Genomic DNA, 115,343 nt, shown 5'->3' with positions numbered 1-115,343 from the left:
CTCCGCGGGTGCCCTCGCCCTCAACTCCGGGGTGGACCTGAGCCTTTGGGACGAGGGGTTCACCCACCTGGAGGAGGCGGTCGAGCGGGGGCTGGTGAGCGAGGAGTCCCTCGACACCGCCGTCGCCCGCGTACTGCGGCTCAAGTTCCGGCTGGGCCTCTTCGAACAGCACGGCGCCACAGCCGCCTTCCCGGCCCGCGGCAGGGAGGTGAGCACGACGCTCGCCCGGGCCGCGGTCACCCTCCTCCACAACGACGGCGGTGTCCTGCCCCTCGGGCCGGGCATCTCCCGTATCGCCGTGCTCGGGCCCCAGTCCGCCACCACGGCCCACCAGTCGGGCGACTACACCGCCCCGCAGCGGCCCGGTACCGGCACCGGTGTCCTCGACGGTCTGCGCCGGCTCGCCCCGCCCGGCGTCGACGTCCGCCACGTCCACGGCTGCGCCCTCACCGGCGACGACCTCTCCGGCATCCCCGAAGCGGTCGCCACGGCCACCGCCTGTGACGTGGCCGTGCTGGTGCTGGGCGGCAGCAGCGCCCGCACCCCCGACACCGACTTCGCCGCCAACGGGGCGGCCCGGACCGCCGTTTCCGAGATGACCTGCGGCGAGGGCGTCGACCTGGCGGGACTGAGGCTCGGTTCGGCGCAGTACGCCCTGCTGGACGCCGTCGTCGCGACGGGCACCCCCACCGTGGTCGTACTGGTCCAGGGCCGCCCCCATGCCGTACCCGCGACCGGGGCCGCCCTGCTCACCGCCTGGTACCCGGGCCCGTGGGGCGGCGAGGCGATCGCCGAGGTGCTGCTCGGACTCGCGGAGCCGGCCGGGCGGCTGCCGGTCTCCGTCCCGCGTTCGGTGGGACAGCTCCCCGTCTACTACAACCACAAGGACATCGAGTACGGCGGCTACGTCGACGAGAGCGCCGAGCCGCTCTACTCCTTCGGGCACGGGCTGTCGTACACCAGCTTCGCGTACGACGAGCCACGCCTGTCGGGACACACTGTCGAGGTCGACGTCACCAACACCGGGGACCGGTACGGGCGTACGGTCGTGCAGGTCTATCTGCGACGCCTGATCACGGCCGTCTGGCCGCGCACCCTCGAACTGTGCGCGTTCGAGGGTGTCGGCCTGGCCCCGGGCGAGCGCCGGACGGTCACCTTGGCCCTCGCCCTGCCCCTCGGCGTCGACGCCGACGTCGGCCCACTCGCCCGGTCCGGCACCGTGGAGATCCGCGTCGCCGAGTCGGCCCGGGCCGCGCTCACCGCCGTACCCGTCGTGCTGCACCTCAGGGACCTCGGAGACCTCGGAGACCTCGGAGACCTCGGAGACCTCAGAGCTTGACGGCCCCCGACGACACGCCCCGGTAGAACCACCGCTGCGTGATCACGAACAGCACCAGCACCGGAATCACCGAGATCACCGAACCCGCCATCACCAGCCGCTGGTCATAGCCGAACGACGAGGCCTGGAGGCGGGACAGCCCCAGCGTGAGCGTGAAGTGGTCCTCCGTGCGCAGCACGATCAGCGGCCAGAGGAAGTCGTCCCAGGCGCTGATGAAGGTGTTGATGGTGACGACCAGGATCGCCCCGTACGCGGATGGCAGGTACAGATACCGGAACCGCTTCCACTCGCCCGCCCCGTCCAGCATCGCCGCGTCCTCGATCTCACGCGGCACGGCGAGGAACGCGGCCCGCATGATGAGGACGTTGATCGCGGCGACGAAGCCGGGCAGCCAGACGCCGACCAGGTTGTCCACCAGGCCCATGTCCCGCACGCTGAGGAACAGCGACACCATGATCGACTCGAAGGGGAACATCATGGACGCCATCAGCACGATCCAGACCAGCTTGCGGCCCTTCCAGCCGGGCTTGGAGAGCATGTACCCGGCCATGGTGGAGAAGACGAGCTGGCTGGCGATGGAGATGACGGCGACGAACAGGCTGTTCCTGATGTACGTCCACACCGGGACCTGGTCGAAGACCTGCCGGTAGGCGCGCAGGGTCGGGTGGCGCGGGATCAGTGAGGCGCCCGCGCCGAAGACGTCCTCGGTGGGGCCCTTCAGCGACGACAGCACCTGCCACACCAGCGGGCCGACGGTGATGAACAGGACGAACACCAACAGCAGGTAGCGCAGGACGAGTTCGCGGGGGCGGCCGTAGTCCCGCCAGCGCGGCACCAGGCGCCGGGGCTTGTCCACAGCCGTGGTCATGACTCGTCCTCCTTGGTCAGTCGCTGGGCGAGCAGCGTGAGGCCCAGGGTCAGGGCGAACAGGGCGACGCTGACCGCGGCGCCGTAGCCGGCGTTGCCGGTGAGCGGATCGAGACCGACGTCCCGGATGTAGAAGGGGAGCGTGCGGTCCGCGCCGCCGGGGCCGCCGGTGGCGCCGCCGAGCATGTAGATCTCGGTGAAGACCCGCAGTGAGCCGATGCCGGTGAGGGTGCCGACCAGCATCATCGACTGGCGGACGCCGGGCACCGTGATGTGCCAGAACCGGCGGACCGGGCCGGCCCCGTCGACGGCCGCCGCCTCGTGGAGTTCCTTAGGTACGTTCCCGAGCGCGGCCAGGTAGAAGATCATGTACCAGCCCAGGCCCTTCCAGATCGTCAGGCCCATCGCCGACAGCAGGATCAGCCACGAGTCGGACAGGAACGGGATGGCCTCCCGGATGATGTGGGTCTTCTCCAGCCAGACGTTGACCAGGCCCTGGTCACTCAGCAGCCACTGCCAGCTCAGGCCCACGACCACGCTGGAGGCGAGCACCGGCGTGTAGAAGGCGGAGCGGAAGAAGCCGATGCCCGGCAGGTTCTTCTCCACCAGCACCGCCAGCAGCAGCGGGAGCAGCACCATCAGGGGGACCACGATCAGCGCGTACAGGACGCTGTTGCGGGTCGCCAGCCAGAAGTCCGCGTCCCCCAGCAGCCGGGTGTAGTTGTCCAGCCCCACCAGGTTGTACGCGCCGCCGAGCGGCTTGGCGTCGGTGAAGGACACCAGGATCGTGTTGAGGAAGGGGAACACCCCGAAGACCGTCGTGCCGACGATCGCCGGGCCCATCCACAGCCAGGGCAGCCACCACCGGCGGTAGAGCGCCGCGCCCCCCGCGTCCGCGGTCGGGCCAGGGACCACGGAGCGGAGAACGCGGCGCATGCGCCCCGGCGTTCGACGGGCCGGCGAACCGCCGGGGCGGGGGACGCCCGCCCCCAGGGGAGGAGGGACGGGCGCCTGGTCGAGGGTGTGCTGAGCCATCAGCCGGCCTGCTTGATCAGCTCGTTGGCCTTGGACTGCGCCTCCTTGAGGGCGTCCTCGGCGCTCTTCTTGCCCTGCATGGCCAACTGGATCTGGGCCGAGACGGCGTTCAGCTCGCCCGGGGTGAGGGTGACCTCGTCGGCCGTGGCGGTCGTGCGGTCACTGGCCACGATCTTGCGGGCCTGGGCGAAGGGGTCGCCGCCCTTGACCGACTGGAAGAACGGGTCGTTCAGGGAGGCCGTGGTGGACGGGAAGATGACCACGTTCGGGTCCTTGGCCCACGTCAGCTGGTTCTCGGCGTCGGTGAGGAACCGTGCGAAGGACAGCGCGGTCGCCGCGTGCTTGCTGGTGGAGGCGACGCCGACGTACTGCGGGGCCCCGACGGTGTGGCCGAGGGTGTCCAGCATGAAGCGGGCCACGCCGGTCTTCTTGTAGACGGTCGGGTTGTTCTGCTGGATGAAGCGCAGGAAGTTGGGGTTGGTGGGGCCGTAGACCAGCTTGCCCTGGCCGTAGACGTTGGCCGGGTCCTGGGTGGAGGAGAGGGAGTCCCGGGGCATTCCCCCGGCCTGGTAGAGCTTCGCCATGGCCTCGACCCACCGCACGGTCTTCGGGTCGTCGGCGAAGGTGAACTTCTTGCCGTCGGCGGAGAAGACCCTGATGCCCATCTGCTGCCAGTCGGCCGGGATGCGCAGTTGCGGGTTGGCGAGGAAGGCGTAGTACTTTCCGCCCGAGGCCTTGGCCACCTTCTGGGCGTCGTCGAACAGGCCGAGGACGGTGGTCGGAGGTTCGGCCGGGTCCAGGCCCGCCTTCTTCAGCAGATCGTTGTTGAAGGTCTGCACGATGCCACCGGAGTACCAGGGCAGCACGCTGTGCACCTTGGCTCCGGCGGCGTCCGCGTACATGCTCGACTTCCACAGCGCGGGGACGAACGGTTTGCCCGCGTCCGGGGCCTTCTTGTCCAGGTCGAGCAGGTAGCCGTTCCTGGTGAGCGCGATCGCCGTGTTGACGTTGATGTTGACCACGTCCGGCAGCGTGCAGCCCTGCGCGTCCGCGACCAGGCGCTGGGTGAAGGTGGCGTCGCCGGGGTCGTCGATCCACTTGACCTTGGCGTCGGCGTGCGCCTTCTCGAAGGCCGAGATGACGCCGTTGAAGTAGTCGCCGAAGTCCTTCTTCAGGTTCGTGGTCTGGAAGGTGATGTCGCCCGTGACCTCGCCGGAGAGCTTCCCGGACCCCACGTTGTCCTGGTCGACCTCGCAGCCGCCGGCGGTGGCGCCGTCGCCGCCGGAACCGCCGGAGAGGCCGCAGCCCGCGGCGGTCAGGGACAGTACCGCGAAACAGGTCAGGGTCCGGGTCAGTCTTCTTGCGCGCATGCGTGTGCCCTCCAGCGACCGGTAAGCCAGGATGCCTTTGGTTCAAATAACCAACTTCGACTCCGACTGATGAAAAGGTGGACCAGAATTCATCGGAGGTCAATGGGTTGCCGTGTTGCTTTTCGGTTCCGCCCGCTCTCAACTCGCGGATCAGGACGGCTCAGTGGCGGTGCTCGTGGTCCGGATGCGAGGGATCGCCCGGGTGCTCGTGCCCGTGCGCGTAGACCACTTCGGCGCGGGCCCGGTCCAACCAGTCGAAGAAGGCCCGCCGCCCCGCCGTCCGCCGGAGCTCCCGCGCGACCGCCTCGCGGACGTCCTCGTACGGCAGGAAGTCCGCGTCCGACGCCGCGCGGAAGGGATCGACGCCGTGTCGCAGCGCCGCCCGGGTGAGGAAGCGGTCCCGGTTGCGGTCGTAGTAGTCCCGTACGGCCGCCTCGCGGACGATCTGCTCGGCCTCCAGCTCGGACAGCAGCATCCGGGCCGCCGGGGAGTGGGCGAGCGCCGCCGCGACGATGCTGCCCAGGTCGGCGACGTCGGCCTCGGCCACGGCGAGCACCCGGCTCGGCGACACCTCGTCCGGCGGCTGCAACCCCCGCTGCGCACAGGCCCGGCGGGCGAGTTCGTCGGTGACCACGACCTGGGTCGCCCAGCGCCGCCGCTGCCGTTCGGCGCGGGCCAGGGCTTCGGGACGGGCCAGGGCTTCGGGACGGGGCTCCCGGTCGCGGGCCGGAACGGCCCTCAGGAAAGCGTCCACCCGGTCTTTCCCGACCACCTGGCCGTCCACCGTCGCGGCGTGCTCCGTAGCGGCGTTCAAGGCGTCACCTCCAGGACGACCGCCTCCGTGCAGGCGACGGATCCGTGCCAGGCGGCCTTCCCCATCAGCCAGTACGTCCCCGGTGGCACCGCCGAACCGTCCACCTCGATCCCGCACTCCAGCTCCTGCCCGCCGGCCACCGTGAACCCCTGGCAGCCCGGTCCGACCCCCGCCCAGGTGCCCCAGGCCGACACGGCCCACAACTGCCCGCTCACCGGCCCCCGGGTGGTGTTCCGCAGGCTCACCGGAACCCGGACCCGCTCGCCCCGCCGTACGGCGACCCGCTCGACTCCCAGCCGGCAGACCAGCGTCGGCCCGGTGTGCCCGTCGGGCACGTCCAGCGCCACGACGTCCTCGTACGTCTGCCCGTCGTACGCCAGTCGGGCCGCCAGCCAGTGCCGGCCGGGCTCCGCGCCCGGCGCCGGGGTCACCGTGACCTCGGCCAGGGTGAACCCGCCCGGGCCCAGCGTGTACGGCAGTTCGGCGGGCTCGGCGGACCAGCCGGACGGCACCTCGAAGGCCACCGTGCCCCGCGCGGACGCGTCGGTCAGCTCCGAGCCGACCCGCACGGTCGCGGTGACGGGACCGGAGACGGTCAGCGCGGCGGGCGAAAGGTACACGGACACGGGCATGTTGCCGCGCGGCGCGGGCCCGGAGTTGTGCAGCCAGTAGCGGGTGTGGACGGGCTGCGCGGGCTCGTGGGCGGCGACACCGGGGGCCGGGGTGGCGCGATCGGGGGGCGGGGTGGCGCGATCGGGAGCCGGGGCGGCGACTCCGGGTTCGTGGGCGGTGGCGTAGGGGCCCGGCGACGGTTCGGGGTCTCCCGACGGCGTGGCCACGACGGTCGCCACCTCGAAGCCGGTCAGGCCGACGTCCAGCACGCCCGCTCCATTCACCACGCCCGCTCCGTCCGGCATCCCCGCCTCGTCCGGTGTCAGCCGTTCCCCGGGGCGCGGGCGCTCCAGTACGTCCGTCCGGGCGCCGTCGGTCCATGCCGACGGTCCCTGGACGCGCGCCCGCACCGGCCGTCCGTTCACCTCGTGCATCCGTACGACCACTCCGCGCCCCGGCTCGGCGGGGGCCACGCTGCCCCGCGCGAGCGGGGAGCCGGCCGGCTTGAGGGCGTCGAGGAGGACCTCGCGGGCGGGCTCCAGCGTGAGCAGGGAAACACTCCTCGGCAACCGCGCGACTGCGTCCGCGTCCCGCAGCCGGGCGGTCAGCGGATGGTTGAACTCGTGTCCCCGCGCCGGGAGTCCGAGCTCCCGCCAGTCGCCCTCGCCCGCCACGACCGCGTACGCGAAGGTGTGGGACCAGCGTTGGAGCTGGAACGCGGAGCCGTCGGGGGCCGTGCGGCGGGGCGGGTCGGTCCAGATGCCGGACGGCCAGCCGGTGCAGGAGCGCATCAGCGACATGTACAGGTCGCCGGAGGCGGTGACCACACAGCCGGGCGTGCCCCGGTTGAGGACGGCGAAGCCGCGCCCGTCCCAGGCGTCGCCCGGCGGCAGCGCCTCGCCGCCGCCCGCCGCGGTGGCCGCGACGGTGAAGTCGTCCAGGTCGGCGATCAGCGCGTCGACCGCCTTCGCGTCGTCCTCGGCGTCGGCGCCCGCGACCACCAGCAGCGGCAGCCGCTCCAGGTCACGCAGATCGGCTCCCGGCACCCATTCCTCCCGCAGCGAGGCCCGCGGCGCGACCCACACGGCCGCCACCCCCCGCTCGGCCAGCTGCCGTCGCAGTTCCCGTCCGGCGGCCGGGTCCCAGCCGAGGGCCTCCCGAGCCACCGGGTTGCGCTCGGGGCCACCGACGGCGATCCGGATGTCGGGCAGGTTGGAGTCGACGTCCAGGTCGCCGTAGCGGGGGCCGCCCGCGATGGTCGAGGTCGCGGTGACCCCGGCGCGGACCAGGGCCGCCGCGAGCGGGGTGCCCAGCTCGGCGGCGGCCTCCCAGTCGGCGTACACCAGCTCCGCGACCCCGATGGCACGGTGCCCGAGGAACGCGCCGGAGTCGTCGTGGACCGCGATCCGTGCGGTGGACCCCAGCCCGAACCAGGTGTTGGCCGGGTTGTCCAGCGTCCACGGGAAGCGCTCGCTGTCCACCTCCACGAACCCGAACCCGCGCCCGATGACGGCGTCCGCCACCTCGTGCACCGGCAGCCCGCCCCGCACGTCGGACGGCCAGCGGACCCGGATGAGCCGGTCGGCGCCGTCGTAGCCGTCGAGGGTGGTGGTGACGTCGAGGCGGTCGACGCCTGTCCACAGGGTCAGCCGCTGGGTGTACCGGAAGAGCCCGAGGTCGGCGCGGACGGTGATCCGCGATCCGGCGGGGGAGTGCTCGACCTCGACCTCGGCTGTCACGTCCCGGCTGCGGGCGGCGGTCGTGCCGGTCGGCGTGAGGTGCCAGGGGCCCTCGCCGAAGCGCGGGTGCCGGGGGTACTCCTCCTGGACGACGAGTTCGTTGCCGATGTCGCCGGGGCGGAGCAGTTCCCGGCCGCCGTCCCCTTCGGCGAGGGCGCGCAGGCCGCTGACGGCGCCGCCGCGTCCGGGGTCGACGGTCACCTCGTAGAACTCGTTGCGGATGGTCGTCCCCTCGCCCGGCGCCCACTCCGGTACGGAACCGGCCGTGAGCGGGAACGCCTTGAGGCCCATGCCCGGGACCGCCGGTACGACGACGCGGAGGCGACCGTCGTCCTCGCGGACGGCGGGCAGCGGCCGGAGAGAGTCGTCCACGGGGACCAGTCCCGGGTCGTCGACCGTGAGCACGTCCCGCCGTTGCCAGGTCACGGAGTTGAAGACGATCAGGTCGGGCCCGCTGCCCGGGGCGACCCGGTCGGCGAGGGCGTCGGTGGCGTCGGCGTGCACGGTCTCGGCGAGGTCGTACAGCTCCCGCCAGCCGGTCATCAGGTCGATGTAGACCTGGTCGGACTCGGAGCCGGTGACGGCGTCGTGGTGGGCACCGTAGACCAACTGCCGCCAGGCCTTGTCGAGGGCCGCGTCGGGATAGGGACGACCGGTGACCAGTGAGGCGAGCGTCGCCCAGGCCTCCGCGTCGGCGAGCAGGGTCTCGCCGTACCGCTGGGCCTGCTTGGTGTCGATGTAGGAGACGTCCTTGCCGGTGTAGACCGGGTTCATGTCCCGGGTCTGCGGCGAGGCCCTGCGGCCCTCCTCGTCGAGCTGCTCGCGGACGGCGGCGAAGAAGTCCCGGGGGACCGCGCTGACGAACCGCGGCCACACGTACCGGGCGTTCCAGTCGTGGTGGATGTCCATCACCCAGCGGCACGGAGGCGCGTAGTCCCCGCCGACCGGCAGCAGCACGTTCCGGGTGAGCGCGACCTTCTTGAGCCCCTTGAACAGCTTGAGCGCGGCGGCCTCCGCCTCGGGCAGGGCGGGCGCGCTGTCGATCGCCCAGCCGGCGGCGTAGTGGTTGACCATGTAGGCGGTCAGCAGTCCGCGTCCCGAGGGGGCGATCCACTCGAACTCGGCCGGGAACTGCATCCGTCCGGGGTCGCGCGGCTCGTCCCCGAACACGGACAGCGTCGGCCCCCACTGGTGGAACGGCCCGCGCGCCCACGAACTGGAGGTGACCCCCGCGTCCGCCATCAGCCCCGGGAACTGTGGATCGTGCCCGAAGGCGTCCAACTGCCAGGCGGTCTCCGGGGACGCCCCCATGATCCCGCGCTGGAACCCGTCGCCGTACAGGGCGTTGCGTACGGTCGCCTCGGCGCCGGTGAGGTTGGTGTTCGGCTCGTTGTAGGTGCCGCCCATGATCTCGACGCGCCCCGTGCGGATCAGCTCGCGCAGGAAGGCCCGCTCCTCCGGGAAGGCGTCCCAGTACGGCTTGAGGTAGTCGACCTCCGCGAGCACGAAGCGGTACGCCGCGTCGCGCCGGGCCAGATCGCAGTGGGCCCGCACCAGGCTCATCCCGGACTGGCCGCGGTAGTCGAAGGTGCGGGCGGGCAGCCCGCTCGTGGCCGGGTCGTCGACGACGTCCCAGGTCTCCGTGTAGGCGGCCTGGGTGTTCCACCAGACGGGGTCGTAGTGGAAGTGGCTGACCATGAACATGGTCCAGCCGGGCTCGGCGGCGATGAACTCGCCGGTGTAGGACGCGAGTTGGTCCCCATCGGCGGCGGTGACCGTGATCTCACGGTGCTCGCCGACGGCCACATCGGCGGTCACCGGCACCTCGGCGAGCAGGACGCCGTCCTCGGCCACCGTGGCCTGCAGGGTGCCGTGCACGCCGGGGCCCTCGACGGTGAGCCGGACGGTCCGGCCGGGGGTGTGGCTCAGCACGACGGCCACTACCTGGCGCGGCTGCTCGGTGGTTCCGACGAAGAGCTCGGTCGACTCGACAGAGGACACGCGCATGAGACTCCTACGAGGATGCTCGGCGGAGCACCATCGTGGCACCGGAAGGATGATTCAAACAACCATCTTCGCGTTTTTCCGGTGGCTCATCCACACAACTTCGGCGCGGCTCAGTGTCCGCGGGTGGTTCTTGGTCCCAGCGTCCGCGCCGGCCCATGCCCAGCGCCCGCGCCGGCCCACGCTCAGTGTCAGCGGCGGCCCACGCTCAGCGTCCGCGCCGGCTCTTCGCCGCGTGCTGCGGGGTGATGTGGTCGGTCAGCGCCAGCGAGGCGCTCGCGCGCTGGTACGTGAGCTGGGCGACCCGGACGTACAGGCAGTCGACGAGCATCAGGACGGAGTGCCGGCTGCTGATGCTCTCGGAGCGGAAGCTGGTCTCCGCGGAGGACGGGATGAGCCGGATGTCGGCGACCCGGGCGAGCGCCGAGCGCGGGTCCGTGGTGAGGGCGATGGTGGTGGCGCCGCGCTCCTTGGCCATCTCGAACGGTTCGAGGGTCTCCCGGGTCGCCCCGGAGTGGGAGATGCCGATGGCCACGTCCGCCGGGGTGAGCAGGGCCGCGGAGGTGGCCGCCGCGTGCACCTCGGTCCAGGCGCGGACCGAGCAGCCGATGCGGAACAGTCGCGTCTCCGTCTCCTGTGTCACGGCGCCGCTGCCGCCGACCCCGTAGACGTCGATGCGCCGGGCGCGGGCCAGTGCCTGGGCCGCGCGCTCGGTGGCGTCGAGATCGATCCGTTCGATGGTCTGCTGGATGGCCCGCAGGTCCGCGGTGCCGACGACCTGCACGACCCGTTCGAGACTGTCGTCCGGCGAGATGTCCGAGCCGATCTCGGCGGTGCCCCAGTCGGTGACCTCGCCGCGGCCGCGCTCCTGGGCCAGCTCGATCAGCAGGTGCTGGTAGGAGTCGAGGCCGATGGCGCGGCAGAAGCGGGTCACCGTCGCCTGGGAGGTGCCGGTGCGACGGCCCAGCTCGGCGGCCGAACAGTGGGTCACGGCGGCCGGATCCTCCAGGATCAGCTCGCCGACCTTCCGCAGCGAGCCCGCCAGCCGGGGCAGCTCGGTGCGGATCAGGGTGGTGACGTCCGTCGGGGGCATGTGAAGAATGTATCAGCCACCATTCATGGGACGAATTGAATACCAGGACCGCCGGCGATTTAATGATTCATTACTCGAGACGTATAGGGTGGTTCAATCCATCAGTAGTGAGTGGGGAGTGTCGCGTGTCCGTCGAGTCCGTCAGCGCCAAGGGGTTCGCGCACGAGAGCCTGGCCGTCCTCCAGCACCTCACCGAGTCGGCGCGCGAGGATGTGGCCGGCGCCGCCGAACTGATCGCCGACTGTGTCCGCGCGGACGGCGTCATCCAGGCCTTCGGCACCGGCCACTCCCAGGCGATCGTCCTCGAACTCGCGGGCCGGGCGGGCGGCCTGGTGCCCACCAACCGGCTGAGCATCGCCGACCTCGTGCTGTACGGCGGCGACGACCCGAGCGTCCTCGACGACCCGCTCCTCGAACGCCGGCCGGGTGTGGCCGCGCGGCTCTACGACCTCGCCGTCCCGCACCCCCAGGACCTCTTCGTCGTCATCTCCAACTCCGGCGTCAACAACGTGATCGTCGAGATGGCGCTGCGGGTCAAGGAACAGGGCCACCGTCTGCTGGCCGTCACCTCCCTCGCCCACACCAGGGCCGTCCCCGCCGGCCACCCGAGCGGCAAGAAACTCGCCGACCTCGCCGATGTCGTCCTCGACAACGCGGCCCCGCGCGGCGACGCCCTCCTCGAACTCCCCGGCGGCGGCGCGGTGTGCGCCCTGTCCACGCTCACCGGCGTGATGCTGGTCCAGATGGCGGTCGCCGAGGCCTCCGCCCGACTCCTCGCCGCGGGGGAACATCCCCCGGTGTACGTCTCGGCCAACGTCCCCGGCGGTTTCGAGGGCAACCTGGAGCTGGAGAAGAAGTACACGGGCCGCATCCGCCGCACCGCCGGCTGAGCCGCACGGGGAGGGCGGCCGGGGTCCGGCCCCGGTCGCGGTCCTCCTTCCCGGCCCCGGCCCCGGCCTCGCTCGCTGCCTGAGGCCGGTGCTGACGGCCGTCAACTCCTGCCTGAGGCCGGTGCTGACGGCCGTCAACTCCTGCCTGAGGCCGGTGCTGACGGCCCGTCACCCCTGCCCGAGGCCCGTGGCTGACGGCTCGTCACCACCACGTCATCAACAGATGGTTGATCAGCAGCGCCAGTACCCCCTGCGCCGCCAGCCACCCCCGCGCCCCCGTCAGCCACGCGCCCGCCGGCAGCAGCCACGTCGCGAACGGGAGCCAGATGCGTTCCGTCTCCGCTTTGCTCATGCCGGACAGGTCGGCGGCGAGGAGGGCGAGGAGAGCGGCGAGGACGAGTACGGCCAGTCGGATGTCGCAGAGGCGGACGCCGGGGCGGTTCAGACGTCTGCTGGTGAGCAGTGTCGTCGTCGTGCGCCTGAGGCCCGCCACCGTCGCCGGGCCCACGATCAGCGCGGTGCAGGCCAGGTTCGCCCACACCCAGTAGTCGTACGGCCGGACCCCGCCCGCCCCCTGGTAGTAGCGGCGGACCAGCAGCCGGTACGCCTCCCACCAGTCGAAGCCGGCGGCGGTGAACGCCACCGGCACGACCAGGAATCCGGCCAGCAGGAAGGGCAGGGGCCGGACGCGGTGGTGGCCCAGGAGGAGGACGGCTCCGGCGATGACGGCGAAGAGCGCCAGACCGTACGAGAGGTAGACCGTCAGACCGAACAGGAGGCCCGAGGCGAGGCCCGTCCAGGCGGGCCGGTGTCCCGTCACCGCCAGGGCGAGCAAGGCGACCGCCCAGGCCGCGACCGCCGCGAAGTAACCGTCGGCGGAGGTGCCCACCCACACGGCCGCGGGGGCCAGCACGAGGAAAGGGGCGGCGCGGCGGGCCAGTGACTCGTCGGTGAGGGTCCGCACGGTCACCAGGACCGCCAGGGCCGCGGTCGTGCCGACGGTGATGCACCAGGTGCCGGCCCAGCCCCCGCCGCCCAGACCGGCCCGGTCGAGGAGGACGAAGGTGACGGTGGCCGCCGGGGGGTGGCCGGCGACGTGGGCGGGCCAGTTGCCGGGCGTGTCGATCAGGATGTGGTGGGTGAAGTCCGCCAGCGTGGCCGGGATGTCGTGGAAGCGGTCGATGACCTGGAGGTACTCGTTCCGGGTCGTCAGCCGTGCGGCGACGCCCCGGTGCCAGCCGTCGACCAGGGCGAGGGACCACGTCCAGGCCGTACCGGCCGCCCACGTGGTGAGCAGCAGCGCGCGCCAGGGCAGCCGGGCGGCCAGGGCGGGCCCGTACGTCACCACCGCGACCGCGACGGCGACCGCGGCCGGGGTGCCGGGGCCGAGATGGGGATCCCAGAGCGCCAGCAGGGGCGGCCAGCCGACACGGAGGGTGCCGTCGCGGTGCTGGATCGCGCTGCCGGCCAGGACGGCGGTCACGACGAGCAGTGCGGCGGCGAGGGCCGCGTACAGGTCATGTCTCAGATGGCGGTTCACGCCGGAACGCTAGGTCGCCGGGGGTCCTCCGGACGGCTGACCGGCGCGGACGTCAGAGTTTCGTCATGGTTCGCGGGCCCGCTGGGGGGGTGGCGCGGGCCTACGGTCGGGGCATGGCACGCCCTCCCTTCCCGGCGCGTTCGCGCCCCTTGCCGCGTACTCCCTTCTCGCCGTCGTTCTGGCGCAGCCCGTTGCGCGGCTCCTGGCTCACTTCGGTGCTCGGGTTCGTCCTGCTCGGCGGGATCACCGTGCTGTTCCTGACCGGGCTGCTGTCGTACGCCGCCTACAACCCGGGTCTGTCGCCGGTGAACGACAAGACCCCGGACAAGGGACTCCTCGGCTTCTACCTCTTCTCCTGGCCGACCGATCCGCACTGGCTGTACCGGCTCACCCAGGGCGTCCACGTCACCCTGGGGATCACGCTGATCCCGGTCCTGCTGGCCAAACTGTGGTCGGTCGTACCGAAGCTGTTCACGCTGCCGCCCGCTCGCTCGCTCGCCCACGCGCTGGAGCGGGTCTCGCTGCTGCTCCTGGTCGGCGGCGCCTTGTTCGAGTTCGTGACCGGTGTGCTGAACGTCCAGCTGGACTACGTCTTCCCCGGCTCCTTCTACCCCCTGCACTTCTACGGCGCCTGGGTGTTCTTCGGCGCGTTCCTCGCGCACGCCGCACTGAAGACCCCGGCGGCTGTACGCAACGTACGTCAACTGCGCGCTGAGCACGACGAGTTGATCTCCCCGAACCCCGCCAGGCCCACCGTCTCCCGCCGCGGCGCCCTCGGCCTGGTCGGCGGCGGTTCGCTCCTGCTCCTCGCCACCACGGCCGGCCAGAGCTTCGACGGGCCGCTGCGCGGGACCGCCCTCCTCGCACCCCACGGCGGTGCCGAACCCGGCACCGGACCCGGCGGGTTCCAGATCAACAAGACAGCCGCCTACGCGGGTGTCCACGCGGCGGAGACGAGCGAGGAGGCATGGCGCCTGGTCCTCGCCGGCCGCACCGGAACCGTCCGGCTCAGCCGCTCGGACCTCCTCCGGCTTCCCCTGTACAGCTCGTCGTTGCCCATCGCCTGTGTCGAGGGCTGGTCGACCTCCGACCAGGAGTGGCGCGGGGTGCGGCTGCGTGACCTCGCCGCCCTCGTCGGGTACGACGATCCGCCCGACGTCCTCGTCGAGTCGCTGCAACGCCACGGCGCGTTCCGGCGGGCCGCCCTGCGCGCCAACCAGGTCGCCGACCCGCGCTCGCTGCTCGCCCTGTACGTCAACGGCGCGGACCTGACCCCCGACCACGGCCACCCGGCGAGGGTCATCGTGCCCGCCGCGCCCGGCGTGCTCAACACCAAGTGGGTGGCCCGGATGACGTTCGGAGAACTGTGATGCCGTCCAGGCTCCTCCCGCTGGGAAGCCCGCTCCAACTCCTTTTGCCGGCCTGCTCGTTCGCTGTCGCCGCCTACGCCGGCATCCGACTGTTCGCCGAGGACTGGTTCGGGGTCGCGCTCTGGTTCGTGGGGGCGGCGTTCCTCCACGACCTGGTGCTGCTGCCGCTGTACGCCGCGCTCGACCGCGCCCTGGTGAGGGGGGCGGGCCGGCACCAGGACCGGGTCGTGTACGTCCGGGTGCCGGCCGCGCTCTCCCTGCTGCTCCTGCTCGTGTGGTTCCCGTTGATCAGCGGGCAGGTCGCCGGGCGTTACGCCTCGGCCACCGGTCTGCCCGCGGACCGCTTCCTGACCCGCTGGCTGCTGCTGACGGCCGCACTGTTCGGCGGTTCCGCCATCCTGTTCGTGCTGCGGCTGCGCAGGGCGACGAAGGAACGCCCGCCGACCGCCCACTGATCGACGGCACGCCAGCCCGCGCGGCGCGCGAGCCGCAGCAGGGCCGGCGTGCCGAGCCGCGCCCAGGGGAACGGGCTGCCGGTCCCCCCGCGCGCGTCGGTGACATGGACCAGGACACGTTCGTCGAGGTCTAGCCCGGGAACCGTCTCGGCGACCAGCAGCCCGCCCTCGCAGAGGAGTTGGGACATCCGGGTGAGGAGGGTGCGCGGGTCCCCGCCGATGCCCACATTGCCGTCGATCAGCAGGGCGGTGCCCCAACGCCCCTCGCCGGGCAGCGGCTCGAAGACCGAGCGGCGCAGCGCGGGCCCGCCCAGCTCCTCGGTCCGTGCCACGGCCGCCTCGCTCACGTCGATGCCGAGCACCCGGCGTCCCCGTGTGCCCAGGGCCGCCACCAGACGGCCCGGCCCGCAACCGACGTCGAGCACCGCGCCCTCGCAGCGCCGCAGCACCTCCAGGTCGGCCGCGTCGGCGTCCGCGCACCAGCGCTCCACGTCCAGCGGGAGCAGCCAGCCGTCGGAGCGGCGCAGGAAAAGGGGACCGCGGCCGGAGCGCAGGGCGTCCGCGTAGGGGTCGGCCGACCAGGGCTCCCCGTCGGGAACGGAGGCGCTCCCGTCGGCGAGGCGCGTCCGCTGCCGTCCGATCCGTACCGTGCTCACCGGGCCCCGGCCGGGCTGAGCCGGGCCAGCGCCGCGGCGAACCGGCCGCCGGGCGCGGACCGGGCGACCGCCTCCGCGTCGTCCGCCGTGTCCACGTCCCTCAGGCGCGGCAGGTCCCGCACCCGTAGCCCCGCGAGCCGGGCACGCTGGGCGGCGCCCGTGTGCGCGGTCGACATCGGCACGCCCCGCAGCAGCGCGGGATCCGGTGCGGCCAGGCCCAGCGCCCAGAAGCCGCCGTCCTCGGCGGGCCCGAAGTACGCGTCGCAGTCCGCGAAGTCCACCTGGAGCAGTTCCGGCGTGACCTGGGGGGTGTCCATGCCGATGAGGAGGGCCGGGCCGGCGCAGCCCGCGAAGGCGGCGGCCAGCCGTTCGTCGAGGCCGCCCGCGCACTGCCGTACGACGTGGAAACCGGAGGGCAGCCAGGGGCCGGGCTCGCCCTCCAGGACCAGGACCCGGCGTCGGGCGGGCGTCCGTACCACCGTGTCCAGGGTGTCCGCCAGGGACGCCTCCGCCAGCGCGGCCGCCTCGTGCGGCGTGAACGGCGGGGTCAGCCGGGTCTTCACCCGGCCCGGCCGGGGCTCTTTCGCGATGACGAGCAGCGTGGTCACGCGCGCACCCCCTGCTCGGTGGTCGTCCCGGTCTCGGGTTGACCCGTGGTCGCCGTGGGCTCGGTCTGCTCGGTCGCTGTCGCGGGCCCGGCTTGCTCGGTGGTCGTCCTGGTTTCGGGTTGCCCTGTGGTCGTCGTGGGCTCGGTCTGCTCGGTGGTCGTCCCGGTTTCGGGTTGCCCTGTGGTCGTCGTGGGCTCGGTCTGCTCGGTGGCCGTCCGGGTCTCGGCCTGTTCCGCGGCCGTCGCGGGCTCGGCCAGCACCCGGCTCATGTCCCGCACCGCCTGCCAGGTGCCGCGCCAGGTGCCGGTCACCTTGGAGGCGCCGGTGCGCGGCCGGTACGGGACGTCGTGTTCGGCGATCCGCCAGCCCGCCTCGGCGGCGCGCACCACCATCTGGAGCGGATAGCCGCTGCGGCGGTCAGTAAGACCGAGGGCGAGCAGCGGCCCGCGCCGGGCGGCCCGCAGCGGTCCGAGGTCGTGCAGTCGAAGTCCGGTGCGGCGGCGGAGCAGCCGGGTCAGGGCGAGGTTGCCCGCGCGAGCGTGAACGGGCCAGGCACCGCGGGTCTGCGGGCGGCGCCGGCCGAGAACGAGGTCCGCCTCGCCGGCCAGGATCTCCCGTACGAACGGCACCAGGTCCGCCGGATCGAGGGACGCGTCGCAGTCGCAGAAGCAGACGACGTCGGCCGTGGCGGCGGCCAGGCCCGCGTGGCAGGCGGCGCCGAAACCGCGCCGCTCCTCGCGTACGACGGTCGCGCCGAGGGTCCGGGCGATGCGGGCGGAACCGTCCGTGGAGCCGTTGTCCACCACCAGCGCGCGCCAGCCGGGCGGAACGCGCTCCAGCACCCGGGGCAGCGCCTCGGCCTCATCGAGACAGGGGAGTACGACGTCCACGGACAGCAGGTCCGGGAGGGGAGCGGAAGAGATCGTCACGGCTCTCACCCTACGAGCACGAAAGGGGCATACCGGACTTCGGCTCCTTACGAAACGCGGACGTCGGGAGCCGGGAGGCGCGTCGGCGCGGGTACGGTGCGAGGCTGGCGGCATGGAGCAGCAGCCGTACGAACAGACCGGGGCACGGGTCCTCGTCGTGGACGACGACCCCACCGTCGCCGAGGTCGTCACCGGGTACCTCGACCGGGCCGGATACGTGGTGGACCGCGCCGGGGACGGCCCCGACGCACTGGCCCGGGCCGCCGCGCACTGGCCGGACCTCGTCGTCCTCGACCTGATGCTGCCCGGCATGGACGGCCTGGAGGTGTGCCGCCGGATGCGCGGACGCGGGCCGGTCCCGGTCATCATGCTCACCGCGCGCGGCGACGAGGACGACCGCATCCTCGGCCTGGAGGTCGGCGCCGACGACTACGTCACCAAGCCCTTCAGCCCCCGCGAACTCGTCCTGCGCGTCGAGTCCGTGCTGCGCCGCACACGTCCCTCCCAGTCCTCCGGCACCCTCGGCGCGGCCGGGCTCGTCCTGGACCCGGCGGCCCGCCGCGCCGCCAAGAACGGCACCGAACTGGCCCTCACCATCCGCGAGTTCGACCTCCTCGCCTTCTTCCTGTGCCACCCCGGCCGGGTGTTCAGCCGTGAGGACCTGATGCGCGAGGTGTGGGGCTGGGACTTCGGGGACCTGTCGACCGTGACCGTCCATGTCCGGCGGCTGCGCGGCAAGGTCGAGGACGATCCGGCACGCCCCCGGCTGATCCGGACCGTGTGGGGTGTCGGGTACCGCTTCGAATACGAGGCGTGACCATGCGCGACACCTTCCTCATCGCCCTCTTCGCCTTCCTCGGCGCCGCCGCGGTCGGCGTGCTCGGCGCGGGCGTGCTGCTGTTCATCCGGCGCCGCTCGGTCGCCACCCACCTCGCCGTGGTCGCCGCGGTCGCCGTGACCGCGATGCTCGCGGGCACGCTCGCCGTCGCCCAGGCGATGTTCCTGTCCGCACACGACCTGAAGGTCGTCACGACGGTCGTCGCCATGGCCGCGGTGGTCTCCCTCGCCACCGCACTGTTGCTGGGCCGCTGGGTGGTCGCCCGCAGCCACGCCCTCGCGCTGGCCGCGCGCTCCTTCGGCGACGGTGGCGACTTCACCTCCCCCGAGGGCCCGGCCACCGCCGAACTGGCCGAGCTGAGCCATGAGTTGGAGGCCACCAGCGCCAAGCTCGCCGAGTCCCGGGAACGCGAACGCGCCCTGGAGACCTCCCGGCGTGAACTCGTCGCCTGGATCTCGCACGACCTGCGCACCCCGCTCGCCGGACTGCGCGCGATGTCCGAGGCGCTGGAGGACGGTGTCGCCGCCGACCCCGACCGCTACCTCCGGCAGATCCGCACCGAGGTGGAACGTCTCAACGGCATGGTCGGCGACCTCTTCGAACTCTCCCGCATCCACGCGGGGACACTGCCGCTGAGCCCGAGCCGTATCTCCCTGTACGACCTGGTCGGCGACGCCCTCGCGGGCGCCGACCCACTCGCGCGCGAGCACGGCGTACGGCTGGTCGGGGACCGGGTCGAGCCCGTGCCGGTCGAGGTGGACGGCAAGGAGATGAGCCGGGTCCTGGGCAACCTGCTGGTGAACGCCATCCGCCGGACACCCGCCGACGGCACGGTCGCGGTGGCCGCCGAGCGCCGCCCCGACGGGGTCGTCCTGTCCGTCACGGACGGCTGCGGCGGCATCCCCGAGGAGGACCTGCCGCGCGTCTTCGACACCGGCTGGCGCGGCACGCACGCCCGTACCCCGCCCGCCGGCGCGGGCCTCGGCCTCGCCATCGTGCGGGGCATCGTGGAGGCCCACCAGGGGCAGGCCACCGTACGGAACATTCCCGGGGGCTGCCGGTTCGAGGTGACGCTGCCGGCCGCCGGGGTCTGAAAGGCCACCGCCGGGGCACCCCACGGGCGCACCGATCACTCCCGCGCAGCCCGGCCCTCCGGCCCGCGCGATCTCTCGCGTTCCCTCTGCGGCGTGACGCCGGCGGCACCGGGGTCTGAGCGGTCACCGCCGGGGTACCTCACGGGGGCACCGATCACCCCAGCGCAGTCCGGCCCGCGCGATCACTCCCGCGCAGTCCGGCCCGCGCGAACTCCCGCATTCCCTCCATGAACCCGACCTCCGCCTTCCACCCCAGCTCCGCCCGCAGCCGCGCCGAGTCCGCCGTGATGTGCCGTACGTCGCCCAACCGGTACTCCCCGGTGACCACCGGCTGCGGACCGCCGTGCGCGGAAGCGAGCGCCCCGGCCATCTCGCCGACCGTGTGCGGCTCGCCGCTGCCGGTGTTGTACGCGGTGAGCGCGCCCTTGCGCGCGGGAGCCTGAAGTGCCGCCACGTTGGCCGCCGCCACGTCCCGTACGTGCACGAAGTCCCGCCGCTGGCGGCCGTCCTCGAAGACGCGCGGGGCCTCGCCGCGGGCCAGCGCCGAGCGGAAGAAGGAGGCGACGCCCGCGTACGGGGTGTCGCGGGGCATGCCCGGCCCGTACACGTTGTGGTAGCGCAGCGACACCGCCGACCCGCCCGTGGCCCGCGCCCATGCCGCCGCCAGGTGCTCCTGGGCCAGCTTGGTCGTGGCGTAGACGTTGCGCGGATCGACCGGGGCGTCCTCGGCGACCAGCCCGGGCGACAGCTCCGCCCCGCACTCCGGGCAGGTGGGCTCGAAGCGCCCGGCGTCCAGGTCGGCGACGGCACGCGGACCGGGGCGGACCACTCCGTGCCGCGGGCAGTCGTAGCGGCCCTCGCCGTACACGACCATCGACCCGGCCAGCACCAGCCGTCGTACGCCCGCGTCGGCCATCGCGGTGAGCAGGACGGCCGTACCGAGGTCGTTGCGGGAGACGTACTCCGCCGCGTCGGAGAAGCCGACGCCGAGGCCGACCATCGCCGCCTGGTGGCACACCGCGTCCACGCCCTTCAGGGCGCGGCCGACCGCCCGGGGATCCCGCACGTCCGACGGGGGGTCGGTGCGGACGTCGTAGACGACGGGCTCGTGCCCGTGGGTTTCCAGAGCCTCGACAACAGGGGACCCGATGAATCCGGCACCGCCGGTGACCAGTACGCGCATGCGGCCACGCTAGGGGCGGGGGCGGGCCGGACGACCGGGCCGCGCCCACCACGTCACGGCTTCGTAAGACTCACGGACTCACGGACTCACCGGCGGCCCACCGGCGGAAACCGATGGTCCGCCCAGCGTCGAGCCCCCACACAAGCCGTCTAGACTCTCCCCCCAACGGCCCGCACGACTGTCCTGGAGCGGGCGACTTCTGCCAGACCCGAAGGGTATTCGGCGCCTTGATACGGATAGATTCAGTCACCAAGCGGTACCCGGACGGCACGGTGGCGGTCGACCGGCTCTCGTTGGAGATACCCGACCGCTCGATCACCGTCCTCGTCGGGCCCTCGGGCTGCGGGAAGACGACGACCCTGCGCATGATCAACCGGATGGTCGAGCCGAGCGAGGGCACCATCCTGCTCGACGGCAAGGACATCACGCAGCAGCCCGTGAACACGCTGCGCCGGTCCATGGGGTACGTCATCCAGAACGCCGGTCTCTTCCAGCACCGCACGATCGTCGACAACATCGCCACCGTGCCCCGCATGCTCGGCTGGGGCAAGGAGAAGGCGCGGGCCCGGGCCCGGGAGCTGATGGAGCGCGTGGGGCTCGACGCCGCGCTCGCCAAGCGGTACCCGTACCAGCTGTCCGGCGGACAGCAGCAGCGTGTCGGTGTCGCACGCGCCCTCGCCGCCGATCCGCCCGTACTGCTCATGGACGAGCCGTTCTCCGCCGTCGACCCCGTGGTCCGCAAGGGGCTGCAGGAAGAACTCCTGCGTATCCAGGACGAGTTGGGCAAGACGATCGTCTTCGTCACGCACGACATCGACGAGGCCGTCAAGATCGGCACGATGGTCGCCGTGATGCGTACCGGCGGCAAGCTCGCCCAGTTCGCGCCGCCCGCCGAGCTGCTGTCGCATCCCGCGGACGCGTTCGTGGAGGACTTCCTCGGCGCGGACCGCGGAATCCGGCGGCTGTCCTTCTTCCCCTCCGCCGGACTGGAGCTGCTGACCGCGCCGATCGTCGCGATCGACTCCACCGCCGAGCAGATCGCCGCCCGTGACACCTCCGAGGCCCCCTACCTCCTCGTGACGGACCTGGAGGGCAAGCCGCTCGGCTGGGGCGAGCCGGGCCGGCTGACCGCCGGGGACATCAGGACGGACCAGCTCCTGCCGTACGGACGGCCGTTCGTCGCCGGGACCGAATCGCTGCGGGCCGCGCTGGACTGCGCGGTGCTCTCGCCCACCGGCTGGGCGGTCGCCGTGGACGCCGAGGGCCGGGCCGCCGGGGTGGTCTCCCAGCAGACCATCGGCGAGGCGATCCGCGGCGCGCACGCCGAAGGACGCGCGCCCGAGGAGGCCGCCGAGGCCACGAAGTTCACCAGGGCCGCCGGATGAACGGCTTCTTCGACATCCCCAGCGACCTCCAGCACAGCTGGCTCGGCCTGGTCGGCCTGCATCTGCGCGAGGCCCTGCTGCCGGTCCTGTTCGGCCTGGTGACGGCACTGCCGCTGGCCCAGCTGTGCGTGCGGTTCCGCTGGCTGTACCCGCCGGTGCTGTGGGTGACGACCGTGCTGTACGCCGTCCCCTCGCTGGCCTTCTTCGTCGTCCTCATCGACTACACCGGCCAGACCGAGCTCACCGTGATGATCCCGCTGGGCGTCTACAGCCTGGTGGTGCTGGTCCCGGCGATCGTGGACGGTGTGCGGTCGGTGCCGCAGGAGACGCTGGCCGCCGCGACCGCCATGGGCTTCGGGCCCGTACGCCGCTACGTCCAGGTGCAGCTGCCGATCGCCGTGCCCGCCATCATCGCGGGACTGCGCATCGCGGTCGTCTCGAGCGTCAGCCTCGTCAGCGTCGGCACGCTGATCGGCAACCAGGGCGCGCTCGGCAACCTGCTCGCCGACGCGATGTTCTACCACCGGCCCGAACTCGCCGTGAACTCGGTGGTCACCACGGCCGTCCTGGCGATCGTCCTGGACGCTCTGCTGGTGGGCCTGCGCGTGCTGCTGACTCCGTGGATGCCGAGCGGCGCCCGCAAGAAACCGAAGGCGGCCGCGGCCCGGCCCGAACCGGCCACGCTCGCCCTGGAGGACGCGGTCAAATGAACATCCTGAAATTCATGAACGCGTTCTTCAGCGACAGTGCCCACTGGACGGGCTACGACGGCATCCCCACCCGGCTGGGCGAGCACGTCGGCTACTCCCTCCTGGCGCTCGCCATCGCCGCCGCGATCGGCCTGCCCGTCGGCCTGCTGACCGGGCACACCGGCCGCGGCGGCAACGCCCTCGCGTTCATCGCCACCGCCGCCCGCGCCCTGCCCAGCTTCGGCCTGCTGGTGCTGATGTTCGTCATCCTCGGTCTCGGTCTGCTGCCGGTGATGATCCCGCTGGTCGTCCTCGCCATCCCGCCGATCCTGGTCACCACCTACGAGGCGATGCGCTCCGTCGACCCGTCCCCGGTGGACGCGGCCCGCGGCATGGGCATGCAGGAGTCCCGGATCCTGTTCCAGGTGGAACTGCCCGTCGCGCTTCCGCTGATCCTCAGCGGCCTGCGCTCGGCGTCCATCCAGATCGTCTCGACGGCCACCATCGCCGCGTACGTCTCCCTCGGCGGCCTCGGCCGGTACATCGTCGACGGCCTTTACCAGCGCAACTACGAGAAGGTCGTCGGGGGCGCCACCCTGGTCGCCCTGATGGCGCTGGTGACGCTCGGGTTGTTCTGGGCGCTGAACCGGTTCGCGGTGTCGGCCGGAGTGCGCCGGAGCAGCTAGTGCCGCGGCGGCCGGAGCGGCTGGTTCTACGGCAGAGGGCCCGGGCGATCGTCATCTCGCCCGGGCCCTGCGCCGTACCGCCGTACCGCTGTTCAGCCCTCCGTGCGGGCCAGTGCCTGTTCGAGTACGACGAGCAGGGCGTCCCGCACCGAGCCGCGTTCGCGGGCGTCGAACACCACCACGGGGACGCGGTCGTTGACGTCGAGCGCCCAGCGGACCTCGTCCAGGGTGTGCTGGACCTGCCCGTCGAAGGCGTTGACGGCCACCGCGAACGGGATCTGCTGGTGCTCGAAGTAGTCGACGGCCGCGTAGCAGTCGTCGAGGCGGCGGGTGTCCACGATGACGAGCCCGCCGACCGCGCCCTCGACGATGTCGTCCCACATGAACCCGAACCGCTCCTGTCCGGGAGTGCCGAACAGGTACAGCTTCAGGGTCGGGTCGATGGTGATGCAGCCGAAGTCCATCGCGACCGTGGTGGTGGTCTTGCGCGGAGTGTGGCTGAGGTCGTCCACGCCGGCTGCCACCTCGGTGATGGCGGCCTCGGTGGTCAGCGGCTCGATCTCGGAGATGGAACCGACGGCGGTCGTCTTGCCCACCCCGAAGCCGCCCGCGATCACCATCTTGACCGGCAGCGGCGGTCTCACGGCGGCCTGCGCGGCCGCTGGGAGGATGGCCGGTTCAGTCGGAATCACGGAGTACCCCTCGGGAGTCGGGGATGGCGCGCAGGCCATCGATAACCCTTCGCAGGACGGAGGCGTCGTGGGTGGCGCCGGTGTCGGGCACGTGCACCGTGAGCTGCCCCGCCGCGCGCAGGTCCTCGGCGAGGACACGGACCACGTTCAGGTGCAGCCGCAGCCGGGCCGCGATCTCCGCGATGGACTGCGGTTGCCGACAGGCGGCGACGATGTCGTGCTGTTCGAAGGAGAGCCGGTCGAGCACGTCGAGTCCCTCGGCGGTGGCCACCACCTGGGTCTCGACGGGCATCGTCCGGCCGTTCGCGCTGGGTGCCACCCGGCCGGCGGTGACCAGGAACGGCCGTACGGCGGGAACGGGGCCGGCCGGGTCCGGCCCCGGGGGTGTTTCCGCCATGGGTTGTGTCTTTCTCCTCGCCCGGGCGGCGCCCGGTCAGCGCTTCGAAGCGGCGCCGACGCTGTTCTTCAGTTCGAGCACGAGCTGGGGGCTGAGCGCGGCGCCGGCACGGTTGGCGAACAGCGTCATCTCGTACGCGATGTTGCCGAGCTTGGCCTCCTTGTCGGTGACCACGCCGAGGACGGCGCCGCTGCCGATCGCGGAGACCAGCACGTGGCCGCCCTCCAGATCGATGATGACCTTGTTGAGGCCGCCCAGGCCGTAGTTGCCGGAGGCCCCGGCGGCCAGGCTGGTGATGCCGGAGACGATCGCGGCCAGGCGTTCGGAGTCGGCGTGCTCGCGCAGTTCGGACACGGCGATGAGCAGGCCGTCGGAGGAGACGGCGATGGCGTCGACGACGCCCGCCGTCTCGGTGGCGAAACGATTCAACAGCCAGGTGAAGTCGGCTGCCGCGGCCTGCAGTTCGGCCGGCGTGGTGCCGGTCGGAGTGTCACCTGTCGACGTGCTCACTGCTCCGCTCCTTCCGGGGAGTGGTGGTGCTGGTGCATGGGGTCGGGTGCGGATCCGCTGACGCGGGGCACGGGGGTCGGGCTGGTGGTGGTGGCGGCGGTGGTCGTGGTCGGGGTGGTGGCGGTGGCGGTGGTCGTGGTGGTCCTGGTGTCGTCGTCGGGGGTGACGTGGTGCGTGGCCGTGTCGTCGCCCTCGCTGTCGCGGTGGGCGCGCTCCACGGCCGCCTCGAACTCGTCGAGCGCGGCACGTACGGCGTCCGCGTCGGCGGGCCGGGGCGCGGACCGGCGTGCGGCCTGCTGGTCGGGGTCGGCCCCGAAGGCCGTACGCAGGGTCGCTCCCCGGACGCGGCGGCGCAGGGGGCGGGCTCCGTCACCGCCTGCGGGCGGGCCCGTGGGCACCGTCCCGTCGGCACGGGCCGACGCGGAGGATGCCGTCTCACCGTCCCGGGCACGGGGGATGAAGGGGGCGTCGGGGCGGTCGGTGCCGGGCGACTCGCCTGCCGGGGCGGCGGGCCTGCCGGGGGCGGCCGAGGTGGCGTCCGGGGCGGGGCCGGCCGCTGGGGCCGACGTGCCGGGCGCCGCTGAGTTCTTGTCGGAGTTGTCGTCCGAGCCGAGCGGCGACGAACCGGCCGGGGCGTTGTCGCGCTGGGGCACCCTGCGGGGGAGCGGGGCAGGGCCGTCGGCCAGGGTGGTGCCGTTGGCGGCGGCGGGCGGTGCGCCGGTCGGGCTCGGACGGCCGGTCGAGGCCGATGTCGGACCCGCGGTCCCGGCCGCACTCTGGAGCGAGGCGGGGCCCTGGAGCGACGCCGAGTGCGTCGTCGTATGCGAGGTCCGGGCAGCGGCGGAACGCGGACCGGCGGAGTCCGACCCCACGGCCGCGCCCGACCTCGTACCCGCGCCCGACCTCGTACCCGAACCCGTGGCTGTGCCGACTCCCGTGCCCGAGCCCACTCCCATGTCGGTGCCCGAACCCGAGCCCCCCGAGCCGATCGCCCCCCTGTTCTTCGCCGCACCGCCAAGGGCGGCCACCGCGACCGGGCTCATCGTCAGGAGGAGGGACGCCGGGATGGTCACTTCGGCTGTGACGCCGCCGCCGGGGGTGCGGGAGAGGGCGACGTCGACCTCCCAGCGGCGTGCCAGCGTGCCGACCACGAACAGGCCGAGGACCTTCGTGGGGACCACGTCGAGGCGTTCGCGGCGGATCAGGCGGGCGTTCTCCTCGGCGAGCCGTTCCGCGCTCATCCCCAGACCGTGGTCGGTGACCACGACCAGCGCGCCCTCGGCGCCGCCGCGGACCGTCACCTCGACGGGGCTGCCCGTGGGCGAGAACGACACGGCGTTCTCCACGAGCTCGGCCATCATCAGCGTGAGGTCGCCGATCATGTCGGGCGCGACCATGGCCTCGGTCGCGGCCCGCAGCTGTACGCGCTGGAAGCCCTCGATCTGGCCCAGCGCGGCCCGTACGACGTTGGTCAGCGCGAGCGGACCGGAGGCGAGGACCGTCTCGCGGATGCCGGCCAGCAGCATCAGGCTGTCCGCGTTGCGGCGCAACCGGACCGCGATGTGGTCGATGGAGTACAGCCGCTCCAGCAGCGCGGGGTCGGTCTCACCCCGCTCCACCGCGTCGATCAGCGCCAGCTGCCGCGTGGTGAGGTTGCTGACCCGGCGACCCACGTTGCCGAACATCTCGGCGACGTTGCGCCGGCTGAGCACCTGCCGCTCAAGGAGCGCGGCGGCCGTGGTCTGGACGTGGTTGAAGGCCTCGGCCAGGTCGCCGATCTCGTCCTGCGCGGTCACCGGCACCTCGCGCAGCCGCGGCGGCGCGTCGTCCTCGGCGTCGTCGTCGGCGACCCGCGCGAGCTCACGTCCGGCGATGTCGGCGACCTGCCGTGCGGCACCCGTCAGCGCCTGCACCGGGCGCACCACGGACCGCCGTACGAGGACCGCGAAGGCGATCCACATGGCGAAGCCGAACGCCGCCAGGCCCAGCAGCAGACCCGCGCGCCAGGCGGCCTCGCCGGAGGCGTCCTCGGCGCGGTCGGCGATCTGGCCGATGAGGGACGCGGTGATCTGCAGCCGGGTCTCCGACTGGAGCCGGTAGTCGGGGTAGGAGCCGAGCGCCCCGGTGAAGGCCTCACGGATCTGCGTGGGCGTTCCGGCCTGCAGGTTGCCGGGGTCGATCTGCAGCTCGGCGTAGTGCCGGCCGATGGTGGCCTGGGAGCTGTTGTGCTCGATCCCGCCCAGCTCGTCCGCCTGGGCCTCGGTCGCGAACCGGGCGAATCGGTCGGCCTGGTGGGTGTACTCGTTCTCGAAGCCGACCGCGCCGATGAACTCGATCTGGGCGTTGCTGTCACCGGTGCGCGCGGAGAACACAGCCGTCTCGAAGGCGCTGTGGGCGGCGTCGGCGCGCAGCAGGGAGTCCAGCAGGTTGCCGGTGAAGGTGCCGGTGAGGGCCTCGTTGTGGTCCAGGCCGAGGCCGTCGATCAGGCCCTTGGAGGCGTTGGTGTAGGCCGGGTCGATGTTGTCGGCGGGCAGATACCCCTGCTCGACGGTGTCGCGCAGACTCGTGAGGCCGTTGATCTCCCGCAGGGCCTGCGCTTCGGTGTCCGGCAGCCGGCCGCCGAAGGTGTCACGCACCTTCTCGACCTGGACGTCGACCGCGGTCTGCGCCTTGCGGTAGTCGACGGAGGAGGGGTGGGCGCCCGCGGGCGCGGCCTCATACCGTACGGACAGCAGGATGGCCTGCTGGTGCTCGGCCTCCACCCGGTCGACCAGCTCCGCGACCTGCGCGCTGTCCCGGACCAGCTGCGCGGCGGAGCCCGTGTCCCAGGCCTGGCTCACCTGGTCGGCGATCAGATAGGCGAGCAGGGCGGCGACCACGGCCAGCGGAACACCGACCAGGACGTTGAGCTTGCGGCGGAACGGCCAGCGGTCGGCGAACGCCCGTAGCCGCCGGACACCCTGTACGAAGGATGCGTCACCCGGGTCCGACGGCGGTGTCGGCTGGGCGGCTGCGCCCACCTCGGTCGTGGACACCTGGCCTCCTTCGTGGGTGTCTTACGGCGCGCGAAGAACTCCACATGACCGTTTCTGATCGATATGGGGCGGCGCGGTGTGACCAGACAAAGTATGACCAGACAATACCGATGCAGCCCCGCACGCCACTGTGACCGGAGCCAACTTCCGGGAGACTACAGCCTCTTTCGTCGCCGGATCGTGCCCGCCTGCGTCAAGAATCCATCACGACTCACCCATGGATGGGCGGGTTCGGTGATGATCCTGTTTCTTCGCCATTCACAAATGATCAGACATTGAGGCCAATTGGTGACCGGCCTTCTCTTGACTGACCAAGAACCCGCTGGATTGGATCAGTGGAAGAGCTTCCGAGCAACCCCCAGAGTCCGGAACGGAAATCGTGACTTCCTACGCAGCCCACAGCAGGCCCCTCAGGAGACGTCCCGGCGTGGCCGCCCTCGCGCTCGCCGCCGCCACCGCCCTGCTGGCGGGATGTTCCTCCTCATCCGACGACACGTCCGACCCGCTCGCCGACACCGCGAAGAGCGGCACGGTCGTCGTCGGCTCCAACAACTTCGCCGAGAGCATCCTGATCGCCGACATCTACGGCGAGGCCCTGAAGGCCAAGGGCATCAAGGTCTCCTACAAGCCGAACATCGGCAGCCGTGAGACCACCTACGGCCTGCTGAAGAACGGTTCCATCACTGTTCTGCCGGAGTACAACGGTTCGCTGCTCGCCTATCTGGACCCGAAGGCGGAGCAGAAGTCGGCCGCGGCCGTGAACGCGGCCGCGAAGGCCAAGCTCGACTCGAAGCTGACGTTGCTGGAGTCGTCGCCGGCCGAGGACAAGGACTCCGTCAGCGTCAACGCGGACACCGCGAAGAAGCACAACCTCACCTCGCAGTCCACGCTCGCGGACCTCAAGAACATCGCGCCCGAGCTGGTCATCGGCGGTTCGCCGGAGTTCCAGACCCGGCAGCAGGGCCTGCTGGGCCTGCAGGCGCAGTACGGCCTGAAGTTCAAGTCGTTCAAGGCGCTGGACGCGGGCGGTCCGCTGACCCAGGCGGCGCTGACGAAGAACACCGTCCAGGCCGCGGACATCTTCACCACGGACCCGACCATCGTCAAGGAGAAGTTCGTCGTCCTCCAGGACCCGAAGAACCTCTTCGGCTTCGCGAGCGTGACCCCGCTGGTGTACAAGTCCGGCCTCTCCCAGGAAGGCGTCGCCGCCCTCAACGAGGTCTCGGCCAAGCTGGACACGAAGTCGCTGCTGGACATGGACTCCCAGGTGCAGCTCGAGAGCAAGGACCCGCTCGACGTCGCCAAGGCCTGGCTGAAGTCGGCCGGCCTGAGCTGACGTCCGCCCTTGGACGCGATGTCTGCCCTTGGACGCGACGTCCGCCCTTGGACGCCTCGGCTGACGGATCGGCGCGGGTGCCCTCCCGAACGGGGGGCACCCGCGCTGTCCTCGGTGGAGTCGTCCTGGAGGCACACCGGCCGGCGGTCCTCACGTCCTCGTCGCCGCCGGGCGCCACCGCCGCGACCGAGCCCCTCAGCGGACCGGGCGCCGCCATTGCCGCCACAGCCGCGACCGCCGTGACCGCTGCGACCGAGCCTCAGCGGACCGGACGGGTGAGCCGACCCGGGCTGTCGCCCTCGCCCGCCTCGGCGATCACCCGGTCCAGAAGGGCGATCAGTACGTCCCGGCAGGAGCCGCGCTCCCGGGCGTCGCACAGCAGCACCGGGACGTGCTCCGGCAGCGCCAGCGCGTCCCGGACGTCCTGCGGCGGGTACGGATGCCGTCCGTGGAAGCCGTTGACGCCGACGACGAACGGGATGCCCCGCCGCTCGAAGAAGTCGACGGCGGCGAAGCTCGACTCCGGCCTGCGGACGTCGATCAGCACCACCGCGCCCAGCGCGCCGACGGCCAGGTCGTTCCACATGAACCAGAACCGCTGCTGCCCGGGCGTGCCGAAGAGATAGAGCACCAGCTCGTCGCTGATCGTGATCCGGCCGAAGTCCAGAGCCACGGTGGTGGCACGTTTCTCCTCGATGCCGTCCAGGTCGTCGACGCCCAGACCCGCGGCGGTCAGCGACTCCTCGGTACGCAGCGGGGCGATCTCGCTGACCGACCCGACCATCGTGGTCTTGCCGACGCCGAAGCCCCCGGCGATCAGGATCTTGACGGTGTCGGGTGCCGCCGGGGCGGCGGCGTCAGAGCCGGCCAAGGCCGTCCCTCACTTTCTGCAGCAGGTCCATGCGCGGGGCGCGGGGCGAGACGTGGTGCGGTGGGCGGGCGGTGATCAGACCGGCCTCCAGCAGGTCGCTGAGCATGATGACGATCACGCTCATCGGAAGGTCCAGCAGCGCGGCCAGCTCCGCCACGGCCACCGGCCGTGCGCACCGGCGCAGGATCCGCGTCTGCTCGGGCTGCGGCCGGGGGGCCCGCTCCGGCGCCGGATCCACCGCCGTCACCGTGGTGATGAGGGTGAAGTCGGCGCGGCTCGGCCGGGTCCGGCCACCGGTCAGGGCGAAGGGCCGTACCAGCCGGCCCGCCGCGTCGCTTCCGCTCACCTCACTCGCCGGAGGCGGCCGTGGGTCCCGCATGGGCCCTAGGTGCCGCGCTCAGGTGCTCGCCGATCCTCTTCACCAGCATGTTCATCTGGTACGCCACCACGCCGACGTCGGCTCCCGGTCCGGTCAGGACGACCAGGTGGGCGCCGGGTCCGGCGGAGGTCAGGATCAGGAAGCTGTTGGCCATCTCGATGAGTGCCTGGCGCACCGGGCCGCCGCGGAAGTCCATGCTGACGCCTTTGCTGAGGCTCATCAGCCCGGAGGCGGTCGCCGCCAGCCGTTCGGCGTCGTCCCGCACGAAGCCGGTGGACCTGCTGACGACCAGTCCGTCCTCGGAGAGCACGACGGCGTGGTTCACGTCGGCGACCCGGTCCACGAGACCGGTGAGCAACTGGTCCAGCTGGGTGTCCGTGGCGGGCGTGGGGCGTGTCATGGCGGTGTCCTTCATGAGCGGTCGGCGTGAGAAGTCGGGATGACGGCTGGGTTCGAGGCGAAGAGGTCCGGCGGGGCTGATCCCTGCTTGTCGTACGGCGGGAGGTCTTCCTTGTCGTCGTACGGCGTGGGCTCGTCCTTGTCGTCGTACGGTGTCGCGTCGTCCTTGTCGTCGTGCCGCGTCGGCACGTCGTTGCACGGGGCCGGTCCGCCCTCGTCCGGGGCTGGCCCATCCCCGTCCGGGGCTGGTCCGTCCTCGTCGCGTGCCCGGAGGGTTCCGGCCTGGAAGCCGGCGAGCGAGGAGGCGGCGTGCTCCGCGGTGAAGTCGGCGTCGGCGTCGGCGTCGGTCTCGTCGGCCGACGCCTCCTCGCGGAGCTCGGCGACCAGGCTGGTCTGCGGGACGCGACGGGGCAGCGGGGTGAGGCCGTCGAAGCGGGGGGCGGGGCCGGGGGCGGTGGCGGTGGCGGTGGCGGACGTCCGGGCGGTGGCGGGGGCCGGCGTCGGGGTGGTGGCGGGGGCCGGCGTCCGGGTGGTGGCGGACGTCCTGGCGGTGGGTACGAGGCGGTGAGCGTGGGGGGTGGGGGAGGGGTCCGGGTTCTGGACGGGGTCCGGGTCCTTCACCGCGTCCTTCCGGGACTCGGGTGCCGCCGTGGACGCCGCGCCCTTCGCGGGCCGTACGACCGCGGCCTCCGGCACCACCACCTCGTGTGGGATCAGCACGATCGCCGTGGTGCCGCCGTACGGCGAGGAGCGCAGGGTGACCCCGATGCCGTGCCGCCTGGCAAGCCGGGAGATCACGAACATGCCGAGCCGCAGGTCGTCGGCGAGCGCCACCACGTCGAACTGCGGCGGGTCGGCCAACTGGGCGTTGAGGGAGGCGTATTCCTCTTCGGACAGGCCCAGACCCCGGTCCTCGACCTCGACGGCCAGCCCCTTGGCCACCATCGCGGCCCGCACCCCGACGGGACTCGGCGCGGGGGAGTACGCGGTGGCGTTGTCGATCAACTCGGCCAGCAGATGGATCACGTCCGCCACCGCGGGCGGCACCAGGAACACCTCCAAGTCGGTGAGCACCTCCACCCGCTGGTACTCGGCGACCTCGCCGACCGCGCTGCGCAGGATGTCGACCAGCGCGACCGGTTCGGTCCAGCTGCGCCGCGGCTGCTCACCGCTGATGATGACGAGGTTCTCCTCGTAGCGGCGCAACTGGCTGGCCGTGGAGTCCAGTTCGTACAGGCCCTTGAGAACGTCGGGGTCCTGGTGCTCACGCTCCAGCGCGTCGAGCTGACTGAGCTGGAGGTTGACCAGGTTCTGGCTCTGCCGTGCGATGCCGAGAATCACCTTCTGGAAACCGCGCCGGGTGTCGGCGAGTTCCACGGTGGTCACCACGGCCGTGCGCTGTGCGGTGTTGAACGCCTGGGCCACCTGGCCGAGTTCGTCCGAGCCGTAGTCCAGCGGGGGTGCTGCCAGGTCGATGTCGACCTTCTCGCCCCGCTCCAACCGGCGCACCACGTCGGGCAGTCGCTCCTCGGCCAGCCCGAGGGTGGCTTCCCGCAGACCGTGCAGCCGCCGGGACAGGGAACGGGTGATCCGCCAGGACATGCCCACGCACAGCAGCACCGCGACGAGTCCTCCGGCGCTCAGCGAGGCGGCCGTCAGCAGCAGCCCGTCGGCCTTGTCGGCGCTGCGGTCGAGCAGTGCGGAGGTCTGCTGCCGGATCAGGGCGCCGTACTCGGCGGCGACCGTCTTCATCGCCGTGGCCCACTGCTTCTGCGCCTCGGGCAGGGCGACCCGGTGGGCGTCGGACGGCCGGGCCGCGAGCACCCGGTCCTCGACGGTCTGCAGGGTCTGCCACTGAGGGCTCTGCAGGATCCGCTCGGTCTGCGCCTTCGTGCTGCCGCGCAGCGCGGGCACGATCTCGTCCTGGACGATCCAGCGCCGGGTGTTGACCATGTGGCCGAACTCGGTCCGCGCCTTCTCATCGAGGTATCCCGACGGCCAGGCGAGGGTGAGCCGGGCGTCCTCCTGGGAGACCAGCTCCGCCGCGTGCTCCAGGGCGACCAGGGGACCGGCCTGCGAGGTGAGGTCGCCGTCGTCGACCTGGGAGAGCTCCTGGAAAGCGTGGATCTGGTCGTCGATGATCGAGGTGTACTGGTCCAGCGCCTGCTCGGCGGTGATGTCGGTGGGGTTGTTCACCTGACTGCGGTAGTACTCCAGGCTGCCCACCGACCCGACGACCGAGTACAGCCGATCGGCCACGCGGGTGGGGGCCTTCTGAATGGCGTCGGCCCGGCCGACGAGCTTCGCGACCGCCTTGTCCGTCTCCCCGCGCGCCCGGTCCAGGGCTGCCCGGGAGCCGGGCTGCGCGGCCAGCCAGGCGGCCGACAACCCGCGTTCCCGCTGGAGCGCGAGTGTGGCGTCGGTGCCCATCGCGCCGGTCGACATGCTCAGTTCCGTCTGTGAGCGCAGTCTGAGGCCCTCCGAGAACATCTGCGTCGTCGTCAGACCCCACAGGGCGGCGAGGGTGACGCTCGGCACCAGTGCCAGGAGGATGAGGGAGAGACGTATGGAGCCGAGGCGGCGCCGGGAACCTGTCCGTCTAGACATGGTCTTCCTTGGGCGATGAGCAGGGGAGTGGGGAGCAGGGAGCGAGGAGCGGGGCAGGGCGGTCGGGAGCGGGCGGTCGCGCGGCGTCCGGTGCCGAGGGAGGACCGATAGAGGCCAGATGGGGGCCAGATGGGGGCACGGTGGCGTGCGCCGGCCGGTCAGCGGGTTCCGGCGGCGGCGAACCGGGCGACCGAGGCGACGTTCGTCTTCGTGACGATCGCGGGCCCGGTGAGCACGGGAGCCACACCGCCGCCGCTGAAGTTGCCGTTGGTCCGGTACAGCCACAACGCGTCCACGGCGAGGTAGCCCTGCAGATAGGGCTGCTGGTCCACCGCGAACTGCACGTCCCCGTCGGTCACGGCCTTGACCAGGTCCTTGTCGAGATCGAAGGTGGCGACCTCGGCCCTGCTGCCCGCCTCCTGAACCGACTTGACCGCGCTGAGGGCGAACGCGGCGCCGTTGGTGACGACTTCGTCGATGGTGGGGTCCTGCCGCAACCGGGCCGTGACGGCGGCGTCCACGGAGTTCATGTCGGTGCCCTCGACATAGAGCATCTCGGTCTGACCGGCGAAGGTCTTCTTCACGCCGGCGCAGCGCGCCTCCAGGGCGACGTTGCCCCGTTCGTGGATGACGCACAGGGCGTGCTTGGCCTTGATGGCGTCCAGTTGGTCGCCGACGGCCCGGCCCGCGAGGCTCTCGTCCTGGCCGAAGTAACTCAGGAGCCCTTGAGAGCGCCAGGCGTCGATACCGGAGTTGAGGCCGACGACGGGAATACCGGCCGCCTTCGCCTCGCCGACCGGGCCCTTCATCGCCTGCGGCTTGGCCAGGGTCACCGCGATGCCGTCGACCTTGTCGCGGACCGCGTCCCGCACCAACTTCGCCTGCTTGGCCGGATCGGAGTCGTTCACGTACGTCAGGGCGATGCCGTCTTTGGCGGCCGCCGCCCGGGCACCCTTCTGCACGCGGTCCCAGAAGGCGTCCCCCTGGCCGCCGTGGGTGATCAGGGCGACCTTGATCCGGCCGGTGGTCGCGCTGCCAGCCGCGTCCGCGCCCGCGTCGAACCGGGCGCCACCGGATCCGGAGCAGCCGGCAAGGAGCAGGCAGAGTGCGGCGGTCAGGGCGGCCGTGCGGACGGAACCCGAGGAGGCCTGAGGTGGGGGAGGAGTGGTCATGGAGGGGGGCACCTCGCTGTGCGGCCGAGCAAGCCGAACTCGAAACTGCGGCCGACGCGGAAGGTGCGCCGACCGTTTGGACCTTCGTTGGCCTGGAGCCAACCGTGTGTGACCGCTGGTAGTCAAGTGATCAGCCGCTCGCCCTGAGTTGTCGGTGCCGCATCGTGATGATCTCTCCGGCCGAGGCCTGCGCAGAAGGCCGCTCCCGCCGTGCTCCCGCCGTGCTCCCGCCGTGCTCGCGTCGACCGGGCTGCCCGCCCGACACGGGCAACCACTCGACGGCGCGGGCCCCGCTGCACGGCACCAACCGGGAATGGCCGAACCGGAGTCGGCGAACTCCCCTATCGCGTCCGACGACTGACGGAAGGCCCCACTTCGCCCGCCGCCCCGCAGCCGGAGCCCGAACGGGTGTCCCGCACCCCGAACCTCATAGGGGACCCCATAACGGGACCCTGGTTTCGTTAACTCTTCGCGCCTGCTAGGTTGAGGGACCTGGCTAACGGGTCTTCAGGGCCATTAGTTAGATCAGTCGACAAGAGAGGAAACAGTCATGGAGTACAGGCGGCTGGGTGCATCCGGCCTCAAAGTCCCCGCGCTGAGCTTCGGTGCCGGCACCTTCGGCGGCCAAGGACCGCTGTTCGGGGCTTGGGGCACCACCGATGCGCGAGAAGCCCGCCGCCTCGTGGACATCTGCCTGGAAGCCGGGATCACGATGTTCGACACCGCCGACGTCTACTCCGGCGGCGCCTCGGAGGAGGTGCTGGGCGAAGCGATCAAAGGCCGCCGGGATCAGGTGATCGTGTCCACCAAGACCAGCCTGCCGATGGGGGACGGCCCAGGCGATGCGGGCTCCTCCCGTTCGCGTCTGATCACCGCGTGCGAGGCCGCCCTGCGCCGACTCGGTACCGACCACCTCGACCTGTTCCAGCTGCACGCCTTCGACGCCGGCACTCCGATCGAGGAAGTCCTGTCCGCACTCGACGATCTCGTACGAGCAGGAAAAGTCCGCTACCTCGGCATCTCCAACTTCTCCGGGTGGCAGGCGATGAAGTCCCTCTCGATCGCGGAGCGGTACGGCCACCCCCGCTATGTCGCGCATCAGGTCTACTACTCCCTCATCGGCCGCGACTACGAATGGGAGCTGATGCCCCTCGGGCTGGATCAGGGCCTCGGAGCCCTGGTCTGGAGCCCTCTCGGCTGGGGACGGCTCACCGGTGAAGTCCGCCGCGGCCGGCCCCTGCCGGCCAACAGCCGACTGCATCACACCGCGGACCACGGTCCGCCGGTCGAGGACGAACACCTCTACCGCGTGGTCGACGCCCTCGACGAGATCGCGCAGGAGACCGGCAAGAGAATTCCGCAGATCGCCATCAACTGGCTGCTGCAGCGGCCGACCGTCTCCTCCGTCATCATCGGCGCCCGCAACGAGGAGCAGCTCCGTCAGAACCTCGGTGCCGTCGGCTGGACTCTTACGCCCGACCAGTTGGCAAAACTCGATGCGGCGAGCGCCAGGACCGCGGCCTACCCCTACTTCCCCTACCACCGTCAGGAAGGGTTCGCTCGCCTCAACCCACCAGCGGTTGCGTAGATCTTGAAGGTGCCAGCGTTAAGCAGGGTGGCCAACTGCTCAGGGTTAAGTCAACTCTAGCGTGTATTGCAGCCCTTGAGTGCGTGTTACGGTCGCTGCATGAACCTCAAGGAGTGGGCAATGGCGAACGGTGTGCATCCGCATACCGCCTATCGCTGGTTCCGTGAGGGCACTCTTCCGGTTCCCGCTGAGCGGGTCGGGCCGCGCACGATCCTGGTGAACATCGAGGCGAACTCCTCACCGTCCGTGACGGGTGGGGTGGGTTTGTATGCCCGCGTCTCCTCGCACGATCAAAAGGACGATCTCGAACGCCAGGCGACCCGATTGTCCCAGTGGGCGGCGAAGGCAGGTCACCGGGTGGTCCGGATCGAGTCGGAGATCGCCTCGGGCGTGAACGGCTCACGCCCCAAGGCCCGTCGCCTGCTGGCTGATCCTGAGGTGACGGCCGTGGTGGTGGAACACAAGGACCGGCTCGGGCGGATGAACGTGGAGTTGATCGAAGCCGCCTTGTCCGCGACCGGGCGTCGCCTGGTGGTGCTGGATGACGGCGAGGTCGAAGACGACCTGGTACGGGACATGGTGGAGGTCCTGACCTCGTTCTGTGCCCGCCTGTACGGGCGTCACTCCGCGAAGAACCGGGCGAGGAAGGCATGGGAAGCGGCGGCGTCCGATGACTGAGCCGAAGAAACAACTCCGCCAGATCGCCCCGTCGTTCGTCGCGCTCGGCCCCTCTGGCGTGTCGATACGCGACCGCCTCAAGCACCTCACGCCCGAGGATGAGAAGGTCCTGCGCCTGCTCGGCGCGCACCTCGGCTCGCTGGCGTCGAAGGACCTCAGGACCTGGTGCGCTGACGGCATGGAGCACTCCACCGATACGTGGGCCGCCCGTAAGCGGGAGCTGACCGCTCTCTCGTCGTCGCGGTGGGCCGGGTCGATCACGAAGGCCACGCATGATCAGTGGGCGCTCGCCCGGCGCGGACAGGCCGCGCACCTCCAAAACCTCGAAGCCGGGATCAAGACCGTCGCGCACCGCTTGTCCCTGCCCATCGGGGAGAAGGGCACCAAGCGCGCCCCCGGCGGCTACCGGTCGAAGAACGAGTGGTTCCAAAAGACCCGGCGCCTGCATCTGCTTGAGGAGCGGACCGACGCTGTTCGCGCCGACCGTGAAGCGGGTCGTGTTCGCGTAGTGCGCGGCGGCAGACGCCTTTTGAACACCCGCCACAACCTCGGCAAAGCCCAGCTCACCGAACCCGAATGGCGCCGGCGCTGGGAAGCATCTCGCTGGTTCCTCCAAGCGGACGGTGAGTCGGGAAAGCGGTACGGCAACGAAACCATCCGCATCACCCCGGACGGCGAGGTCAGCATCAAGCTGCCCGCCCCGCTCGCCGGCCTGGCCAACAGCAAGCACGGCCGGTACGTCCTCACAGCCCGCGTGTCGTTCCCGCACCGGGGCACCGAGTGGGCCGACCGCGTGGAAGCCAACCGGGCGGTCGCCTACCGCATCCACTACGACACGGCCAGGGGCCGCTGGTACGTGGACGCCTCCTGGACCTTTCCCATCACCCAGACGATCCCGATGGAGACCGCCCTCGCGCACGGGGTGGTCGGCGTGGACACCAACGCCGACCACTTAGCCGCCTGGCGTCTGGACACCCATGGCAACCCGACCGGCCAGCCCCGGCGCTTCTGGTTCGACCTGTCCGGCAACGCCGAGCACCGTGACGCACAGGTCCGCCATGCCCTGTCGAGGCTGCTGAACTGGGCGAAAACCTGCGGTGTTGCCGCTATCGCGGTCGAGGACCTGGACTTCCAGGCGGAGAAGACCCGCGAGAAGCACGGCCGCAAGCGCCGCTTCCGCCAACTCATCTCCGGCATGCCCACCGGGAAACTCCGCGCCCGGCTCACCTCCATGGCCGACGCCACCGGTATCGCCATCATCGCCGTGGACCCCGCCTACACCAGCATGTGGGGCGCACGGCACTGGCAGAAGCCCATGGCTGGCCCCACCCGCAAGACCAGCCGACACGATGCCGCGAGCATCGCGATCGGCAGACGCGCCCAAGGGCACCCGATCCGGCGACGGACGACACCGCCCCGTAACGACCAGAGTGATCGTTACGGGCATCGGACCGTCCAGGCCGACCGGCGTGCTCTTGGGTGTGAGGGAACCCGCCGCCCCGTCACGGACCGTGGTCAAGAGCCACCGGCCCGGACAGGGAGAAAACAAGGAACGCGGGCGACCAGTGCATCCAAAACCGTTCGGGATGCGCGCAGCGACAGGCAGTGGGTCCAAGACTCACTCCTGCTCACTGATTAGGAACGGTTGTGGGTGTCTTTCCAGACCAGAGCGAGTGACGCCGATGTTTCGATGTCGTCGATGGTGCGGGCGGTGAGTCGGTCACGGTGGCTCGCGGCCATCGAATCACTGAGGATGGCGACGCCGAGACCGCGGGCCGCGAGGCCGGCGATGGCATCCGCGGCGCCGACTTGCAACGCGATCGCGGGTTGGAGGCTCTGTGCGGCGCAGGCACGGTCGAACACCGTTCGGAGGCCGGTCCCTGTCGGCATGCAGATGATGGGGTGAACGGCCAGGTCGCGCAGCGTGACCCGCCGTTGTTTCGCCAAGGAGTGCCCGGCCGGAACTGCTGCGACGAGCCGCTCGCTGATGATGGTCAGTCCGTGCAGTCCGTGCAGTCCGTCCACGCCGTCGGGGGCGTCGGTATCACGTCGTTGTCCGGAGGGGAACGCTACCGTGAGCCCATGCCACCCGCTTCCGCGCTCCTCGTCATCGACATGCAGAACGACCTGGTGGGCATCGCCTACCGGGCCGCCGAGACCGTCGCCGTGATCGCCGGATTGCGTGAACGCGCCAAAGCCGCCGGCGTACCGGTGGTAACGATTCAGGACCAGGGTGCCGGGATGGAAGCCGGGACGGAGGGCTGGCGGATCGTGTCCGAACTCGCGCCCGCTGCCGACGAGACTGTCGTCCACAAGAGCAGCCCGGACAGCTTCCTGGACACCGATCTCGACAAGGTTCTGAAGGTGCTGGGAGTCACCGAGGTGATCGTCACCGGGTTCGCGACTGAGATCTGTGTGGACACCACGGCGCGGCAGGCGCTGAGCCACCGGTACGACCTGGTGCTGGTCGCGGACGGCCACACCACCTCCGTCCGGCTCGACAGTGGTGACTACGCCTCGCCGGGGCAGTCGATCGCGCACCACAATGAGATCTTCCGGCACATCGACTTCCCTGGGCGGAGCATCCGGGTGCTGCCCGCGTCCGAAGTGGCCTTCGCCGCGGCGGAGAAGCTGGCCAGGTAGGAGTGTGCTCGATCCGGGTACATCGGTCTGCTCGATACCGCCGGCCTGCCACCGCTGCGGAGGTATTGTCCCGGCCGAACAATCTCTGTGGGCGCTGAGCCCAAAAGACGCAACGGGATGATCGTGACGCCGTGTGAAGCCGTCCGCGGTGAGCCCGGCAGAGGCCGCCCGATGGAGTCACCGGACGGCCGGGCCGGAGATCAGGCGGGCTCGACGGCCTGCCGCTGACCGTCCTGCCCCTGCCGTTGACCGTCCTGCGCCTGCCGCTGACCGGCCTGCGGATCCGCACGGCTTGTCTCCCCGCGGAGCGGCTCATGGCCGAGTTGCTTCGCCTCCCGAGCTTTCTTCCGCCGCTGCCGTCGGCTCACGCGCGGCTCCTGGTCGGGCAGCCAGCCGAAGGCGAGGCAACTGCCGACCGTGCCCAGCAGCAGGCCGATGAAGAAGCCGCCCAGGTTCGAGGTGACCCAGGTGCCCAGGGACAGCAGGACGCCGGTGATCGAGTAGAAGAGGCGCTGGGCCGGGTTGAAGAGGATCAGCAGCCCGAGCAGCACCATCAGGCCCGGCAGGAGGTAGCCGGCCAGGCCCTGCATGCCGATGTGCATGACGACCTTGATGGAGGCCTTCTCGGTGAGCAGGATCTCCGCCCCGCCCAGGGCGAGCAGCAGCCCGCCCCAGAACGGACGGGCGGCCCGCCAGCGCTGGAAGCCGGACCGCGGGTCCTGGCCTGGCCGGCCCGGCATCAGCAGCCCTTCTGGCTGAAACTGAGCTTCAGGCCGGGCAGCTTGAACACCCCCGCGGTGGTGGCGTAGTTGGTCTGCCGCAGGTTGGTGATGCGTACGGTGTCGGCCTGCTGGCTGAACACACCGAGCGGGCCTTTCACGCCGGCCTTGTTGAGCGTGCTGGCGTCGTTGCCGATCTCGATGTTCTTGAAGACGGCGTTGCCCGACATCTCGGTCGAGTCGGTGGTCAGATCGGTCGCTCGGACCTTCTGCTTGCCTTCGCCGGCTGTGAGGAGCAGGTTCGTGCCGCCCAGGTCCACGCTCTGGCACAGCTTGGTGAGGGTGGCCTTCTTGATGGCGGAGGTGATGACGAGCACGTCGCCGCCGGTGTCGCCCGCGTTCGGGTTGTCCTTGCCCTGCGCCATGACGTCGAGGCCGCCGAACTGCTCGAATCCGGTGCCTTTGAGCTCGGTCGCGGTGACCGTGAAGGCCATGCCGGAGATGGCGAACTGCACGCCCAGTGCTCCCTCGGCCGTCAGGATCGCGAGTCCCGCGGTGACCGCGACGGCCGGCACCGCCATGATCGCGGCCCGGCGCGCCCGCACCCGCCCGCGTCTCGCTGAACCGTCGGGGGCTTCGGGCGTGTCTGTCACGGAACCGCTTTCCGGGTTCTCAGGGGTGTTGCCGGCGGACGAGGTGAAGTCCGAGGACGAGGCCATGTTCTGCTCCCGTGGGCATAGTCAATGCAGTGGGGCTTCAGGTTCAGTGGCAGGTTGTCCTGGCGCGGACAGCGAACCGTGCGCAGACCTCCTCGCGTCTCCCGGTGGATGCAAGGACTTTCTGGTTACGCATCGGTAGCCTTCGAGGAAGTTACCGGTGGTTACATTCGAGGGTCAAGCATGTTGTGCGAAAAGGGTGTCGATTATGTGTCGCCCATGGTCGCGGCGTTGACCGTACGACAAAAACACCTCAGTCGGCCGAGTAACTGCCTTACAACACCTTGACGTTGACGGACCATCAGGTCTACAACTCTCCCAGGCTTCCCCCGATCCGTGGCGCCGGATCCAGTCGCTTTCCCGGACGTTCTGTCCAGTACGGGCATCTCATCGCCCGAGTCCGACCCTCCACGGCACCCGCACGGTCGCTTCCCCCGGTGGCCGTGCCGGACCGCTCTTCCACCCGGTCCGGCCGGAGGCCCTCATCCATTGGGTCACGGCCGGTCGCCGGTGGTTCTCCGACCGGTCTCCGGTCGGCCGTCGTTGCCGGTCCGTCACGTACGGAGAAGGCGTCACGGGCCGGCGACGACGTCACCCCGACGGAAAACCCACCCCTCGCCCCAGAAACGAGGCACCCGCATGCGCACTCGAGCCCTCCTCGCCCTCACCGGAGCCGTCGCCGCCCTCACGCTCCCGGCGATCACCCCCGCGTCGGCGGCCGCCGGCCCGGTCCTGACCACCGGCAGCGTCGGCGGTACGCCCATTGCCGCCGGCGACGTCCTCACCGCGCCGCTGGCCACCGGCACCACCGCGACCCTCTACTCCAGCGCCACCGGCACCAGCGGCATCTCGTGCACGGCCTCGCAGTTCACCGCCACCGTCACCGACAACCCGGCCGCGCCCGGCACGGCCACCGAGTCGCTCAGCGCGCACACCTTCGGCGGCTGCAGCGCCAACGTCACCGGCGTGCTCGGCGTCACCAGCATCACCGTCAACAATGTGCCCTACAAGACCTCCGTGAGCTCCGACGGCACCGTCAAGGTCACCGCGGCCACCGGCTCCGCCGTCCAGACCACGGTGGTGCTGCGCACCCTGCTCGGCAGCATCAGCTGCGTCTACCAGGCACCCAGTCTGACCGGAAAGGCCGACAACGCCGACAGCAGCATCACCTTCACCAAGCAGCAGTTCACCAAGACGTCCGGCTCGTCCCTGTGCTTCGCCAACGGCTACTTCACCGCGAAGTACGCCCCGGTGACGGACGGCAACGCGCGGGTCTACGTCAACTAGGACCAGTCCCACGGATCACGCCGGCCAAGCCCTGGCGGTCAACCGGCCTCCTCGCGCCCGGCGTTCACCGTCGACGCAAGCGCAGCGCCGCCGCGGCGCCCCCGATGAGCAGCAGTACCGCGGCGGCGCCGCCCGCCATGGTCGGCGCGGAGGGGTCGGAGTCCGTGTCGGCGGCGGAGGCCACCGGAGTGCTTTCGGGGGCGGCGCCGGCCTCGGCGGGGCTGCCGGAAGGGATGGCGGTCGCTGCGGAACCGGCCGGCGCGGGGCTCTCCTTCGCGGATTCCGCCCGCTGCCCGGTCTGCCCGGGCGACGCGCCGGCTTTCGCTTCGCCGCTGCCGCTGCCGCTGCCGCTGCCGCTGCCGCCGCCCGCGGCCGGATCGGCCCCCTGGGCCCCGGCCCCGGTACTCTTCGCCGCCGGGAACACCACGTCCGAGCACGAGTAGTACGTGTCCGGCGTGCTGCTGTTCTGCCAGACCGTGTACAGCACCTGCCGTCCCGTCCGGTCGGACGGCAGGGTCGCGTCGATCCGGTACGCCCCGTCCGTCAGCGCCGGGTCCTTCACCTCCGCGAACGGTTTCTCCGGAAGGTCGGACCAGGTCAGCGGCTTCGCCGGGTCGTAGCCGGGCTTGGTGAGATAGAGCCGGAAGGTGCCGGTGTGCGGGATCGTCGAGACGTACCGCATGGTCAGCGCCGCGCCCGGGGTCATCCGGGTGGACGGCCAGTCGGTGCGGGCGAGGTCGAGGCCCCGGTAGGCGGGCAGGCCCCCGCTGCACAGCTCTCCGTCAGGGATGGTCTGCCGGTCCCGTCCATTCACATTCGCGACGCGCAGGTTGTCCCAGGCCGTGAACGGCGACCCGTTCGCGGCGACGGCCGCCCGGCAGGCGGCGGTGCCGTTCTGGCTGCCGTCGGGAGAGCAGCCGTAGACCCGGCTGGCCGGATCCGTCGGGGCGCCGTGTGCCGCGGCCGGTGCCGCCGCCCACACGCCCAGCAACAGGGAGCTCGTGACGGAGACCGCCAGGGCAGCGGTGCGGTGTGCGGTGGTCCGGGGCATCCGGAACGTCTCCTCGGGCGGAACGGAACGGTCTGGCTTCCGTGAGGTCCACGGCCTGCTCCCGTCCAGTACGGGAGAACCGCCCGACGCGTTCACGGCACCGACGGCCCGCCGTACCCCAGGCCCCGTGCGCCGTCCCGCTCGCCAGCCCCCGTGCGCCGCCCCACCGGCCAGGCCCCGCACGCCGTCCCCCTCGCCGCCCCTTACGCCAGCCCCGTACGTCCGGCCGTCGTGCGCCAAGCCGCCAAACTCAGGCGCGAAACGCGTCCAGGTGGGCGTCGGCCCAGTCCCGGTAGGAGTGCGCGGGTCGGCCGAGCAGTTCGGCGACCGTGGGGTGCACCTGGGTCTTCGACCCGTGTCGGCCGCGCTCGGCACTCTCGGCCAGGGCGTGGGCGACCGGAGCGGGATAGCGCCTCAGGAGTTCCCGCAACACCTGATCCTTGGTCAACTCGACAAACTCCAGGGGACGTTGGAGCAAATCCGCGAGGGTGTCCGTCTGCCGCGCCGGAGTGACGGCCTCGGGCCCGGTGAGCGCGTACACGCGGCCGGCGTGCCCCGCCGGCTCCGTCAGGGCCCGTACCGCCACGTCGGCGATGTCCCGCGGATCGACCGTCGCGTTGCGCGAACTGCCGTGGGGCGCCCGGACGACTCCCTCCTCCCGGACGGAGCGGGCCCAGCTCAGGGTGTTGGACATGAACGAGCGCGGCCGCAGGAACGTCCACTGCAGGCCCGACGCGCGCAGGAGTTCCTCGTTGTCCCGCTGCCATCGCGTGACCAGGTCGGTGGCGTCGAGGTCGGCCACCGCGTGGGCCGACAGTTTCACCACATGTGCCACCCCCGCCGTGCGGGCTGCCGTCACGAAGTTCTCGTCCTGGGCGGGCGCCAGTGGGTTCGTGGTGACGAGCAGCGTGGACCGTACGCCGGAGAGCGCCTCGCGCAGACTGCCGGGATCGTCGAAGTCCCCGCCCACCGTCTCGATTCCGGGGCCCCGTACCGGGGCACGGTGCGGAGTGCGGACGAGCAGACGGACCGGGCCGGTGCCGGACAGACGCTCGGCCACCAGCCGCCCGACGGTGCCGGTGGCACCCGTCACCAGGATCACGACACGGGGACCGCGGAGAGCACCCGCAGACCACGGTCGGCTTTGCTGTCCAGGCCGAGCAGCAGGCCCGGCACCGCGAGGCTGGGCAGGATGTGGGACCACAGGACGGAGACCCGGTGCGCGAGGTCCGCCCGGTCGGTCAGCGCCCGTGACATCAGCTGAATGCCAGCGAAGCCTCCCACGAGCAGCTCCACGGTGTCCCGCGGCTGCACCGTGGGCAGCAACTCGCCCTGGCTGCGCGCCTGTTCCATGAGCGCGATGAGTCGTTCAGCCCACTGCCGGAACGGCCCGGAGTGGTCGACCCCGGGGGGCGTGGCCTGGTCCACCGTCAGCCGCACGCTGCCCCGCAGCAGGGAGTCGGTCAGCAGCCGCTGTGCCACCACGAACGTCATGTCGATGATCTCCTGCAGCTTGCAGGGCTGCTCCGGGACGGCGCCGAACGGCACCTGCTCGTCGAGCACCGCCTGGGCCAGGGACTCCTTGGAGGAGAAGTGGAAGTACAGGGCGCCCTTGGTGACATCGGCCCGCTCCAGCACCATGGAGATGGTGGTGGAGGCGTAGCCGTACTCGTCGAAGACCGCGCCCGCCGCCTCCAGGATCGTCCTGCGCGTCCTGATGGCGCGCTCCTGTTGTGCCATTAAGAGCTCCTCCACTGCGCCGAGTTGGCCAATTCCCGGAATCGTGTTTGCTGTCTCGGTCCGATCATAGGACGCTGCCGACTGATCGCATTGAAAACAAACCGGTCGGCTCGTACTCTAACGGTCACCTGAGCGGGCTCTTCACTGTCTGCTCCTGGCCTTTCGGGGGACCGTAGGGAGAGATATGCCTCAACCGCGGCAGCTTGCCGAAATCCCGTCCATGACGGCGACCGTTCCCCGTCAACTCGTTCACCGCGCGGCGGTCGCGGAAACCTTGCTCACCGGGTGGCACCGGATCGCGGACGACCGGTTCTCCGTGTCGGCGCAATGGCCGCGCGCACACGGTTTACACGTCTCGCCGGACTGGTCCGCGTACGACCCGCTGCTCGTCGTGGAGACGGTGCGGCAGAGCGGAGCGCTGATCTCGCACACAGAGTACGAGGTTCCGCTGGGCGACCACTTCGTGCTCCGGGAGTTCGACGTCGCCACGTTTCCGCGGCAGTTGGCCGTGGGAGCGGTCCCAGCCGAGCTGACCGTCGAGGTCGCCTTCGTCGACATCCAGTACCGAGGCCGTCGTCCGGTGGGTGCGGTGTACACCGCGGAGGTCCTGCGTGACGGGGAACGCGTCGCGACCGCGCGGCGCGTGGCGTTCACCTGCACCAGTGAGCCCGTCTATCGCCGGCTGCGAGGCGGTCGTACCGCCGCCACCGTGACCCCGTTGCCGCTGCCGCCCGCGCTGCCCGCCGCCACCGTGGGCCGCGCGCTGCCGGCGGACGTGGTCCTCGCCCCGGCCGGGCGGCCGAACCTCTGGCGGCTGCGAATAGATACCGCACACCCCGTTTTCTTTGACCACCCTCTCGATCACGTCCCGGGCATGTTGTTGCTGGAGGCCACCCGCCAGGCCGTCCAGGCGCACACCGGCGGGACCCGCTCGCCGGTCTCGTTCCACATCGCCTTCCATCGGTACGCCGAACTGGACGAACTCGCCTGGATAGAGGCGACGGACGGGTCCGGGGGCGATGTGCAAGTCGTGGGCAGACAGGGAGATTCGACGGTCTTCGTCTGCACGGTGGGCACGGAGGCAAGGTGAGCTATCGTGTACAGGGAGAGAAACAAACGGCATGACCCGTTCTTTCCCGCAGGAGTCCCGTCAATGCCGAGGCAGTTACGTGCCGAGCAGACCCGCTCGACGATCATCACGGCCGCCGCCGACCTGTTCGACCGGCACGGCTACGAGTCGACGAGCCTGAGCGACATCGTCGAGCACGCCCAAGTCACCAAAGGCGCCCTCTACTTCCACTTCGCCGCCAAGGAGGACCTGGCCCACGCGATCATGGAGCTGCAGTCCCGTTTCTCGCGCCGGCTGGCGAGCGACGCGGACGGCCGGGGCTACTCCTCGCTCGAGGCGCTGATGCGCATCACCTTCGGCATAGCGCGGATGTCCGTCGAGGATCCCGTTCCCCGGGCCGGCCTGCGCCTGGCCACCGGGGGAGTGGAGGTGCGCCCGCCGCTTCGGCACCCCTTCACGGAGTGGCTGGAGCTCTCCTCCCGCAAACTCCTGGGCGCGGTCAAGGAGTCCGACCTCCACCCGGACACGGACATCGACGCCGTCGCCCACTCTCTCGTCTGCTTCTTCGTCGGCACCCGTGTCGTCAGCCGCTCCCTCGAACCCATGACCCGCCAGCCACGCCGCCTGGCAGAGATGTGGCACCTGATGATCCGCGGCATGGTCCCGGTACCCCGCCGGGCCCGGTATCTGACCCTGGTCACGCAGTTGGAGCGGGAGACCAGGATGGTGTGAGGGGCTGTCGCGGAAGCGGGCGGGGCGGGCTGGCCGACGCCGCCACGGGAAGGGGCCCAGGAGTTCGTTCCCGAACCGAACCGAACCGAACCGAACCGGACCGGATCGCGCACGACCCGCGGCCCGTCGTGGAGACGGTGCGGCAGAGCGGCACGTTGATCGCGTCCGTGTTCTATGTGGCGATCGTGTCCGTGTCCTACGCGGCGCCGGCCGCCCGGAGTTCTACGCGGTGCCGGCCGCCCGGAGCCGGATCGGAGCCGCAGCGCCCGATAAGAGGTCGGGGCGCGAGGGGTCGTATGACGCGTCCGCCGACCGTCGGAACGCGCGCGCTACCGTGAGGCGCATGCCCGACACCCCGCTGTCCGCTCCGCCCGTGCCGCCCGCGCCCGTGATCCTCGGTGACGAACCCGGCTCGTTCCCGCACAGCGTGCTCGCCGAGCGGCACCCCGCGATCGTCCGACAGGTGCGGGAGTCCTTCCCGTACGGCCCCGAGCAGCACGACGCCCTCGACGCTCTCCTCGCGAACTGCACCAAGGGCGTCGTCGAACCGCTCCCGGCCGACGCGCACGACGTGGACCGCTGGTCGGCCTGGGGGATGGACGCGTACACCGGACGGTCCTGGTTCGACGTGCCGTGGCTGTGGTCCGAGAGCCACTTCTATCGCCGACTCCTTGACGCCGTCGGCTATTTCGGCCCCGGCCCGTGGCAGGGCATCGACCCCTTCCGCCCCTCCAAGCTCGCCGAACTCGACTCCCGGGAGACGGACGAGGAACTGGCCGCCCTCGATGAGCTCTCCGGCCGCCCGGTGGCGGAACAGACCGCAGCCCTGCTGCACGGCTCCCTGTGGGGCAACCGCGCCGACCTCGGCTTCCGCCTCTCCGACGCCGAAGCCGAGGAGCGGGCCGCCGTACCCGGCCTGGTCGCCGACGACAGCGACACCCTCCGGACACTGCTCGGCGGCACCGGCACCCTCTGCCTGATCGCCGACAACGCCGGCCGCGAACTCATCCCGGACCTGCTGCTCATCGCCCATCTTCTCGCGCACGGGCGCATCGGGCGGGCGATCCTGCACGTCAAGCCGTACCCGTACTACGTCTCCGACGCCACCACCATGGACGTGGTGGACGGGCTGCGCCGGCTCACGCGGGCGCCGGGCGAGGCCGCCGTCCACGGGCGCCGCCTGTGGGCCGCGATGGCCGACGGTCGCCTCGCGGTGCGCGCGCATCCCTTCTCCTGCGCCCCGCTGCCGTACGCGGACATGCCGGACGACCTCCGCGCGGAACTCACCACCGCCGATCTGACCGTCCTGAAGGGCGACCTCAACTACCGCCGTCTGGTGGGCGACCGCCGCTGGCCCCCGACCACACCCTTCGCCGAGGTCACCGCCCACTTCCCCGGCCCGGTCGCCGCCCTGCGGACCCTGAAGTCCGACGTGATCACCGGCCTTGAGGCGGACACGGAGGCCGCGCTGGTCACCGCGGAGGGACAGCGCTGGCGCACCAGCGGCACTCATGCGCTGATCCAGGTCAGGTCCTGAGCACAAACGCGCGTCGCCGGCTCGGAGGTGGTTCGTGCCTTCCGGCTGTTCCGACCGTTCCCGAATGTTCCGGCTGTTCCGACCGTTCCGGCTGTTCGGAAGAACTCCGATTCGACCGACCCTGACGCGGTGATCATGTCGAGCGGGTCGCCATCATGCGCGCGGGGCGGGACGCCCGGATTCACCCCGGATTCACGCGATGGTGTGATCATGTCCCGGCCCGCGGATGCCGCCGAAAGGCCCTGGGTAGGGCCCGGCCATGACGCAGCAGCCCTTCGAACTCCCGCACTTCTACATGCCGTATCCCGCGCGGCTGAACCCGCACGTCGACGAGGCGCGCGCCCATTCGAGCGGGTGGGCGCGCGAGATGGGCATGCTGGAGGGATCCGGGATCTGGGAGCAGTCCGACCTCGACGCGCATGACTACGGCCTGCTCTGCGCCTCCACTCACCCCGACTGCGACGGCCCCGCCCTCTCGCTCATCACCGACTGGTACGTCTGGGTCTTCTTCTTCGACGACCACTTCCTGGAGATCTTCAAGCGCACCCAGGACCGCGCCGGCGGCAAGGCCTACCTGGACCGGCTGCCGCTGTTCATGCCGATGGACCCGTCGGCTCCGATGCCTCAGCCGCAGAACCCGGTCGAGGCCGGGCTCGCCGACCTGTGGACGCGCACGGTGCCGTCGATGTCCGCCGACTGGCGCCGCCGCTTCGCCGTCGCCACCGAGCACCTGCTGAACGAGTCCCTGTGGGAACTGTCCAACATCAACGAGGGGCGGGTCGCCAACCCCGTCGAGTACATCGAGATGCGCCGCAAGGTGGGTGGCGCCCCCTGGTCGGCCGGGCTGGTGGAGTACGCCACCGCCGAAGTGCCCGCGTCGGTCGCCGGCGCGAGGCCCCTCCGGGTGCTGATGGAGACCTTCTCCGACGCCGTCCACCTGCGCAACGACCTGTTCTCCTACCAGCGGGAGGTCGAGGAAGAGGGCGAACTCAGCAACGGCGTACTCGTACTGGAGACCTTCTTCGGGTGCACCACCCAGGAGGCCGCCGACACCGTCAACGACGTCCTCACCTCCCGCCTCCACCAGTTCGAGCACACCGCGTTCACCGAAGTGCCAGCCCTGGCCCTGGAACACGGCCTCACGCCGGACGAGGTGACCGCGGTGGCCAGGTACACCCAGGGTCTGCAGGACTGGCAGTCCGGCGGCCACGAGTGGCACATGCGCTCCAGCCGGTACATGAACGCGCGGGCGCGGCCCGCCAGGCCGTGGCAGGGGCTGACCGGGCCCGGCACCTCCGCCTCCGACGTCGGCGCGCTGCTCGCCTCGGCCGGCGCCGAGCGGCTGCGCGCCTACACCCATGTGCCGTACCAGAAGGTCGGCCCGTCCCTGCTGCCCGACTTCTACATGCCCTTCCAGGTCGAGCTCAGCCCGCACCTGGCCGGCGCCCGCCTCCGGCTCACCGAGTGGGCACACCGCATGGGCATCCTCGAGGAGGGCGTCTGGGACGAGGACAAGCTCGCCGCCTGCGACCTCCCGCTGTGCTCGGCGGGCCTCGACCCGGACGCCACCCCCGAGGCCCTCGACCTCAGCTCCCAGTGGCTCGCCTGGGGCACGTACGGCGACGACTACTACCCGCTCGTCTTCGGCCACCGCCGCGACCTCGGCGCCGCGCGCCTGACCACCCAGCGGCTGTCGGACTGCATGCCCGTCGACGGTGAGGAGACCGTCGTGCCGGGCAACGGCATGGAGCGCGGACTCGTCGACCTGTGGAGGCGTACGACCGCGCAGATGACGCCCGGCCAACGGCGCACCCTGAAGGACGCGGTCGACGTCATGACGGAGAGCTGGGTGTGGGAGCTGTCCAACCAGCTCCAGAACCGCATCCCCGACCCGGTCGACTATCTGGAGATGCGCCGCGCCACGTTCGGCTCCGACCTCACCCTGAGCATGTGCCGCATGGGCCACGGCCCCGCCGTCCCCCCGGACGTCTACCGCAGTGGCCCGGTCCGCTCGCTGGAGAACGCCGCCGTGGACTACGCCTGCCTGCTCAACGACGTCTTCTCGTACCAGAAGGAGATCGAGTACGAGGGCGAGTTCCACAACGCGATCCTCGTCGTGCAGAACTTCTTCGGCATCGACTACCCGACCGGGCTCGCCGTCGTCCACGACCTGATGACCCAGCGGATGCAACAGTTCGAGCATGTCGCGGAGCAAGAACTGCCCATCGTGTACGACGACTTCGACCTCTCCGAAGAGGCTCGCGAGGTCATGCGGTCCTACGTGGCCGACCTGCGGAACTGGATGGCGGGCATCCTGAACTGGCATCGTGAGGTCGACCGCTACAAGGCCGACTACCTGGCCCGCCGCGCCCACGGCTTCCTCCCGGAGAGGCCGCCGGCCCTGCCCCTCGTCGGCTGACCTCCCGCACCCGCTCGACGGTCCCCTCAGCGGTCCCCCCGACGGCCCGCTCGACGGTCCGCTCGTCGGTCTCATCGGCGGTGCCCTCGGCGAGCTCTCGTACGCCGTCCGCGGCGTTGTCCGAGGGCTCGCCGAGTAGTGCGCCGGCCGCCGTCAGGAGCGCGCGGGCGCCTTCCGGTATCCGTGCGTATCCATCGGCATCCGCGCGCATCAACGAGTATCCATGCGTATCCATGCGTATTCGTGCATATCCGTGACGTGAGGTGGTGGGAGGAAGAACCGAAAGACGTGACAACCGGCTCGCGCTGCCCTCGCTGTCCGGGCAGGATGCTGCCCGTAGTCCCTTCACCGCCCAGGGAGGCCCGGATGACCGGCAGCATGCGCGCGCCCTTCACCGCCGACGACTACCGGGCTCGTCTGGAGCGGGCCGTGCGGGCGGCCGCCGATGCGGGGCTTGCCGGGCTCCTGGTGGCGCCGGGACCGGACCTGGTGTGGCTCACCGGCTACGCGCCCACCGCGACGACCGAGCGGCTCACCCTGCTGGTCCTCGCCCCCGGACAGGATCCCGTCCTCGTCGTGCCCACCCTGGAGGCCCCGGACGCCGCGAAGGCCATCGGCGCGCCCGCGCTGACCCTGCGCGACTGGACCGACGGCAAGGACCCCTACGCCGCCACCGCCCCGCTCCTCGACGGTGACGGCCGCTTCGGGATCAGCGACAACGCCTGGGCCATGCACCTGCTGGGACTGCAGAAGACGCTGCCCGGCACCTCGTACGCCTCCCTCACCGAGGCGCTGCCGATGCTGCGCGCCGTCAAGGACGCGGCGGAACTGGAGTTGTTGGCGGCCGCGGGAGCAGCCGCGGACGCAACGTTCGAGGAGATCCGGAACGTTGCCTTCGCCGGGCGCGGGGAGTCCGAGATCGCCGCGGACCTGAGCCGCCTGTTGCGCGAACACGGCCATGAGCAGGTCGACTTCACCATCGTCGCCTCCGGCCCGAACGGCGCCGACCCGCACCACGAAGTCGGCGACCGCGTGGTCGAACGCGGCGACATGGTGGTCCTCGACTTCGGCGGCCTCAGGGCCGGCTACGGATCCGACACCTCCCGCACGGTCCACGTCGGCGAACCCACCGACGAGGAACGCCGGGTGCACGACCTCGTCCGCGAGGCCCAGGAGGCGGGCTTCTGCGCGGTACGGCCCGGCGTGGCCTGCCAGGAGGTCGACCGGGCCGCCCGCGCCGTCATCGTCGAGGCCGGGTACGGCGAGTTCTTCATCCACCGCACCGGGCACGGCATCGGCGTCACCACGCACGAGCCGCCGTACCTGATCGAGGGCGAGGAGCAGCCTCTCGTGCCCGGCATGTGCTTCTCCGTGGAGCCCGGGGTCTATCTTCCCGGACGTTTCGGGGTACGCATCGAGGACATCGTCACCGTGACCGAGGACGGCGGACGCCGCCTCAACGCCACCAGCCGGGAGATGGTCATAGTGGAGTGACGAGCAGCAGGAGTCCCCACGTCCCCGACTGACAGCGGCGCGACCATGACCCAGGCATCGACACCCACCGCGGACACCGTCCGCCAACTGGTCCGTTCCCTGCTCAAGGACAGCGGGGTCGGCGCGGGCGGCGCCGGGCCCGAGGTCCGGCCGGTCGCCGAGGGCGGCGAGCACTCCGCCTGGTGGGTCGGCGCCCGCCACGTCCTGCGCCTCGCCCCCGACCAGGAGGCCGCCGTCCGGCAGCGCCGTGAACTGCGGCTGCGGGACCTGGTGCGCCCGCACCTCCCGGTCGCGCTGCCGACGAGCGTGGCGCACGGCGAGTGGGTCGCCGGGCTGACCTACACCCTGGACACCAGGGTGCCCGGCGGGTCCGGGGAGGAGCACGGCGTGTCCGCCGTCGGCGAGGCCGATCTGGCCGGGCTGCTCACCGGCCTGCGTGAGGTGCCGGTCCGGCAGGCCGAGACGCTCGGGGTGCCGCGTACCGCGCCACGCTCCCTGGAGGCCCTGCGCCGCGCCGCCGGGCAGGTCGCCCGACGTCTCGCCGCGGCCGACGAGTCCGACCCCGTACGCCTGCACCAGCTCGCGCCGACGGCCGCGGCCCAGCTCGCCGCGCAGCCCGGTTCCGCGGTCCTCGTCCACCACGCCCTCCGGGGCGAACACCTCGTGGTCAGCTCCGACGGCCGGGTGCGCGGTGTCCTCGGCTGGACCGACACCGTCATCGGCGACCCCGCCGAGGACATCGCCGGCCTCGCGCTCGCCGTGGGTTCCCCGGCCGCCGTGCGCGCCGCCACCCTCGCCGGCTACGGAGCCCGCCCCTGCCTGCGCGGCCTCTGGCTCGCCCGCTGCGACACGGTCATCCGCCTCGCCGCCCGCCTGGACACCCGCCTGAACACCCGCCTGGACACCCGCGACCCCACGCCTCTCCCGCTCCTGCGCACCCAACTGCGCCGGGCCTGGGAGGCGATCCTGCTGGAGAGGGTCACGGAACTACGGGACGACGACGAGCGGGACGACGCGGATCGGTAGGGCGGTGCGTAAGCGGTGACGTAAACGCTTACGTCACGACGTCGGCGCTTACGTCAGCGCTTACGCAGACCAGGTCCGCAGAGGAGTGCACCGGTCGGCGTAAACGCTTACGCAAGCGCTTGTGCAAGCCTCACCCCCGGAGGACTGCCCCGGTGAACCCCGTCCCCACTCACCCCTGCAGCAGCACCACGCACGACTCCCCGGGCACGACCAGCACCCCGTCCGCGCCCGGTGGCTCGACGGGCTCCCAGGCCGCCAGGACGCGTGCTTCGCGGGGCCCCAGGGGGATGGCGGCCGGTTCCTTGGAAAGGTTCACCGCCACCCGGACGTCTCCTCGCCGGAAGGCCAGCCAGCGTTCCTGCTCGTCGTAGGCCACCTTGGTGTCGGCGAGGTCCGGGTCGGTGAGGTCCGCCTGTTCGTGGCGCAGCGCGATGAGCTCGCGGTACCAGGCCAGCACGCGCGCGTGGGGCTCACGTTCCGGCTCGGACCAGTCGAGGCAGGAGCGGTCGCGGGTCGCCGGGTCCTGCGGGTCGGGGACGTCCTCCTCGGCCCATCCGTGCGCGGCGAACTCCCGGCGCCTGCCCCGCCGTACCGCCTCGGCGAGCTCGGGATCGGTGTGGTCGGTGAAGAACTGCCACGGTGTGCCCGCCGCCCACTCCTCGCCCATGAACAGCATCGGCGTGAAGGGCGCGGTGAGGACCAGCGCGGCCGCGCATGCCAACAGGCCGGGGGAGAGGGACGCCGACAGACGGTCGCCCTGGGCACGGTTGCCGACCTGGTCGTGGGTCTGGCTGTAGCCGAGGAGCCGGTGCGCCGCCACGCGCGAGCGATCCAGCGGGCGCCCGTGGTGCCGGCCCCGGAAGCTCGAGTACGTGCCGTCGTGGAAGTAACCGCCCATGAGCGTCTTGGCGACCGCCGCCAGTGGAGCGCGCCCGAAGTCGGCGTAGTATCCCTGGTCCTCGCCGGTCAGCGCGGTGTGCAGGGCGTGGTGGAAGTCGTCGTTCCACTGCGCGTGCAGACCGAGGCCGCCCGTCGCGCGCGAGGTGACCAGCCGCGGGTCGTTCAGATCCGACTCGGCGACCAGGAACAGCGGCCGGTCCGCTTCGGCGGCGAGGGTGTCCACCTCTGTCGACAGCTCCTCCAGGAAGGGGTACGCGCGCGTGTCCACCAGCGCGTGCACCGCGTCCAGCCGCAGCCCGTCGATCCGGTAGTCCCGCAGCCACGCGAGCGCGCTGCCCAGCAGGAACGCGCGCACCTCGTCCGAGCCGGGTGCGTCCAGGTTCACCGCCGAACCCCAGGGCGTGTGATGCGTGTCCGTGAAGTACGGACCGAACTGCGGAAGGTGGTTCCCCGAGGGTCCCAGGTGGTTGTGGACGACGTCCAGGACCACGCCGAGGCCGAGCTCGTGCGCCCGGTCGACGAAGCGTTTCAGTGCCTCGGGGCCGCCGTACGGCTCGTGCACCGCCCACAGCGAGACCCCCTCGTACCCCCAGCCGTGCCGACCGGGGAAGGGGCACAGCGGCATCAACTCGACGTGCGTGACGCCCAGTTCCACGAGATGCCCGAGCCGCTCGGCTGCCGCGTCCAGCGTGCCCTCCGGCGTGTACGTGCCCACATGCAGCTCGTACAGCACCGCCCCGGGCAGCGGACGCCGGGCCCGTTCGGTGTGCCACGTGTACCGCTCGTGCTCGACGACCGCGCTCAGCCCGTCCGGGCCGTCCGGCTGCCGACGGGATCGTGGGTCCGGCAGCACCGGACCCTCGTCCAGCGCGTAGCCGTACCGTGTGCCGTCCTGTGCCTCCGCCTCCCCGTGCCACCACCCCGGGCGCTGCGGATCGCGCTCCAAGGCGCGCGTGGCCTCCTCGCAATGGAGCGTCACACGAGCGGCCTGCGGTGCCCACACCTCGAACTGCACGGACGGTTCCCCTTCGTCTGTTCACCGTGATGTAGCCCGTTCCTGGCGCTTCAAACGAGATCGATACGCCGGTGAGTCCTTCCCTTTGCGGCAGGTGTCGTCGGCCACGCGCGCGTGCCGGGCGTTCTCCCGTTTCCTGGACACCGGTCGTTCACTGTCCGACAATCACGAGCGTGACGTCGTCCTTCGAGTTCAACACGTATCCCGCGCGATTGTCCGACGCGGAACGCGACAAGGCGCTGAAGGTACTCCGTGACGGCGTCGCCATGGGCCGTCTCTCGCACGACACGTTCATCCACCGTATGGAACTGGCGCTCTCCGCCCGACGCTCGGACGAACTCGCCGACCTCACCGCCGACCTGCCCCGGGAGAGCCGCGTCTCCCGCCTGGTGTTCGGCACCGTCGAGGCGGTCTCCGGCTTCACCGTACGGCTGCGCAGGGCCTGGCAGGCCGAGCGGCTCCCCAAGCTGCTGCTGCCGCATCCCGGCAACGGGCACCCGCTGCGGATCGGCCGCGACCCGGCCAACGGCCTGCGGCTGACCCACGAGACGGTCTCCCGGGTGCACGCCGAGCTCAGACGGCAGGGCGGCATGTGGGTGCTGCGGGACCTCGGATCCACCAACGGCACGACGGTCAACGGGCGGCGGGTCATCGGCGCGGCGGTGGTCCGCGAGGGTGACCAGATCGGCTTCGGCCGGATGGCCTTCCGGCTCGCCGTCGACTGAGCCGAACCTTAGCTCTGGCCTGTGCTTTACCTGATGTGTTGACTCAAGTCCCTTTGCTCTTCTTGGTGTTGACGTACCTGTCAAGCCGTGACTGACTGTGCGTACGCCATGTACAGCAGGTGAACCGCCGGCACCACATTGTGGAGGTGTGCTTTGCCGCCCCTCCTCCGCTACCCGACCGTCGACGAACTCGGCGCCCGGGCGGCCGCGCTGGTCGCCCGGCACCCCGAAGCCGCCCGACTGCGCCGGGCGGGCACGTCCCGCGCGGGCACGCCCCTGTGGCTGCTCTCCGTCGGCCACGGCAGCCGTCAGGCCCTCGTCGTCGCCGGCCCGCACGCCAACGAACCCGTCGGCGGCGCCACCGTCCTGCGGCTGGCCGAGCGCGCCCTGGCCGATCCGACGCTCACCACGGGCGCCGACGCCACCTGGAACCTGCTGCTGTGCCTCGACCCCGACGGCCTGCGGCGCAACGAGGACTGGCTGCGGGGCCCGTACACCCTCGGCCACTACTTCCGGAACTTCTTCCGGCCCGGCTTCCTGGAGCAACCCGAGTGGCTGCCCGACGGCGCCGCCGCCGCCGTACTGCCGGAGACGCGCACCCTGCTCGACCTCCAGGACGAGCTGCGGCCCTTCTTCCAGTGCTCGCTGCACGGTGTCGACGTCGGCGGCGGCTTCGTCGAGCTCACCCGCGACCTGCCCGGCCTCGCCCAGCGTGTCGCGCACACCGCGGCCCGTCTCGGCATACCGCGCGAACTCGGACCGTACGACACCCTGTACTGGCCGCGCCTGGGGCCCGCCGTCTACCGGATACCGCCACCCAGCCCCGGCGACCTGGCCGCCGCCATCACCGAGGCCGCCGTCGAGTCGACCTGGTACCACCCGCACCGGCACGGCACGGTGACCGCCGTCGTCGAGGCGCCCATGTGGGGCGTGGCGGCCGTGGAGGACGCCGGCGCGCCCGCGGACCGGGCCGGTGTGCTGCGGACCGTGAGCCACGCCCTGCGCAACGACGCACGGATCCTCGACGTGCTCGTCGCCCGGATCCGCCCGCACGTCCTGGCCGCCCCGGACGCGGCCCGCCTGCTCGCCCCGGTCGAGGACTACCTGCTGGTCTGCCCCGGCCTCGCCGACGCGTGGGACCCCGATGTCCCCGACGGGGTCCGCCCGCTGCCGCCCCTCAGCTCCGCCCACCTGGCCACCCTGCGCATCGCCGGGCGGCGGCTGGCCCTGCGGACGGCGGGGCTGCTGCACCAGCTCGTGACCCGGACCGGTGCCGATCCGGCCGGGGTACTGCCCGTCCTCGACCGGCTGATCGACGAGTGGTGCGCCGACTACCGCGACGGCTGCGGGGCACGCTGGGTCCCCGTCGCCCGGCAGGTGGAGTACCAGTCGCGGGTCGTGCGGGCCGCGTTCGAACTCGCCGCGCGGTACGCGCCCGCGTGCTCCCGTTCGGGTGAGTCGGGGTGGGGTTCCCAGGCCGCCGTGCCGATGCATCGGGAATGACGCACACCACCACACCGAAAGCGCTCCGAGGCGCCCTGCCGGCCGCGGCCGCCGTCCTCCTCGCCCTCGCGACCCCGGCGCAGGCCGCCTCCCACGCCGCCGACCGGGGCGACTGGCTCTTCGTGACCGTCACCACGGGCGACGCCGCCCGTGCCGGCGACAGCCGCGAGACCCTGCTGCTGTGCGACCCGCCCCAGGGCCACCAGCACGCCGCCGAGGCCTGCGCGCAACTGGAGACGGTCGCCGGCGACATCCGCGCGCTTCCGGCCGCGGACACCTACTGCACGATGATCTACGCGCCGGTGACCGCCCACGCGCGCGGGCGGTGGAACGGCCGACCGGTCGACTACACGGAGACCTTCACGAACGGCTGCGTGATGCGGGCACGGACCGGGGCCGTCTTCGCCCTGGACGGCTGAGGCTGACACCCGCGCGGTAGCCGGGGCGGCACGCGCGCGGGGCGGCCGTTCGCGTACGGCACGCGCGCCCCGGCGAGACAGCGTCTGCGGCCTGCGCGCGCGGTGGCGGATCGCCTGCGGCACGCGCGCTCGGAGAGAGGCAGCGTCTGCGGGCATGCGCGCGTGGCGGTGAGGCGCGTTCGGCGCGCGGTCGGGGCGTAAGGTCGCTCCGACCGCTCACGCCGTCCGCTCACGCCGTCCGCTCACGCCGACCGCACGCGTGCGTGCAGTGCCGCCACCACCGTGCGGGCACCGTGCGGGTCTCCCTCACCCGATCCGCTCCAGCAGGGCCACCGGAAGCCGGTCGAAAAGCTCCGCCACGCGCGGGTGTCCCGCGAACTCCCGCCCGGGGTCCAGCGTGTCGGCCCACCGGCCGGGCGGCAGCGGCAGCAGGGTGTCCCGCCAGCCGCCCGCCTCCGCCAGCCGCAGCGACAGCCGGGTCACCGCCGTGAGCGCCTCCCCGGAGCGCACGAACGCCATACAGTGGCCCGCCGCCGGCCCCTCGGCGGCCAGGGGTGTGTAGGTCGCCGCGTCACCGAAGGCCGCCGGCCGACGCGCGCGCAGCCGCAGCGCCGCCCGTGTCACCGCGCCCTTGTCCCCGGGATCCTCCGGGGGGAACCGCACGGGCCGCCGGTTGTCCGGGTCCACCAGAGCCCGGTACTCACCCTCCGTGCCCTGGTAGACGTCCGGCACTCCGGGCATCGACAGCTGGACCAGGGCCGTGCCCAGCACGTTCGCCCGGATGTGGGGTTCCAGAGTGCTCCGGAGGGCAGCCACGTGCTCGCCCGGCACCCCGCACGGCCCGGCCGCGACGAACGCCTCCACCGCCTCCTCGTACGGCGCCTCCTGCTCGGTCCAGCTCGTGTACAGCCCGGCCTCGCGCACATGCTTCAGCAACGCCTCCCGGACCCGCCCGACCTCCGTCCGCCCGAGCCCGAACACCGTCTGCCAGGCCGCCCACGCCAACTGCGCGTCCGGCACGCCCGCCCCGGTGCGGGTCACCTCGGCCAGTACGTCCGCCCACCGCTGCGGGCACTCGGTGAGCACCGCGAGGGCCGCCCGTACGTCCGCGCTGCGCTTGGTGTCGTGCGTCGAGGCGACGGTCCCGCTCACCGGCCAGTCGCGCTGCACGCGCGCGCTGTAGACGTGGAAGTCCTCCGGGGACACGGCCGGACTGCCCGGGTTGCCGCCCACCTCGGTCGCCGACAGCAGCGGCACATAGCGGTAGAACGCCGTGTCCTCCACGGACTTGGCCCGCAGCGCCGACGCGGTCTGCGCGAACCGCGTCCGGAACTCGACGTGCGCGGGCCCGTCGCCGTACCGCCCCAGCACCAGATCCCGTACGACGTCGACCGCGCCCGCCTCCTCGGGCACCGCGAACGCCAGGCGGGCCTCGGTCGCGGCCTCCTCGGTGACGACCCGGGACGCGTCCCCGGGGGAGTACGGCCGGTACACCTCCAGGCGGACCAGGAGCTCCTGGAGGGCGGTCCGCAACGCCCAGGGGGCGCGGTCCCGCAGCGCGGGCTCCGGCGAGGTGGCGCACAGGCGGCTCACCACCCGGGTCAGCCGGTCCACCTCGGCCGCCAGCTCGTGCGTGAGCACCTTGTACGCCGCCCGCCGCACCGTCGCCGCCCAGTCGCCGCCCCGGTCCGTCTGCGGGGCCGCGAACCGCCGGTACTGGCCCAAAAGTTCCCCGGCGCCCGCCGGATCCACGAACAGGCCGTCGATGTGCCGCAGGGCGTCGTAGCCCGTGGTGCCCGCCACCGGCCAGGAGGCCGGCAGGTGCTCCCCGTCGGCCAGGATCTTCTCCACGACCGTCCAGCGGCCACCGGTGGCCTCGTGGAGCCGCCGGAGGTAGCTGTCGGGGTCGGCCAGGCCGTCGGGGTGGTCGACACGCAGCCCGTCGACCACCCTCTCGTGCAGCAGCTGGAGGATCTTGGCGTGTGTCGCCTCGAACACCTCGGGGTCCTCGACCCGCACCCCGATGAGCTCCGAGATGCTGAAGAACCGCCGGTAGTTGAGCTCGGTGCGGGCCAGCCGCCACCACGCAGGGCGGTACCACTGGGCGTCCAGCAGCTGCGGCAGGGGCAGCTCCTCGGTGCCCTCGCGCAGCGGGAACACATGGTCGTAGTAGCGCAGGAGGTTCCCGTCGACCTCCAAGTGTTCGAACTCCGTGCCGAGCGGACGGCCGAGCACCGGCAGCAGCACCTGGCCGCCCTGTGCCTCCCAGTCGATGTCGAACCAGCGCGCGTACGGCGACTTCGGGCCCTCCCGCAGCACCTCCCACAGGGCACGGTTGTGGCGCGGGGCCATCGCCATGTGGTTGGGCACGATGTCCAGCACGAGACCGAGCCCGTGCTCCCGCGCGGTGCGGGACAGTGCTCGCAGCCCCTCCTCGCCGCCCAGTTCCTCGCGTACGCGCGCGTGGTCCACGACGTCGTAGCCGTGCGTGGAGCCGGGGACCGACTCCAGGACGGGCGACAGATGCAGGTGCGAGACGCCGAGCGAGGCCAGGTACGGCACGACCGCCGCGGCCGCCCCGAACGGGAACTCGGGCTGCAGCTGAAGCCGGTAGGTGGCTGTCGGCACCGCCGGGACAGATCGCTCAGATGTCATACAAACCTACGTACCCGCCCCACAGCGTTTCGTGTCACCGTCCCCGCGTCGGTCCCGTCCACACCGGTCCCGCCCACACCGGTCCCGTCCGCGTACGGCCACGGACACACGGCCCGAAGATGCCCACACGCGCGCGTGCCCCCGAAAGGGCCGGGCACGCGCGCGTGGGTAAGGGGCCGCCGCCTTCTAGAGGGGCCGCTGCAGCACCGTCATGCTCCGGTCCGTCAGGGTCAGCCGGTCCCCGGCCTGGACCTTCCTGGCCGTGGCCGGCGGCACGCCGTCCGTGCGGGCGGTGTCGACGACCACCTCCCACTGACGGCCGTGGTCGACCGGCACGACGAAGTCCAGCGTCTTGGGCGAGGCGTTGAACATCAGCAGGAACGAGTCGTCGGTGATGCGCTCCCCGCGCGGGCCCGGCTCGGAGATCGCGTTGCCGTTGAGGAACACCGACAGCGCCGACGCCTGCGCCGAGTCCCAGTCCCGTTGGGTCATCTCCTTGCCCTCCGGGGTGAACCAGGCGATGTCCGACAGCTCGCCGTGGGCGCCCTCCACGCGCCGCCCGTGGAAGAAGCGCCGGCGCCGGAACACCGGATGGTCCTTGCGCAGCCCCACCATCGCGCGCGTGAAGTCCAGCAGCTCACGGCCGGGCCCTTCACTGCCCGGCCACTCCACCCAGGCCAGCTCGCTGTCCTGGCAGTACGCGTTGTTGTTGCCGTGCTGGGTGCGCGCGACCTCGTCGCCGTGGCTGATCATCGGCACGCCCTGGGACAGCATCAGTGTGGCGATGATGTTCCGCATCTGCCGGGCCCGCAGTTCCAGCACCGCCGGGTCGTCGGTCTCCCCCTCGACCCCGCAGTTCCAGGACCGGTTGTGGCTCTCCCCGTCCCGGTTGTCCTCGCCGTTGTCCTCGTTGCGCTTCTCGTTGTACGAGACGAGGTCGTGCAGCGTGAACCCGTCGTGGCAGGTCACGAAGTTGATGGAGGCCAGGGGGCGCCGCCCGTCATCCTGGTACAGATCGGATGAACCGGTCAGCCGGGACGCGAACTCCGCCAGGGTGCGTGACTCGCCCCGCCACAGGTCCCGCACAGTGTCGCGGTACATGCCGTTCCACTCGGTCCACAGGGGCGGGAAGTTGCCCACCTGGTAGCCGCCCTCGCCCACGTCCCACGGCTCGGCGATCAGCTTCACCTGGGAGACCACCGGATCCTGCTGGACCAGGTCGAAGAACGACGACAGCCGGTCCACCTCGTGGAACTGTCGCGCCAGGGTGGCCGCGAGGTCGAAACGGAATCCGTCGACATGCATCTCGGTGACCCAGTACCGCAGCGAGTCCATGATCAGCTGCAGGACGTGCGGGGAGCGCATCAGCAGCGAGTTCCCGGTACCCGTGGTGTCCATGTAGTAGCGAGGGTCGTCTGTCAGCCGGTAGTACTGCGGGTTGTCGAGGCCCTTGAAGGACAGCGTCGGGCCCAGATGGTTGCCCTCGGCGGTGTGGTTGTAGACGACGTCCAGGATGACCTCGATGCCGGCCTCGTGCAGCGCCCGCACCGCCGACTTGAACTCCAGCACCTGCTGGCCGCGGTCGCCCCAGGAGGCGAAAGCGTTGTGCGGGGCGAAGAAACCGATCGTGTTGTAGCCCCAGTAGTTGTTCAGCCCCATGTCGACCAGGCGGTGGTCGTTCACGAACTGGTGGACCGGCATCAGCTCCAGCGCCGTGACCCCCAGCTCGGTCAGGTGTTCGATGATGGCCGGATGGGCGAGGGCGGCGTACGTCCCGCGCAGTTCCTCGGGCAGCCCCGGGTGCCGCATGGTCAGGCCCTTGACGTGGGCCTCGTAGATCACCGTCTGGTGGTAGTCGGTGCGCGGCGGCCGGTCGTCGCCCCAGTCGAAGTACGGGTTGACCACGACCGACGTCATCATGTGCGGTGCCGAGTCCAGGTCGTTGCGCTTGTCGGGGGCGTCGAAGTGGTAGCCGTAGACCTCCTCGCCCCAGTCGATCGAACCGCTGATCGCCTTCGCGTACGGGTCGAGCAACAGCTTCGCCGAGTTGCAGCGCAGACCGTGCTCGGGGGCGTACGGCCCGTGCGCACGGAAGCCGTAGCGCTGTCCCGGCATGACGCCGGGCAGATACGCGTGCCGTACGAACGCGTCGCTCTCGCGCAGTTCCACCGCCGTCTCCGAGCCGTCGTCGTGCAACAGACACAGCTCTACTCGGTCCGCGGCTTCCGAGAAGACCGCGAAGTTCGTGCCGGCGCCGTCGTACGTGGCGCCGAGTGGATACGCCTCTCCAGGCCAGACCTGCATGGATTCGACTCTTTCAGGTGAGGGGGTCGCCGGGGGCGTCTTGGTCCCGAGTCTCCCGGAAAGTGAGGGAACCACCTATGACTTACGTCCCTCTTACCAGGCGACCAGTGCCCGCGGTGATCAACGACCGTGCCGTGGGCCGAAACCAGTGGGGCAAACGCGTACTTCCGGGGTTGTTGGGGGAGTGGGGAGAAGATGTGCGCAACATAGTGCACCGCCATCTGGGCAAGGTGGTGGCCGGTGCGGCGATCGCGGTGGCGGGAACCGCCGTGATGGTCGGGATCACCCTGCCGGGGACGGCTGGAGCCGACGAGGCCGGAGGCTCCCAGGGGGCCTCCCGGGCGGCCCGGTCCGGGCAGGGCCAGGGGCAGGGGCAGGACCAAGGGCAGGACCAAGGGCAGGACCAAGGGCAGGACCAAAGTCTGGGCGCGGCCGTCGCGCCCGGTGTCGTGAAGCAGCCTCCCGTCGAGGGCGAGAAGGGCAAGGGCCGCGACCCGCTGACCGACGACGAGATCGAGCGGGTCGAGAAGATCGCCGTGAACCGGCAGCTGTTCGACACGAGCGAGGACGTCGAGGGCGACCGCGGCCCTCAGACCCTGACCGTCGACCTCGCCGACCCGGAGGCCGCCGAGGTCGACAATCCGGACGCGCCCCGCCGTGCCGACGTGACGTTCTACGACTACCGGGACGACACCCTCGTCACCAGGACCGTCGACCTCGACAGCGGCAGGGTCGTGCGGACCGACACCCAGCACGGCGTCCAGCCGCCGCCGAGCCGGGCCGAGAGCGTCGAAGCGGCGACCCTCCTGATCGCCGACCCGCTGGGCGCGGGCCTCGAGGCGGACTACAAGGACGCCACCGGCAAGGAGCTCACCTCCCCGGACCAGCTGCTGGTGACCGGCGGCGTCTACCGGGCCACTCCGGGCGCCCAGCCCGCCGTACTCGACAAGTGCGGCGAGCACCGGTGCGTGCGGCTGTTCCCGAAGGTCAGGAACGGACCGTGGATCGACGCGCGGTCCCTGGTGATCGACCTGAGCGCACGCAAGGTCGCCGAACTGCAGCTCTGAGCCGCCTCCGCCCATCGTTCGAACCTGCACCTCCTGCAAGGGAGTCATTCCTTCATGCGCGAAAAGCGTTCCCTCAGCGACCTCCGACCGAGGAGACTGAACCGTGCCCGTACGCGGGCGGCCGTCGGCCTGTCCGTGGCCGCACTGGCCGCCGGCGCGACGACCGGCGCCGGTCCGGCCATCGCCCAGCCGAAGGCCGCCCCCGCGGCGGCAGCCGCCGCCGCGTGCAGTGCCGACTACCGCATCGAGCAGCAGCTCTCCAGCGGCACGACGTGGCGGATGTGCTGGCGTTACGACAACAAGGCCGGGCTCGTCCTGGAGAACATCTCCTACCAGCCCAAGGGCGAGGCCGCGCCGATCAAGGTCCTCAACAGCGCCCGGCTCGGCCAGGTCCACGTCCCGTACGACGACGGGAAGGCCGAGTACGACGACCTCACGGGCCAGCCCTTCGCGCAGAGCCTGATGAACCTGGCGCCGGGTGAATGCCCCGGGGGCACCATCCACACCGTGAAGGTCCCCGACGTGTGGACCTCGGACAACCCGAACGTCAAGGGTCTGTGCACCACCACCCGCTCCCGCGGTCACGCCTACCGTATGCAGGGCGACGCGGCGAACAAGGTCTACCAGGCCCAGGGCAAGGACCTGCTGATCTACACGGTCAACCAGGTCGGCTGGTACGAGTACATCACCGAGTGGCGCTTCCAGGACGACGGCACCGTCCACATGAACGTGGGCGCGACCGGCAGCCTCTCCTACGAGGACTACGACGCCGGCGACGGCCGCGGCTGGCCCATCGGCAAGGGGGGCGCCAAGGCCTATGCCACCAGCCACAGCCACAACGTCTTCTGGCGGCTCGACTTCGGCCTCGACGGCTCCTCCAAGAACGGCATCGAGCAGTACGACTCGGCGGTCACCGCGCCCGCCCGCGGCCAGCAGGCCCCGACCACGAAGACCACCCGCACCAAGGTCACCAAGGAACTCGCGGCCGACGCCAAAACCTATCGCTGGTGGCGCGTGGTCAGCGCGGCCGGCAAGAACAAGGACGGGCACGCGCGCTCCTACGAGATCGTCCCCGGCACCACCACCAAGTACCCGGGCCGCAGCTTCACCAAGCACGACCTGTACTTCACCCAGTACGACAACTGCGAGCTGTTCGCCAGCAACAACCCCGGCAGCTGCGGCGGCAAGTCCGTCGACAAGTGGGTCAACGGACAGACCCTCACCCACCCGGTGGTCTGGATGAACGTGGGCTTCCACCACATCGCCCGGGACGAGGACCAGCAGCCCATGCCGGTCCACTGGCAGGGCTTCTCCATCGCCCCGAGGGACGTCACCGCTATGAATCCGCTCACTCCCGCCGAACTCGGCTGGCAGAACGGACACTGGGAGCCGCGTAGTTGAGAAACGACCTGTCCATCCGGCTGCACCTCCGACCGCTCCCGGAGTACCCTTCCTTGATCGTTGGGTGGGGCCTGGCGTCCCGGGAGAGCTCGGGGGAGCGGAAGGCGGTGCGCGGGTGGGCTCGGGAGGGCTGGAGCTGCCCCCTGGTGACGAGAGTCACGAGGGGCACTCCGCAGACGTCCCGCCCGGCACGGTGTCCCTGGCCCGGCCGATGGAGACGAACGCCATCGGCCCGGAGCTGGACTGGGACGCCGACGCCTGGCGCGAGGTGCGCGTCCGCGCCCAGCGGGCGGGCCGCGCCTACATCTGGCTGAACCTCGTCGAACAGCGGCTGCGCGCCGTCGTGGCCGCCGTCCTGCGCCCCATCTACGAACCCGTCCACAGCGACGACTGGGTGGTCGCCGCAGCCGGACCGGCGGGACAGGAGTGGGTCCAGCGGGCGGTCGCCGTCCGGGAAGTCAGCCGCCGCAAGGGGTACTTGCTCGACCCGGCCGACGACAACGTGCTCAGCTTCCTCACCCTGCCGCAGTTGCGTGAGCTGATGGTGCAGCACTGGCCGTGCTTCGAGCCGTACTTCGACGACCGTCGGGATGTCGAACTGGCCCTGGACGAGCTGGAGGTCACCCGGAACGTCGTCTCGCGCAACCGGGCCCTGTCCGAGGCCGTCCTGAACCAGGCCGAGCGGGCCTCCGCCCGGCTGCTGGAGATGCTCGGCACGGGCGGCGACGTGCCCTCCGCGCGCCGCCTCCCGGTGGACGCGGTCGAGGACCTCGTCGGCGACCGGTACGCGGACGTGGTCGCCGTGCACCCCGACCGGGTGCGGCTCATGCGCACGTTCCCCGCCGAGGACATCTTCGGCGAGGCCCGCCGTCTCGACGCCGTGGGCATCGGCCTCAACCTCCTCGTGCAGAACTTCTCCGGGCGCCGCCTCGTGCGGCTGGCCGAGTCCGGCTGCCGGGTGCGGCTGCTCTTCCTCAACCCGGCCTCCAGCGCGGTGAAGCGGCGCGAACGCGAACTCGGCGTCAAGCGCGGCGAGCTGAGCCGGGCCGTGGAGATGAACATCCTGCACATGCGCCGGGTCCGCTCCAAGCTGCGCGACCCCGGAGCCTTCGAGATCCAGGTCTACGACGACACACCCCGCTTCACGGCGTACCTCGTCGACGGCGACGGCGCGGACGGCATCGCCGTGGTGCAGTCCTATCTGCGGCGCTCGCGGGGGATGGAGGTGCCGGTGCTGGTGCTGCGCGGCGGCAGCAAGCTGGTCAAGGCGGGCGAAGTCGACGAGACCGGACTCTTCGCGACATACCGCGAGGAGTTCGAGACGACTTGGGCGGATTCACGGCCGGTGTCCTGAAAGTCCTCAGGTCCGCTGCGGGAGCGGCGTAAGCGGAATGCGGTCCTCGGATTGTCAGTGGTCCATGGGATCGTGGAGACCACTGGGGAAAGCACCACCGAGGAGGGGGACCACCCATGGGCTGGCACCGGGAGCCGCTGATGGCCTTCGACCTGGAGACGACAGGGACCGATATCGAGAACGACCGAATCGTCACCGCGGCGGTTGTGGTCGTGAGTTCGGACGGGCGGCTCCCAGAAGTCCGGACATGGCTGCTCGATCCAGGCGTGGCCATCCCTGAAGAGGCTGCAGCGATTCATGGCATCTCCACCGATCACGCCCGCAGGCATGGGACACCGCCTGCTCCCGCGATTGAAGAGATCACGTCCGCGGTTACCGAGGCGCTGAACTCGGGGACTCCGCTGGTGGTGATGAACGCGCGATACGACCTCTCGCTGCTCGACCGTGAGTGCCGACGGCATGGGATAGAACCACTGGTCGAGCGGTTGAGCGGAAAGGCATCGCCCGTTATCGACCCTCTGGTCCTGGACAAGCATGTGGACCGTTACAGGAAGGGGAAGCGGAATCTTCAGGCTCTCTGTGAGCACTACGGCGTGCAACTCGACGATGCGCACAACGCTGTTGCGGACGCCGTGGCTGCGGCACGGGCGGCCCGACGCATGGGGGCGAAGCATTCGGACATAGGGACCTTGGCTGCGGCGGATCTCCACGATCTGCAGGTTCGTGCAGCAGCCGAGCAGGCAGTGTCGCTGCAGCGGTACCTCCGACGCACCTCGAACCCCGAAGCGACGGTGGAATCGGCCTGGCCCGTCGTCCCCTATGTCCGCTGACGGCCGGGTCGATCGCTGAGGCTGGCCCGCGATCGTCACTCATGAGAAGCCTCCCGCTCACCGCTCAGGCACCGTTTCCTTTGGTGCTGATGGTGCCCGCCGGGCGGCGGGGCCGGTATCGCAGGGCACCGGCCGCGATCACATGGGGCACGAGCAGCGACCATTGCTCTGATCACCGGCGCGAACAAGGGCCTCGGCCACGAGACCGCCCGGTCCAGGCGGGCGACTGACGGGCTGTGTGACGGGCGGCGTTGAAGTACCGCCGGGGCGCTGGGCCGCGACGTGCGAGTCGACCCCTCAGATCGGCTCAGAACGGATACCACCGCACCGTTTCGTCCCCGTCCCGCAGGGAAGCCACCCGGCGTTCGAACTCGGTCAGGGCCTTCGGGTTGGTCGGGGCGTGCTGGGACACCCAGGCGCAGCTTGCCGTCTCCCGGGCACCCCGGAGCACCGAGCAGCCCGACCACGCGCGCACGTCCCAGCCGTACGCCTCGGTGAACGAGTCGTATGCCGCGGCAGGCAGGCCGTAGCGGTCGTGGGAGAGGGCCATGACGACCAGGTCGTGCTCGCGCAGGTCGGCGGAGACGGTCTCGAGGTCGACCAGGACCGGGCCGTCCGGGCCGATGTGGACGTTGCGGGGAAGGGCGTCGCCGTGGATCGGGCCGGGCGGCAGGTGTGGGGTGAGTGCGGCGGCGACTGTCGCGAAGCTGTCGCGGCGTTCGCGGAGGTAGGCCGCGTCGGCCGGGTCGATCGCGTCGCCCGCGAGACGCAGCCAGCGTTCCACCCCGGCCAGCAGATCGCGCGGCGGCAGGCCGAAGGTGGGGGAGGGCAGGGCGTGCAGCACCCGGAGGAGTTCGGCCAGATCGTGGGGTTCGGCAGGGCGTACGGGGTCGGGCAGGCGGTGCCACACGGTCACCGGGTGGCCCTCGACCAGCAGAGGCTCGGGGTCGGCCGCCCGGACCGCTGCCACGTCCGACTCGGCGAGCCAGACCGCGACGGCCAGTTCGCGGCGCGCCCGGTCGAGGAGTTCGGCGTCCCGGCCCACCTTGACTACCAGGTCACCGGCGGCGAACACCGCGTTCTCGCCCAGGGCGAGCAGTCGCGCGTCCCGCGCCGGGCCGGGGAGAACCCGCGCCGCGGCCAGTACGCCCCGCGCCCTTGCCTCGTCCATCGTCCGCCTCCGTGTCGTCGTGCGTCCTGCGTCCCTGCGTCCCTGCGTTCTGTGTGCCTCGTCGTGCTGCGGCGGGCAGCCACCCGGACGCTCCGCCTGGATCATGCCGTGCGGCGTCCGGCCGGTTGGGGGGCGGGGTCGGGGGCGGGGTCCGGACGGTGTCGTGCGGCGTCCGGACAATGTCGTCCGAGGCCCGGACGGCGTCGGGTTCCCGCCATCCGCCGGCCAGTGTCGCATTCGTACAGGCCGGGACCGTCTGCGCGGTGTCTTGACGGGGTACAGCGACGTCAAGACCATGACGGAGGCCCGTCGGGCCCGAACGTCACGAGCCGCGCGGAGGAGCCGATCACGTGACAGTGGTGACCGCGACGAAGCGGCCGGAAAAAGGCCCGCCGCGTGTCGACGGGGGCCGGCGGCCTCCGGACCGCGGGGCCTGGTTCCTGGTGCTGCCCGCGCTGATCCCGATCCTGGTGCTGAGCGTGGGCCCGCTGCTGTACGGGATCATGCTGGCCTTCACCGACGCCCAGTCGGGTCGGACCGAGCCCACGGGGTGGATCGGCGGGCTCAACTTCCAGGATCTGCTGCACGACACGCTGTTCTGGGAGTCGTTCCGGATCGGACTGGTCTGGGCGGTCGGGGTGACCGTCCCGCAGTTCCTGCTCGCGCTCGGCCTCGCCCTCCTCCTCGACCAGGACCTGAGACTGCGCTGGCTCGCCCGCGCCCTGGCGATCATCCCGTGGGCCATGCCCGAGGTGGTCGTCGGCGTCATGTGGCGGCTCGTCTACAACCCGGACGCGGGTGTCCTCAACGAGACCCTGCGCGACCTCGGTCTCGGCGACGGCCGGGACTGGCTCAGCGGACTCGGGACCGCCCTGCCCGCGGTGATCGTCGTCGGCGTCTGGGCGGGCATGCCGCAGACCACGGTCGCGCTGCTCGCCGGCCTGCAGAACGCCCCGCACGAACTCCACGAGGCCGCGGCCCTGGACGGCGCCGGAGCCTGGCGGCGCTTTCGGACCGTCACCTGGCCGGCCCTGCGCCCCGTCGCCCTCGCCATCACCGCCCTCAACTTCATCTGGAACGTCAACTCCTTCGCCCTGGTGTACGTCCTGACCAGCGGCGGACCCGGCGGCCGTACCCGTCTGCCGATGCTCTTCGCCTACGAAGAGGCTTTCCGCTACGGCCAGTTCGGCTACGCGGCGGCGATGGGCTGTGTGATGGTCGCGGTGATCTCGGTGCTGCTGGCACTCTTCCTGGTGGGCCGGTTCAGGGGAGGCGACGAGACATGAGGACCGGTACCGGCGGCCGGGCCGGCCAGTACGCCGCCCTGCTCGCGTATCTCGTCTTCCTGGCCTTCCCCTTCCTCTGGCTCGTCTCCACGGCCTTCAAGTCCCCGAGGGAACTGGGCAGTCTGCATCCCACCTGGATCCCGCGCGACCCCACCCTCGACAACTTCCGGCAGGCCTTCGACGAGCAACCCCTGCTGCGGGCCGCGGGCAACTCGTTGCTCGCAGCGCTCGGCGCCGCGCTGATCGCCGTACTGATCGCGACACCCCTGGCCTACGTCATGGCCCGCCACCGCACCCGCCTCGCCAAGGCGGCCACGGGCTGGGTGGTCGTCAGCCAGGCGTTCCCGCTCGTACTGGTGATCATCCCGCTGTTCCTGGTGCTGAAGAACCTGCGGCTGATCAACTCGCTGCCGGGGCTGGTGATGGTGTACGTGGTGTGGGCGCTGCCGTTCGCGCTGTGGATGCTCGTCGGATACGTCCGTGCCGTGCCCGCCGAGTTGGAGGAGGCGGCGGCGGTCGACGGGGCCGGGCGGCTGCGGACGCTGGTGTCGGTGACCGCGCCGCTGCTCGCGCCGGGGATCGTGGCGACGGCACTGTTCGCGTTCGTCACCGCGTGGAACGAGTTCTTCTTCGCGCTGGTGCTGATGAAGACGCCCGAGAAGCAGACCCTGCCGGTCGTCCTCACCCACTTCATCGGCGCGGAGGGCGTCGCCGACCTGGGCCCGCTGGCCGCCGCGGCCTTCCTCGCCACGCTGCCCTCGCTGGTCGTCTTCGCGATCATCCAACGCCGGATCACGGGCGGCATGACGGCCGGGGCGGTGAAGAGCTGATGCGCGTCCGCATCTCCGGGATCCTCGCGCTGGTCCTGCTCCTCGCGGGCTGCACCGGCGACGGCGGTGACTCCGGCACCGGTCGGATCACTCTCCGCTTCCAGTCCCTCGCCTGGCAGCAGGAGTCCGTGGCGGCGAACCAGGATCTGGTGAAGGAGTGGAACGCGACCCATCCGGACGTCAAGGTCGAGTACGTCCAGGGAAGTTGGGACAGTGTCCACGACCAGCTGCTCACCTCCTTCGAGGGCGGTGAGGCGCCCGACATCATCCACGACGCCTCGGACGACCTCGCGGACTTCGCGTACGGCGGCTACCTCGCCGATCTGACCGACCTGTTGCCCGACCGGCTCATGTCGGACATCCCGCGGCGCAGTTGGGACACGGCGACCTTCGGGGACGGGATCTACGGTGTCCCTTTCCTCCAGGAGCCGCGTGTGCTCATCGCCAACGCGACCTGGCTGAGGGACGCGGGCGTACGGATCCCCACGCCCGAACAGCCGTGGAGCTGGCCGGAGTTCCGCCGCATCACCGAACAGCTCAGCGGCGACGGGAAGTACGGCGTCGCCTGGCCGCTCAAGGAGCCCGTCTCCGCGACCCTCAACCTGTCGTTGTCGGCGGGCGGACAACTCTTCCACCGGGGCGCGGACGGCAAGGTGACGATCCGGTTCGAGGCAGCGGACGAGACGATGCCGCGCACCATCCACGACCAGGCCGACACCGACCACAGCGCCTCGCCCACCACCCTCGGCAGCGGCGGCTCGGACACCCTCCCCGGCTTCTTCGGCGGCAGGTACGCGATGGTCCCGCTCGGGTTCTCGTACCGCCAGCAGATCACCCAGCAGGCGCCGAAGGGCTTCGAGTGGCAGGTGCTGCCCGCCCCGGCCGGCGCGGACGGACTCACCCAGGGCGTCAGCCCGCAGACCCTGTCGATCGCCGAGGACAGCCCGCACAAGAAGGAGGCCGCCGAGTTCATCGACTTCCTGCTGCGACCGCCGAACATGGTCCGCCTCGCCCTGGGCGACTGGATGCTGCCCACCGGCACCCGGGCGCTGAAGGACCCCGACCTGCACACCACGGAAAACGGCTGGGCCACCGGTACCGCCCTCGCCACGCACCTGCGCCCGGCGCCCGCGCAGTCCGTGCGGGGCTACCCGGAGTGGAAGGACAAGGTCGCCACACCCGCGTTCCAGGAGTACTACAGCGGGGCGATCGGCCTCGGCGAGCTGCGTGAACGACTGGAGGACGACGGCAACCTGGTCCTGGCCCGATATCAGCGCTGAGCGGCACGCGCACGCGCACGGGTGAGGATATGGCGGGTTCGTGCCCAGGGAACGGCCGGTCCGGACGGAGGGAACAGGCGCAGGGAACGGGCGCAGCGAACGGCCGGTCCGGGCTCAGGAAACGGCCGGGCCGGTGAGGTACCGTCGGTCGCCGTCGTAGGGCCAGACGTTGGGCTCGCATCCGTGCATGCCCTTGATCTGCTGCATCATCGCGGGGGCCGGCTTCCCGGGGCCGGGGCAGTCGACGTGGCCGTGGCCGAGGAAGTGGCCGACCTCGTGGTTGATGATCAGTGCGCGGTAGGACGGGACGTCCTTGGCGTAGACGGGGGTCGCCAGCAGCCAGCGCTTGAGGTTGACCATCACGTTCTGCGCCACGTTGCAGTTGACCTCGCCGCCGGTTTCCAGCCCGTACTGCCCGCAGATCTTGTCCACGGTCCCGGGCGTGGCGACCCGGACGACGAAGTCGGTCGTGCCGCTCGGCACCCGCTGGAACGCGGAGTGGCCGTCCGTCGTCCAGCCGCGCCGGTCGGCCAGGATGTGCTCCACCTGTACGGCGACGTCCGCCGCGGACAGGTTGAGTTCGTCCTCGACCTCGACCCGGTAGCGCAGGACCCTTCCCTTCCCCACCGTGCCGCTGCCGCCGGACGCGGTGGTGAACGTGCCCGGCCCGGTGGACGGGATCTCGGGCTGGGAAGGCTTTTCGGAAGACTTGCCGGACGGCTTGTCGGAAGGCTTGTCGGAAGGCTTGGGGGAGGAGCTGGGGGACCGGTGGGGTGGCGCGGGCTTGGCTCTGTACGTCGGGCGGGTGGCCGCGGGACTGGATTCCGCGTGCTGCGTGGGCTCGGCGTTGGCGTCCGCGCGGGTCCCGCCCGTCTGCGGAGCCGTCCAGCCGACCGTAGCGAACCCGGCGGCGCCCAGGACGGTCACCGCGGCGAGACCTCCCCACAGCAGCCCCTTCCGCCCGCGCGCGGCGGCATGGGCGGCGCCGCGCCGACGACGACGGCCACGGGAGGAAGGTGTCTTCTGCGCTGTCATAGTTGTTCAGGTTGTGATCGCTATGTGATCGGATCTGGCCCAAACGGTAACGGAATGGTAACGGATTCACTTCGCGTGGGTTCATATGATCATCCGGTAACAAAGCTCCGAGTGATCACCGGCAGTACGGATACTGAGCGCATGCCACGCGTTCTGCTGATCGAAGACGACCGTGCCGTGCGGGAGGGCGTCGTCCTCGCCCTGCGTCGCCAGGGGCACGAGGTCGCCGCCGCCGAGACCGGCGAGGAGGGGCTGGAGCGGCTGCGGTCCTTCCGGCCGGACGTCGTGGTGCTGGACCTGATGCTGCCGGGCATGCCCGGCCTGGACGTGTGCCGGGGGATGCGCTCCCTGGACCAGACCTTGCCGATCATCATGGCGACCGCACGGGGCGACGACGAGGACATCGTCGTAGGACTCGAGGCAGGGGCCGACGACTACGTGGTCAAGCCCGTGCGGGCCAGGGTGCTGGAGGCGCGGATCCGGGCCGTGCTGCGCCGGGCGGCCGGGCCGCCCGCCGAGGGCGGCATACCGAAGATCGACACCTACGGGGACCTGTCCATCGACCGGGCCGGACTGGTGGTGTCCTGGCGGGGAGATCCGGTCGCGCTCGCCCCGTCCGAACTGCGACTGCTGCTGACCCTGTCCGCCTCGCCCGGTCAGGTGTTCAGCCGACAGCAGCTCCTCGAGGCGGTCTGGGAGCACAGCTATCACGGGGACGCCCGCCTGGTGGACGCCTGCGTCAAGCGGCTGCGCACCAAGATGGGTGAGCCGCCGCGGGAACCCCGCTACATCCAGACCGTGCGCGGCTTCGGCTACAGGTTCGCGTCGCGGTGAGGGGCTCGGGGAGACGCTCGGGAAAGGGCCCGGGAAAGGGCTCAGGAGAGGGCCCGGGAAAGGGCTCAGGAGAGGGCTCGGGAAAGGGCCCGGGAGAGGACTCGGGGCGGGGTGCGCGGAGGAAGCGGTTCGGCGCCCCCCAATTGCGGGGACTGCGCACGCGGATGGTCGTGGCGTTCACCCTCGTCGCCGCCCTCGCCGCCGCCTCCACCGGCGCCCTGACCTTCCGCGAGGCGCGCACGGGCGTGCTCCAGCAGAGCCAGGACACTGTCATCAAGCTGCTGCGTACCCAGGTCAACAGGCTCGCCCCGGATCTGGGCTTCCCACCGGGCGAGGCCGCACTGAGCCGGTTCGCGGCCGACGTGGCCGACGCGGAACCCGCCGGGACCTGGCGCGTGTTGGCCGTCTACGGAGACCTGAGGGCCACCTCCGTCCCCGACGACCCGTTCGAGAAGCTGACGCCCGCCCTGCGCCGGGCTGTGGACACCAGCCCGGCCACCGTCTTCCAGCGGGTGACCAGCGGCGACCGCACCTCACTCGTCGTCGGTATGTCGATCGCCTTCGCCCTGCCCGCCGCGGAAGGTGTGGTCCCCTCCGGGATCCAGGTTTTCGTGACGGTGCCGCAGACCAGGGAACGGCAGTACGTCGACGCCCTGGTCACCGCCGTCCAGCGGGCCACCGTGCCCGTTCTGGCGCTGGCCGTGCTGCTGGCGCTGCTCGCCGCGCGCGGGGTGCTGCGGCCGGTGCGGGCGCTGCGGGGAGCCACCCGCAGTATCGCCGAGGGGCGGCTGGACACCCGGCTCGCCGTCAACGGGTCCGACGAACTCGCCGATCTGTCGCACACGTTCAACGAGACGGCCGCCGCGCTGGAGGAGTCGGTCGCCGAACTGCGCGACATGGAGGCCCGGGCCCGCCGGTTCGCCGCCGATGTCTCGCACGAACTGCGCACCCCGCTCGCCGCCATGTCGGCGGTCACCGACGTCCTCGACGAGGACGCCGACCGCCTCGACCCGGACACCGCCACCGCGGTCCGGCTGATCAGCGAGGAGACCGTGAAGCTGGCCCGGCTGGTGGAGGACCTGATGGAGGTCTCCCGCTTCGACGCGGGCGCGGCCGTGCTGCACCTGGACGAGATCGACCTCGCCGAGTCGCTGCGGCGTACGCTCGCCGACCGTGCCTGGACCGACCTGGTCGACGTCGAGCTGCCGCCGCCCGACGCCCTTCGCGGCCGCGTCGACCCGCGCCGGCTCGACGTAGTTGTAGCCAACCTGGTCGGCAACGCCCTGCGGCACGGCGAGCGGCCCGTCCGACTCCGCCTGTACGAAGGCGGGGAGCGGCTCGCGGTCATCGAGGTGCTGGACAGCGGCCCCGGCATCCCCGACAGCGTGCTGCCCCATGTCTTCGAGCGGTTCTACAAGTCGGACGCCGCCCGCACCCGCACCGAGGGCAGCGGCCTGGGCCTCGCCATCACCGAGGAGAACGTCCGCGTGCACGGCGGCACCGTCCGCGCGGCGAACCGGCCCGAGGGTGGCGCCGTCTTCACCGTCGAACTCCCACTGAGGAGCGACGAGCTGCCCCAGGAGCACCGACCATGACCTCCGTACACCGATCATCGGCCGCGCAGGCCGGATCCCGATCCACCGCGCAGGCCGCGCGCCGGTCCGCGCGTGCCGTACGCAGGTCCGTTCTGCTGTTCCTCCCGGCTCTGTGCGCGCTCGCCTCCTGCGGTATCCCCGCGACCGATGTGGTGGAGGCGGGCGGTCCCGCCAGTGGGGTGGTGCCGATGATCCGGGTCTACTTCGTGGCGGACGGCGCCCTGGTCGGCGTCCCCCGCCGGACCGTCGCGCCGGTCGACGTCGAGTCGGCCGTGGAGATGCTGCTTCAGGGCCCGACCGGTGCGGAACGGGCCGGCGGCATCACCACCGGGCTGCCGTCGGCCATGGCCCCGCCGACCAGAGCTCCCGCACCCTCTCGCGCCCCGACCACGGACGCCCCGACCACGGACGCCCCGGCTACGGACGCCCCGGCTACGGACGCCCTGGCTACGGACGCTCCGACCGAGGTGCCGCAGGAAGCCCGTACGTCGGGTCTCGTGCAGGTGACGGTGCGGGAAGACCGCGTATCGATCGAAATAACCGGCGGTGTGGACCGGTTGAACGCCCTCGCCGCGGCCCAGCTCACCTGCACGGCCGTCGCGGCACAGCGCGTCGCCGACCCCGCCGGCCGGCCGGCGCCGGTGACCGTCACCGGCCCGGACGGCCGACCCCTGGAGGGGACAGGGGCGCGGTGCCCCGATCCTTCAGCCTCCCTGGCACCCCGCACGGCAGAAGCCCTCCCGGCACCCCGCACGGCAGAGGGCCCGCTGGCTCCCCGGTGACCAACGGGCCCTCAGTTCTGGGTGGTTCGGTGCCGGTGGGCTCAGACCCCCAGCCGCTCACCCTCGTCGTCCCGCACCGCGGGCCGGGTCACGGCGGCCTCCGGCGCCTCGTCGTGGGTGAGGTCCGGCAGCCGGTGCAGCCACTTCGGCAGGTACCAGTTGCGCTCGCCCAGCAGCGCCATCACCGCGGGCAGCAGCACACCCCGGATGATCGTCGCGTCGATGAGCACCGCGGCCGCGAGGCCGACGCCCATCTGCTTCATGGACTGCATGGACAGCGTGCCGAAGATCGCGAACACGGCCACCATGATGACCGCGGCACTGGTCACGACACCGGCCGTGGTGACCACCCCGTGCTGGATGGCCTCGTGGGTCGTACGGCCGCGCAGGCGTGCCTCGCGGATCCGCGAGACCACGAACACGTGGTAGTCCATCGACAGGCCGAACAGGATCACGAAGAGGAACAGCGGCAGCCAGGTGATGATGGCTCCGACGCCCTCCGCGCCCACCAGCGACGCGCCCCAGCCGTGCTGGAAGACACCCACGAGAATGCCGTAAGCGGCGCCCACCGACAGCAGGTTCAGCACGATCGAGGTGATCGCGACGGTCAGCGAGCGGAAGGACAGCAGCATCAGCCCGAAGGCGAAGACCACGACGAACGCGAAGACCGGGACGACGGCTCCGGCGAGCTGGTCGTTGAAGTCCTTCGACCCGGCGACCTGACCGGTGATCGGCGCCTCGACCCCGTCGACCTTGCCGAGCGTGACCGGACGTACCTCGTCGCGCAGCTTGTCCAGGCTCGCCCCCGCCTTGTCCAGGTCGGAACCGCCGACCAGCGGGACATACACATACGCGATGTTCTGCGCGTCGTGCAGCTTGATCTCGACCGGGCCGCGCGAGGCACCGGAGGCGACCGCCTCGTCCTTGAAGGCGGCGAGCGCGTTCTTCACCTCGGGGGCGTTGATGTCGTCCGCCTTGACGACCACCTCGGCCGGCTCGGAGCCGCCCGGGAAGGCGTCGTTGACCCGGTTGTACGTCTGCACGATGGGCAGCGAGTCCCCGAACTCCTGGTCCAGGGTGAGATTCTGCGTCTTCATGCCGACCGCCGGCGCCGCGATGGCGAGCAGCGCGCCGGCCGCCACGGCCACGGACACGACGGGCCTGGCGAGCACGCCCTTCAGCACGGCCGTCCAGAACCGGCTCTCGCCGTTGCCGCCGTTGCCGCCGTTACGGCGACGGCGGCGCAGGAAGGGGATCCGCCCCTTCTCGACCCGCTCGCCCAGGAGCGACAGCAGGGCGGGCAGCACCGTCACGGAGCCGACCATGGCGACCGCCACGACCATCAGCGAGGCCAGGCCCATCGCCTCGAACTCGGCGAGCCCGGTGAAGAGCATGCCCGCCATCGCCACGCACACCGTGACACCGGAGACGATGATCGCGCGGCCACTGGTCGCGGCGGCGACCCTCAAGGCCGTCTGCGCGTCCCGGCCGGCCTCGCGCTCCTCGCGTTCCCGGCGCAGATAGAACAGGCAGTAGTCGACACCGACGGCTAGACCGACCAGCAGCATCACGGAGTTGGCGGTGTCGCTCATGGGCATCACATGGCTGACGATGCCCATCAGGCCCATCGTCGCCATGATCGCGGTGACGGCCAGCAGCACCGGCAGCAGCGCCGCCACCAGCGCGCCGAAGGCGATGAGCAGAATACCGAGCGCCACCGGCACCGCCGAGTACTCGGCCTTCTGGAAGTCGTCGCCGAACGCGTCGTCGAACGTCTTCATCATGCTGGCGCCGCCGATCTCCTCGACCCGCAGCGACGCGTGCTGCTTCTGCACCCCCTCGACCGCCTTCAGCACCGGCTCGATCCGCTCGCCCGCGGTGTCCGACTCGCCGCGCATGTCGAACTGCACCAGCGCGCTGCGGCCGTCCTTCGAGATGGTGTCCGTGTCGTAGGGCGAGGTGACGCCCGTGACCTTGCCGGTCCCCTCGACGGCGGTCACGACCGCGGTGACGGCGGCGCGGAACTCGGCGTCCGTGGCCTTGAGGCTGCCGCCCTTGGCCTGGATCAGTACGGTCTCACTGGCCGGCTCGTCGATCCCGGCGTCCTCGGTGATCTTCGCGGCGGTGTGGGTCTCGCCCTTCAGCTGGTCGCTGTCCTTGACGTCGACCCGGCCCGCTGCCGAACCGAGCCCCATCGCCAGGACGACGAACAGCACCCAGATCCCGACGGCAGCCCATCGGTGCCGAGCGCTCCAGCCACCGGCCCGCGCGGCCAGGCCCCGCACCCGCGTATCTCCGTTCCCCATGATGGGCTTGCCCCCTCGTGAGCGGTGACAGCCCCCTGCCGCCACCTTTCACTTCGAAGGTATGGGCCGGATAAAGCCATCTCGTCGTGCTCCCCGGTGAGGTCCCACGGGCCGAAGTCATCCCCCCGGACGCCAGGTCTCCCCACTGGGTAGGACGGCGGCCCCTTACATCTACCGGGGTGTCCGCTCCGCTACCGGTGTGTCCGCTCCGCTACCGGGGCGTCCGGTCCGCTACCACGATGTCCGGTCCACTACCGGTGTGTCCGCTCCGCCGACAGGGCCCCGCTCGGTCCTGGCGAACACGTGCCGGCCCCGGCGTCCGCTCTATGGTGTGCGGATGACGACGACGTATGCGGCGCTGCTGCGCGGGATCAACGTGGGCGGCAGCAGAAAAGTCCCGATGGCCGACCTGCGCACACTGATGGAGGGCCTCGGCTACGCCGACGTACGCACCTACCTCCAGAGCGGCCAGGCCACCTTCGCCGACGACCACGGGAACGAGGACTCCCTGGCGGCCGAGCTCACGGGCGCGATCGAGAATCGGTTCGGTTTCCCGGTCGACGTGATCGTGCGCGACCACGCCTATCTCAAGGCGATCCTCGACGCCTGTCCCTTCCCGGCCGCCGAGTTGGAGGCCAAGCAGCTCCACGTCACCTACTTCTCCGCCTCCGTCGGCGAGGAGCGCTTCGCGGAGATCGACCGGGCGGCCTACCTCCCGGAGGAGTTCCGGCTCGGCGACCGCGCCCTGTACCTGTACGCCCCGAACGGCCTCGGCCGCTCCAAGCTCGGCGTGCACGTGTCCAAGCCCCGGCTGAACAAGGGAGTGATCGCCACCAGCCGCAACTGGAACACCGTCGTCAAGCTGGTGGAGATGACCGGTGGCTGACCGCGATCAGGCCGTGGAGGCCGCTGTCCAGGGCGAGTTGAGGCTGCTCGCCCCGGAGGTCCGCAGCTGCCCCGAGCTGGTCGGGGCGCTGCTGCACCCCGACTTCCACGAGTTCGGCGCCTCCGGACGGCACTGGGACCGGGCCTCGATCATCGCCGACCTGGCCGCGACCACCGATGCGGAGACCGCGCCGGTCGCGGTCTCCCGGATGAAGGGCGTCCGACTCGCCCCCGACCTGGTCCAGTTGACCTTCGACACCGCGCACAACGGCCGCCACGTACACCAGAGTTCGCTCTGGCGGCGGACGGAGCCGCGGTGGCTGCTTTACTTCCACCAGGGGACCCCGTTCACGCCCGGCGGCCAGTGACCCTTCCAGCTCGCCGCTCACCGCTCGCCATTCTTCGATTGATCGGATGAATCTCCCGACGGTCGGAAGGATTGCGGCAGTTTCTGTCCCATTCATTGACTGCGGCGCCTAAGTGCTCCTACCTTTCCCGACGTTGGGTTCAGGCTGATCCCACGGGAGGGGTACATGCCCACGCACCGAAGAGCCGTCCTCGTCACCCTTGTCACCGCTGTTCTGGCCCTCGGTGTCCCGGGCCTCGCAGCTCCGGCCCAGGCCGCGTCCTCCGACGTCTACGTGTCACCCGTCGGAGACGACCACGCCGACGGAACCGCGCGGCATCCGGTCCGCACCCTGCAACGCGCCCGCGACCTGGTCCGCGCACGGGCCGCGAACCTGACGTCCGACCTGACCGTCCGTCTCGCCTCCGGTACGTACCGGCAGTCGGGCCCGCTCGTCCTCGACGCCCGCGACTCCGGTACGCACGGCCACCGGGTGATCTGGCAGGGCACCGGCGCCACCGTCATCAGCGGCGGCCGCCAGGTCGAGGGGTGGAACCCGGTACCCGGACGGAAGGGCCTGTGGTCCGCGCCCGCACCCCAAGGGCTCACCGACACCCGGCAGTTGTACGTCGACGGTGTGCGCGCACAGCGGGCCCGCGGGGCCGTGCCCGTCGCCCTCACCCAGACGGCGACCGGCTACACCGCCTCGTCGGACACCATCGCCCACTGGAAGCGCCCGTCCGACGCCGAGTTCGTCTACACCAGCGGCGAGCCCCTCTGGAACATCGAGCGCAACGGCCTCGGCGCGTGGACCGAACCGCGCTGCCGCGTCGCCGCCGCCGAGGACACCACCCTCACGATGGTCCAGCCCTGCTGGGACAACACCAACAAACGTGTCGAGTTCCCCGACATCCCGGGCCGCTCGGTCAGCATGGTCGGCCCGGGCCGCCTCACCAACGGCGGCAAGGCGTCGTACGTCGAGAACGCCTACGAACTCCTCGACCAGCCCGGTGAGTGGTACCTCGACAAGAGCGCGCGGAAGGTCTACTACCTGCCGCGCAAGGGCGAGAACCTCGCCCGTGCCGACATCGAGGCGGCCGCGGCCGAGAAACTCGTCGACGGACGGGGTACGGCCGACGCGCCCGTCCACGACATCGCCTTCCGCGGGCTCCAGTTCAGCTACGCGACCTGGCTGACCCCCTCGGGGCCCGAGGGCTTCTCCGAGATCCAGGCCGGCTACACCATCACCGGCGACCGGGGCTGGGCCACGCAGGGGCTGTGCCAGTACGTCGAGGGCGGGACCTGCCCGTTCGCGTCCTGGACGAAGATGCCCGGCAACCTGTCCTTCGCGTACGGACAGCGCATCGAGTTCACCGACGACGTGTTCGCCCACCTCGGCGCGGCCGGGCTGGACCTGGGCACGGGCAGCAAGGACTCGTCCGTCAGCGGCAGCGTCTTCACCGACATCTCCGGCAACGGGCTGGCGATCGGGGGAGTGGACGGGAAGACCCCGGCCTCCGGCGTGCAGGTGACGAACAACCACCTCTACGGCCTGCCCCGCGAGTACCACGGCACCGTCGCGATCGTCAACGGCTACACCCAGAACAACACGATCGCCCACAACCAGATCGACCACGTCGGCTACTCCGCGATCTCCCTCGGCTGGGGCGGCTGGCCCGACAAGATCGGCGACGCGGCCACCTCGAACCCCAGCCACGACAACGCCGTCCGCAACAACCTGATCTTCGACTACATGCAGATGCTCGACGACGGCGGCGGCATCTACACCCAGGGACTGACCGGCACCTCTCTGGCCGACGGCGAGAAGGTCACCGGCAACGTGATCCGCGACCAGTGGGGCCTCGGCAAGAGCGTCTACACCGACAACGGCTGCACCTACGAGACCGTCGAGGGCAACGTCCTCTACCACGCCTCCTACGCCAACGTCGCCTCCCGGCACACCGACTACCGCGACGACCTGGGCAACAACGACCCGACGCTCGTCAAGGGCAACTGGTGGGAGGAGGGCACGGCCGACGGGGACAACAAGGGCCTCGTGACCACCGGTAACAAGATCATGACGTCCCTCTCCGACGTACCGCAGGACGTGGTGCGCAACGCCGGGCTCGAACCGTCCTACCGGGGCCTGCTGAGCCGCCGCGTCGGCGCCCTCTCCGCCCCGGAGGCGCCCTCCCGTGTCGGCACGAGCACGGCGGGCCCGGACGCGCTGTACGTCACCTTCAACCCGACGTTCGCCGACGGGGGCTCACCGGTGACCTCCTACACGACGCGGGCGTACGACTCGACCGGCCGGCAGGTCGCCCAGCAGGCGATCACCGCTGCCGAGTTCAAGCGCACGGCACTGGTGAAAATCAGCCAATTGCCGACGTCGGGCGGTCCCTTCACGGTGTCGGTCACGGCGAGCAACGCGTACGGTGCGAGCGCCCCGTCCCTCGCGTCCGCACCGCTGACGCCGACGGCCGTGAGCGTCCTGCCGGGCGCCACGACGGGTCCCAAGCTGCGTACGGCGTCCACCGCGGCCACCCTCGCCTGGACCCCGCCGACCGCGACGGGCGATGCCAAGGTCGTCGGCTACCGGGTGACCGTCTCCGACGGCCGCGACCCGGTCGACGTCACCGGCCGGGACGTCCTGGTCACCCAGTCGTCCGCCAAGGGCATGTTCCGGGTGATCGGCGGGCTGAAACCCGGTACCTCGTACACGGTGACCGTCGCGGCGGTGACGGCGGCGGGCACCGGGCCCGCGGCCTCGGTCACGGCAACCACGAAGGCTTGAAATCGACCCTGAGATCCCTGCCGCTGTGACACCTCCGCAGCAGTGAGCGCAGTACCAAGTGCCGAGCACGGCAAGAAGGTTCGCGAGAACCGGATGCCGTGCCCGGCTCGCGGTCGTCCGCGAACCGGCGTCACAGGGGAGCGTCGGACCGCGGGCGGCCGCACAATCCACGGCCGCACAATCCACGACCGTACGATCCACGGCCGCACGATCCACGGCCGCACGACCCACGGCCGTAAGACCTACGATCCACGGCCGCACACCCACCACCGTCCGGCGTCAAGCGACCAGCGACCAGCGACCACAGCACCGGCATCCGTGCCGCGTCAGGCGCCCAGCGCCGACAGCACCGGCATCCGTGCCGCCTCGTACCGCTTCAGCAGTACCCGCGCCACCTCCGGCGCCGGGCCGAGCACCGCGGCCAGGACGTCCGCCCCGGCCGCGCCCCGCGCGATGCGGTCGGGCAGGAAGCCGGGGGCCAGGACGTACGGTGCGACCGCGACACGGGAGCAGCCCAGCGCCCGGAGTTCCCGTACCGCGTCCTCGGTGCGGGGGAGGGCTGCGGAGGCGAACGCAGGCCGCACGGCGCACCAACCGGTGTGCCGCCACTCCCGCGCGATGTCTGCGATCACTGCGATCGCCTCCGGGTCGGTGGACCCCGCCGAGGCCAGCACGACCCCGGTCGAGGACTTGTCGGCGGGCGTCACCCCCGCCTCGTACAACCGCCGTTCGAGCGCGGTGAGCAGCAGCGGGGAGGGGCCGAGCACCTCGGCCTGCCGGATCCGCAGCTGCGGCGGCGCGTTCCGCAGGACCGCCGGGATGTCCGCCTTCGCGTGGAAGGCGCGGGTCAGCAGGAGAGGCAGCGCCACGACGTCACGGACGCCCTCCGCCGCCAGGGACTCCAACACCCCCTGTGCCGAGGGAAGGTTGAAGTCCAGGAAGCCGGTCTCCACCCGTACGTCCGGGCGCAGGGCGCGCACCCGGCGTACCAGGGCGTGCACCGTCGCGGCGTGCCGCGGGTCGCGGCTGCCGTGGGCGATCACCAGGAGGACGGGCTTGTGGTACATGGGATCAGCTCTTCACCAGCAGGCCGCGGGCGCGCAGCACCCACCGCTCCAGCGGGCTGAAGATCAGCAGGTCGATCGCGATGCCGACGAACAGGATGAGCAGGATCGCCTCGAACACCATCGACATGTCACTGGCGTTGCGGCCGTTCTCCAACAACTGACCCAGGCCGACGCCGAGATCGGGGAAGGAGGCGATGATCTCGGCCGCCATCAGGGAGCGCCAGGAGAAGGCCCAGCCCTGCTTGAGACCGGCCACGTAGCCGGGCAGCGCGGCCGGCAGCATGATGAACCAGGTGCCCTTCACGCCCGTCGCGCCCATGGTGCGGCCGGCCCGCAGGAACAGCGGCGGCACCTGGTCGACACCCGACACCAGGCCGTTGGCGATGGACGGGACGGCGCCGAGCAGGATCACCGCGTACATCATCGAGTTGTTCAGACCGAGCCAGAGCACGGCCGGCGGCACCCACGCCACCGACGGCAGCGACTGCAGGCCGGACAGGATCGGCCCGATGGCCGCCCGGATGACCTTCACCCGCGCCACCAGCAGGCCCAGCGGGGTGCCGATGGCCAGGGCGAAGAGGAAGCCGAGCAGACCGCGCGAGACGCTGGTCCAGATGTAGCCGAGCAGCTTGCCCTCGAGCCAGGCGTTCTGGAGTTCGCGCCCCACGTCGACGGGCGAGACCAGCTTGGTCGGGTCATCGACGATCTTGAAGGTGATCTGCCAGACCACCAGCAGCAGCACGGTCGCGAGGACCGGCGGCAGGATCTTGTCGACGAAGGTCCGCCGGAAGGGCGCGCGGCCGCTGGGGGTGACGACGTCCAGCGCGTCGAGCCCCGCCTCGATGCCCGCCAGTCCGGAGGGCTGCGTCGACTTCGTCTCAGTGCTGGCCATGACGGCGGATCTCCCCACGCAGTACTTCGGTGATCTCGATGGACAACTCCGCGACGGGGGCGTCCTCGATGCGGCGCGGCTGCGGAATGTCCACGGTCCACTCGCGCGCGATCCGGCCGGGCCGGGAGGACAGCAGGATGACGCGCTGTGCGAGCCGGACCGCCTCGCGCACGTTGTGCGTGACGAACAGGACGGACACGCCGGTCTCCGCCCAGATGCGGGTCAGCTCGTCGTGCAGCACGTCCCGGGTGATGGCGTCGAGGGCCGCGAACGGCTCGTCCATCAGCAGCAGGTTGCTCTCCTGGGCGAGCGCCCGGGCCAGCGCGACGCGCTGGCGCATACCGCCCGACAGTTCGTGCACCCGCTTGCCGTGGGCGCCCTTGAGTCGGACGAGTTGGAGCAGTTCCTCGGCCTTGTCGCGCCGGTCGTTCTTCGCGACTCCCCGCAGCCGCAGGGCGAGTTCGATGTTCTTGCCCGCGGTCAGCCACGGGAAGAGGGCGTGCTCCTGGAACATCAGGGCCGGGCGGCCGTCCGTCGTGATGGCCCCGGTACTGGGCTTGTCGAGGCCCGCCACCAGGTTCAGCAGCGTGGACTTGCCGCAGCCCGAGGCCCCCAGGAGGGTGACGAACTCGCCGGGCGCGACATCGATGCTGATGTCGTCCAGGACGAGCTGCTGCCCACCGGGCCCGGCAAAGGACTTCGAGACGTGCTCAAGGCGAGCCGCGTTGTCCACGGTCTCGGCGGCCTTGGCGAAGGTCGTGGCCATGGTCGTCACCTCCTGGGAACTCATCGGGTCGTGCGATCAGTTGGTGCCGAGACCGGCGGCGTCGACCGTGCTCTCACCCTCGGCCTTGAGGACCTTGTTGAGCGGGGTGAGGTCGTAGATGCCCTTGAGGTCGGGCTTCTCCAGCAGGCCGGCCTTGACCGCGTGCTCCGCCTCGGAGTTGAGCGTGGCGGCCAGCGGGTCGTTGGTGAACTGGATCGACTTCCACGCCGGGTCGAGCACGTTGGCCTTCAGGGCCTTTCCGGAGTCGGCCTCCAGCTGCTTGTTCGCCACGGCCTTGGCCTGGTCCGGGTTGGCGTTGATCCACCTGTTGGTCTCGACCGAGGCCTTCAGCACCGCCTCGACGGCCTTCGGGTGCTCCTTGAGAAATGCCTGCCGCACGATGATGTTCGTGATCACGAACTTCTTGTCGGGCCACAGTGTCGACTCGTCCAGCAGCACCTTGCCGCCCTCGGCGACCAGCTTCGACGCGGTCGGCTCCGGCACCCAGGCGCCGTCGAGTGAACCGGCCTTGAACGCGTCCGGCGTCACCTTGTTGTCGCTGCGGACGACCGTGACGTCACCCTTGCCGCTCTGCGCGTCGACCTTCCAGCCCTGGTCCGTGATCCAGTTGAGGAACGCGACGTCCTGGGTGTTGCCCAGCTGAGGGGTGGCGATCTTCTTGCCCTTGACGTCCTTCAAGGACTTGATCTTGTCCGGGTTGACGACCAGCTTGACGCCACCGGAGGCCGAACCGCCGATGATCTTCAGGCTCTTGCCGTTCGACTTGGTGTAGCCGTTGATCGCCGGGGACGGGCCGATCCAGCCGATGTCGATGGAGCCGGAGTTGAGCGCCTCGATCTCCGAAGGGCCGGCGTTGAAGGTCGCGTACGAGGCCTTGGTGGCGCCGAGCGCCTTCTGGAAGAAGCCCTTCTGCACGCCCACCAGCGCGGTGCCATGGGTCAGGTTCCCGAAGTAACCGATCTTGACGGAGTCGAGCCCGTCGATCTTCTTCGCCCCCGCGGCGACCTTGGCGGTGTCGGTGTCCTTGGCCTCGGAGCCGTAACCGCAGGCGGCGAGGGTGAGCAGGGGCAGAGCGGTGAGGGCGGCGAGGCCGCGGCGAAGGAGAGCTGAGCGGTGGACAGGCACGGGAGGCGTTCCCCTCGTTGGCCCGGCGGTCACGGTCTTTCAGGCGGTGGCCGGGAGGTCGGCAGGTTTTCGTCTACGGCGGTGGGGGGACAGGGCGCGCAGGCGGTGCGCGTACGTCAGCACGCACATCGCGCGACCCCGCCCTGCCCGCTGCCGAGAGCGCCGCTGCCGACGCGGCCGCCCTCCTTCGCGAACGTGGAGTAGATGTCGGGGCAGTTCATGTCAGAAGTCCCACCCGTCGTCGTCGGACTCGTCCTTGACCGGCTCCGGGGAGGCGAACGACTCGCCGACCATGCCCGCGGTGAGCGTGGTGCCGTCGTTCGGGTCGATCAGGATGAACGAGCCGGTGCGCCGTGAGTCGGCGTACGAGTCGACCGGCAGCGGCTCCGCGGTGCGGATCTTCACCCGGCCGATGTCGTTGGCGACGAGCCGGCCCGGGTGCGGGTGCAGGGACAGGTCGTCGAGCGTGAGCCGGGACGGGATGTCCTTGACGATCGCCTTGACCGTGCGGGTGCCGTGCTTGAGCAGCACCCGGTGGCCGACGGTCAGCGGCGCGTCGGCGACATGGCAGACGGTCGCCTCGATGTCCTGGGTGGTCGGCGGGGCGTCCTTGCTGGGCACGATCAGGTCGCCGCGGGAGATGTCGATGTCGTCCTCCAGCAGGAGGGTGACCGACTGCGTGGTCCAGGCCACGTCGACCGGCTCGCCGAGGAGGTCGATGCCGGTGACCCTGGTGGCCCGGCCGGACGGCAGTACGGTGACCGACTCGCCGACCCGGAACGAACCGGCGGCGATCTGTCCCGCGTAGCCCCGGTAGTCGGGGTGCTCGGCGGTCTGCGGCCGGATCACGTACTGCACGGGCAGCCGGGCGTGGCAGTGGCTGAGGTCGTGGGCGACCGGGACGGACTCCAGGTGCTCCAGGAAGGTCGGCCCGCCGTACCAGTCCATGTGCGCGGACGGCTCCACCACGTTGTCACCGGCGAGCGCCGAGATCGGGATCGCGGTGATCTCCGGGACGCCCAGCTCACTCGCGTACGCCGTGAACTCCTCGGCGATGGCGGCGAAGACGGGCTCCTTGTACTCGACGAGGTCCATCTTGTTGACCGCGAGCACCACGTGCGGGACCCGCAGCAGCGCGGCGATCGCGGCGTGCCGGCGGGTCTGCTCGACGACGCCGTTGCGGGCGTCGACCAGGATCACCGTCAGCTCGGCCGTGGAGGCACCCGTCACCATGTTGCGGGTGTACTGCACATGGCCGGGCGTGTCGGCGAGGATGAACCGGCGCCGGGGCGTGGCGAAGTAGCGGTACGCCACGTCGATGGTGATGCCCTGCTCCCGCTCGGCCCGGAGGCCGTCCGTCAGCAGCGCGAGGTCGGGCGTGTCCTGGCCGCGGCTGGCGGAGACGCGTTCCACGGCCTCCAGCTGGTCGGTGAGGATCGACTTGGAGTCGTGCAGCAGCCGGCCGACGAGGGTGGACTTGCCGTCGTCGACGGACCCGGCGGTGGCGAACCTGAGCAGGGTCGTCTCCGACAGCTGCTCGACCGACAGCGGCTCGGTGGGTTCGGTGGTGGCGGTCATGTCAGAAGTACCCCTCGCGCTTGCGGTCTTCCATCGCGGCCTCGGACATCTTGTCGTCGGCGCGGGTGGCGCCCCGCTCGGTCAGCCGGGAGGCGGCGATCTCGGCGATCACGGCGTCCAGCGTGGTCGCGTCGGAGTCGACGGCGCCGGTGCAGGACATGTCGCCGACGGTGCGGTAGCGGACCTGCCGCTTCTCGACGCTCTCGCCGTCCTTGGGGCCGCCCCACTCGCCGGCGGTGAGCCACATCCCGCCGCGCGCGAACACCTCGCGCTCGTGGGCGAAGTAGATGTCCGGGAGTTCGATGCCTTCGCGGGCGATGTACTGCCACACGTCCAGCTCGGTCCAGTTGGACAGCGGGAAGACGCGGACGTGCTCGCCGGGGGCGTGCCGGCCGTTGTACAGGTTCCACAGCTCGGGGCGCTGGCGGCGCGGGTCCCACTGGGAGAACTCGTCCCGCAGCGAGAACACCCGCTCCTTGGCGCGGGCCTTCTCCTCGTCCCGGCGCCCGCCGCCGAAGACGGCGTCGAACTTCTCGGCCTGGATCTTCTCGGTGAGCGGGAGGGTCTGCAGCGGGTTGCGGGTGCCGTCCGGACGCTCCTTCAGCACACCGCGGTCGATGTAGTCCTGTACGGAGGCCACATGGAGCCGCAGCCCGTGCTTTTCCACCGTACGGTCACGGTAGTCGAGGACCTCGGGGAAGTTGTGCCCGGTGTCCACATGCAGCAGCGTGAAGGGGACCGCCGCGGGAGCGAACGCCTTCAGCGCCAGATGCAGCATGACGATGGAGTCCTTGCCACCGGAGAAAAGGATCACCGGCCGCTCGAACTCGCCCGCCACCTCGCGGAAGATGTGGACGGCCTCGGACTCCAGCGCGTCCAGGTGCGAGAGGGTGTACGGAGTTCCCGTACCCTCCTCGACCTTGGCTATGGTCGTCGTCATGCCAGTCCCCTCTCGGTGAGCAGCGCGTGGACCGCCGCCGCGGACTCCTGAACCGTCTGGTGCTGCGACTCGATGCGCAGGTCGGGCGAGACGGGCTCCTCGTACGGGTCGTCGACGCCGGTGAGCCCCGTCAGTTCGCCCGCCGCCTGCTTGGCGTAGAGGCCCTTGACGTCCCGCTCGCTGCACACCTCGACCGGGGTGGCCACATGAACCTCGACGTACGCCGCCTCGCTCTCCTGGTGGCGCTTGCGCACCGCCTCACGGCTGTCGGCGTACGGCGCGATGACCGGGACCAGTGCCGTGACTCCGTTACGGGCGAGCAGTTCGGCGAGGAAACCGATGCGCCGTACGTTGGTGTGCCGGTCCTCGCGGCTGAAGCCGAGGCCCGCCGAGATGAACTCGCGGATCTCGTCGCCGTCGAGCACCTCGACGAGCTGGCCCTCCGCGCGCAGTCGGCCGGCCAGCTCGTACGCGATGGTGGTCTTGCCGGCACTCGGCAGACCCGTGAGCCAGACGGTGGCTCCGGTCGTCACGTGGTTCTCCTGAATCCGATGGGACTGGTGGGTCTGGGTGTCGGTCATCCGTGCAGCCCGCACTCTGTCTTGTTGCGGCCCGCCCAGCGGCCGGCCCGGGCGTCCTCGCCCGCCAGGACCCGGCGGGTGCAGGGGGCGCAGCCGACGGAGGCGTAGCCGTCCATCAGCAGCGGGTTGGTCAGGACGCCGTGTTCGGCGACGTACGCGTCCACGTCGTCCTGGGTCCAGCGGGCGATCGGGGAGATCTTGACCTTCTGGCGCTTCTCGTCCCAGCCGACGACCGGGGTGTTCGCCCGGGTCGGGGACTCGTCGCGGCGCAGACCGGTCGCCCAGGCCAGGTAGTTCGTCAGGCCCTCTTCGAGCGGCTGGACCTTGCGCATCCTGCAGCACAGGTCGGGGTCGCGGTCGTGCAGCTTCGGGCCGAACTCGGCGTCCTGCTCGGCGACCGTCTGCTTCGGCGTCAGCGTGATGACGTTGACGTCCATCACGGCCTCCACCGCGTCCCGGGTGCCGATGGTCTCGGGGAAGTGGTAGCCGGTGTCGAGGAAGACCACGTCGACCGGGGTGACGCCCTTCCGCGCGCGGGACGCCAGGTGGGCGACCACCGCGTCCTCCATCGAGGAGGTCACGCAGAAGCGTCCCCCGAAGGTGTCGACCGCCCACTGGAGGATCTCCAGCGCGGTGGCGTCCTCCAGGTCGCGGCCCGCCTGCTCGGCGAGCGCCTTCATCTCCTCGGCGGTGCGCTCTTCCTGAACCGTGTTCATATCCGGTCCCCTCCGTCGTCGGCTCGCTGAACACCCCGGGCCAGCAGCCCGAGGAACTTCAGCTGGAATGCGCGATTGCATGCCGCGCATTCCCAGGCGCCGTGGCCGCCGTCCGAGGCTTCGCTCGGCCGCAGGTCCTCGTCGCCGCAGTAGGGGCAGTAGAAGGGGGCGGCCCGCCCGCTCATGAGAGGGCCTCCTCGTCGGCGCGCGCGGCCCAGGTGGCGAACCGCTCGCCGTCCTCGCGCTCGGACTGGAACCGCTTGAGCACCCGCTCGACGTAGTCCGGCAGTTCGTCGGCCGTCACCTTCAGGCCGCGGACCTTGCGGCCGAACCCGGGCTCCAGGCCGAGTGCGCCGCCGAGGTGCACCTGGTAGCCCTCGACCTGCTCGCCGGCGTCGTTGACCATGAGCTGGCCCTTGAGACCGATGTCCGCCACCTGGATACGCGCGCAGGCGTTCGGGCAGCCGTTGATGTTGATGGTGATCGGCTCGTCGAACTCCGGGATCCGGCGTTCGAGCTCGTCGATCAGCGAGGAGCCGCGCTGCTTGGTCTCGACGATGGCGATCTTGCAGTACTCGATGCCGGTGCAGGCCATGGTGCCGCGCCGGAACGGGGAGGGCCTCGCGGTCAGGTCCAGCGACTCCAACGCCCCGACCAGCGACTCGACCTGCGCCTCCGCGACATCGAGGACGATCATCTTCTGCTCGACGGTCGTGCGCACCCGGCCCGAGCCGTGCGCCTCGGCGAGTTCCGCGATCTTCGTCAGCGTGGTGCCGTCCACCCGGCCCACCCGCGGGGCGAACCCGACGTAGAAACGGCCGTCCTTCTGCCGGTGCACGCCGACGTGGTCGCGCCAGCGGGCGAGCGGCTGGGCCGGGGCCGGGCCGTCGGCCAGCTCGCGCTTGAGGTACTCGTCCTGCAGGACCTGGCGGAACTTCTCCGGGCCCCAGTCGGCGACGAGGAACTTCAGGCGGGCGCGCGTACGAAGGCGCCGGTAGCCGTAGTCGCGGAAGATGCCGACCACGCCCGCCCACACCTCCGGGACGTCCTCCAACGGGACCCAGGCGCCGAGCCGGACGCCGATCTTCGGGTTGGTGGACAGCCCGCCGCCGACCCACAGGTCGAAGCCGGGGCCGTGTTCGGGGTGCTCCACGCCGACGAACGCCACGTCGTTGATCTCGTGGACGACGTCCAGGAGCGGGGAACCCGAGATCGCCGTCTTGAACTTGCGGGGCAGGTTGGAGAATTCCTTGCTGCCGATGAACCGGCGGTGGATCTCGTCGATGGCCCAGGTGCCGTCGATGATCTCGTCCTCGGCGATACCGGCGACCGGGGAGCCGATGATGACGCGGGGCGTGTCCCCGCAGGCCTCGGTGGTGGACAGACCGACCGCCTCCAGGCGGTTCCAGATCTCGGGCACGTCCTCGATCCGGATCCAGTGCAGCTGGATGTTCTGCCGGTCGGTGATGTCGGCGGTGCCGCGCGCGAACTCCTGCGAGATCTCGCCGATGACCGTCAGCTGCCGTGTGGTCAGCCGGCCGCCGTCGATGCGGACGCGCAGCATGAAGTACCGGTCGTCCAGCTCCTCCGGCTCCAGGATGGCGGTCTTGCCGCCGTCGATCCCGGGCTTGCGCTGGGTGTACAGGCCCCACCAGCGCATCCGGCCGCGAAGGTCGTTGGGGTCGATCGAGTCGAAGCCGCGCTTCGAGTAGATCGTCTCAATGCGTGTCCGCACATTGAGACCGTCGTCGTCCTTCTTGAACTGCTCGTTGCCGTTGAGCGGGGTGTGGTGCCCCGCGGCCCACTGACCCTCACCGCGGTGACGGCTCACCTTGCGGCGGGGAGTCGCGGCGGCAGGGTTCTGCGGGGTGGCGGCCATGGTTGATACGTCCTTCGGGACAGGCGGAAAGCGGCTCTGACCTGCGCGTGCGGGCGCATGGGGGAGATGCGCGTCGTTGCGCGGGGTGAGACTCAAAGGAAGAGGTGTCGGGCGGCGCCGGGCTCTCAGCTCGCCGGACAGATGGCGCTGGACATGCGGCCGAGGTCGACGTGCCGCCGACTCACCAAGGCAATTCCAGTTCCGGACATGACGGAAGCGTGTCACGGCGATCTGGACACAGTCCAGCTTTGTCCGCCATGCGGACATCCTGGTCCCGTATGGTGAGACAAACGTGGTGTCCGTCACACACTGTGGGGCGCGACCCTGTTCGCGCAGGTCTGCGCAGGTCAGAGCGGGTCAGAGGATGTCGGCGCACGTCGGAGCAGTTCAGAGCGGTTCAGACCGGGTGAGCGCCGGGCCAGGGGCTCGGCGCGGACACCTGGGGCTTCTCCTCGACCTGGGTGTCGAAGAGCTGGAAGCCCCGGCGCAGATAGTTGTCCATCGCGTGCTCGCTGTCCAGGCTGCAGGTATGCAGCCAGACCTGCTTGGTCTGCGGCAGTCCGGGCCGGCGGTCCGCGAGATCCCAGGCACGGGCAGCACCGTACGACAGCAGGTGTCCTCCGATCCGCCGCCCGCGGAAGGACGGGAGCAGCCCGAAGTAGACGATCTCCACGGCGCCGTCGTCCTGGGCCTCCAGCTCCGCGTATCCCGCGGGTGTCCCGCGGTCGTACGCCACCCACGTCTCCACGCCCGGCCGGTCCAGGTGCTCCTGCCACCGCGCGTACGTCCAGCCCAGCCGGTCGGTCCAGCGGACGTCACCGCCGACCGACGCGTACAGGAAACGGCTGAACTCGGGGGAGGGGATCTCGGAGCGCACGATCCGCACGTCCCCCTCCGGCGCGGCGGCCGGCAGGAGGTCGGTCGGGGCGGTCTGCTCCAGGGACCAGGTGGTCACGGGGATGGTGGTCATGGCGGCCAGGAAATCACGAGCTCGAACGATCTGTCGATCGCCGCCGGGGGCGGCCAGGGGTGGCCCGAGGGAGCCGGGAGCCGTCCGGGGGAGCCCCTCCGGGGGAGCCGGGAGCGCCACCCCGGGGGAGCCGGGAGCCGTCCGGGGGAAGCCGTCCGGCCCGCCCTGCCCGCTGGCTCCCGGTCTGCCGGCCCGCTCCGCTATCCGAGCGACCTGGCGACCGAGGCCAACGGCAGCGCGAAGAGCATCCGCTGCGACTGGGTCCACACCTCGCCGCTCTCCGCCCAGTAGGAGAGGGACGAGGTGTCCGGGCTCCAGCAGTTGCGGCGCTCCTCGGACCCGCATCGGGTGGCCCGGGCGTCGTCCGCGGTCTGCCGCCACAGCGTGCCGTGTCCGTCGCCGGTGCCGACGCGGGCCACGTACCAGTCGGAGCGGTACGACAGGACACCCCCGATGTCGGCCCCCTCTGTCTCGTACGCCTCGGTCGGGTCGGCGTACCCGGCGGTGTCGGTGGCCAGCAGCCCGGACCGGGGCGACGGAGTCGGAGCCGTGGCGAAGGAGTAGCGCCACAGCAGGGCGGGCCGGTGGCTGCCGGTGGCGGGCCGCGCGCTCGCGACCAGGCTGTCGGGTGATGTGGTGCGGTCCAGGGAGATGCTCGTCGGGGCGGTGCCGTCCGCGCCGGTCAGCCGGTAGGACCCCACGGCGGGCAGCACATACCGGTAGCCGCGCGCCGACCAGCCGCCGCCCCCCCGGCCGATCGTGGACGATGCCACAGAGGTGCGCTGGACGCGGTTCATGTCGTACACGTACAGCGCGTCGCGCCCGTTGTCGTCGGCGGTGACCAGCAGCTTGTCCTCGTACCAGACCATGCCGGACAGTCGTGAGGCGAGCGCCCGGTAGTCGCGGCCGCCCTCGACCGGAACGACCAGGAGCACCCAGGTGTAGCGCAGCCGGCCCAGGTCGTCGGCGTCGACGAAGGCGACCCGGGCGAGCGAGTGGCCGGGGGTGCTGCTCTCCTCGGACCAGCCGGAGAGGATCACGCGGTTGCTGCCCCAGACGCCGTCGTCGTCGGCGTCCCCGGAGGTGGTGACGGCGCCGGGCCGCCATGAGCCGGCGTCGGCGGCGTTCCAGCAGTAGGCGCGGGTGGCGGCGGGCTCGACGGGCAGCGCCTTGCGTTCGTCGGCCGCGCAGGACTCCGCTGTGCGCAGGGTGCGGTCGGCACCGTCGAGGACGGCGTCGACGCCGACCGGCGTCCCCATCTCCGAGGCGAGCCGGTCGAGGCTGCGTTGCGGTACCCGGTTCTCCTGGAAGCGCAGAGGGGCGGTGTCGGAGGCCGCGGAGAGCGGCTTGAGGGCCCCGGGGCTGCCGTCGACCGTGGCCTGCGAAACGCTGATGATGGTGGCCGCGCCGGTCAGTGCGAGAGCGGTCCCGGCCAGAAACGCGCGCAGCGCTCTGCCCCGCTTGCGCCGGCGGTGTCTGCCGCGATATGTCATGCATCCTCCCGAGGCGAGCCAACTGTGCCTGACGATCCGTACGTTGACCGAGGAACAGATGGGGTGGCCCGAAGAGGGATGCTACGGCAGTCAGGCACCGCGGGGGGCGAAGAACCTGCAAGTATGCGGAAGATGCACCCTGAGGGCGCCCATATTGTCACGTCGGCACAGCCCTTCGTCCTGCCGGCTGAGTACGCGCGCCGCACGCGCCGAGTCCACGGCGGCGAGCTGCGTCATGTCCGTCGGCGAGAGCGCCACTGGTTCCTCCCGGAGGGCTCGGTTCCTCCCGGAGGGCTCGGAACAACTGGTGGACGTCGTCTTTCGGCCACGGCTGACCCGACCGTCGCGCCTGTCCGTCTCATGGTGTCGCCTGTCCGGGGCGGAGGGATCCGGTCCGCACACAGACGCCGACAAGTTGCAACCCCCAGCGACCCTGGTGGTCCGGCCTCCGGTGTCCGAAACTTGAGTGACGTCCTTCCGAGCGGCCTCACCGGTCCGGAACGGGCCCAGCGGCGGGGGTGGTGCCGTGTCGGCGCGGCACCACCCCTCAACCATGGCCGTACGCCAGGTCGAGCAGGGCCCGATCACGCCACCGGCCGTCCGGATCCCGAGAGGCCTTCCGGGATCCCGACAGGCCCCGCGGATCCCGACAGGCCCCGCGGGGCCCGCGACGGCTCACGACTCCGGACGTGCCCGCTCCACCACCGACGCCAGGTCCAGGCTGTTCGGCAGCGTCCCGAAAGCCGACCCCCCGTCGCCACCCAGGCGGGCCGCGCAGAACGCGTCCGCCACCTCCGGGGGCGCGTACCGCACGAGCAGCGAGCCCTGGAGCACCAGCGCGAGCCGCTCGGCCAGCCGCCTCGCCCGCCCCTCGCCGCCGTCCAGGTCGCCGAGTTCGGTCAGCAGGTCCTTGACCGCCGCGTCGAGACGGTGGTCGGCGCCGCGGGCCTTGCCGACCTCCAGGAGGTAGGCGTTCATGGCCTGCGGTTCCCGCTGCAACGCCCGCAGCACGTCCAGCGCCTGGACGTTGCCCGCGCCCTCCCAGACCGAGTTCAGCGGCGACTCGCGCACCAGCCGGGGCATGCCCGACTCCTCCACGTACCCGTTGCCGCCCAGGCACTCGGCGGCCTCGACCACCACCGACGTACACCGTTTGGTCACCCAGTACTTGGCGGCCGGCACCGCGATCCTGAGCAGCGCCCGCTCCTGCTCGCTCCCGTCGTCGTAGGCGGCCGCGAGCCGCAGCGCGAGCGTGGTCGCCGCCTCCGACTCCAGCGCGAGATCGGCCAGGACGTTGCGCATCAGGGGCTTGTCGGCGAGCGTGCCGCCGAAGGCCTCGCGGTAGGTGCAGTGGTGAACCGCCTGGGCGACGGCCTGCCGCATCAGGCCGGCCGAACCGAGGACGCAGTCCAGCCGGGTCGCCGCCACCATCTCGATGATGGTGCGCACCCCGCGCCCCTCCTCGCCGACCCGACGCGCCCAGGTCCCGTCGAACTCGACCTCGCCGGAGGCGTTCGACCGGTTGCCCAGCTTGTCCTTGAGGCGCTGGATCATGAAGACGTTGCGGGACCCGTCCTCCAGCACCCGCGGCACCAGAAAACAGGTGAGCCCCTCCGGGGCCTGCGCCAGCACCAGGAAACCGTCCGACATCGGCGCCGAACAGAACCACTTGTGCCCGGTCAGTCGGTAGGTCCCGTCCTCGGCGAGCGGTGTGGCGGCTGTCGTGTTGGCGCGTACGTCACTGCCGCCCTGCTTCTCCGTCATGCCCATCCCGAACAACGCCCCGGCCTTGAGACCGGCCGGCCGCAGCCCGCGGTCGTAGACCATGGACGTCAGCCGGGGCTCCCACTCCGCGGCGAGCGCGGGATCGGTGCGCAGGGCGGGTACCGCGGCGTGCGTCATCGACAGGGGGCACAGGTTGCCCGCGTCGACCTGCGTCCACACCTGGAACGCGGCCGCCCGCCGGACGTGGCCGCCGGGCCGGGACCAGGCCGCGGTCAGGCCCGCGGAGACGCCCTTGCCGAGCAGGCGGTGCCAGGCGGGATGGAACTCGACCTCGTCGAGACGGTGCCCGAAGCGGTCGTGGGTGCGCAGTCTCGGCGGGTTCTCGTTCGCCTGCGCCCCCCATTCCTGCAGTTGCGCAGAACCGGAAGCCCGGCCGAGCGCCGTCAACTCGCTGCGTACCTCATCGAGCAGCTCGGGGTCGGTGTGCCGCTCCACTGCCGCCGTGAGGGCTCGGTCGGCGGTGAAGACGTCGTATCCCAGCAGCGGCGGGGGCTGGTTGGTCACGGTGTGGGTGCTGCCTACCATGCTGGGAACTTACCCCTGTTGGCCACGATCACCACCCCGACATGACCGCGGGCAGCAGCCCGCTGTCCCCTGTCGCGGCACCCGCTCACGCGAGCCGAGCCAGGGCCGCTGTCACCTCCGGTTCCGTGCCGTCCTCGGGCCACCCCTCGCGGTAGACGGTGTCGAGGTAGCGTTCGCCGAGGTCGGGGGCGATGGCCACGGCCGTCAGTGCACGGCGGCCGCCGTTGCGGGCCAGCCACTGGTCGGCGCCGCTGACCACCGTGCCGGTGGAGCCGCCGAACAGGAAGCCCCGCCCGGCCAGTCGCCGGCACGCCCGGACGGTGTCCGCCTCCTCGACGCGGACGACGTCGTCGACGTAGGACTCGTCGAGGAGGGGCGGCGCCACACTGGTGCCCAGGCCGGGGATCATGCGCCGGCCCGGTACCCCGCCGAAGGTCACCGAGCCGACGCTGTCGACGGCGACCACCCGTACCCGGCGCCGCCACTGCCAGAACCAGCGGGCGCAGCCCATCAGGGTCCCGGTGGTGCCCGCACCGACGAAGAGCACGTCGAGATCCGGGAAGCTGCGGGCGATGGCGGGCGCGGTGGTGCGGAAATGGGCCCGCCAGTTCCCCTGGTTGGTGTACTGGTTGAGCCACACGTATCTCTCGTCGGCGGCGCACAGCGCGCTCACGTACGCGAGCCGTGCGCCCAGAAAGCCACCGTGCAGGTCGGGCTCCTCGATGACGTGGACGTGGCCGCCGAGCGCCTCCATCAGACGGACGCTCGCCCGGTTGCAGCGCGCGTCGGTCACGCACAGGAACCGGTGGCCCCGGCTCGCGGCGACCACGCCGAGCGCCACGCCCAGGTTCCCGGACGACGACTCGATCAGCACCGAGCCGGGTCGCAGCCGGCCCTCGCGCTCGGCCGCGTCGACCATCTCGGCCGCGGCCTTGAGCTTGATCGACCCGGCGAAGTTGAACCCTTCGCACTTGAGGTACAGGGGAAGCCCCAGCGCGGCCCGCAGGTCGACGTAGAGCTCCTCCGCGTTGAACTGCGCGGGATCGGATATGACGGGCATGCTGCCCCCTCCTCGTGCACCACGTGACTCCAGCACCACGTGACTCCAGCAGCACGTGTCCTCCTGCAGCACGTGACTCAGGCACCACGTGGCTCAGGCACCACGTGTCCTCCTGCACCACGCGCATGTCCGGTCAGCCGTACCGGCGCAGCTCGTGGAAGAACCCGTCGACGGCACGCAGTTCGCCCCGCCGGGCCACCTCGTCGTGGACGAACCTGCCGACCGCGAGGTCGAGCACCCCCAGCCCGAACGGCGAGAACACCACCGTGCGGTCCGCCGGGACGGCGACTCGCCCGGTCAGTACGTCGTTCAGCGTGCCGTCGACGAACTCCCGGCTCCCCGTGACCCGTTCGGCCAGATGCGGCGAGGTCTCCGCCTTCAGACAGTGCTCGACGTCGTCGACGAAGTTGGCGGACGCGAGCAGGATCCGCGGCGAGAGGTCCCTCAGCGACACGTGCAGTACCAGGGGATGGTGCGTGAACCACTGCGGATCGTGGACGTGCGGCGCTGCGGCGACCGTCGCGAACACCAGCAGGTCACTGGCGCGTACGAGGGATTCGGCCGTGGAGTGCACGGTGATCCGGCCCGGTGCGCCGGACCGCTCCAGATAGCCCCGGAAGCCCGCCGCGCTGTCCGCGGACAGGTCGTACACGCCTGTGTCCTCGAACTCCCAGCCGGTGGCGCTGAGATGGGTGTGGATGTAACGGGCGATCAGCCCGGCCCCGGCGAAGCCGACCCGCCGGGGCCGCTCCCGCCCGGCGCTGAGCCGGTGCGCCGCCAGCGCCGCCGAGGCCGCCGTGCGGGTGGCGCTGATCACCGAACTCTCCAGGCAGGCGTACGGATAGCCGGTGTCGGGGTTGTTGAGGATCAGCACCGCCGACGCCCGCGGCAGCCCCGACCGGGTGTTCTCCGGGAAGCTGGAGATCCACTTCAGGCCGTCCACTCGCAACGGCCCGCCCAGTGAGGCGGGCAGCGCGATGATCCGGGACGACGGGCGGTCGGGGAAGCGCAGGAAGTACGACGGCGGGTTCACCGAGTCGCCGGCGCCGTGCAGCCGGTACACCGTCTCGACCAGGTCGGCGATCTCCGACTCCCGTCCGTGCAGGGCCTGTTGGACCTGCTCGCCGGAGATCACCGCGAACGGCGGGGCGCTGGGTGCGGTGCTCACAGGGTCCTCGTCTCGCAGTCGGTGCGCCGCACCGGTCCGCCCAGCGCGGCCAGCACCTCGCGCGGACCGTCGAAGGGCTCCCGGCTGTGCGCGGTGCGGATGTTGTCGACGAGCAGCAGGTCGCCGGAGCGCCACGGCTCGCGCACGGTGTGCGCCTCGTACACCTCGTTGACCGTGCGGACGACGTCCTCGTCGATCGGGTCGCCGCCCCCGAAGCGGGTGCTGAAGGGCAGTCGGTCGGGGCCGTAGACATCCACCAGGTACGCGCGGACCTCGGGGTCCATCGTCCACTCGCTGAGGAAGGCGACCTGGTTGAACCAGCAGCGGTGGCCGGTGACCGGGTGGCGGACCACGGCGCTGCGGTGCCGGCGGGTGCGCAGGGAGCCGTCGGCCTGCCACTCCCAGGCGATGGCGTGGGTACGGCAGTAGTGCTCGACGGCGGCGCGGTCGTCGGTGCCGAAGGCTTCCGCGACCGACGCTCCGATCTCGTCGTGGTAGGTCCGGGTCAGCAGCCAGCCCTCCCGTTCGAACCGCTCGGTCAGTTCGGCGGGCAGTGCGTCGAGCACGGCCGCGGCGTCGGCCAGGCAGGTCGCGCCGCCCGTGGCGGGCGCCTCCAGACACGCGAACAGCATGAGGCCGGGGAACTCCAGGGCGTAGCTCAGCTCGTGGTGCATGCACATCTGCTGGTTCGCCGGCCACTTGGTGGAGGAGTACACACCGTCCGCGTACCGGCGCCGGGGCGCGAACGGCTCCTGGTCGGGCATCAGGCCATCGCCCGACACCTGACGGAAGACCCCTTCCGCGAGAACGGGGTCGGTCAGGCCCAGTCCGCGGACCAGGACCGAGCCGTGCCCGGCGACGAGGGCCCGCAGCGCGTCGCGGTGCTCGGCGGCCCAGTGCGCCGGATCGCCGGCGGCATCGGCGGACAGCAGGGGCGGACTGCCGGGCGCGAGCGCGACGTCGGCAAGCAGCGTCTCGGACGAGGGCGTCATCTCGGTGTTCCTTTCGGGTGGTGCGCTGGAGCGGTGGACCGGGGAGGGGCGCCCGTGACTCATGAGGCCGGTCGTTCGAGGAGCCCGGCCAGGTCCGCGAGGACCGGATGGCGGGTGACGTCCTGGAGGGTGATCGCCCGGTCCAGGGCGATCGCCAGCTTCACGGCGGCCAGCGAGGTGCCGCCGCGGGCGAAGAAGTGGTCGAGCCGGCCGATCCGGTCGGCGGGGACGCCGAGCACGTCGGCCCAGGCGGCGGCCATCCGCCGCTCACCCGGCGTTCCCGGCGCGCGCGTCCCGGAGTCCTGGTCCGTCCCGGAGTCCTGGTCCGTCCCGGCGTAGAGGTTCTCGGCGAGCGTGGTGAGCGTGCCGCGGTCCGTCTTGCCGTTGGCGGTCAGCGGCAACCGCTGCCGCCAGTGGACGACCGCCGGGACCAGGTAGCCGGGCAGTGACGCGGCCAGCCGCTCCCGTACGGCATCCGCGCCGACCGGCTCGGGGCCGGTGCAGAACGCGGCCAGCCGGGTGCCGCGGACCACGACCACCGCGCCGTCCCGGACGCCGGGCACCCGCAGCAGCGCGTTCTCGATCTCGCCGATCTCGATCCGGAACCCGCCGATCTTCACCTGGCTGTCCCGGCGGCCCAGGAACTCCAGTTTCCCGTCGGGCAGCCAGCGCCCGTGGTCCCCGCTGCGGTACAGCCGTTCACCGGGCCGGTAGGGGTCCTGGGTGAAGGCGGCCTTCGTACGCCCGGGATCGTTGACGTACCCGCGCCCGACGCACACCCCCGAGAACACGATCTCGCCGGCGGCGCCCAGCGGTACGGGCACCAGGTCCTCGTCGACGACGTACACCCGTACGTTGGCGATCGGCCGCCCGAGCGGCACCCGGTCCTGGTCCGGCACCCGGTGCATGACCTCGTGGTTGGTGTCGTCCGAGGTCTCCGTCAGCCCGTACGCGTTGACCAGCGGGATCCCGGCCCGGGCGGCGAACCAGCGCTGCACCAGCTCCTTCTTCAACTCCTCGCCGGTGACCGACACGCAGCGCAGGTCCGGCAGTTCCCGCGGCCGCTGTTCCCACTCGGCGAGCACAGCCTCCAGATACGACGGCACGAGCTGCAGCACGGTGACTCGGCCCCGCACGACGGTGTCCACGAACCGGGAAACGTCAAGGATCGTCTCCTGGCCGACCAGCAGGGTCCGCCCGCCGGCCAGCGGCGCGGCCAGCAGCTGCCACAGGGAGATGTCGAAGCACTGGGGCGCGGTCTGCGCGACCACGTCCCCGGCGCCGATCCCGAGGTCGTCGAGCTTGGCGAGCACATGGTTGAGGAACCCGGCGTGCTCGCACATCGCGCCCTTGGGCTCACCGGTGGAGCCGGACGTGAAGTAGAGGTAGGCGAGCTGGTCCGGGGCGACGGGCATCCCCAGGTCGCCGTCCGGGTGGCCCTCGGCGTACCCGGCGTCCACGTACAGGGTCCGGGCGTCCCCCGCCAGGACCCCTTCGCTGCCCCGCTCGGTCAGGACGAGGGCACACCCCGAGCGGTCCAGCATGGCCGCGATCCGCGCGGCCGGGAAGTGCGGCTCGACGGGCAGATACACCCCGCCCGCCTTGAGGACGGCGAGCACCGCCGCCATCCAGTCCAGGTTCCGTTCCGTCACGACGGCGACCACACCCTCGCGTTCCAGCCCGCGGGCGAGCAGCGCCCGCCCCAACCGGTTGGCCCGTGCGTTGAGTTCGCCGTACGTCCACCGCGTCTCGCCCTGTACGGCGGCCACCGCGTCCGGGTGGGCCGCTGCCCGCTCCTCGAACAGCTCGTGCACCCGCCGGTCGGGCAGCTTCCGGTACGGTCCGGCCAGTTCCTCCAGCTGGAAGCGGAGTTCGTCCTCGGACAGCAGGCTGCGGCGCCCGGGTTCGGCGAGGGCGGTGACGTGATAGCCCGCGATCCGGGCGGCGGCCGCGGAGTCGAGGACGTCGGTGCGGTACCGCAGCCGCAGCGTGCGTCCGGCGACGCTCACCCGCAGCCCGCGGTCGTCGCCGGCGCGGTCGTCGTCTCCGCTGCCCATGTCACCGCTGTCCGCATCACTGCTGTCCGTGTCACCGCTGTCCGCCTCGCCGGCCAGCGCGGCGACGACCCTGGCGTGCGCGGCCGACAGCGCGGCGGGCCCCGCCGCCACCCCCTCCGGCAGCGGCACGTCGTACTCCGCAGTCCCCGGCACCGGGTCGAGCGTCCAGCGCGCAACTGTTCCCATGACTGATCCCCCCATTTGTCCTGCCGCTGTTCCTGCCGTACTCACGCGTGCCGCGGTGCGACCGCCGGATTGCCGCCCCACCGCGCCCCCGGCGGCATCTGCTCGCCCTTCATCAGAAAGGAGTCGGGGGCGAGTACGGCGCCGTCCCCCATCGAGACGCCGTAGTGCACGAGTGCGCCGGTGCCGAGCGTGCAGCCGGCGCCGATGGTGATGTGGTCGGACTTGAAGGTGCCGTCCTCCTGCGAGTGGGCCTGCACCTTGGTGTGCGCGCCGAGTGTGCAGTCGTCGCCGATCGCGGTGAGCGTGCGCTCGGTGATGGAGCAGCCATCGTCGAAGACCCGGCGGCCGATCCGGACGCCCAGCAGCCGCCAGACGACGCTCTTGAACGGGGTCCCGTTGAGCACGGCCAGATGGTTGTCGGGCACCTTCCACAGCCGTTCCTGCCGCCAGAAACGCGGGTCGTAGATCGAGCACAGCCGGGGCCGCAGCGGGCGGAAGCGGCAGATCAGCCGCTCCACCAGGACGTAGTAGCAGACGGAGAAGGGCAGGCCGACGATCATCGAGGCGCCGATCAGCAGACCGCCGACGCCGCTGTGGACGCCGTAGAGGTCGATCGCGGCGAAACCGAGGACCATGAGCGCGAACCAGTGCAGCCAGCGCACGAACAGGAACAGCCCCATCGAGCGCAGGTTGTACCGGTTCTTCGACCTCAGCCGGCGCTCCAGTCCGGCGCCCTGACGCAGCTGGTCGAAGCGGGTGTCGCGCTCCACCGAGCGCGGGATCTCGAAGGGGGGCGAGCCGAGCAGGCCCACATCCTCGCGGACTGCGCCGTCGAGCGGGACCATCACCTTGGTCGCCAGTAGACAGTTGTCGCCGGTGCGGCCGCCCGCCGGGTAGGCGATGTGGTTGCCGAGGAAGTTGCGCGGCCCGATCGTGGCGCGGGAGACGCGGAAGGACGTACCGGAGACGTCGGCGTTCACCACCGACAGCCCGTCGGCGACCATCGTGCCGCGGCCGACGGTGACCAGGTACGGCGTCTCGTGCTGCACCTCCGTACCGAAGTTGGAGCCGGTCTGCTCCACCTCGGACAGGTCGTACCCGATGGACCGCAGGTAGGGGACGATGTACGAGCTGTCCCCGCACAGCCACATGAAGAACCTGAGGTTGGTCGTGCGGGCGATCGCGCGCTGTACCGAGTAGTGGAAGCCGTAGAGCGGATAGACCCGGTCCGGGCGCAGGAACGGTCGCAGCAGACGGGGCAGCAGGGTCACGGCGGCCACGCCGAGGACCAGGAAGCCCACGTACAGGGCCAGCGACAGGGCGAGTGCCTCGGCGTAGAAGCGGGCCGACGCCAGGTCCGGGGAGTCCGGGGCCAGGAGCACCTCCAGCTCGGGGACCAGGGCGAGCAGCAGATACGCGCCGCCGATGCCGAGCGGGACGTACAGCAGGAGCGTCTGGACCAGGCCCGCCAGGCCGTACCCGAACCGGCGCGCGGTGGAGCAGGACGCCGGTGGCACGCGGACGTGGTCGACGTCGGTGCGCTGTGCCGGGGAGCCGTGCCAGCTCTGTCCGGCCGGGACGGTGACACCGCCGTGCAGGGCGGAGGAGTGGCCGAGCTGTGAGCCGTCACCCATCGTCGTGCCGAGGTCGAGGACGGTCTTCTCGCCGACGTACACCCCGCTGCCCAGGGTGACGCGACCGGTGTGGATCCGGCCGGCGTGCGCCCGGTAGCACAGGAAGTGGCTGTCCTTGCGGATCACCGTGCCCGCGCCGACGGTCAGCAGGTCGGTGCAGACCGGCAGCGAGCGGGACAGGATCGTCACGCCGGGGCCGATGCGCGCGCCCAGTGCCCGCAGGTACAGCACATACAGCGGGCTGCCCACGAACAGGATCATCGGGTTGGCGTGCAGCAGTGCCTTGACCGTCCAGAAGCGGAGGTGGGCGAGGCTCCACACCGGGAAGTCGGTCTCCTTCCAGCGGCCGACGAGCAGCCACTTCGCCAGCACCGGCAAGACGCAGGCGCCCGTGAACAGCGCACCGCCGAAGACGACCGAGCGGCCGTAGACCGCGGCCACGCCGTCGGCGCCGGAGACCCAGTCGTAGCCGCGGCCGGTGACCGTGCCGACGGACAGGCAGTAGACGGCGAAGACGGTGAACTGCAGAACCCCGCACAGCACGTACCGGGGTGTGCTGCCCGGCGTGGGCGGCTCGGCCGGGATCGTGACGGGCGCCTCGGCCGGTGTCCCGGCGAGGGCCGCCGCGAGCCGGCGGATGGTCGGATGGCCGTACACGTCCCGCATGGACACCGACGGCAGGTCGGCGTGTTTCCTGACCCGGGCGCAGAAGTGGGCCATCACCAGAGAATTGGCACCCAGATCGTCGAAGAAGTGGCTGTCGACCGGTACGTGTTCCTTGCGTACGACGCCGGCCAGCACTTCAGCGAGAACGCTTTCGGTGCCGACTCCGGAATTTCCCCCCACGGGCGCTCCTTGATGCGGCTCTAGGTGTGGCTCTTGGTGCGTGGAACGTAAATTGAGAAAATGTGGGCAAGGGGAGTGTGGTGATGCCCGAGTGAGGCGGTGAGAGGGGTGAAATGGCCACGGGTTGAGGCGAGGAGCCCGGTAAGAGGCCCGCAAGAGGCTCAGTAAGGGACCTGGTCAAGAGGCCTGGTCAAGAGGCCTGGTCAAGGGGCTGGTGAAGGACCTGCTGAAGGGGCTGCTGAAGGACCTGCTGAAGGGCCTGGTCCGGGGCCAGGGGCCTGGTCGGGGGCCGTCAACGCCATCCGAATTCTGACGACTGATTCATGAATGCGGCAAGGGTGTTTCGGTCATTGGCGCATTTTGGGCGGCGCTCATCGAATGGATCGAAAAGGTGGCCGCTCCGCTTCCGTCCCTGACCGGGGAACTCACCGCACGACGGGTGTAATCAGCCCGGTGGATTCCGCTTCCATAACCGACATTTCAGCCAACGCGGACATGACAGAAAAATGGTTCGATTTTCGTGCGTACGGTTATCGGCGGGCACGCCCACGCGAGCCGGGGTACCCGAGGGACGAGTGGACCCTCGCGCGACGGATACCGTTAGAGCGTGCAGTCAGCAAGTGAATCCCCCCAGCGGCCCCCCTCCGGCCGTCTCCACCGGGCGCGTGCGCTCTATCGCGACGTCTCGAAGCGCCGGACCGCCTGGCTGCTGCTCAAGGACACCGTCAACTCGTGCATGGAGTACCGGATCCTCGGACTCGCGGCCGAGGCCGCGTTCTTCACGCTGCTGTCCGTGCCGCCGCTGCTGCTCAGCATGATCGGGCTGCTCGGCTACGTCGACGCCTGGACCGGCGCCGACAGCATCGCGGGCCTGGAGAACAATCTCCTGGAAGCCTCCCGCACGGTCCTGTCCGACAAGGGCGTCGCCCAGATCGCCGAGCCGATCCTGCACGACGTGATGAAGGGCGGCCGGCCCGACGTCATCTCCATCGGCTTCCTGTTCGCCCTGTGGTCGGGCTCCCGCGCGGTGAACGTCTTCATAGACACCATCACCGTCATGTACGGCCTCGACGGCGTCCGGGGCATCGTCAGGACCCGCATCATGGCGTTCCTGCTGTTCGTCGTGGCCCTGCTGATCGGCTCGATCGCGCTGCCGCTGATGGTGGCCGGGCCGGACGCGGTGGTGAACATCGTGCCGTGGTCGACGACCGTCGTGCAGGTCCTGTACTGGCCCGTGGTCATCGTCCTCTCCATCGTCTTCCTGACCACGCTCTACCACGTGTCCGTCCCGGTCCGCTCCCCGTGGATCGAGGACGTCCCCGGCGCTCTGGTCGCCCTCGCCATGTGGGTCCTCGGCAGCTTCCTGCTGCGCATCTACCTCACCAACACGGTCGAGGGCCCCACCATCTACGGCTCCCTCGCCGCACCCGTCGCCGTCCTCCTGTGGATCGGCGTGTCCGCGTTCGCGGTCCTCGTCGGAGCCGCGGTCAACGCCGCCATCGACCGCGTCTGGCCGGCCGCCGCGACAGCCGCCGCCCGCGCCGCCAACGATCGCCTGCGTGAGGCCCAGGTCGCCCAGTACGTCGCCCGCGCCGCCGCGGCCCGCGACACCGACCCGGGCGACCCCGACGACCCGGACATGCCCTCCGAGTTCCCGGAACGCTGGTCCCGCTTCCTGCCCCCGGAGGACGTGACGTCCCGCCTGCGCACCCACGTCAAGAGCACCCACCCTCCGCACAAGCCGAAGGATTCCTAGCCGGATACCTGGCCGCAGTCCTGGCCGTCGGGGGTGACGAAGGCGAACGCGATCGCCGCGTGGACGCGTCAGCCGTGCCCGGTCAGTCGCCGACGGGATCGCGGTGAGGCGGCGGTCCCCGTTTCGTTTCCGCGCTCCTGGTGTGGTCCCTGGCGCCCGTACAGCGCTACCGTCGGGTCCCATGACCGTCCTGGTCGAGCAGTACTGGCGCGAGATCAGCGCGGGCCTCGCCCACCATGCCATCCCGGTGAGGCACTTCGTTCTCCACGCTGACCAGGACACTCTCCGCGGACGCATCGCGGGGGACACCGTCCTTGGCCCCTCCTCGTTCCGCCTCAAATACCTCGAGCCCTACGCCGAGGCGGCCCGCACGTGGCTGCACGGTGAGGCCGATGTCGTCGACACCACGCACCTCACTCCCGCCCAGGCCGCACTGCAGATCGCGGAGGCCGTCAAGAGTTGAGGTCCGCCCGCCACATCGGGCGGTCAGCCGGTGGCGGGCATCGACGACCGGGCGACAGGCCGGCTCGAGATCTGTCGGCAGTGCCGGTGCCGGTGCTGGGGTCCGTGGCCGGCGCGCGGGCAGTCCTGAACCGTCCCGGCCGGTCGGCCGCAGAGGCCCTGGGAGCCGGTCGGCCGCACGGGCCCTGGGATGCGACGTAGCCTGGCGTACGTGTACGAGCAGAGGGCGTCCCGGCTGGCCGGAGCGGTGGTGTGGACGAACACCCCGTCGGGGGCCGGCGCCGGTCCGGTCCTGCCCGACGGCTGCATGGACCTGCTGTGGAACGAGGGGCGACTGCTGGTCGCCGGACCCGACACGCGCGCGTACGTCACCCAGGGCACCCCGACGAGCTGGGCGGGCGTCCGCTTCTACCCCGGCACGGCGCCCGCCCTCCTGGGCGTCCCCGCGCACGAGCTGCGCGACCGGCGTGTGCCGCTGGCCGACCTGCGCCCAGCCGCCGAGGTGCGGCGGCTCGCCACGCAGGTGAACGCGGCCGACGACCCGGCGAGCGGCCTGGAGGAGGTGGCGCTGCGCTGGGCCTCCGCCGCAGAACCCCCCGACCCGCTTCTACGACGGCTCGTCACCGCCCTCGACGCGGGCCGCCCGATCGCCGCCACCGCCGACGAACTCGGCCTCGGCGCCCGTCAGTTGCACCGCCGTTCCCTGACGTCCTTCGGCTACGGTCCCAAGACGCTCGCCCGGATCCTCCGACTGCAACGTGCCCTCGCGCTGGCCCGCGCCGGGATCCCCCTCGCGGAGACGGCGGCCCGGTCCGGCTTCGCCGACCAGGCCCATCTGGCGCGGGACGTACGGGAGTTGACGGGAACGCCGCTCAGCCGCCTACTGGCCCGCTCCGGGTAGCGGCGCGAACAGGTCGACGCCGTTGCCGTCCGGGTCGAGCAGGGTCGCGTAACGCTGACCCCACACGGCGTTCCAGGGCTTGAGCTCGCCGTGGTGACCGGCGGCCACCATGTCCTCGTACACCGAGTCGACCTCGGCCGGACTGTCGCACAGCAGGGCGAGCCCTGCCCGGCGTCCTCCGGTCGGCGGCTGCCATCCGGGGTTGAAGGACCGCACGGTGTCCTCCGTGTCGAGCATCAGCCGCAGCCCGCCCGGTAGTTCGGCCTCGACGTGCGGCTGGTCATCGGCGCCCTCCGGAAAGGCGAAACCGAGACGGCGGTAGAAGGCGACGGAGGCGGCGAGGTCGGAGGCCACCAGGCCGATGGCATCGAATCGTGGACTCATACGGCCACCGTAGGCGGGACGGCGGCGGGGCGTCTTGAACGAATCGGACTCACCCGAAGGCCACGGACCCACGCAGCTCAGTAGCTCCGCCTGACTGTCGGGGCTCGGCAGGAACGCCACGATCGCTCCGTACCTCCGCCGTCAGGTCGTCCGCCCTGTGCGGAGCCGCCGCACGTCCCGTACGAGCGTGTACAGGGTGCTGAGGAAGATCACAGCTCCAGCGGCGATCCAGAGGGCCGATGCCCCGGAACGGTACTCGCCAACGGCCATGGCGAGCAGCATCATGGCGGCAAGGACGCCGAAGGCCGAGATCAGAGCGCTGATGCGGTTGGTCACACGGACATCATCAACGACAGTCGGCCTCCGCGCTACCACAAGGGAGTCGGAGCCGGACGGCTCACGGCCGCTCCTCACCTCGCCGCCGACGTACTCGCCCTCGCCGTCGCCGTACTCGCCCGCGCCACCAACCGCGTCGACAGCTCCGTCCGCGTGCTCTCCGGACGGTCACCGTCCATCATCCGCACCAGCAGACGGAGGGCCGTCGCCGCCACCTCCGACAGTGGCTGGCGGACCGTGGTGAGGGGCGGGGTGAGCCAGCGGGCCTCGGGGAGGTCGTCGAAGCCTACGACGCTCATGTCGTCCGGTACCCGCAACTCCCGCTCGGACAGGGCCCGGTAGACGCCCAGCGCCATGCGGTCCGAGCAGACGAAGACGGCCGTGGGCGGCTCGGGCAGGTCGAGGAGTTCCAGCATGCGGTGGCGGGCGACGCCCTCGTCGAAGTCGGCGTGGCAGACGTACTCGGGGCGGTGCCCGACCCCGGCGGACGCGAGTGCCGAACGGTAACCGTCGACCCGCGTGCTGCTGCACATCTTGTGCGGGTGACCGGCGATGACGGCGATACGCTCGTGGCCCAGCGCCAGCAGATGCTCCGTCGCCGTCACCCCGCCCTGCCAGTTCGCCGCGCCCACCGACAGCACGCCCGGCGGGGGCTCCAGCACCGGGTCGATCAGCACGTACGGGATCCGGTGCTGGTCCAGCCAGGCGTACTGCGACTCCGTCAGCTCGGCCAGATGGAACAGCACGCCCGAGGAGCCGCGGGCGACGAGCTTGTCCAGCCAGCCCCGCTCGGGGCCGCTGCCGCGGGTCCGGGTGGGGCCCGCCGACACCACCACCTCCAGCCCCGCGTCGTGGGCCGCCGATTCCACCCCGTGCAGCACCGCCCCCGACCAGGAACTGTCCAGCGAGTGCACGACCAGGTCGACCAGGCCCGAGGACTTCACCGCGTCGAAGCGGGGTCTGCGGACGTAACCCAGCCGGTCCAGGGCCTCCGTGACCCGGCGGCGGGTCTCCGGTGCCACGTCCGCACGGCCGTTGACCACCTTGGAGGCGGTCGGCACGGACACCCTGGCCTCGCGGGCCACGACCGCCAAGGTCGGCCCGGCGGCCACACTCGCACTCCCCGTACGGACCATCGGGAACCACCTCTCCGGCCCGCCCGAGGGCCATGAAAAGTTTCGACCAGCGCGGAATAGTAAGCGCTTCCTACCCTAGGTTCACCGCACGAAGTCGGGAAGAGGCCGGACTTCGCAGGTCTTGATGGTCCTGAACTTTCGAAACTTCGAACGCGGGGCGGCTACGAGGCAGCTACGACGGCAGCTACGGCGGCACCTACGACGGCAGCTACGGCGGCGGGTTCGACCAGCCGGGTTTCGGTACGCCGACGTACGCCGAACAGCCGCACCACCGCGCTCGTGCGCAGGAATACCTGCGACCTCTGTGATGCTCTGGTCTTCACGGTGCGCGAGCGCGGCACGGGAGGCTGGTGGGCGGATGACGGCAGCGGACCAGACAGAACCTGGGGTGGACCAGACAGAACCTGTGGTCAGGACGCCGTACGGGGCCGTAAGGGGCCGGTACGAACACGGTGTCGCGGTGTTCCGGGGCATCCCCTACGCGGCCCCGCCGTTCGGACCCCGACGGTTCATGCCGCCGGAGCCGCCCGAGCCCTGGGACGGCGTGCGGGACGCGGGCGCCTTCGGACCGACGGCGCCGAAACCGCCGTACTCGGAAGCCTTCGCGCACTACCTGTCCGACCCGTTGGTACCGGGCGACGACTGCCTCAATCTGAACGTGTGGACACCGGAGCCGGGCCCAGGCGCCCGGCTCCCGGTGATCGTGTGGCTGCACGGCGGCGCCCTGACCCGGGGTTCCTCGGCGGTGCCCGTGTACGACGGGCACTCCTTCGCCCGCGACGGCGTCGTCCTCGTCTCCGTGAACTACCGGCTCGGCGTCGAGGGGTACGGCCTGTTCCCGGACGCCCCCGCCAACCCCGGCCTGCGCGACCAACTCGCCGCCCTGCACTGGGTGCGCGCGTCGATCGCGGCCTTCGGCGGCGACCCCTACCGAGTGACCCTGGCCGGCCAGTCCGCCGGGGCGATCAGCACCGGCGCCCTGCTGGCCGCCCCGCAGGCCCAGGGACTGTTCCGGCGGGCCGTGCTGCAGAGCGGGTCGCCCGAGGCGAGCGACCGCGACAAGGTACGGCGGATGGTGCGTCGTATGGCGACCCGGCTGAAGATCCCGGCGACCGCCGCCGCCTTCGCCGAGGTGGACCGCGACCTGCTGCTGCGCACCCAGGCCGAGGTGGGCAAGCTCAGCAGTCCGGTCCTCGGCGGACCCGCTTTCGGGATCGTCGTCGACGGCGACCTGGTGCCGCGCGACCCGCTGGAGGCCATCGTCGAGGGCGGCGTCGCCCAGGGGGTCGACCTGATGATGGGCTGGACCCACGACGAGTACCGGCTGTGGCTGGTGCCGGGCGGGCTGCTGGAGCGCGTGGACCGGCTCGGCGCGGTCGCGCTGGCCGGCGCCATGGCCCGCTGCCACTGCGGCCACGAGGTGCCCCGCGGCTACCGTGCCCTGCACCGCGAGGCGGGCACGGCCGAGATCGTCGGCCAGATGGTCACCGACCACCTGCTGCGCCTCCCGCTGCACCGCCTGGCCGACGCCCGCCCGGACAGCTCGTACGTCTACGAGTTCGCGTGGCCCTCCCTGCTGCCCGACCTCGGCTCCTGCCACGCCCTTGAACTGGGCTTCGTCTTCGACACCGGGGAGGTCCCCGAGTCCGCCCGGCTCGCCGGCCGGGGCGCCCCGCAGGACCTGGCCGACGCCCTGCACGGGGCGTGGGTGCGCTTCGCCACCGACGGCGACCCCGGCTGGCAGCGCTGGGACACCTCACACCCGGTGCGGATCTTCGGCGACGGCGAGCCGCACACGGCGTACGGTCCGCGCGACCGGGAGCTGGCGGTGTGGACGGCGGACGCGACGGCCCGGGCGGCCGCGGTGGCCGCGGCAGCGGTGGGCGGCGGTGCGGAGGAGGGCCTGCCCCCGAGGGTGACGCCGGTGACCGGTGCGGTCGCGCGGAGCACGGCGGCGCGGAGCACGGCTGCGCGTGCTGCGGCTGCGCGGAGTGCGGCGGCACGGACTGCGGCGGCCGCGCGGAGTGCGGAACTGCGGTCGGTGGTACGGCGGTTGCGGCTTCCGGGGTCGGTGCGGCGGTCCTGACCGGGGCCGGAGGCCGGCGGTAACCTCGCGTGTCAGTGATGTCGGTCGTCAGGCGGCGGCTGCCACCGAGATCCTCGCCGCCGCCGTCAACCAACGCCGTCAACCAACGCCGTCAGCCAAATCCGTCAGCCAACGCCGTCAGCCGCTGATGTGCTCACCGCCCGCCCCGGACGCCGTACGCCGGTCCTCCTGGGCGCGGCGAGCACGGACTCACGTCGCCGACAGGGTTCCCGCGATCGACGCGATGGCCTCCGGTCCCACCCGGCAGCACCCCCCGATCAACCGGGCCCCGGACTCCCGCCAGCCGCGCACCTGATCGGGGGCGAAGGTGGAGCGGCCCGCCCAGGCGCGGGCGTCGGCGTCCCAGGTCTCGCCGCTGTTGGGGTAGGCGACGACCGGCTTGCCGGTGACCCGGGCGGCGGTTGCGACCGCGCCGGCCACGTCCTCGGGGACGCAGCAGTTCACGCCGACCGCGATCACCTCGTCCACGTCGGCGGCCAGGGCGAACGCCTCCTCCAGGGGCTGTCCGGCGCGGGTGCGGTCGCCGGCGACGGAGTACGACAGCCAGGCCGGCACCCCGAGCCCGCGTACCGCCCGCAGCAGCGCCTCGGCCTCCTCGGCGTCCGGGACCGTCTCCAGCGCGAGGACGTCCGGGTCGGCGGCGGCCAGTACCTCCATGCGGGGCCGGTGGAAGGCCTCCAGTTCGGCCACGCTCAGCCCGTACCGGCCCCGGTACTCGGAGCCGTCCGCGAGCATCGCGCCGTACGGACCGACCGAGGCCGCGACCCACAGCCGTCGGCCAACGCCCTCCGCCCGCGCCGCCGCCTCGCGCGCCAACTCCACGCTCAGGTAAAGGAGTTCAGTCGCTCTCTCGCGCTCGATTCCCCGCCTGGCGAAGCCCTCGAAGGTCGCCTGGTAGCTGGAGGTGATCGCCACGTCCGCGCCCGCCAGGAAGTACGCGAGGTGCGCTTCGGTGATCGCCTCGGGCCGCTCGGCGAGCAGTCGCGCCGACCACAGCTCATCGCTCAGATCGTGGCCGGCGGACGCGAGCTGGTTGGACATGCCGCCGTCGAGGACGACCGTCCCGGCGGCGAGGGCTGCTGAGAGGGAGGAGGGCGTGTCGCTGGTCATGGCACGACGCTAGTCGACGGGGGCGTCGGCCGGCCAAGGGCGCCGCGGACTCGCGGCCACGGCACCGAGCAGCGCGTCGTCCCCGGCCGCGTCGTCCCCGTCCCCGTCCACGTCCACGTCCTTCCCGTCACCGCCCTGCCCGGCTCGCTCGACAGAAAGCGCCTTCTTTCATCGCGTCCAACCCGTTGACCTCTTCCTCCCACGCCCCTACCTTTTCGATGTTCGGAATAACAACATAGGTTCGCAATTTCGAACATCGTTCATCGTCCGTCGCGCATCGCCCGTCACGCATCGCCCATCGTCCATCGCTCTCAGGTCACCCCACCCCCGAGAGGCACCCCGTATGAGCCGCGACAACCACCAGCCCGACGACCCCCACCGCAGACTGCTGCTGAAGGGAGCCCTGGCCGCGGGCGCCCTCGCTGCGGCGACCCCCGGTCTCGCCCACGCTGCCCCGACCCCGAAGGCGGCCCCTTACGTGAACCCGCTCGTCCGCAACCGGGCCGACCCGCACATCCACCGGCACGCCGACGGCTTCTACTACTTCACGGCCACCGCCCCCGAGTACGACCGGATCATCCTGCGCCGCTCCCGCACCCTGAACGGCCTCGCGACCGCCGCCGAGTCCGTCATCTGGACCAAGCACGCCACCGGCCCCATGGGCGCGCACATCTGGGCGCCGGAGATCCACCGCATCGGCGGCAAGTGGTACATCTATTTCGCCTCCGCGCCCGCCGAGAGCGTGTGGGACATCCGCATCTGGGTGCTGGAGAACGCGCACAGCGACCCCTTCCAGGGCACCTGGACCGAGCGCGGTCAGCTCAGGACGGCCTGGGAGACCTTCTCCCTCGACGCCACCACCTTCACCCACCGCGGCACCCGCTACCTCGCCTGGGCGCAGCACGAACCCGGCCTGGACAACAACACCGCGCTGTGGCTGTCGAGGATGGCGAACCCGTGGACCCTGACGGGCCCTCAGATACGCCTGTCCACACCGGAGTACGACTGGGAGTGCGTCGGCTACAAGGTCAACGAGGGCCCCTCGGTCATCGCCCGCAACGGCCGCCTGTTCATGTCGTACTCCGCCGCCGCCACCGACCGGCACTACTGCATGGGTCTGCTGACGGCCGACGCGGACAGCGACCTGATGGAGCCCGCGAGCTGGTCCAAGTTCCCGACCCCCGTCTTCACCGGCAACGACACGACCAAGCAGTACGGGCCCGGCCACAACTGCTTCACCGTGGCCGAGGACGGCCGCAGTGACGTCCTCGTCTACCACGCCCGCCAGTACAAGGAGATCGTCGGCGACCCGCTGAACGACCCCAACCGCCACACCCGCGTCCAGAAGCTGGGCTGGAAGCCGGACGGCACCCCCGACTTCGGCATCCCCGTGGCCGACACGGCGACGGCCGCCTCCGCCGACCCGGTCAAGGAGAGTGCGTGAGATGAGACGTGCGTACGCAGCCCTGCTCGCCCTCTGTCTGGCGCTGCTCGGCGCCCTCGCGACCGCGGGACCGGCCCAGGCCGCACCCCAGACCCTCACCAACGGCACGCAGTTCACGGATCCTTCGGGCAACCCCGTGCACGCCCACGGCGGCGGGATCATCAAGGTCGGCAGCTACTACTACTGGTTCGGCGAGAACCGAAACGCCGACAACACCTTCCGGTACGTGGACGCCTACCGCTCCACCGACCTGAGGAACTGGGAGTTCCGCAACCACGTCCTGACCGAGGCGAGCGACCCCGAACTGGCCACCGCCAACATCGAGCGCCCGAAGGTCATGTACAACGCGGCCACCGGCAGGTTCGTGATGTGGATGCACAAGGAGAACGGCACCGACTACGGTGAGGCCCGGGCCGCCGTCGCCGTGTCGAGCACCGTCGACGGCGACTACACCTGGCAGGGCAGCTTCCGTCCGCTCGGCCAGCACATGTCCCGCGACATCACGGTCTTCGTGGACACCGACGGCGCCGGCTACATGGTCTCCGCCGCCCGCGAGAACTACGACCTCCAGATCTACCGCCTCACCGCCGACTACACCGGCATCGCGAGCCTGGTCGCCAACCCCTGGCCCGGCGGCCACCGCGAGGCCCCGGCGCTGTTCAAGCGGGGCGGCGTCTACTTCATGCTGACGTCGGGCGCGACCGGCTGGAGCCCCAACCAGCAGCAGTACGCGACGGCGACCTCGCTGTCCGGTCCCTGGTCGGCGATGACCAACGTCGGGGACTCGACGGCGTACGGCTCGCAGACCGCGTACGT

At 71.2% G+C, this 115,343-nt stretch carries 94 protein-coding genes and 3 pseudogenes (2 of these 97 cut by a window edge); 42 read left to right on the top strand and 55 right to left on the bottom strand.

Annotated elements, in window-relative coordinates:
• Nucleotides 1-1,339: the 3' portion of a glycoside hydrolase family 3 N-terminal domain-containing protein gene (locus tag M2271_RS17020; protein ID WP_280888117.1), read on the top strand. 872 nt of this gene lie to the left of the window's left edge; the window shows 1,339 of its 2,211 coding nt (coding positions 873-2,211); the start codon falls outside the window, past its left edge; it ends in the stop codon at nt 1,337-1,339.
• On the opposite strand, the gene M2271_RS17015 is transcribed toward M2271_RS17020, so the two are convergent.
• The 6 genes from M2271_RS17015 to M2271_RS16990 form a co-directional block, all read right to left on the bottom strand.
• Nucleotides 1,329-2,207 carry a carbohydrate ABC transporter permease gene (locus M2271_RS17015; RefSeq protein WP_280888071.1) on the bottom strand — a complete coding sequence of 293 codons (879 nt, stop codon included), beginning with the start codon at nt 2,205-2,207 and terminating at the stop codon, nt 1,329-1,331. The genes M2271_RS17020 and M2271_RS17015 overlap by 11 nt on opposite strands.
• The gene (locus M2271_RS17010) at nt 2,204-3,142 is read right to left on the bottom strand and encodes a sugar ABC transporter permease (protein ID WP_280888116.1); all 939 of its coding nucleotides are present in this window, start codon (nt 3,140-3,142) and stop codon (nt 2,204-2,206) included. Before M2271_RS17010 ends, M2271_RS17015 begins: the two co-directional genes overlap by 4 nt.
• Before the next feature lie 98 nt (nt 3,143-3,240).
• Entirely contained in the window at nt 3,241-4,611 is a 1,371-nt protein-coding gene (locus M2271_RS17005; RefSeq protein WP_280888070.1) for an extracellular solute-binding protein, read from the bottom strand.
• Nucleotides 4,612-4,771: 160 nt separating this feature from the next.
• Entirely contained in the window at nt 4,772-5,425 is a 654-nt protein-coding gene (locus tag M2271_RS17000) for a peptidyl-prolyl cis-trans isomerase (RefSeq protein ID WP_280888069.1), read from the bottom strand.
• Nucleotides 5,422-9,783, bottom strand: coding sequence for an NEW3 domain-containing protein (locus M2271_RS16995; RefSeq protein ID WP_280888068.1), 4,362 nt, complete (start codon nt 9,781-9,783; stop codon nt 5,422-5,424). The genes M2271_RS17000 and M2271_RS16995 overlap by 4 nt, the downstream gene beginning before the upstream one ends.
• A gap of 205 nt (nt 9,784-9,988) precedes the next feature.
• Nucleotides 9,989-10,873 carry a MurR/RpiR family transcriptional regulator gene (locus M2271_RS16990; RefSeq protein ID WP_280888067.1) on the bottom strand — a complete coding sequence of 295 codons (885 nt, stop codon included), beginning with the start codon at nt 10,871-10,873 and terminating at the stop codon, nt 9,989-9,991.
• A gap of 125 nt (nt 10,874-10,998) precedes the next feature.
• Between M2271_RS16990 and M2271_RS16985 the strand changes: the two genes are divergently transcribed.
• Nucleotides 10,999-11,763 (top strand): SIS domain-containing protein, encoded by a 765-nt coding sequence (locus tag M2271_RS16985; RefSeq protein WP_280888066.1) that lies wholly within the window; start codon nt 10,999-11,001, stop codon nt 11,761-11,763.
• Between the two features lie 202 nt (nt 11,764-11,965).
• Here M2271_RS16985 and M2271_RS16980 read toward each other — a convergent pair whose 3' ends face one another.
• Nucleotides 11,966-13,303 carry a hypothetical protein gene (locus M2271_RS16980; RefSeq protein ID WP_280888065.1) on the bottom strand — a complete coding sequence of 446 codons (1,338 nt, stop codon included), beginning with the start codon at nt 13,301-13,303 and terminating at the stop codon, nt 11,966-11,968.
• 113 nt (nt 13,304-13,416) lie between these two features.
• Between M2271_RS16980 and M2271_RS16975 the strand changes: the two genes are divergently transcribed.
• Entirely contained in the window at nt 13,417-14,673 is a 1,257-nt protein-coding gene (locus tag M2271_RS16975; protein ID WP_280888064.1) for a molybdopterin-dependent oxidoreductase, read from the top strand.
• A 310-nt stretch (nt 14,674-14,983) separates the two neighbouring features.
• Here the strand turns inward: M2271_RS16975 and M2271_RS16970 are convergent, their stop codons facing one another.
• From M2271_RS16970 to M2271_RS16960, 3 genes and pseudogenes are all read right to left on the bottom strand, one after another.
• Nucleotides 14,984-15,769, bottom strand: coding sequence for a class I SAM-dependent methyltransferase (locus tag M2271_RS16970; protein ID WP_280888115.1), 786 nt, complete (start codon nt 15,767-15,769; stop codon nt 14,984-14,986).
• An 11-nt stretch (nt 15,770-15,780) separates the two neighbouring features.
• Nucleotides 15,781-16,392, bottom strand: a complete 612-nt coding sequence (locus M2271_RS16965; RefSeq protein ID WP_280888063.1) for a DUF2064 domain-containing protein — start codon at nt 16,390-16,392, stop codon at nt 15,781-15,783.
• Between the two features lie 248 nt (nt 16,393-16,640).
• Nucleotides 16,641-17,282: pseudogene (locus tag M2271_RS16960) on the bottom strand (glycosyltransferase family 2 protein); the annotation flags it as partial.
• A 151-nt stretch (nt 17,283-17,433) separates the two neighbouring features.
• Here M2271_RS16960 and M2271_RS16955 point away from each other — a divergent pair.
• Together M2271_RS16955 and M2271_RS16950 are read left to right on the top strand one after the other, a co-directional pair.
• On the top strand, nt 17,434-18,138 hold the full coding sequence (locus M2271_RS16955; RefSeq protein ID WP_280888062.1) for a response regulator transcription factor: 705 nt from the start codon (nt 17,434-17,436) through the stop codon (nt 18,136-18,138).
• Between the two features lie 2 nt (nt 18,139-18,140).
• Complete coding sequence (locus M2271_RS16950; protein WP_280888061.1) at nt 18,141-19,253, top strand: HAMP domain-containing sensor histidine kinase; 1,113 nt, start codon at nt 18,141-18,143, stop codon at nt 19,251-19,253.
• Between the two features lie 154 nt (nt 19,254-19,407).
• Here the strand turns inward: M2271_RS16950 and M2271_RS16945 are convergent, their stop codons facing one another.
• A complete protein-coding gene (locus M2271_RS16945; protein ID WP_280888060.1) occupies nt 19,408-20,436 on the bottom strand; it encodes an NAD-dependent epimerase/dehydratase family protein in 1,029 nt (342 codons plus the stop codon).
• 227 nt (nt 20,437-20,663) lie between these two features.
• On the opposite strand from M2271_RS16945, the gene M2271_RS16940 reads away from it, so the two are divergent.
• From M2271_RS16940 to M2271_RS16930, 3 genes are read left to right on the top strand one after another with little or no spacing between them, the layout of a single operon-like run.
• The gene (locus M2271_RS16940) at nt 20,664-21,821 is read left to right on the top strand and encodes an ABC transporter ATP-binding protein (protein ID WP_280888059.1); all 1,158 of its coding nucleotides are present in this window, start codon (nt 20,664-20,666) and stop codon (nt 21,819-21,821) included.
• Nucleotides 21,818-22,531 carry an ABC transporter permease subunit gene (locus M2271_RS16935; RefSeq protein WP_280888058.1) on the top strand — a complete coding sequence of 238 codons (714 nt, stop codon included), beginning with the start codon at nt 21,818-21,820 and terminating at the stop codon, nt 22,529-22,531. Before M2271_RS16940 ends, M2271_RS16935 begins: the two co-directional genes overlap by 4 nt.
• Nucleotides 22,528-23,196, top strand: coding sequence for an ABC transporter permease (locus M2271_RS16930; RefSeq protein ID WP_280888057.1), 669 nt, complete (start codon nt 22,528-22,530; stop codon nt 23,194-23,196). The genes M2271_RS16935 and M2271_RS16930 overlap by 4 nt, the downstream gene beginning before the upstream one ends.
• A 92-nt stretch (nt 23,197-23,288) precedes the next feature.
• Here M2271_RS16930 and M2271_RS16925 read toward each other — a convergent pair whose 3' ends face one another.
• The 4 genes from M2271_RS16925 to M2271_RS16910 are packed head-to-tail and all read right to left on the bottom strand — an operon-like array spanning nt 23,289 to nt 27,830.
• Entirely contained in the window at nt 23,289-23,888 is a 600-nt protein-coding gene (locus tag M2271_RS16925) for an ATP/GTP-binding protein (protein ID WP_280888056.1), read from the bottom strand.
• Nucleotides 23,875-24,285, bottom strand: a complete 411-nt coding sequence (locus M2271_RS16920) for a DUF742 domain-containing protein (protein ID WP_280888055.1) — start codon at nt 24,283-24,285, stop codon at nt 23,875-23,877. Before M2271_RS16920 ends, M2271_RS16925 begins: the two co-directional genes overlap by 14 nt.
• 36 nt (nt 24,286-24,321) lie before the next feature.
• Complete coding sequence (locus M2271_RS16915; protein WP_280888054.1) at nt 24,322-24,795, bottom strand: roadblock/LC7 domain-containing protein; 474 nt, start codon at nt 24,793-24,795, stop codon at nt 24,322-24,324.
• Nucleotides 24,792-27,830 carry an ATP-binding protein gene (locus tag M2271_RS16910; protein ID WP_280888053.1) on the bottom strand — a complete coding sequence of 1,013 codons (3,039 nt, stop codon included), beginning with the start codon at nt 27,828-27,830 and terminating at the stop codon, nt 24,792-24,794. Before M2271_RS16910 ends, M2271_RS16915 begins: the two co-directional genes overlap by 4 nt.
• 379 nt (nt 27,831-28,209) lie before the next feature.
• Here M2271_RS16910 and M2271_RS16905 point away from each other — a divergent pair, with 379 nt between their 5' ends.
• Nucleotides 28,210-29,166, top strand: coding sequence for an ABC transporter substrate-binding protein (locus tag M2271_RS16905; RefSeq protein ID WP_280888052.1), 957 nt, complete (start codon nt 28,210-28,212; stop codon nt 29,164-29,166).
• A 259-nt stretch (nt 29,167-29,425) separates the two neighbouring features.
• Here M2271_RS16905 and M2271_RS16900 read toward each other — a convergent pair whose 3' ends face one another.
• From M2271_RS16900 to M2271_RS16880, 5 genes are all read right to left on the bottom strand, one after another.
• The gene (locus tag M2271_RS16900) at nt 29,426-30,037 is read right to left on the bottom strand and encodes an ATP/GTP-binding protein (protein ID WP_280888051.1); all 612 of its coding nucleotides are present in this window, start codon (nt 30,035-30,037) and stop codon (nt 29,426-29,428) included.
• Nucleotides 30,024-30,383, bottom strand: coding sequence for a DUF742 domain-containing protein (locus M2271_RS16895; RefSeq protein ID WP_280888050.1), 360 nt, complete (start codon nt 30,381-30,383; stop codon nt 30,024-30,026). Before M2271_RS16895 ends, M2271_RS16900 begins: the two co-directional genes overlap by 14 nt.
• Nucleotide 30,384: 1 nt before the next feature.
• On the bottom strand, nt 30,385-30,816 hold the full coding sequence (locus M2271_RS16890; protein ID WP_280888049.1) for a roadblock/LC7 domain-containing protein: 432 nt from the start codon (nt 30,814-30,816) through the stop codon (nt 30,385-30,387).
• An 11-nt stretch (nt 30,817-30,827) separates the two neighbouring features.
• Entirely contained in the window at nt 30,828-33,422 is a 2,595-nt protein-coding gene (locus tag M2271_RS16885; protein ID WP_280888048.1) for a nitrate- and nitrite sensing domain-containing protein, read from the bottom strand.
• A gap of 158 nt (nt 33,423-33,580) precedes the next feature.
• Complete coding sequence (locus tag M2271_RS16880) at nt 33,581-34,594, bottom strand: substrate-binding domain-containing protein (RefSeq protein ID WP_280888047.1); 1,014 nt, start codon at nt 34,592-34,594, stop codon at nt 33,581-33,583.
• A 550-nt stretch (nt 34,595-35,144) separates the two neighbouring features.
• Between M2271_RS16880 and M2271_RS16875 the strand changes: the two genes are divergently transcribed.
• The 3 genes from M2271_RS16875 (at nt 35,145) to M2271_RS16865 (ending at nt 38,499) form a co-directional block, all read left to right on the top strand.
• Nucleotides 35,145-36,182 carry an aldo/keto reductase gene (locus tag M2271_RS16875; protein ID WP_280888046.1) on the top strand — a complete coding sequence of 346 codons (1,038 nt, stop codon included), beginning with the start codon at nt 35,145-35,147 and terminating at the stop codon, nt 36,180-36,182.
• Nucleotides 36,183-36,281: 99 nt separating this feature from the next.
• Complete coding sequence (locus M2271_RS16870; RefSeq protein WP_280888045.1) at nt 36,282-36,860, top strand: IS607 family transposase; 579 nt, start codon at nt 36,282-36,284, stop codon at nt 36,858-36,860.
• Nucleotides 36,853-38,499, top strand: coding sequence for a transposase (locus M2271_RS16865; protein ID WP_280888044.1), 1,647 nt, complete (start codon nt 36,853-36,855; stop codon nt 38,497-38,499). Before M2271_RS16870 ends, M2271_RS16865 begins: the two co-directional genes overlap by 8 nt.
• Here M2271_RS16865 and M2271_RS16860 read toward each other — a convergent pair.
• Nucleotides 38,496-38,870: pseudogene (locus tag M2271_RS16860) on the bottom strand (LysR family transcriptional regulator substrate-binding protein); the annotation flags it as partial. The gene M2271_RS16865 and the pseudogene M2271_RS16860 overlap by 4 nt on opposite strands.
• A gap of 72 nt (nt 38,871-38,942) precedes the next feature.
• Between M2271_RS16860 and M2271_RS16855 the strand changes: the two are divergent.
• On the top strand, nt 38,943-39,503 hold the full coding sequence (locus tag M2271_RS16855) for an isochorismatase family cysteine hydrolase (RefSeq protein ID WP_280888043.1): 561 nt from the start codon (nt 38,943-38,945) through the stop codon (nt 39,501-39,503).
• A gap of 200 nt (nt 39,504-39,703) precedes the next feature.
• Here the strand turns inward: M2271_RS16855 and M2271_RS16850 are convergent, their stop codons facing one another.
• Both M2271_RS16850 and M2271_RS16845 read right to left on the bottom strand, forming a co-directional pair.
• Complete coding sequence (locus tag M2271_RS16850) at nt 39,704-40,243, bottom strand: DUF6114 domain-containing protein (RefSeq protein WP_280888042.1); 540 nt, start codon at nt 40,241-40,243, stop codon at nt 39,704-39,706.
• A complete protein-coding gene (locus tag M2271_RS16845; protein ID WP_280888041.1) occupies nt 40,243-40,941 on the bottom strand; it encodes a DUF6230 family protein in 699 nt (232 codons plus the stop codon). Before M2271_RS16845 ends, M2271_RS16850 begins: the two co-directional genes overlap by 1 nt.
• A gap of 636 nt (nt 40,942-41,577) precedes the next feature.
• Between M2271_RS16845 and M2271_RS16840 the strand changes: the two genes are divergently transcribed.
• A complete protein-coding gene (locus M2271_RS16840; RefSeq protein WP_280888040.1) occupies nt 41,578-42,225 on the top strand; it encodes a Tat pathway signal sequence domain protein in 648 nt (215 codons plus the stop codon).
• 64 nt (nt 42,226-42,289) lie between these two features.
• Here the strand turns inward: M2271_RS16840 and M2271_RS16835 are convergent, their stop codons facing one another.
• From M2271_RS16835 to M2271_RS16825, 3 genes are all read right to left on the bottom strand, one after another.
• A complete protein-coding gene (locus M2271_RS16835; protein WP_280888039.1) occupies nt 42,290-43,276 on the bottom strand; it encodes a lytic polysaccharide monooxygenase in 987 nt (328 codons plus the stop codon).
• 250 nt (nt 43,277-43,526) lie between these two features.
• Entirely contained in the window at nt 43,527-44,378 is an 852-nt protein-coding gene (locus tag M2271_RS16830) for an SDR family oxidoreductase (RefSeq protein WP_280888038.1), read from the bottom strand.
• Nucleotides 44,375-45,016, bottom strand: coding sequence for a ScbR family autoregulator-binding transcription factor (locus M2271_RS16825; RefSeq protein ID WP_280888037.1), 642 nt, complete (start codon nt 45,014-45,016; stop codon nt 44,375-44,377). The genes M2271_RS16830 and M2271_RS16825 overlap by 4 nt, the downstream gene beginning before the upstream one ends.
• A gap of 220 nt (nt 45,017-45,236) precedes the next feature.
• On the opposite strand from M2271_RS16825, the gene M2271_RS16820 reads away from it, so the two are divergent.
• The 6 genes from M2271_RS16820 (at nt 45,237) to M2271_RS16795 (ending at nt 53,293) form a co-directional block, all read left to right on the top strand.
• Entirely contained in the window at nt 45,237-46,106 is an 870-nt protein-coding gene (locus M2271_RS16820) for a ScbA/BarX family gamma-butyrolactone biosynthesis protein (RefSeq protein ID WP_280888036.1), read from the top strand.
• A 63-nt stretch (nt 46,107-46,169) separates the two neighbouring features.
• The gene (locus tag M2271_RS16815) at nt 46,170-46,817 is read left to right on the top strand and encodes a ScbR family autoregulator-binding transcription factor (protein ID WP_280888035.1); all 648 of its coding nucleotides are present in this window, start codon (nt 46,170-46,172) and stop codon (nt 46,815-46,817) included.
• A 343-nt stretch (nt 46,818-47,160) separates the two neighbouring features.
• Nucleotides 47,161-48,354, top strand: a complete 1,194-nt coding sequence (locus M2271_RS16810) for a damage-control phosphatase ARMT1 family protein (RefSeq protein WP_280888034.1) — start codon at nt 47,161-47,163, stop codon at nt 48,352-48,354.
• 259 nt (nt 48,355-48,613) lie between these two features.
• Nucleotides 48,614-50,773, top strand: coding sequence for a germacradienol/geosmin synthase Cyc2 (gene cyc2, locus M2271_RS16805; RefSeq protein WP_280888033.1), 2,160 nt, complete (start codon nt 48,614-48,616; stop codon nt 50,771-50,773).
• Nucleotides 50,774-51,139: 366 nt separating this feature from the next.
• Nucleotides 51,140-52,267 (top strand): aminopeptidase P family protein, encoded by a 1,128-nt coding sequence (locus tag M2271_RS16800; protein ID WP_280888032.1) that lies wholly within the window; start codon nt 51,140-51,142, stop codon nt 52,265-52,267.
• A 45-nt stretch (nt 52,268-52,312) separates the two neighbouring features.
• Nucleotides 52,313-53,293, top strand: a complete 981-nt coding sequence (locus M2271_RS16795) for an aminoglycoside phosphotransferase family protein (RefSeq protein WP_280888031.1) — start codon at nt 52,313-52,315, stop codon at nt 53,291-53,293.
• A 169-nt stretch (nt 53,294-53,462) separates the two neighbouring features.
• Here M2271_RS16795 and treZ read toward each other — a convergent pair whose 3' ends face one another.
• Entirely contained in the window at nt 53,463-55,208 is a 1,746-nt protein-coding gene (gene treZ / locus M2271_RS16790; RefSeq protein ID WP_280888030.1) for a malto-oligosyltrehalose trehalohydrolase, read from the bottom strand.
• Nucleotides 55,209-55,381: 173 nt separating this feature from the next.
• Here treZ and M2271_RS16785 point away from each other — a divergent pair, with 173 nt between their 5' ends.
• The 3 genes from M2271_RS16785 (at nt 55,382) to M2271_RS16775 (ending at nt 57,855) form a co-directional block, all read left to right on the top strand.
• Nucleotides 55,382-55,933: a DUF1707 and FHA domain-containing protein gene (locus M2271_RS16785; RefSeq protein ID WP_280888029.1), complete on the top strand. Its 552-nt coding sequence runs from the start codon at nt 55,382-55,384 to the stop codon at nt 55,931-55,933.
• Between the two features lie 138 nt (nt 55,934-56,071).
• Entirely contained in the window at nt 56,072-57,436 is a 1,365-nt protein-coding gene (locus M2271_RS16780) for a M14 family zinc carboxypeptidase (protein WP_280888028.1), read from the top strand.
• Nucleotides 57,433-57,855, top strand: coding sequence for an SSI family serine proteinase inhibitor (locus M2271_RS16775; protein ID WP_280888027.1), 423 nt, complete (start codon nt 57,433-57,435; stop codon nt 57,853-57,855). Before M2271_RS16780 ends, M2271_RS16775 begins: the two co-directional genes overlap by 4 nt.
• 306 nt (nt 57,856-58,161) lie before the next feature.
• Here M2271_RS16775 and treY read toward each other — a convergent pair whose 3' ends face one another.
• On the bottom strand, nt 58,162-60,510 hold the full coding sequence (gene treY, locus M2271_RS16770; RefSeq protein WP_280888026.1) for a malto-oligosyltrehalose synthase: 2,349 nt from the start codon (nt 60,508-60,510) through the stop codon (nt 58,162-58,164).
• Between the two features lie 186 nt (nt 60,511-60,696).
• A complete protein-coding gene (glgX, locus tag M2271_RS16765; protein ID WP_280888025.1) occupies nt 60,697-62,814 on the bottom strand; it encodes a glycogen debranching protein GlgX in 2,118 nt (705 codons plus the stop codon).
• Nucleotides 62,815-63,011: 197 nt separating this feature from the next.
• Between glgX and M2271_RS16760 the strand changes: the two genes are divergently transcribed.
• The 4 genes from M2271_RS16760 to M2271_RS16745 all read left to right on the top strand — a co-directional run bounded on the left by M2271_RS16760 (nt 63,012) and on the right by M2271_RS16745 (nt 67,466).
• Nucleotides 63,012-63,881, top strand: a complete 870-nt coding sequence (locus M2271_RS16760) for a Tat pathway signal sequence domain protein (RefSeq protein ID WP_280888024.1) — start codon at nt 63,012-63,014, stop codon at nt 63,879-63,881.
• Between the two features lie 54 nt (nt 63,882-63,935).
• On the top strand, nt 63,936-65,282 hold the full coding sequence (locus tag M2271_RS16755; RefSeq protein ID WP_280888023.1) for a copper amine oxidase: 1,347 nt from the start codon (nt 63,936-63,938) through the stop codon (nt 65,280-65,282).
• Between the two features lie 115 nt (nt 65,283-65,397).
• Nucleotides 65,398-66,636: an SAV2148 family HEPN domain-containing protein gene (locus M2271_RS16750; RefSeq protein WP_280888022.1), complete on the top strand. Its 1,239-nt coding sequence runs from the start codon at nt 65,398-65,400 to the stop codon at nt 66,634-66,636.
• 116 nt (nt 66,637-66,752) lie between these two features.
• On the top strand, nt 66,753-67,466 hold the full coding sequence (locus M2271_RS16745) for a 3'-5' exonuclease (RefSeq protein WP_280888021.1): 714 nt from the start codon (nt 66,753-66,755) through the stop codon (nt 67,464-67,466).
• A gap of 307 nt (nt 67,467-67,773) precedes the next feature.
• On the opposite strand, the gene M2271_RS16740 is transcribed toward M2271_RS16745, so the two are convergent.
• Complete coding sequence (locus tag M2271_RS16740) at nt 67,774-68,637, bottom strand: aminoglycoside phosphotransferase family protein (protein ID WP_280888020.1); 864 nt, start codon at nt 68,635-68,637, stop codon at nt 67,774-67,776.
• Between the two features lie 350 nt (nt 68,638-68,987).
• On the opposite strand from M2271_RS16740, the gene M2271_RS16735 reads away from it, so the two are divergent.
• Genes M2271_RS16735 through M2271_RS16725 form a run of 3 tightly spaced genes read left to right on the top strand, consistent with a single transcriptional unit; the run spans nt 68,988 to nt 72,033 of the window.
• Nucleotides 68,988-69,923 carry a sugar ABC transporter permease gene (locus tag M2271_RS16735; protein WP_280888019.1) on the top strand — a complete coding sequence of 312 codons (936 nt, stop codon included), beginning with the start codon at nt 68,988-68,990 and terminating at the stop codon, nt 69,921-69,923.
• Nucleotides 69,920-70,753 carry a carbohydrate ABC transporter permease gene (locus M2271_RS16730; protein ID WP_280888018.1) on the top strand — a complete coding sequence of 278 codons (834 nt, stop codon included), beginning with the start codon at nt 69,920-69,922 and terminating at the stop codon, nt 70,751-70,753. Before M2271_RS16735 ends, M2271_RS16730 begins: the two co-directional genes overlap by 4 nt.
• Nucleotides 70,753-72,033 carry a sugar ABC transporter substrate-binding protein gene (locus M2271_RS16725; RefSeq protein WP_280888017.1) on the top strand — a complete coding sequence of 427 codons (1,281 nt, stop codon included), beginning with the start codon at nt 70,753-70,755 and terminating at the stop codon, nt 72,031-72,033. Before M2271_RS16730 ends, M2271_RS16725 begins: the two co-directional genes overlap by 1 nt.
• A gap of 114 nt (nt 72,034-72,147) precedes the next feature.
• Here the strand turns inward: M2271_RS16725 and M2271_RS16720 are convergent, their stop codons facing one another.
• Nucleotides 72,148-73,068 carry a DUF3152 domain-containing protein gene (locus tag M2271_RS16720; protein ID WP_280888016.1) on the bottom strand — a complete coding sequence of 307 codons (921 nt, stop codon included), beginning with the start codon at nt 73,066-73,068 and terminating at the stop codon, nt 72,148-72,150.
• Nucleotides 73,069-73,209: 141 nt separating this feature from the next.
• On the opposite strand from M2271_RS16720, the gene M2271_RS16715 reads away from it, so the two are divergent.
• The 3 genes from M2271_RS16715 (at nt 73,210) to M2271_RS16705 (ending at nt 76,279) form a co-directional block, all read left to right on the top strand.
• Nucleotides 73,210-73,902, top strand: a complete 693-nt coding sequence (locus M2271_RS16715; RefSeq protein WP_280888015.1) for a response regulator transcription factor — start codon at nt 73,210-73,212, stop codon at nt 73,900-73,902.
• A 164-nt stretch (nt 73,903-74,066) separates the two neighbouring features.
• Nucleotides 74,067-75,497, top strand: coding sequence for a HAMP domain-containing sensor histidine kinase (locus M2271_RS16710; RefSeq protein ID WP_280888014.1), 1,431 nt, complete (start codon nt 74,067-74,069; stop codon nt 75,495-75,497).
• A complete protein-coding gene (locus tag M2271_RS16705) occupies nt 75,494-76,279 on the top strand; it encodes a hypothetical protein (RefSeq protein WP_280888013.1) in 786 nt (261 codons plus the stop codon). Before M2271_RS16710 ends, M2271_RS16705 begins: the two co-directional genes overlap by 4 nt.
• A 41-nt stretch (nt 76,280-76,320) precedes the next feature.
• Here the strand turns inward: M2271_RS16705 and M2271_RS16700 are convergent, their stop codons facing one another.
• Complete coding sequence (locus tag M2271_RS16700; RefSeq protein WP_280888012.1) at nt 76,321-78,585, bottom strand: MMPL family transporter; 2,265 nt, start codon at nt 78,583-78,585, stop codon at nt 76,321-76,323.
• A gap of 337 nt (nt 78,586-78,922) precedes the next feature.
• Here M2271_RS16700 and M2271_RS16695 point away from each other — a divergent pair, with 337 nt between their 5' ends.
• From M2271_RS16695 to M2271_RS16685, 3 genes are all read left to right on the top strand, one after another.
• Complete coding sequence (locus M2271_RS16695; RefSeq protein ID WP_280888011.1) at nt 78,923-79,471, top strand: DUF1697 domain-containing protein; 549 nt, start codon at nt 78,923-78,925, stop codon at nt 79,469-79,471.
• Nucleotides 79,464-79,838, top strand: a complete 375-nt coding sequence (locus tag M2271_RS16690; protein ID WP_280888010.1) for a DUF4440 domain-containing protein — start codon at nt 79,464-79,466, stop codon at nt 79,836-79,838. Before M2271_RS16695 ends, M2271_RS16690 begins: the two co-directional genes overlap by 8 nt.
• A gap of 165 nt (nt 79,839-80,003) precedes the next feature.
• Nucleotides 80,004-82,610 carry a fibronectin type III domain-containing protein gene (locus tag M2271_RS16685; protein ID WP_280888009.1) on the top strand — a complete coding sequence of 869 codons (2,607 nt, stop codon included), beginning with the start codon at nt 80,004-80,006 and terminating at the stop codon, nt 82,608-82,610.
• A 326-nt stretch (nt 82,611-82,936) separates the two neighbouring features.
• On the opposite strand, the gene M2271_RS16680 is transcribed toward M2271_RS16685, so the two are convergent.
• The 19 genes from M2271_RS16680 to M2271_RS16595 form a co-directional block, all read right to left on the bottom strand.
• Nucleotides 82,937-83,677, bottom strand: coding sequence for a sirohydrochlorin chelatase (locus M2271_RS16680; protein ID WP_280888008.1), 741 nt, complete (start codon nt 83,675-83,677; stop codon nt 82,937-82,939).
• Nucleotides 83,678-83,681: 4 nt separating this feature from the next.
• Complete coding sequence (locus M2271_RS16675; RefSeq protein WP_280888007.1) at nt 83,682-84,569, bottom strand: ABC transporter permease; 888 nt, start codon at nt 84,567-84,569, stop codon at nt 83,682-83,684.
• Entirely contained in the window at nt 84,556-85,359 is an 804-nt protein-coding gene (locus M2271_RS16670; RefSeq protein ID WP_280888006.1) for an ABC transporter ATP-binding protein, read from the bottom strand. Before M2271_RS16670 ends, M2271_RS16675 begins: the two co-directional genes overlap by 14 nt.
• A gap of 12 nt (nt 85,360-85,371) precedes the next feature.
• Nucleotides 85,372-86,481 carry an aliphatic sulfonate ABC transporter substrate-binding protein gene (locus tag M2271_RS16665; protein WP_280888005.1) on the bottom strand — a complete coding sequence of 370 codons (1,110 nt, stop codon included), beginning with the start codon at nt 86,479-86,481 and terminating at the stop codon, nt 85,372-85,374.
• Nucleotides 86,482-86,703: 222 nt separating this feature from the next.
• Nucleotides 86,704-88,059, bottom strand: a complete 1,356-nt coding sequence (locus M2271_RS16660; RefSeq protein ID WP_280888004.1) for a GTP-binding protein — start codon at nt 88,057-88,059, stop codon at nt 86,704-86,706.
• A gap of 1 nt (nt 88,060) precedes the next feature.
• Nucleotides 88,061-88,999 carry a sulfate adenylyltransferase subunit CysD gene (gene cysD / locus M2271_RS16655; RefSeq protein ID WP_280888003.1) on the bottom strand — a complete coding sequence of 313 codons (939 nt, stop codon included), beginning with the start codon at nt 88,997-88,999 and terminating at the stop codon, nt 88,061-88,063.
• Nucleotides 88,996-89,580, bottom strand: a complete 585-nt coding sequence (gene cysC / locus M2271_RS16650; protein ID WP_280888002.1) for an adenylyl-sulfate kinase — start codon at nt 89,578-89,580, stop codon at nt 88,996-88,998. Before cysC ends, cysD begins: the two co-directional genes overlap by 4 nt.
• A complete protein-coding gene (locus M2271_RS16645; RefSeq protein WP_280888001.1) occupies nt 89,577-90,296 on the bottom strand; it encodes a phosphoadenylyl-sulfate reductase in 720 nt (239 codons plus the stop codon). The genes cysC and M2271_RS16645 overlap by 4 nt, the downstream gene beginning before the upstream one ends.
• On the bottom strand, nt 90,293-90,481 hold the full coding sequence (locus M2271_RS16640; protein WP_280888000.1) for a hypothetical protein: 189 nt from the start codon (nt 90,479-90,481) through the stop codon (nt 90,293-90,295). Before M2271_RS16640 ends, M2271_RS16645 begins: the two co-directional genes overlap by 4 nt.
• Nucleotides 90,478-92,175 (bottom strand): nitrite/sulfite reductase, encoded by a 1,698-nt coding sequence (locus M2271_RS16635; protein ID WP_280887999.1) that lies wholly within the window; start codon nt 92,173-92,175, stop codon nt 90,478-90,480. Before M2271_RS16635 ends, M2271_RS16640 begins: the two co-directional genes overlap by 4 nt.
• A gap of 125 nt (nt 92,176-92,300) precedes the next feature.
• Nucleotides 92,301-92,384: a putative leader peptide gene (locus tag M2271_RS42515; protein WP_309486338.1), complete on the bottom strand. Its 84-nt coding sequence runs from the start codon at nt 92,382-92,384 to the stop codon at nt 92,301-92,303.
• 188 nt (nt 92,385-92,572) lie between these two features.
• Complete coding sequence (locus tag M2271_RS16630) at nt 92,573-93,145, bottom strand: GNAT family N-acetyltransferase (RefSeq protein ID WP_280887998.1); 573 nt, start codon at nt 93,143-93,145, stop codon at nt 92,573-92,575.
• Between the two features lie 200 nt (nt 93,146-93,345).
• Nucleotides 93,346-94,638 (bottom strand): hypothetical protein, encoded by a 1,293-nt coding sequence (locus M2271_RS16625; protein ID WP_280887997.1) that lies wholly within the window; start codon nt 94,636-94,638, stop codon nt 93,346-93,348.
• A 675-nt stretch (nt 94,639-95,313) separates the two neighbouring features.
• Nucleotides 95,314-96,948, bottom strand: a complete 1,635-nt coding sequence (locus M2271_RS16620) for an acyl-CoA dehydrogenase family protein (RefSeq protein ID WP_280887996.1) — start codon at nt 96,946-96,948, stop codon at nt 95,314-95,316.
• A gap of 85 nt (nt 96,949-97,033) precedes the next feature.
• Nucleotides 97,034-98,008 carry a 2,3-diaminopropionate biosynthesis protein SbnA gene (sbnA, locus tag M2271_RS16615; RefSeq protein WP_280887995.1) on the bottom strand — a complete coding sequence of 325 codons (975 nt, stop codon included), beginning with the start codon at nt 98,006-98,008 and terminating at the stop codon, nt 97,034-97,036.
• A gap of 133 nt (nt 98,009-98,141) precedes the next feature.
• The gene (gene sbnB / locus M2271_RS16610; RefSeq protein WP_280887994.1) at nt 98,142-99,176 is read right to left on the bottom strand and encodes a 2,3-diaminopropionate biosynthesis protein SbnB; all 1,035 of its coding nucleotides are present in this window, start codon (nt 99,174-99,176) and stop codon (nt 98,142-98,144) included.
• Nucleotides 99,173-100,168 carry a TauD/TfdA family dioxygenase gene (locus tag M2271_RS16605; protein WP_280887993.1) on the bottom strand — a complete coding sequence of 332 codons (996 nt, stop codon included), beginning with the start codon at nt 100,166-100,168 and terminating at the stop codon, nt 99,173-99,175. The genes sbnB and M2271_RS16605 overlap by 4 nt, the downstream gene beginning before the upstream one ends.
• Nucleotides 100,169-100,227: 59 nt before the next feature.
• A complete protein-coding gene (locus tag M2271_RS16600) occupies nt 100,228-102,411 on the bottom strand; it encodes a non-ribosomal peptide synthetase (protein WP_280887992.1) in 2,184 nt (727 codons plus the stop codon).
• A 41-nt stretch (nt 102,412-102,452) separates the two neighbouring features.
• Nucleotides 102,453-104,891: a Pls/PosA family non-ribosomal peptide synthetase gene (locus M2271_RS16595; RefSeq protein ID WP_280887991.1), complete on the bottom strand. Its 2,439-nt coding sequence runs from the start codon at nt 104,889-104,891 to the stop codon at nt 102,453-102,455.
• Between the two features lie 607 nt (nt 104,892-105,498).
• On the opposite strand from M2271_RS16595, the gene M2271_RS16590 reads away from it, so the two are divergent.
• From M2271_RS16590 to M2271_RS16580, 3 genes and pseudogenes are all read left to right on the top strand, one after another.
• Nucleotides 105,499-106,647 carry a YihY/virulence factor BrkB family protein gene (locus M2271_RS16590; protein WP_280887990.1) on the top strand — a complete coding sequence of 383 codons (1,149 nt, stop codon included), beginning with the start codon at nt 105,499-105,501 and terminating at the stop codon, nt 106,645-106,647.
• Between the two features lie 178 nt (nt 106,648-106,825).
• A pseudogene (locus M2271_RS16585) lies at nt 106,826-107,110 on the top strand (ATP-binding protein); the annotation flags it as partial.
• A gap of 210 nt (nt 107,111-107,320) precedes the next feature.
• Nucleotides 107,321-108,010, top strand: coding sequence for a helix-turn-helix domain-containing protein (locus tag M2271_RS16580; protein WP_280887989.1), 690 nt, complete (start codon nt 107,321-107,323; stop codon nt 108,008-108,010).
• On the opposite strand, the gene M2271_RS16575 is transcribed toward M2271_RS16580, so the two are convergent.
• The 3 genes from M2271_RS16575 to M2271_RS16565 form a co-directional block, all read right to left on the bottom strand.
• The gene (locus M2271_RS16575; protein ID WP_280887988.1) at nt 107,990-108,394 is read right to left on the bottom strand and encodes a VOC family protein; all 405 of its coding nucleotides are present in this window, start codon (nt 108,392-108,394) and stop codon (nt 107,990-107,992) included. The two genes, M2271_RS16580 and M2271_RS16575, sit on opposite strands and share 21 nt — an antisense overlap.
• 141 nt (nt 108,395-108,535) lie before the next feature.
• On the bottom strand, nt 108,536-108,730 hold the full coding sequence (locus M2271_RS16570; RefSeq protein ID WP_280887987.1) for a hypothetical protein: 195 nt from the start codon (nt 108,728-108,730) through the stop codon (nt 108,536-108,538).
• 74 nt (nt 108,731-108,804) lie between these two features.
• A complete protein-coding gene (locus M2271_RS16565; RefSeq protein WP_280887986.1) occupies nt 108,805-109,866 on the bottom strand; it encodes a substrate-binding domain-containing protein in 1,062 nt (353 codons plus the stop codon).
• 406 nt (nt 109,867-110,272) lie between these two features.
• On the opposite strand from M2271_RS16565, the gene M2271_RS16560 reads away from it, so the two are divergent.
• Nucleotides 110,273-111,952 carry a carboxylesterase family protein gene (locus M2271_RS16560; RefSeq protein ID WP_280888114.1) on the top strand — a complete coding sequence of 560 codons (1,680 nt, stop codon included), beginning with the start codon at nt 110,273-110,275 and terminating at the stop codon, nt 111,950-111,952.
• A gap of 210 nt (nt 111,953-112,162) precedes the next feature.
• On the opposite strand, the gene mmuM is transcribed toward M2271_RS16560, so the two are convergent.
• Nucleotides 112,163-113,083: a homocysteine S-methyltransferase gene (gene mmuM / locus M2271_RS16555; protein WP_280887985.1), complete on the bottom strand. Its 921-nt coding sequence runs from the start codon at nt 113,081-113,083 to the stop codon at nt 112,163-112,165.
• 343 nt (nt 113,084-113,426) lie between these two features.
• Here mmuM and M2271_RS16550 point away from each other — a divergent pair, with 343 nt between their 5' ends.
• Complete coding sequence (locus M2271_RS16550) at nt 113,427-114,527, top strand: glycoside hydrolase family 43 protein (protein WP_280887984.1); 1,101 nt, start codon at nt 113,427-113,429, stop codon at nt 114,525-114,527.
• Nucleotide 114,528: 1 nt separating this feature from the next.
• Nucleotides 114,529-115,343: the 5' portion of an RICIN domain-containing protein gene (locus tag M2271_RS16545; protein ID WP_280887983.1), read on the top strand. 598 nt of this gene lie beyond the right edge of the window; 815 of the gene's 1,413 nt are visible here — the first part of the coding sequence; it begins with the start codon at nt 114,529-114,531; the stop codon falls past the right edge of the window.

Source organism: Streptomyces sp. LBL (assembly GCF_029893585.1).
Lineage (GTDB): Bacteria > Actinomycetota > Actinomycetes > Streptomycetales > Streptomycetaceae > Streptomyces.
This window is presented reverse-complemented; position numbering and strand designations above follow the sequence as displayed.

What these genes read in the sequence shown, in the direction of transcription:
- M2271_RS17015 (WP_280888071.1), bottom strand. Translation starts at nt 2,207, where the DNA reads ATGACCACGGCTGTGGACAAGCCCCGGCGCCTGGTGCCGCGCTGGCGG.
- M2271_RS17010 (WP_280888116.1), bottom strand. Translation starts at nt 3,142, where the DNA reads ATGCGCCGCGTTCTCCGCTCCGTGGTCCCTGGCCCGACCGCGGACGCG.
- M2271_RS17005 (WP_280888070.1), bottom strand. Translation starts at nt 4,611, where the DNA reads ATGCGCGCAAGAAGACTGACCCGGACCCTGACCTGTTTCGCGGTACTG.
- M2271_RS16995 (WP_280888068.1), bottom strand. Translation starts at nt 9,783, where the DNA reads ATGCGCGTGTCCTCTGTCGAGTCGACCGAGCTCTTCGTCGGAACCACC.
- M2271_RS16990 (WP_280888067.1), bottom strand. Translation starts at nt 10,873, where the DNA reads ATGCCCCCGACGGACGTCACCACCCTGATCCGCACCGAGCTGCCCCGG.
- M2271_RS16975 (WP_280888064.1), top strand. Translation starts at nt 13,417, where the DNA reads ATGGCACGCCCTCCCTTCCCGGCGCGTTCGCGCCCCTTGCCGCGTACT.
- M2271_RS16955 (WP_280888062.1), top strand. Translation starts at nt 17,434, where the DNA reads ATGGAGCAGCAGCCGTACGAACAGACCGGGGCACGGGTCCTCGTCGTG.
- M2271_RS16950 (WP_280888061.1), top strand. Translation starts at nt 18,141, where the DNA reads ATGCGCGACACCTTCCTCATCGCCCTCTTCGCCTTCCTCGGCGCCGCC.
- M2271_RS16945 (WP_280888060.1), bottom strand. Translation starts at nt 20,436, where the DNA reads ATGCGCGTACTGGTCACCGGCGGTGCCGGATTCATCGGGTCCCCTGTT.
- M2271_RS16935 (WP_280888058.1), top strand. Translation starts at nt 21,818, where the DNA reads ATGAACGGCTTCTTCGACATCCCCAGCGACCTCCAGCACAGCTGGCTC.
- M2271_RS16930 (WP_280888057.1), top strand. Translation starts at nt 22,528, where the DNA reads ATGAACATCCTGAAATTCATGAACGCGTTCTTCAGCGACAGTGCCCAC.
- M2271_RS16920 (WP_280888055.1), bottom strand. Translation starts at nt 24,285, where the DNA reads ATGGCGGAAACACCCCCGGGGCCGGACCCGGCCGGCCCCGTTCCCGCC.
- M2271_RS16890 (WP_280888049.1), bottom strand. Translation starts at nt 30,816, where the DNA reads ATGACACGCCCCACGCCCGCCACGGACACCCAGCTGGACCAGTTGCTC.
- M2271_RS16885 (WP_280888048.1), bottom strand. Translation starts at nt 33,422, where the DNA reads ATGTCTAGACGGACAGGTTCCCGGCGCCGCCTCGGCTCCATACGTCTC.
- M2271_RS16880 (WP_280888047.1), bottom strand. Translation starts at nt 34,594, where the DNA reads ATGACCACTCCTCCCCCACCTCAGGCCTCCTCGGGTTCCGTCCGCACG.
- M2271_RS16875 (WP_280888046.1), top strand. Translation starts at nt 35,145, where the DNA reads ATGGAGTACAGGCGGCTGGGTGCATCCGGCCTCAAAGTCCCCGCGCTG.
- M2271_RS16870 (WP_280888045.1), top strand. Translation starts at nt 36,282, where the DNA reads ATGAACCTCAAGGAGTGGGCAATGGCGAACGGTGTGCATCCGCATACC.
- M2271_RS16865 (WP_280888044.1), top strand. Translation starts at nt 36,853, where the DNA reads ATGACTGAGCCGAAGAAACAACTCCGCCAGATCGCCCCGTCGTTCGTC.
- M2271_RS16855 (WP_280888043.1), top strand. Translation starts at nt 38,943, where the DNA reads ATGCCACCCGCTTCCGCGCTCCTCGTCATCGACATGCAGAACGACCTG.
- M2271_RS16850 (WP_280888042.1), bottom strand. Translation starts at nt 40,243, where the DNA reads ATGCCGGGCCGGCCAGGCCAGGACCCGCGGTCCGGCTTCCAGCGCTGG.
- M2271_RS16845 (WP_280888041.1), bottom strand. Translation starts at nt 40,941, where the DNA reads ATGGCCTCGTCCTCGGACTTCACCTCGTCCGCCGGCAACACCCCTGAG.
- M2271_RS16840 (WP_280888040.1), top strand. Translation starts at nt 41,578, where the DNA reads ATGCGCACTCGAGCCCTCCTCGCCCTCACCGGAGCCGTCGCCGCCCTC.
- M2271_RS16835 (WP_280888039.1), bottom strand. Translation starts at nt 43,276, where the DNA reads ATGCCCCGGACCACCGCACACCGCACCGCTGCCCTGGCGGTCTCCGTC.
- M2271_RS16825 (WP_280888037.1), bottom strand. Translation starts at nt 45,016, where the DNA reads ATGGCACAACAGGAGCGCGCCATCAGGACGCGCAGGACGATCCTGGAG.
- M2271_RS16820 (WP_280888036.1), top strand. Translation starts at nt 45,237, where the DNA reads ATGACGGCGACCGTTCCCCGTCAACTCGTTCACCGCGCGGCGGTCGCG.
- M2271_RS16815 (WP_280888035.1), top strand. Translation starts at nt 46,170, where the DNA reads ATGCCGAGGCAGTTACGTGCCGAGCAGACCCGCTCGACGATCATCACG.
- M2271_RS16810 (WP_280888034.1), top strand. Translation starts at nt 47,161, where the DNA reads ATGCCCGACACCCCGCTGTCCGCTCCGCCCGTGCCGCCCGCGCCCGTG.
- cyc2 (WP_280888033.1), top strand. Translation starts at nt 48,614, where the DNA reads ATGACGCAGCAGCCCTTCGAACTCCCGCACTTCTACATGCCGTATCCC.
- M2271_RS16800 (WP_280888032.1), top strand. Translation starts at nt 51,140, where the DNA reads ATGACCGGCAGCATGCGCGCGCCCTTCACCGCCGACGACTACCGGGCT.
- M2271_RS16795 (WP_280888031.1), top strand. Translation starts at nt 52,313, where the DNA reads ATGACCCAGGCATCGACACCCACCGCGGACACCGTCCGCCAACTGGTC.
- M2271_RS16775 (WP_280888027.1), top strand. Translation starts at nt 57,433, where the DNA reads ATGACGCACACCACCACACCGAAAGCGCTCCGAGGCGCCCTGCCGGCC.
- treY (WP_280888026.1), bottom strand. Translation starts at nt 60,510, where the DNA reads ATGACATCTGAGCGATCTGTCCCGGCGGTGCCGACAGCCACCTACCGG.
- glgX (WP_280888025.1), bottom strand. Translation starts at nt 62,814, where the DNA reads ATGCAGGTCTGGCCTGGAGAGGCGTATCCACTCGGCGCCACGTACGAC.
- M2271_RS16755 (WP_280888023.1), top strand. Translation starts at nt 63,936, where the DNA reads ATGCGCGAAAAGCGTTCCCTCAGCGACCTCCGACCGAGGAGACTGAAC.
- M2271_RS16745 (WP_280888021.1), top strand. Translation starts at nt 66,753, where the DNA reads ATGGGCTGGCACCGGGAGCCGCTGATGGCCTTCGACCTGGAGACGACA.
- M2271_RS16740 (WP_280888020.1), bottom strand. Translation starts at nt 68,637, where the DNA reads ATGGACGAGGCAAGGGCGCGGGGCGTACTGGCCGCGGCGCGGGTTCTC.
- M2271_RS16730 (WP_280888018.1), top strand. Translation starts at nt 69,920, where the DNA reads ATGAGGACCGGTACCGGCGGCCGGGCCGGCCAGTACGCCGCCCTGCTC.
- M2271_RS16725 (WP_280888017.1), top strand. Translation starts at nt 70,753, where the DNA reads ATGCGCGTCCGCATCTCCGGGATCCTCGCGCTGGTCCTGCTCCTCGCG.
- M2271_RS16720 (WP_280888016.1), bottom strand. Translation starts at nt 73,068, where the DNA reads ATGACAGCGCAGAAGACACCTTCCTCCCGTGGCCGTCGTCGTCGGCGC.
- M2271_RS16715 (WP_280888015.1), top strand. Translation starts at nt 73,210, where the DNA reads ATGCCACGCGTTCTGCTGATCGAAGACGACCGTGCCGTGCGGGAGGGC.
- M2271_RS16710 (WP_280888014.1), top strand. Translation starts at nt 74,067, where the DNA reads ATGGTCGTGGCGTTCACCCTCGTCGCCGCCCTCGCCGCCGCCTCCACC.
- M2271_RS16705 (WP_280888013.1), top strand. Translation starts at nt 75,494, where the DNA reads ATGACCTCCGTACACCGATCATCGGCCGCGCAGGCCGGATCCCGATCC.
- M2271_RS16700 (WP_280888012.1), bottom strand. Translation starts at nt 78,585, where the DNA reads ATGGGGAACGGAGATACGCGGGTGCGGGGCCTGGCCGCGCGGGCCGGT.
- M2271_RS16695 (WP_280888011.1), top strand. Translation starts at nt 78,923, where the DNA reads ATGACGACGACGTATGCGGCGCTGCTGCGCGGGATCAACGTGGGCGGC.
- M2271_RS16685 (WP_280888009.1), top strand. Translation starts at nt 80,004, where the DNA reads ATGCCCACGCACCGAAGAGCCGTCCTCGTCACCCTTGTCACCGCTGTT.
- M2271_RS16680 (WP_280888008.1), bottom strand. Translation starts at nt 83,677, where the DNA reads ATGTACCACAAGCCCGTCCTCCTGGTGATCGCCCACGGCAGCCGCGAC.
- M2271_RS16675 (WP_280888007.1), bottom strand. Translation starts at nt 84,569, where the DNA reads ATGGCCAGCACTGAGACGAAGTCGACGCAGCCCTCCGGACTGGCGGGC.
- M2271_RS16670 (WP_280888006.1), bottom strand. Translation starts at nt 85,359, where the DNA reads ATGAGTTCCCAGGAGGTGACGACCATGGCCACGACCTTCGCCAAGGCC.
- M2271_RS16660 (WP_280888004.1), bottom strand. Translation starts at nt 88,059, where the DNA reads ATGACCGCCACCACCGAACCCACCGAGCCGCTGTCGGTCGAGCAGCTG.
- cysD (WP_280888003.1), bottom strand. Translation starts at nt 88,999, where the DNA reads ATGACGACGACCATAGCCAAGGTCGAGGAGGGTACGGGAACTCCGTAC.
- cysC (WP_280888002.1), bottom strand. Translation starts at nt 89,580, where the DNA reads ATGACCGACACCCAGACCCACCAGTCCCATCGGATTCAGGAGAACCAC.
- M2271_RS16645 (WP_280888001.1), bottom strand. Translation starts at nt 90,296, where the DNA reads ATGAACACGGTTCAGGAAGAGCGCACCGCCGAGGAGATGAAGGCGCTC.
- M2271_RS16640 (WP_280888000.1), bottom strand. Translation starts at nt 90,481, where the DNA reads ATGAGCGGGCGGGCCGCCCCCTTCTACTGCCCCTACTGCGGCGACGAG.
- M2271_RS16635 (WP_280887999.1), bottom strand. Translation starts at nt 92,175, where the DNA reads ATGGCCGCCACCCCGCAGAACCCTGCCGCCGCGACTCCCCGCCGCAAG.
- M2271_RS42515 (WP_309486338.1), bottom strand. Translation starts at nt 92,384, where the DNA reads ATGTCCGGAACTGGAATTGCCTTGGTGAGTCGGCGGCACGTCGACCTC.
- M2271_RS16630 (WP_280887998.1), bottom strand. Translation starts at nt 93,145, where the DNA reads ATGACCACCATCCCCGTGACCACCTGGTCCCTGGAGCAGACCGCCCCG.
- M2271_RS16625 (WP_280887997.1), bottom strand. Translation starts at nt 94,638, where the DNA reads ATGACATATCGCGGCAGACACCGCCGGCGCAAGCGGGGCAGAGCGCTG.
- M2271_RS16620 (WP_280887996.1), bottom strand. Translation starts at nt 96,948, where the DNA reads ATGGTAGGCAGCACCCACACCGTGACCAACCAGCCCCCGCCGCTGCTG.
- sbnA (WP_280887995.1), bottom strand. Translation starts at nt 98,008, where the DNA reads ATGCCCGTCATATCCGATCCCGCGCAGTTCAACGCGGAGGAGCTCTAC.
- M2271_RS16605 (WP_280887993.1), bottom strand. Translation starts at nt 100,168, where the DNA reads ATGACGCCCTCGTCCGAGACGCTGCTTGCCGACGTCGCGCTCGCGCCC.
- M2271_RS16600 (WP_280887992.1), bottom strand. Translation starts at nt 102,411, where the DNA reads ATGGGAACAGTTGCGCGCTGGACGCTCGACCCGGTGCCGGGGACTGCG.
- M2271_RS16575 (WP_280887988.1), bottom strand. Translation starts at nt 108,394, where the DNA reads ATGAGTCCACGATTCGATGCCATCGGCCTGGTGGCCTCCGACCTCGCC.
- M2271_RS16565 (WP_280887986.1), bottom strand. Translation starts at nt 109,866, where the DNA reads ATGGTCCGTACGGGGAGTGCGAGTGTGGCCGCCGGGCCGACCTTGGCG.
- mmuM (WP_280887985.1), bottom strand. Translation starts at nt 113,083, where the DNA reads ATGACCAGCGACACGCCCTCCTCCCTCTCAGCAGCCCTCGCCGCCGGG.
- M2271_RS16550 (WP_280887984.1), top strand. Translation starts at nt 113,427, where the DNA reads ATGAGCCGCGACAACCACCAGCCCGACGACCCCCACCGCAGACTGCTG.